The organism is Demequina zhanjiangensis (genome assembly GCF_030418315.1).
In the GTDB taxonomy this organism is placed as follows: Bacteria; Actinomycetota; Actinomycetes; order Actinomycetales; family Demequinaceae; genus Demequina; species Demequina zhanjiangensis.
The window spans coordinates 1-113,005 of the sequence record NZ_JAUHPV010000001.1; the positions used below are offsets into that span (position 1 = coordinate 1).

The 113,005-nt window shown below is 70.1% G+C and carries 102 protein-coding genes and 3 tRNA genes (1 of these 105 cut by a window edge); 68 read left to right on the plus strand and 37 right to left on the minus strand.

The window, feature by feature from the left end; all coding sequences use genetic code 11:
* Window positions 1-96: 96 nt before the first annotated feature.
* Genes QQX04_RS00005 through QQX04_RS00015 form a run of 3 tightly spaced genes read left to right on the plus strand, consistent with a single transcriptional unit; the run spans window position 97 to window position 2,136 of the window.
* On the plus strand, window positions 97-759 hold the full coding sequence (locus QQX04_RS00005; RefSeq protein ID WP_301124935.1) for a class F sortase: 663 nt from the start codon (window positions 97-99) through the stop codon (window positions 757-759).
* A complete protein-coding gene (locus QQX04_RS00010) occupies window positions 756-1,361 on the plus strand; it encodes an RNA polymerase sigma factor (RefSeq protein WP_301124937.1) in 606 nt (201 codons plus the stop codon). Before QQX04_RS00005 ends, QQX04_RS00010 begins: the two co-directional genes overlap by 4 nt.
* Complete coding sequence (locus QQX04_RS00015; protein WP_301124939.1) at window positions 1,345-2,136, plus strand: anti-sigma factor; 792 nt, start codon at window positions 1,345-1,347, stop codon at window positions 2,134-2,136. Before QQX04_RS00010 ends, QQX04_RS00015 begins: the two co-directional genes overlap by 17 nt.
* Window positions 2,137-2,180: 44 nt before the next feature.
* Here QQX04_RS00015 and QQX04_RS00020 read toward each other — a convergent pair whose 3' ends face one another.
* Complete coding sequence (locus tag QQX04_RS00020; protein ID WP_301124941.1) at window positions 2,181-2,804, minus strand: hypothetical protein; 624 nt, start codon at window positions 2,802-2,804, stop codon at window positions 2,181-2,183.
* A gap of 90 nt (window positions 2,805-2,894) precedes the next feature.
* Here QQX04_RS00020 and QQX04_RS00025 point away from each other — a divergent pair, with 90 nt between their 5' ends.
* Window positions 2,895-3,530, plus strand: coding sequence for a phosphoribosyltransferase (locus QQX04_RS00025; RefSeq protein WP_301124943.1), 636 nt, complete (start codon window positions 2,895-2,897; stop codon window positions 3,528-3,530).
* Window positions 3,531-3,543: 13 nt separating this feature from the next.
* Here the strand turns inward: QQX04_RS00025 and QQX04_RS00030 are convergent, their stop codons facing one another.
* The 4 genes from QQX04_RS00030 to QQX04_RS00045 form a co-directional block, all read right to left on the minus strand.
* Complete coding sequence (locus tag QQX04_RS00030) at window positions 3,544-4,557, minus strand: DUF4349 domain-containing protein (protein WP_301124945.1); 1,014 nt, start codon at window positions 4,555-4,557, stop codon at window positions 3,544-3,546.
* A 64-nt stretch (window positions 4,558-4,621) separates the two neighbouring features.
* Window positions 4,622-5,173, minus strand: coding sequence for a hypothetical protein (locus tag QQX04_RS00035; protein WP_301124947.1), 552 nt, complete (start codon window positions 5,171-5,173; stop codon window positions 4,622-4,624).
* A gap of 47 nt (window positions 5,174-5,220) precedes the next feature.
* Window positions 5,221-5,886: a potassium channel family protein gene (locus QQX04_RS00040; RefSeq protein WP_301124949.1), complete on the minus strand. Its 666-nt coding sequence runs from the start codon at window positions 5,884-5,886 to the stop codon at window positions 5,221-5,223.
* A complete protein-coding gene (locus QQX04_RS00045) occupies window positions 5,879-7,270 on the minus strand; it encodes a TrkH family potassium uptake protein (RefSeq protein ID WP_301124951.1) in 1,392 nt (463 codons plus the stop codon). The genes QQX04_RS00040 and QQX04_RS00045 overlap by 8 nt, the downstream gene beginning before the upstream one ends.
* A 201-nt stretch (window positions 7,271-7,471) precedes the next feature.
* Here QQX04_RS00045 and QQX04_RS00050 point away from each other — a divergent pair, with 201 nt between their 5' ends.
* Together QQX04_RS00050 and QQX04_RS00055 are read left to right on the plus strand one after the other, a co-directional pair.
* A complete protein-coding gene (locus QQX04_RS00050; RefSeq protein WP_301124954.1) occupies window positions 7,472-7,711 on the plus strand; it encodes a helix-turn-helix domain-containing protein in 240 nt (79 codons plus the stop codon).
* Window positions 7,712-7,776: 65 nt separating this feature from the next.
* Window positions 7,777-7,875 (plus strand): 30S ribosomal protein bS22, encoded by a 99-nt coding sequence (locus QQX04_RS00055; protein WP_005504750.1) that lies wholly within the window; start codon window positions 7,777-7,779, stop codon window positions 7,873-7,875.
* 174 nt (window positions 7,876-8,049) lie between these two features.
* On the opposite strand, the gene QQX04_RS00060 is transcribed toward QQX04_RS00055, so the two are convergent.
* Window positions 8,050-8,889 carry an HAD family hydrolase gene (locus QQX04_RS00060; protein WP_301124957.1) on the minus strand — a complete coding sequence of 280 codons (840 nt, stop codon included), beginning with the start codon at window positions 8,887-8,889 and terminating at the stop codon, window positions 8,050-8,052.
* Between the two features lie 121 nt (window positions 8,890-9,010).
* On the opposite strand from QQX04_RS00060, the gene QQX04_RS00065 reads away from it, so the two are divergent.
* The 7 genes from QQX04_RS00065 (at window position 9,011) to QQX04_RS00095 (ending at window position 15,232) form a co-directional block, all read left to right on the plus strand.
* Window positions 9,011-9,262, plus strand: coding sequence for a glutaredoxin family protein (locus QQX04_RS00065; RefSeq protein ID WP_301124959.1), 252 nt, complete (start codon window positions 9,011-9,013; stop codon window positions 9,260-9,262).
* Between the two features lie 69 nt (window positions 9,263-9,331).
* Window positions 9,332-9,952 carry a histidine phosphatase family protein gene (locus QQX04_RS00070; RefSeq protein ID WP_301124961.1) on the plus strand — a complete coding sequence of 207 codons (621 nt, stop codon included), beginning with the start codon at window positions 9,332-9,334 and terminating at the stop codon, window positions 9,950-9,952.
* Entirely contained in the window at window positions 9,949-10,572 is a 624-nt protein-coding gene (locus QQX04_RS00075) for a TlpA family protein disulfide reductase (RefSeq protein ID WP_301124963.1), read from the plus strand. The genes QQX04_RS00070 and QQX04_RS00075 overlap by 4 nt, the downstream gene beginning before the upstream one ends.
* On the plus strand, window positions 10,569-11,351 hold the full coding sequence (locus tag QQX04_RS00080) for a cytochrome c biogenesis CcdA family protein (protein ID WP_301124965.1): 783 nt from the start codon (window positions 10,569-10,571) through the stop codon (window positions 11,349-11,351). The genes QQX04_RS00075 and QQX04_RS00080 overlap by 4 nt, the downstream gene beginning before the upstream one ends.
* An 8-nt stretch (window positions 11,352-11,359) precedes the next feature.
* The gene (gene resB, locus QQX04_RS00085) at window positions 11,360-12,967 is read left to right on the plus strand and encodes a cytochrome c biogenesis protein ResB (RefSeq protein WP_301124967.1); all 1,608 of its coding nucleotides are present in this window, start codon (window positions 11,360-11,362) and stop codon (window positions 12,965-12,967) included.
* On the plus strand, window positions 12,967-14,061 hold the full coding sequence (ccsB, locus tag QQX04_RS00090; RefSeq protein ID WP_301124969.1) for a c-type cytochrome biogenesis protein CcsB: 1,095 nt from the start codon (window positions 12,967-12,969) through the stop codon (window positions 14,059-14,061). Before resB ends, ccsB begins: the two co-directional genes overlap by 1 nt.
* Window positions 14,062-14,110: 49 nt before the next feature.
* Window positions 14,111-15,232, plus strand: coding sequence for a glycosyltransferase family 4 protein (locus QQX04_RS00095; protein ID WP_301124971.1), 1,122 nt, complete (start codon window positions 14,111-14,113; stop codon window positions 15,230-15,232).
* A gap of 63 nt (window positions 15,233-15,295) precedes the next feature.
* Here QQX04_RS00095 and QQX04_RS00100 read toward each other — a convergent pair whose 3' ends face one another.
* Window positions 15,296-15,592, minus strand: coding sequence for a PLD nuclease N-terminal domain-containing protein (locus QQX04_RS00100; protein ID WP_301124973.1), 297 nt, complete (start codon window positions 15,590-15,592; stop codon window positions 15,296-15,298).
* 60 nt (window positions 15,593-15,652) lie between these two features.
* The gene (locus QQX04_RS00105; RefSeq protein WP_301124975.1) at window positions 15,653-15,958 is read right to left on the minus strand and encodes a PLD nuclease N-terminal domain-containing protein; all 306 of its coding nucleotides are present in this window, start codon (window positions 15,956-15,958) and stop codon (window positions 15,653-15,655) included.
* A gap of 38 nt (window positions 15,959-15,996) precedes the next feature.
* Here QQX04_RS00105 and QQX04_RS00110 point away from each other — a divergent pair, with 38 nt between their 5' ends.
* Complete coding sequence (locus QQX04_RS00110; protein ID WP_301124976.1) at window positions 15,997-16,248, plus strand: DUF4229 domain-containing protein; 252 nt, start codon at window positions 15,997-15,999, stop codon at window positions 16,246-16,248.
* A gap of 87 nt (window positions 16,249-16,335) precedes the next feature.
* Window positions 16,336-17,157, plus strand: a complete 822-nt coding sequence (locus QQX04_RS00115) for a DUF2202 domain-containing protein (RefSeq protein WP_301124978.1) — start codon at window positions 16,336-16,338, stop codon at window positions 17,155-17,157.
* Here the strand turns inward: QQX04_RS00115 and QQX04_RS00120 are convergent.
* Window positions 17,154-18,023: a 1,4-dihydroxy-2-naphthoate polyprenyltransferase gene (locus tag QQX04_RS00120; RefSeq protein WP_301124980.1), complete on the minus strand. Its 870-nt coding sequence runs from the start codon at window positions 18,021-18,023 to the stop codon at window positions 17,154-17,156. The two genes, QQX04_RS00115 and QQX04_RS00120, sit on opposite strands and share 4 nt — an antisense overlap.
* Window positions 18,020-19,111 (minus strand): AMP-binding enzyme, encoded by a 1,092-nt coding sequence (locus QQX04_RS00125; protein ID WP_301124982.1) that lies wholly within the window; start codon window positions 19,109-19,111, stop codon window positions 18,020-18,022. Before QQX04_RS00125 ends, QQX04_RS00120 begins: the two co-directional genes overlap by 4 nt.
* A gap of 43 nt (window positions 19,112-19,154) precedes the next feature.
* On the opposite strand from QQX04_RS00125, the gene QQX04_RS00130 reads away from it, so the two are divergent.
* Window positions 19,155-20,213 carry a DUF3048 domain-containing protein gene (locus tag QQX04_RS00130; protein WP_301125998.1) on the plus strand — a complete coding sequence of 353 codons (1,059 nt, stop codon included), beginning with the start codon at window positions 19,155-19,157 and terminating at the stop codon, window positions 20,211-20,213.
* Between the two features lie 141 nt (window positions 20,214-20,354).
* Here the strand turns inward: QQX04_RS00130 and QQX04_RS00135 are convergent, their stop codons facing one another.
* Window positions 20,355-21,284: a 1,4-dihydroxy-2-naphthoyl-CoA synthase gene (locus tag QQX04_RS00135; RefSeq protein ID WP_301124984.1), complete on the minus strand. Its 930-nt coding sequence runs from the start codon at window positions 21,282-21,284 to the stop codon at window positions 20,355-20,357.
* Window positions 21,285-21,400: 116 nt separating this feature from the next.
* Here QQX04_RS00135 and QQX04_RS00140 point away from each other — a divergent pair, with 116 nt between their 5' ends.
* The 4 genes from QQX04_RS00140 (at window position 21,401) to menD (ending at window position 26,024) form a co-directional block, all read left to right on the plus strand.
* Window positions 21,401-21,952 (plus strand): RNA polymerase sigma factor, encoded by a 552-nt coding sequence (locus tag QQX04_RS00140; protein ID WP_301124986.1) that lies wholly within the window; start codon window positions 21,401-21,403, stop codon window positions 21,950-21,952.
* The gene (locus QQX04_RS00145) at window positions 21,949-23,370 is read left to right on the plus strand and encodes a hypothetical protein (protein WP_301124988.1); all 1,422 of its coding nucleotides are present in this window, start codon (window positions 21,949-21,951) and stop codon (window positions 23,368-23,370) included. The genes QQX04_RS00140 and QQX04_RS00145 overlap by 4 nt, the downstream gene beginning before the upstream one ends.
* An 84-nt stretch (window positions 23,371-23,454) precedes the next feature.
* Window positions 23,455-24,342: an o-succinylbenzoate synthase gene (locus tag QQX04_RS00150; RefSeq protein ID WP_301124990.1), complete on the plus strand. Its 888-nt coding sequence runs from the start codon at window positions 23,455-23,457 to the stop codon at window positions 24,340-24,342.
* Complete coding sequence (menD, locus tag QQX04_RS00155) at window positions 24,339-26,024, plus strand: 2-succinyl-5-enolpyruvyl-6-hydroxy-3-cyclohexene-1-carboxylic-acid synthase (protein ID WP_301124991.1); 1,686 nt, start codon at window positions 24,339-24,341, stop codon at window positions 26,022-26,024. The genes QQX04_RS00150 and menD overlap by 4 nt, the downstream gene beginning before the upstream one ends.
* Before the next feature lie 1,123 nt (window positions 26,025-27,147).
* On the opposite strand, the gene QQX04_RS00160 is transcribed toward menD, so the two are convergent.
* A complete protein-coding gene (locus QQX04_RS00160) occupies window positions 27,148-28,413 on the minus strand; it encodes an isochorismate synthase (protein ID WP_301124993.1) in 1,266 nt (421 codons plus the stop codon).
* A 117-nt stretch (window positions 28,414-28,530) separates the two neighbouring features.
* Here QQX04_RS00160 and QQX04_RS00165 point away from each other — a divergent pair, with 117 nt between their 5' ends.
* The 18 genes from QQX04_RS00165 (at window position 28,531) to QQX04_RS00250 (ending at window position 48,850) form a co-directional block, all read left to right on the plus strand.
* A complete protein-coding gene (locus QQX04_RS00165; protein ID WP_301124995.1) occupies window positions 28,531-29,874 on the plus strand; it encodes a geranylgeranyl reductase family protein in 1,344 nt (447 codons plus the stop codon).
* 39 nt (window positions 29,875-29,913) lie between these two features.
* Window positions 29,914-30,273, plus strand: a complete 360-nt coding sequence (locus QQX04_RS00170; RefSeq protein ID WP_301125003.1) for an NADH-quinone oxidoreductase subunit A — start codon at window positions 29,914-29,916, stop codon at window positions 30,271-30,273.
* Between the two features lie 3 nt (window positions 30,274-30,276).
* On the plus strand, window positions 30,277-30,828 hold the full coding sequence (locus QQX04_RS00175) for an NADH-quinone oxidoreductase subunit B (protein WP_301125005.1): 552 nt from the start codon (window positions 30,277-30,279) through the stop codon (window positions 30,826-30,828).
* A complete protein-coding gene (locus tag QQX04_RS00180) occupies window positions 30,825-31,541 on the plus strand; it encodes an NADH-quinone oxidoreductase subunit C (RefSeq protein ID WP_436968444.1) in 717 nt (238 codons plus the stop codon). The genes QQX04_RS00175 and QQX04_RS00180 overlap by 4 nt, the downstream gene beginning before the upstream one ends.
* Window positions 31,538-32,887, plus strand: a complete 1,350-nt coding sequence (locus QQX04_RS00185) for an NADH-quinone oxidoreductase subunit D (RefSeq protein ID WP_301125007.1) — start codon at window positions 31,538-31,540, stop codon at window positions 32,885-32,887. The genes QQX04_RS00180 and QQX04_RS00185 overlap by 4 nt, the downstream gene beginning before the upstream one ends.
* Window positions 32,884-33,549 carry an NADH-quinone oxidoreductase subunit NuoE gene (gene nuoE / locus QQX04_RS00190; protein ID WP_367312886.1) on the plus strand — a complete coding sequence of 222 codons (666 nt, stop codon included), beginning with the start codon at window positions 32,884-32,886 and terminating at the stop codon, window positions 33,547-33,549. The genes QQX04_RS00185 and nuoE overlap by 4 nt, the downstream gene beginning before the upstream one ends.
* The gene (gene nuoF / locus QQX04_RS00195; protein ID WP_301125009.1) at window positions 33,546-34,871 is read left to right on the plus strand and encodes an NADH-quinone oxidoreductase subunit NuoF; all 1,326 of its coding nucleotides are present in this window, start codon (window positions 33,546-33,548) and stop codon (window positions 34,869-34,871) included. The genes nuoE and nuoF overlap by 4 nt, the downstream gene beginning before the upstream one ends.
* Complete coding sequence (locus tag QQX04_RS00200; RefSeq protein WP_301125011.1) at window positions 34,868-37,324, plus strand: NADH-quinone oxidoreductase subunit G; 2,457 nt, start codon at window positions 34,868-34,870, stop codon at window positions 37,322-37,324. Before nuoF ends, QQX04_RS00200 begins: the two co-directional genes overlap by 4 nt.
* The gene (nuoH, locus tag QQX04_RS00205) at window positions 37,324-38,751 is read left to right on the plus strand and encodes an NADH-quinone oxidoreductase subunit NuoH (RefSeq protein WP_301125013.1); all 1,428 of its coding nucleotides are present in this window, start codon (window positions 37,324-37,326) and stop codon (window positions 38,749-38,751) included. Before QQX04_RS00200 ends, nuoH begins: the two co-directional genes overlap by 1 nt.
* Window positions 38,744-39,433 (plus strand): NADH-quinone oxidoreductase subunit NuoI, encoded by a 690-nt coding sequence (gene nuoI, locus QQX04_RS00210; RefSeq protein ID WP_367312888.1) that lies wholly within the window; start codon window positions 38,744-38,746, stop codon window positions 39,431-39,433. The genes nuoH and nuoI overlap by 8 nt, the downstream gene beginning before the upstream one ends.
* The gene (locus QQX04_RS00215; protein ID WP_301125015.1) at window positions 39,430-40,242 is read left to right on the plus strand and encodes an NADH-quinone oxidoreductase subunit J; all 813 of its coding nucleotides are present in this window, start codon (window positions 39,430-39,432) and stop codon (window positions 40,240-40,242) included. The genes nuoI and QQX04_RS00215 overlap by 4 nt, the downstream gene beginning before the upstream one ends.
* Window positions 40,239-40,538 (plus strand): NADH-quinone oxidoreductase subunit NuoK, encoded by a 300-nt coding sequence (gene nuoK, locus QQX04_RS00220; protein WP_301125017.1) that lies wholly within the window; start codon window positions 40,239-40,241, stop codon window positions 40,536-40,538. The genes QQX04_RS00215 and nuoK overlap by 4 nt, the downstream gene beginning before the upstream one ends.
* Before the next feature lie 3 nt (window positions 40,539-40,541).
* Complete coding sequence (gene nuoL, locus QQX04_RS00225) at window positions 40,542-42,422, plus strand: NADH-quinone oxidoreductase subunit L (RefSeq protein WP_301125019.1); 1,881 nt, start codon at window positions 40,542-40,544, stop codon at window positions 42,420-42,422.
* On the plus strand, window positions 42,423-43,916 hold the full coding sequence (locus QQX04_RS00230; RefSeq protein WP_301125021.1) for an NADH-quinone oxidoreductase subunit M: 1,494 nt from the start codon (window positions 42,423-42,425) through the stop codon (window positions 43,914-43,916).
* Window positions 43,916-45,487: an NADH-quinone oxidoreductase subunit NuoN gene (nuoN, locus tag QQX04_RS00235; RefSeq protein WP_301125023.1), complete on the plus strand. Its 1,572-nt coding sequence runs from the start codon at window positions 43,916-43,918 to the stop codon at window positions 45,485-45,487. The genes QQX04_RS00230 and nuoN overlap by 1 nt, the downstream gene beginning before the upstream one ends.
* A gap of 10 nt (window positions 45,488-45,497) precedes the next feature.
* A complete protein-coding gene (locus QQX04_RS00240) occupies window positions 45,498-46,514 on the plus strand; it encodes a polyprenyl synthetase family protein (protein WP_301125025.1) in 1,017 nt (338 codons plus the stop codon).
* A 297-nt stretch (window positions 46,515-46,811) separates the two neighbouring features.
* The gene (locus QQX04_RS00245; protein WP_301125027.1) at window positions 46,812-47,345 is read left to right on the plus strand and encodes a sigma-70 family RNA polymerase sigma factor; all 534 of its coding nucleotides are present in this window, start codon (window positions 46,812-46,814) and stop codon (window positions 47,343-47,345) included.
* Complete coding sequence (locus QQX04_RS00250) at window positions 47,342-48,850, plus strand: hypothetical protein (RefSeq protein ID WP_301125029.1); 1,509 nt, start codon at window positions 47,342-47,344, stop codon at window positions 48,848-48,850. Before QQX04_RS00245 ends, QQX04_RS00250 begins: the two co-directional genes overlap by 4 nt.
* A gap of 88 nt (window positions 48,851-48,938) precedes the next feature.
* On the opposite strand, the gene rarD is transcribed toward QQX04_RS00250, so the two are convergent.
* The 12 genes from rarD to QQX04_RS00310 all read right to left on the minus strand — a co-directional run bounded on the left by rarD (window position 48,939) and on the right by QQX04_RS00310 (window position 67,145).
* Complete coding sequence (gene rarD, locus QQX04_RS00255; RefSeq protein WP_301125031.1) at window positions 48,939-49,883, minus strand: EamA family transporter RarD; 945 nt, start codon at window positions 49,881-49,883, stop codon at window positions 48,939-48,941.
* 164 nt (window positions 49,884-50,047) lie between these two features.
* On the minus strand, window positions 50,048-50,533 hold the full coding sequence (locus QQX04_RS00260; RefSeq protein WP_301125033.1) for a tetratricopeptide repeat protein: 486 nt from the start codon (window positions 50,531-50,533) through the stop codon (window positions 50,048-50,050).
* Between the two features lie 110 nt (window positions 50,534-50,643).
* Entirely contained in the window at window positions 50,644-51,369 is a 726-nt protein-coding gene (locus QQX04_RS00265) for a biotin/lipoyl-binding protein (protein WP_301125035.1), read from the minus strand.
* A 65-nt stretch (window positions 51,370-51,434) separates the two neighbouring features.
* Window positions 51,435-54,599: a glycosyltransferase family 2 protein gene (locus QQX04_RS00270; RefSeq protein ID WP_301125037.1), complete on the minus strand. Its 3,165-nt coding sequence runs from the start codon at window positions 54,597-54,599 to the stop codon at window positions 51,435-51,437.
* A 321-nt stretch (window positions 54,600-54,920) separates the two neighbouring features.
* Window positions 54,921-56,990 carry a glycosyl hydrolase gene (locus tag QQX04_RS00275; protein ID WP_301125039.1) on the minus strand — a complete coding sequence of 690 codons (2,070 nt, stop codon included), beginning with the start codon at window positions 56,988-56,990 and terminating at the stop codon, window positions 54,921-54,923.
* Window positions 56,987-57,712 (minus strand): HlyD family secretion protein, encoded by a 726-nt coding sequence (locus tag QQX04_RS00280; protein WP_301125041.1) that lies wholly within the window; start codon window positions 57,710-57,712, stop codon window positions 56,987-56,989. Before QQX04_RS00280 ends, QQX04_RS00275 begins: the two co-directional genes overlap by 4 nt.
* Entirely contained in the window at window positions 57,709-59,730 is a 2,022-nt protein-coding gene (locus QQX04_RS00285; protein ID WP_301125043.1) for a glycosyltransferase family 2 protein, read from the minus strand. The genes QQX04_RS00280 and QQX04_RS00285 overlap by 4 nt, the downstream gene beginning before the upstream one ends.
* Before the next feature lie 312 nt (window positions 59,731-60,042).
* Window positions 60,043-60,876 carry a phosphoadenylyl-sulfate reductase gene (locus tag QQX04_RS00290; RefSeq protein WP_301125045.1) on the minus strand — a complete coding sequence of 278 codons (834 nt, stop codon included), beginning with the start codon at window positions 60,874-60,876 and terminating at the stop codon, window positions 60,043-60,045.
* A complete protein-coding gene (locus tag QQX04_RS00295) occupies window positions 60,873-62,561 on the minus strand; it encodes a nitrite/sulfite reductase (RefSeq protein WP_436968451.1) in 1,689 nt (562 codons plus the stop codon). Before QQX04_RS00295 ends, QQX04_RS00290 begins: the two co-directional genes overlap by 4 nt.
* Before the next feature lie 560 nt (window positions 62,562-63,121).
* Window positions 63,122-64,621: a DUF222 domain-containing protein gene (locus QQX04_RS00300; protein WP_301125049.1), complete on the minus strand. Its 1,500-nt coding sequence runs from the start codon at window positions 64,619-64,621 to the stop codon at window positions 63,122-63,124.
* A gap of 231 nt (window positions 64,622-64,852) precedes the next feature.
* Window positions 64,853-65,908 carry a phospholipase D-like domain-containing protein gene (locus QQX04_RS00305; RefSeq protein ID WP_301125051.1) on the minus strand — a complete coding sequence of 352 codons (1,056 nt, stop codon included), beginning with the start codon at window positions 65,906-65,908 and terminating at the stop codon, window positions 64,853-64,855.
* Between the two features lie 172 nt (window positions 65,909-66,080).
* The gene (locus tag QQX04_RS00310; RefSeq protein WP_301125053.1) at window positions 66,081-67,145 is read right to left on the minus strand and encodes a phospholipase D-like domain-containing protein; all 1,065 of its coding nucleotides are present in this window, start codon (window positions 67,143-67,145) and stop codon (window positions 66,081-66,083) included.
* Window positions 67,146-67,281: 136 nt separating this feature from the next.
* On the opposite strand from QQX04_RS00310, the gene QQX04_RS00315 reads away from it, so the two are divergent.
* From QQX04_RS00315 to htpX, 4 genes are all read left to right on the plus strand, one after another.
* A complete protein-coding gene (locus QQX04_RS00315; protein WP_301125055.1) occupies window positions 67,282-69,198 on the plus strand; it encodes a tetratricopeptide repeat protein in 1,917 nt (638 codons plus the stop codon).
* 10 nt (window positions 69,199-69,208) lie between these two features.
* Window positions 69,209-69,850, plus strand: a complete 642-nt coding sequence (locus QQX04_RS00320) for a DUF4125 family protein (RefSeq protein WP_301125057.1) — start codon at window positions 69,209-69,211, stop codon at window positions 69,848-69,850.
* A 212-nt stretch (window positions 69,851-70,062) separates the two neighbouring features.
* Window positions 70,063-71,436, plus strand: a complete 1,374-nt coding sequence (locus QQX04_RS00325) for an FAD-dependent oxidoreductase (RefSeq protein ID WP_301125058.1) — start codon at window positions 70,063-70,065, stop codon at window positions 71,434-71,436.
* A 123-nt stretch (window positions 71,437-71,559) separates the two neighbouring features.
* Window positions 71,560-72,474: a zinc metalloprotease HtpX gene (gene htpX / locus QQX04_RS00330; RefSeq protein WP_301125059.1), complete on the plus strand. Its 915-nt coding sequence runs from the start codon at window positions 71,560-71,562 to the stop codon at window positions 72,472-72,474.
* Between the two features lie 9 nt (window positions 72,475-72,483).
* Here htpX and QQX04_RS00335 read toward each other — a convergent pair whose 3' ends face one another.
* Entirely contained in the window at window positions 72,484-72,873 is a 390-nt protein-coding gene (locus QQX04_RS00335) for a hypothetical protein (RefSeq protein WP_301125060.1), read from the minus strand.
* 136 nt (window positions 72,874-73,009) lie between these two features.
* On the opposite strand from QQX04_RS00335, the gene QQX04_RS00340 reads away from it, so the two are divergent.
* The 5 genes from QQX04_RS00340 (at window position 73,010) to QQX04_RS00360 (ending at window position 78,434) form a co-directional block, all read left to right on the plus strand.
* Window positions 73,010-73,762 (plus strand): SDR family NAD(P)-dependent oxidoreductase, encoded by a 753-nt coding sequence (locus QQX04_RS00340; protein WP_301125062.1) that lies wholly within the window; start codon window positions 73,010-73,012, stop codon window positions 73,760-73,762.
* Between the two features lie 163 nt (window positions 73,763-73,925).
* Window positions 73,926-74,900: a hypothetical protein gene (locus QQX04_RS00345; RefSeq protein ID WP_301125064.1), complete on the plus strand. Its 975-nt coding sequence runs from the start codon at window positions 73,926-73,928 to the stop codon at window positions 74,898-74,900.
* Window positions 74,901-74,992: 92 nt separating this feature from the next.
* Window positions 74,993-75,865 carry an oxygenase MpaB family protein gene (locus tag QQX04_RS00350; protein WP_301125069.1) on the plus strand — a complete coding sequence of 291 codons (873 nt, stop codon included), beginning with the start codon at window positions 74,993-74,995 and terminating at the stop codon, window positions 75,863-75,865.
* A gap of 116 nt (window positions 75,866-75,981) precedes the next feature.
* A complete protein-coding gene (locus tag QQX04_RS00355) occupies window positions 75,982-76,314 on the plus strand; it encodes a hypothetical protein (RefSeq protein ID WP_301125072.1) in 333 nt (110 codons plus the stop codon).
* Window positions 76,315-76,442: 128 nt separating this feature from the next.
* Window positions 76,443-78,434, plus strand: coding sequence for a fibronectin type III domain-containing protein (locus QQX04_RS00360; RefSeq protein WP_301125074.1), 1,992 nt, complete (start codon window positions 76,443-76,445; stop codon window positions 78,432-78,434).
* A 76-nt stretch (window positions 78,435-78,510) separates the two neighbouring features.
* On the opposite strand, the gene QQX04_RS00365 is transcribed toward QQX04_RS00360, so the two are convergent.
* Window positions 78,511-78,999: a YajQ family cyclic di-GMP-binding protein gene (locus QQX04_RS00365; protein WP_301125079.1), complete on the minus strand. Its 489-nt coding sequence runs from the start codon at window positions 78,997-78,999 to the stop codon at window positions 78,511-78,513.
* A gap of 103 nt (window positions 79,000-79,102) precedes the next feature.
* Between QQX04_RS00365 and QQX04_RS00370 the strand changes: the two genes are divergently transcribed.
* Window positions 79,103-79,184 (plus strand) — tRNA-Tyr (locus QQX04_RS00370).
* Window positions 79,185-79,597: 413 nt separating this feature from the next.
* On the opposite strand, the gene QQX04_RS00375 is transcribed toward QQX04_RS00370, so the two are convergent.
* The 3 genes from QQX04_RS00375 to QQX04_RS00385 form a co-directional block, all read right to left on the minus strand.
* Complete coding sequence (locus QQX04_RS00375; RefSeq protein WP_301125082.1) at window positions 79,598-81,040, minus strand: sugar porter family MFS transporter; 1,443 nt, start codon at window positions 81,038-81,040, stop codon at window positions 79,598-79,600.
* Window positions 81,041-81,164: 124 nt separating this feature from the next.
* The gene (locus tag QQX04_RS00380) at window positions 81,165-82,541 is read right to left on the minus strand and encodes an NAD(P)/FAD-dependent oxidoreductase (RefSeq protein ID WP_301125084.1); all 1,377 of its coding nucleotides are present in this window, start codon (window positions 82,539-82,541) and stop codon (window positions 81,165-81,167) included.
* The gene (locus tag QQX04_RS00385; RefSeq protein ID WP_301125085.1) at window positions 82,538-83,014 is read right to left on the minus strand and encodes an Lrp/AsnC family transcriptional regulator; all 477 of its coding nucleotides are present in this window, start codon (window positions 83,012-83,014) and stop codon (window positions 82,538-82,540) included. The genes QQX04_RS00380 and QQX04_RS00385 overlap by 4 nt, the downstream gene beginning before the upstream one ends.
* Window positions 83,015-83,269: 255 nt before the next feature.
* Between QQX04_RS00385 and QQX04_RS00390 the strand changes: the two genes are divergently transcribed.
* The 4 genes from QQX04_RS00390 to QQX04_RS00405 are packed head-to-tail and all read left to right on the plus strand — an operon-like array spanning window position 83,270 to window position 87,272.
* On the plus strand, window positions 83,270-84,448 hold the full coding sequence (locus QQX04_RS00390) for a polyamine ABC transporter substrate-binding protein (RefSeq protein WP_301125087.1): 1,179 nt from the start codon (window positions 83,270-83,272) through the stop codon (window positions 84,446-84,448).
* The gene (locus QQX04_RS00395; RefSeq protein WP_301125089.1) at window positions 84,435-85,586 is read left to right on the plus strand and encodes an ABC transporter ATP-binding protein; all 1,152 of its coding nucleotides are present in this window, start codon (window positions 84,435-84,437) and stop codon (window positions 85,584-85,586) included. The genes QQX04_RS00390 and QQX04_RS00395 overlap by 14 nt, the downstream gene beginning before the upstream one ends.
* Window position 85,587: 1 nt before the next feature.
* Window positions 85,588-86,451 carry an ABC transporter permease gene (locus tag QQX04_RS00400; RefSeq protein WP_301125091.1) on the plus strand — a complete coding sequence of 288 codons (864 nt, stop codon included), beginning with the start codon at window positions 85,588-85,590 and terminating at the stop codon, window positions 86,449-86,451.
* Entirely contained in the window at window positions 86,448-87,272 is an 825-nt protein-coding gene (locus tag QQX04_RS00405; protein ID WP_367312889.1) for an ABC transporter permease, read from the plus strand. The genes QQX04_RS00400 and QQX04_RS00405 overlap by 4 nt, the downstream gene beginning before the upstream one ends.
* Before the next feature lie 425 nt (window positions 87,273-87,697).
* Here the strand turns inward: QQX04_RS00405 and QQX04_RS00410 are convergent, their stop codons facing one another.
* Complete coding sequence (locus QQX04_RS00410; RefSeq protein WP_301125093.1) at window positions 87,698-89,080, minus strand: aspartate aminotransferase family protein; 1,383 nt, start codon at window positions 89,078-89,080, stop codon at window positions 87,698-87,700.
* Between the two features lie 234 nt (window positions 89,081-89,314).
* On the opposite strand from QQX04_RS00410, the gene QQX04_RS00415 reads away from it, so the two are divergent.
* Window positions 89,315-90,526, plus strand: a complete 1,212-nt coding sequence (locus tag QQX04_RS00415) for an MFS transporter (RefSeq protein WP_301125095.1) — start codon at window positions 89,315-89,317, stop codon at window positions 90,524-90,526.
* 60 nt (window positions 90,527-90,586) lie between these two features.
* Here the strand turns inward: QQX04_RS00415 and QQX04_RS00420 are convergent, their stop codons facing one another.
* Entirely contained in the window at window positions 90,587-91,921 is a 1,335-nt protein-coding gene (locus tag QQX04_RS00420) for a winged helix-turn-helix domain-containing protein (RefSeq protein ID WP_301125097.1), read from the minus strand.
* A 143-nt stretch (window positions 91,922-92,064) separates the two neighbouring features.
* Between QQX04_RS00420 and QQX04_RS00425 the strand changes: the two genes are divergently transcribed.
* From QQX04_RS00425 to QQX04_RS00460, 8 genes are all read left to right on the plus strand, one after another.
* A tRNA-Thr gene (locus QQX04_RS00425) sits at window positions 92,065-92,137 on the plus strand.
* 34 nt (window positions 92,138-92,171) lie between these two features.
* A tRNA-Met gene (locus tag QQX04_RS00430) sits at window positions 92,172-92,245 on the plus strand.
* Window positions 92,246-92,312: 67 nt separating this feature from the next.
* Window positions 92,313-92,477, plus strand: a complete 165-nt coding sequence (gene rpmG / locus QQX04_RS00435; protein ID WP_084074195.1) for a 50S ribosomal protein L33 — start codon at window positions 92,313-92,315, stop codon at window positions 92,475-92,477.
* Between the two features lie 101 nt (window positions 92,478-92,578).
* Window positions 92,579-93,574 (plus strand): endonuclease/exonuclease/phosphatase family protein, encoded by a 996-nt coding sequence (locus QQX04_RS00440; RefSeq protein WP_301125101.1) that lies wholly within the window; start codon window positions 92,579-92,581, stop codon window positions 93,572-93,574.
* A 34-nt stretch (window positions 93,575-93,608) separates the two neighbouring features.
* Window positions 93,609-94,055 (plus strand): FAS1-like dehydratase domain-containing protein, encoded by a 447-nt coding sequence (locus QQX04_RS00445; RefSeq protein WP_301125103.1) that lies wholly within the window; start codon window positions 93,609-93,611, stop codon window positions 94,053-94,055.
* Complete coding sequence (locus QQX04_RS00450; RefSeq protein WP_301125105.1) at window positions 94,052-94,483, plus strand: MaoC/PaaZ C-terminal domain-containing protein; 432 nt, start codon at window positions 94,052-94,054, stop codon at window positions 94,481-94,483. The genes QQX04_RS00445 and QQX04_RS00450 overlap by 4 nt, the downstream gene beginning before the upstream one ends.
* Window positions 94,480-94,923, plus strand: coding sequence for a VOC family protein (locus QQX04_RS00455; RefSeq protein WP_301125107.1), 444 nt, complete (start codon window positions 94,480-94,482; stop codon window positions 94,921-94,923). Before QQX04_RS00450 ends, QQX04_RS00455 begins: the two co-directional genes overlap by 4 nt.
* A gap of 66 nt (window positions 94,924-94,989) precedes the next feature.
* Window positions 94,990-96,465 carry an NCS2 family permease gene (locus QQX04_RS00460; protein ID WP_301125109.1) on the plus strand — a complete coding sequence of 492 codons (1,476 nt, stop codon included), beginning with the start codon at window positions 94,990-94,992 and terminating at the stop codon, window positions 96,463-96,465.
* A gap of 89 nt (window positions 96,466-96,554) precedes the next feature.
* Here QQX04_RS00460 and QQX04_RS00465 read toward each other — a convergent pair whose 3' ends face one another.
* Complete coding sequence (locus tag QQX04_RS00465; RefSeq protein ID WP_301125111.1) at window positions 96,555-97,616, minus strand: LacI family DNA-binding transcriptional regulator; 1,062 nt, start codon at window positions 97,614-97,616, stop codon at window positions 96,555-96,557.
* 172 nt (window positions 97,617-97,788) lie between these two features.
* Here QQX04_RS00465 and QQX04_RS00470 point away from each other — a divergent pair, with 172 nt between their 5' ends.
* Both QQX04_RS00470 and QQX04_RS00475 read left to right on the plus strand, forming a co-directional pair.
* On the plus strand, window positions 97,789-99,045 hold the full coding sequence (locus tag QQX04_RS00470; protein WP_301125113.1) for an MFS transporter: 1,257 nt from the start codon (window positions 97,789-97,791) through the stop codon (window positions 99,043-99,045).
* A 14-nt stretch (window positions 99,046-99,059) separates the two neighbouring features.
* Window positions 99,060-100,118 carry a UDP-N-acetylmuramate dehydrogenase gene (locus QQX04_RS00475; RefSeq protein ID WP_301125115.1) on the plus strand — a complete coding sequence of 353 codons (1,059 nt, stop codon included), beginning with the start codon at window positions 99,060-99,062 and terminating at the stop codon, window positions 100,116-100,118.
* Between the two features lie 277 nt (window positions 100,119-100,395).
* On the opposite strand, the gene QQX04_RS00480 is transcribed toward QQX04_RS00475, so the two are convergent.
* The 4 genes from QQX04_RS00480 to QQX04_RS00495 all read right to left on the minus strand — a co-directional run bounded on the left by QQX04_RS00480 (window position 100,396) and on the right by QQX04_RS00495 (window position 105,840).
* The gene (locus QQX04_RS00480) at window positions 100,396-102,945 is read right to left on the minus strand and encodes an ABC transporter permease (RefSeq protein WP_301125117.1); all 2,550 of its coding nucleotides are present in this window, start codon (window positions 102,943-102,945) and stop codon (window positions 100,396-100,398) included.
* Window positions 102,945-103,679 carry an ABC transporter ATP-binding protein gene (locus QQX04_RS00485; protein WP_301125119.1) on the minus strand — a complete coding sequence of 245 codons (735 nt, stop codon included), beginning with the start codon at window positions 103,677-103,679 and terminating at the stop codon, window positions 102,945-102,947. The genes QQX04_RS00480 and QQX04_RS00485 overlap by 1 nt, the downstream gene beginning before the upstream one ends.
* 158 nt (window positions 103,680-103,837) lie before the next feature.
* Entirely contained in the window at window positions 103,838-104,566 is a 729-nt protein-coding gene (locus tag QQX04_RS00490) for a response regulator (protein ID WP_301125121.1), read from the minus strand.
* Complete coding sequence (locus QQX04_RS00495; protein WP_301125122.1) at window positions 104,563-105,840, minus strand: sensor histidine kinase; 1,278 nt, start codon at window positions 105,838-105,840, stop codon at window positions 104,563-104,565. The genes QQX04_RS00490 and QQX04_RS00495 overlap by 4 nt, the downstream gene beginning before the upstream one ends.
* A 136-nt stretch (window positions 105,841-105,976) precedes the next feature.
* Between QQX04_RS00495 and QQX04_RS00500 the strand changes: the two genes are divergently transcribed.
* From QQX04_RS00500 to QQX04_RS00520, 5 genes are read left to right on the plus strand one after another with little or no spacing between them, the layout of a single operon-like run.
* Window positions 105,977-110,350 carry a type VII secretion EssC family protein gene (locus tag QQX04_RS00500; RefSeq protein WP_301125123.1) on the plus strand — a complete coding sequence of 1,458 codons (4,374 nt, stop codon included), beginning with the start codon at window positions 105,977-105,979 and terminating at the stop codon, window positions 110,348-110,350.
* A gap of 47 nt (window positions 110,351-110,397) precedes the next feature.
* Window positions 110,398-110,697, plus strand: coding sequence for a WXG100 family type VII secretion target (locus QQX04_RS00505; RefSeq protein ID WP_301125124.1), 300 nt, complete (start codon window positions 110,398-110,400; stop codon window positions 110,695-110,697).
* A gap of 22 nt (window positions 110,698-110,719) precedes the next feature.
* On the plus strand, window positions 110,720-111,052 hold the full coding sequence (locus QQX04_RS00510; RefSeq protein WP_301125126.1) for a hypothetical protein: 333 nt from the start codon (window positions 110,720-110,722) through the stop codon (window positions 111,050-111,052).
* Entirely contained in the window at window positions 111,052-112,335 is a 1,284-nt protein-coding gene (locus tag QQX04_RS00515) for a hypothetical protein (protein ID WP_301125128.1), read from the plus strand. Before QQX04_RS00510 ends, QQX04_RS00515 begins: the two co-directional genes overlap by 1 nt.
* A complete protein-coding gene (locus QQX04_RS00520) occupies window positions 112,332-112,940 on the plus strand; it encodes a hypothetical protein (RefSeq protein ID WP_301125130.1) in 609 nt (202 codons plus the stop codon). Before QQX04_RS00515 ends, QQX04_RS00520 begins: the two co-directional genes overlap by 4 nt.
* 53 nt (window positions 112,941-112,993) lie before the next feature.
* Here the strand turns inward: QQX04_RS00520 and QQX04_RS00525 are convergent, their stop codons facing one another.
* On the minus strand, window positions 112,994-113,005 hold the 3' end of the coding sequence (locus QQX04_RS00525) for a response regulator transcription factor (RefSeq protein ID WP_301125132.1). Its footprint extends 645 nt past the window's final position; 12 of the gene's 657 nt are visible here — the last part of the coding sequence; its start codon lies beyond the right edge, outside the window; it ends in the stop codon at window positions 112,994-112,996.

Consider the following 113,005-nt stretch of genomic DNA (forward strand, 5'->3'; position numbering starts at 1 on the left):
CCCACCCCGACCCGGCGGCTGTCGCGGCCACTACCCCCGTTGACCGCGGCAGCCGCCACCTCGTTCTCCCCAGCCCCCCGACATCTCTGGAGCATCATGCGCACGTCACTTGTCGCCACAGCTCTCGCGACGATCGTCGTGCTCGCTGGCTGTTCGGCGGGCGATGCCTCCGAACCGGAGCTGGACGTCTCGACTCTCCCGGTCGCAGCTGCGGAGGAGCCGACCGTTCCCGAGATCACCGCCCCCGTGATCACGGGCCCGATCGCCGTCTCCGGCTCCTCGCCCGAGGAGGCGATGCCCGAGCCCGAGGTCGCCCCGACAGGCCTCAGCGTCCCTGGACTCGGCCTTGGCATGCGCATCGTGCCCGTGGGGGTCGATTCGGACGGCGAGATGGAGGTGCCCGAGTCAGCCGACATCGCGGGCTGGTACAGGTTCGGGCCCGGCGCGACCGCTGGGGAGGGTCACGTGGTGCTCGCCGCCCACGTGGACGACCCCTCCGGGCTGGGCCCCTTCGCGAGGCTTCGAGACATCGACGAGGGCGAGCGGATCGTCATCGCGGCCGACGGGGTCCGACGCGAGTATCGAGTGTCCCGCATCGAGCAGACTGACAAGCAGGACGTGGACCTCGACGCCGTGTTCTCCCGTGCCGGCGAGGAGCGGCTGGTGCTCGTCACCTGCGGAGGCTCGTTCGACTGGGATGCTCGCAGCTACTCGGACAATGTCATAGTGTGGGCAGAGCCGATGGAGGACGCCTCATGAGCCTCGCGGTCCGACTCGACACCGACGGGGGTGAGCCGATGGTCGCCGACCTTGCCGTCGACCCTGCTCCCGATCCCCGCGAACTCGCGCGCCGCTTCTCTGCCGGAGACGACACTGCGCTCGAGGAGCTCTACCGCGACGTGTCGGCCCTGATCCATACCCTTGCACTCCGGGCGCTGCGGAACGCCGCGGACGCGGAGGACGTGACGCAGGCGACGTTCGTCTCGGCCTGGAGAGGCCGAGACGGCTTCGACCCTGATCGCGGGGACCTCCGAGGCTGGATCGTCGGGATCGCGAAGCGGCGCATCGCCGACGCGCTCGATGCGCGGAGTCGCGAGTCGCGTCGCCTCGCGGCGGTGAAGGACGTCGCGGAGCCGGCGGTGTCCGACAGGGAGGCCGACGCCGTCGAGATCGCCTACGACATCGAGGCGCTTGGCGATCCACGACGCACCATCGTGTCGCTCGCGTTCTACGAAGGCGCCACGCATCAGCAGATCTCCGAACGGCTCGACATGCCGCTCGGAACCGTGAAGAGTCATCTGCGCAGGAGTCTCATGACCCTGCGGGAACGATGGGAGGTGAACGATGCCCAGGCATCCTGAGGAGGAGGCGCTCGCCGCGCTCGCGCTGGGCGACGGCACCCCCGACGACGCCGTCCACGTCGACGGCTGCTCGACCTGCCGAGCCGAGGTCGACGCCTACGTGGACGCGATGGCCCGCGCCGTGGGCGCAGGTCCCGTGACCCTCGTCGCGCCGCCCGCGCGCGTGTGGGAGGCGATCCAGGACGAGCTCTCGGAGGATCAGGGGTCGCCCGGCGCATCGCCGCAGACCGTCTCTGCGACCGTCGGCGCTGCGCCGACCCTTGAAGGCTCGGGCTCGGGCTCGGGCTCGGGTGCAGGAGCGGCAGACGAGCTCGCCGCCCGCCGCGCGCGCCGTATGCCCCGCTGGGCCTTCGCAGCGACCGCGGCTGCGGCCGGCGTCGTGGTCGGCGCATTCGGCGTCTCGCTGCTCGGCGGCGCGGAGCCCGGCCTGCAGGGCACCGTGGTGGCCACGGCTCCGCTCGCGGCGCTCGCGGACGACGCGCCCGCCGGGACAGCGGAGGTCGTGCAGCGCGAGGACGGTACCGAGGTGCTCGTGATCGACACCGACACGGCGTCCGTCACCGACGCCTATCTCGAGGTGTGGCTGATCGACACGTCTGTCGAGGGGATGATCAGCCTGGGCCCGCTCACGGGCGGCCACGCGGAGCTGGAGATCCCCGCAGGCTTCGACGTCGCATCGTTCCCGATCGTGGACATCTCCGTGGAGCCGCTCGACGGCGTGCCGACCCATTCGGGCGACTCTGTCACGAGGGGGGTGCTCGGCGCGCAGGCCTGAGCCGAGCGGCCCGTGTGCCGAGCGCTGAACCTTTCGCCGAGCGGTCAGCCTGCGCTGAGCGGGCCGGTCGAGAGCGAGTCCGTGGTGCGGTCGATCAGTGTCCGCAGCGCCAGGTAGGAGGTCACGATGGCGACCGCCGAGAACGTGAGCCCCATCGTCGCGAGAGCCGTGCTCGCGAAGAGCGACGCCTGGAACCACATGACGTTGGAGAGCACGAAGCCCGCCCACCAGCGCGCGCGCACCTGACGGAGCTCTTCCACGTGCGACGTGAGAGCGCGCATCGCGAGGAAGGGCCCGAACCATGCGTAGATCGGGATCAGCCACGGCACCCAGATCTTCCACGTCTCAGGCACCGCCGCACCCCGCGCCGCGAGGACGTCGCGCACCGCGATCATCCACGCGCACAAGAGGATCCACCCGCCGACCGCGGTCACGAGCGTCAGCGCGTCCAGCACGATCGCCTCCGCGCCGAGCGACACCAGGCCTGACGTCGACGCGATCAGCGCGAGCGCACTCAGCACGATCGCGCCGGTGTGCGCGCCCGTCCAGGCCTTCGCGAGACCTGCGGCGCGGAGCACCGTGGCGGCGAGTTCGGGGTGAGGCTGCGCGGGGACGGCGCCGTCGTGGCCCTGAGCGGGGTCGGAGGAGGTGTTCTCTGAAGAGTTCATGTGCGTCCCTGGTGCGGCGCGACGTCGTTGCCACGCGGTGTCAACCGACAGTAGCGCACGATTTCGGGGAGGCCTGCCTACCCTGGGGATATGGAGATCCTGCGAGATCGAGCCGACGCGGGACGGGCGGTCGCGCGGCTCCTGGAGCCGCTGCTCGCGGGCGACGACGCGCTCGTGCTCGGCATCCCGCGCGGCGGAGCGGTGGTGGCCCGGTCGGTGGCCGATGCGCTCGATCTCGAGCTCGACGTGCTGGTGGTGCGCAAGCTCGGCGTCCCGGGTCATGAGGAGTTCGGCTTCGGTGCGATCGGAGAGGACGACGCGCAGGTGCTCGATCAGGCGACGCTTGCGATGCTCGGCATGGGTGAGACCGTGATCGAGACGGTGATCGCGCGCGAACGTGCCGAGCTGGAGCGCCGCGTCGCGACCTACCGCGGGGGCCGTCCCGCGCCGCGGGTGCGCGGTCGCACGGTCGTCCTCGTCGACGACGGGATCGCGACCGGCGGCACCGTGCGCGCCGCGATCGCCGTCTGCCGCGAGAGGGGCGCCGCCCGGGTGATCGTCGCGGCAGGGGTCGCACCGCCTGAGGTCATCGAGTCGCTCTCGCATGAGGCCGACGCGGCGATCGCCGTGCTCGTGCCGCGCAGGTTCGAGGCCGTGGGGCAGTGGTTCGAGGACTTCAGGCAGACCACCGACGACGAGGTGGTCGAGGCGCTCCTGCGCGTGTGACGGCTGAACCAGCTCAGGACGACGGCGGGGTGGGGGCGCTCGGGGCGTCGGCCTGTGAAGGCGCTGTGGCCTCTGAGTCGGGTGCACTCGCCGTCGCGGGAACCGGGGCCGGCTGTGCAGGCGCGGGAGGCGCCGAGGGGCGGCGCGACCTGCGCGAGCGGACGATGCCGACGACGATCAGCACGATGATGGTGCCGACCGCGACCCAGGGGAGCAGGACGCCGACGACCACCAGCCCGACCGAGACGGCACCGACCAGTGCCTCCCAGCCGTCGACCAGGCCCTCCCAGAAGTTCGACGGGGTGTCGTCGTCCACGACGACGACCACGGGCTCGGTGGTGAGCGAGAGGTAGATCGTGGACAGCGACACCTGGTCGTTCAGGCCGCGCTGCTGCGCCTCGAGGCTCTGGAGCTGCGCCTGACGGCTCGACAGCTCGTCCTCGAGGTCGATGATGTCGCTGATGTCCTCCGCCTCGGCAAGGAGGCCCTCGATGCGCTCGGTCGACGCGCGCAGCGTGGAGATCCTCGCGTCGAGGTCGGTCACCTCGGTGCTCACGTCCACGCTGTCGGTGCTGAGCTCGTCGATGGTGCCGAGCGTGCGGAACCTCTCGATGATCGCGTCCAGCTGGTCGGCAGGGATCCGGAGCGTGAGGGTGGCCTGGCCGCCGAAGTCCTCGTCCGGGGCCACCTCGCTGCGTCCGTCGACGCGTCCGCCGGAGGACTCGACGATCATCACGACCTGGTCGGCCGCGGCGACCGGCTCGTCGACCGTCATGTAGATCGAGCCCGTGACGATGACGGACCTGTCGGCGCTCGGCGCCTCGGCCGCGTCGTCGGCCATCGCCTCCTCGCCGGCGTAGTCCTCGGCCACGGCCGCGGCGTCCACAGAGTCGGCACCGCCGTCGTACCCCATCGACTCATCCGCGGAGGACGAGCAGCCGGCCAACACCGTCGCGGCCGCGATCAGCACTGCGATGACGCCGGCGCCACGCGCCCTGCGTCGCATTCCCCCCGGAAGTGCGCTCATAGTCCTCATGCTAGGGAGACGCTCAGCCCGGCAGAAGCGTTGGGCGGTCACGATACGGGCGCGTTTAGATCACGGAATCATCGCTGATACGGCGGATGATCGCCTGCAGCGCGAGCCACGAGACGACGATCGCGATGGTCTCGACGACGAGGGTGGAGGCGTCGTGCTCCGCATGGCCGCGAAACGAGAGCTGATTCGCCACCAGCCAGGGAAGCCACCACGCGAGCAGCAGCCCGATACGCACCGGGCGCAGGAGCTCCAGCTTCGAGATCGTCTTCGCGGGGGAGAAGAGGGAGACGACAGGGATGAGCCAGGCGAACCAGATCCACGCGTTGCTCGGCAGCCTGGTGCCTCTCTCGCGCCGTGCCTCAGCGACCCTGCATGTCCACTCCGACAGGGCGATCCATGAGACGACGCCGGCGACCATCGAGAGGAGGTACGGGTTGTCCGAAGGCCTCTGTCCGGCGATCAGGTAGTAGCCGTTCGTGCCGGCCCAGAGGAACGCGTAGGCGGCCGTGGCCCAGATCGCGAGGGTGCCCTTCTCCGCCCTCTGCCGCACAGGTGCGGCGACAGGCGTACCGGGCTGCTTTCGCGCAGCGTCGTCCCCCATGGTCATGCGTTCCCCCTGGTGATGCCGTCCCCAGGGCCACTCTACGCGTGCCGCTAGGGCCGCTGCGAGAACCTCTCGAGCACGTCCGAGTCGCCACCGACCACCAGGATGCAGTCGGGCGTGATGAGGGTGTCGCGGCCGCCGTACTCGAAGTCCTCGCCGGGCACCTTCACGCCGATGACCTGCAGGTCCCACTTGCTGCGAAGGTCCAGCTCCTCGAGCCGGAAGTTGTGGGTCTCTCGCGGGGGTCTCATCTTCACGATCGCGAAGCCGTCCTCGACCTCGATGTAATCGAGCATCTTGCCGCCCACGGAGTGCGCGACGCGGGTGCCCGACTCGGATTCGGGGAGGACGACGCGGTGGGCGCCGATGCGCAGGAGGATGCGCTTGTGCTCGTTCGAGATGGCCTTGGCCCAGATCTCGGGGATGCCGACGTCGACGAGGTTTCCGGTGATGAGCACGGAGGCCTCGAGCGACGTGCCGACGCCCACGACGGCGGCCCCGAAGTCCGAGGCGCCGATCTGCTCCATCGTGCGCGGATCCGTCGCGTCGGCCTCCACCACGGGGAGGCGCTTGGACCAGCGTTCGACGAGGTCGGCGTCGCGCTCGACCGCGAGGACCTCGACGTCCATGTTGTCCAGCTCGTCGGCGAGCGCGGATCCGAAACGTCCCAGGCCGAAGACGAGGACGCCCGACGAGGTGGTGTCGTTGCTAGCCAATGAGGGGCCTTTCTGACGGGTAGCGGATCACTCTGCGCTGCTTGTTCAGCGCGAGCGCCGCCGCGATCGTGACGGAGCCGAGACGCCCCGCGAACATGAGCACGGATGTGAGGTGCTTGACCGCGTCGGGCATCTCGGCGATCTCGTCGCCCGAGAGCACGGAGAGTCCGCACGTCGCATATGCCGAGACTACTTGGAACAGGACCTTGTCGAGCGTCCAGCCCAGGTGAGCGGTCCATGCGAGCATCAGGCCGGCGCCGATCAGCACGAACGTGAGGCCCACGAGCGTGACCGCGACGGCGAGGCGCAGGGTCTCGGTACCGATGCGCTTGCCGAAGGCCTCGATGTCGCGGCGTCCGCGCGCCTCCGCGGCGACCGCCAGCACGAGCACGGCGAGCGTGGTGACGCGGATGCCTCCTGCGGTGCCGCCGGAGCCGCCGCCGATGAACATCAGCACCTCCTCCAGCAGCCACGTGTGCTCATACATGCCTTCATGGCTGATGGCCGCGAACCCGCCGGAGCGCTGGTTGATGCTGCCGAAGAAGACGGTGATGAGCTTGGTGCCGAGGTTCTCCGGGCCGAGCGAGTTCGGGTTGTTCCACTCGAACAACGCCAGCAGGCCCGCGGACACGAAGCTGAGGATGACCACCATGACGAGCGTCAGCTTGGTGTGGAGGCTCCACATGCGCGGCGTCTTCCACGCCCTGATCAGGTTCAGGTAGACGGGGAAGCCGAGCGCGCCGATGAAGACGCCGATCGCGATCGGCCCGCTCACCCACGGGTCGCCCGCGTACTCGACGATCCCCGTGGGGTTGGGCACGAAGCCCGCGTTGTTGAACGCGGACACCGCGTAGAAGACCGCGTGCCACGCAGACGTGAGGATCGGCAGCCCGTCGATCACGAAGCGCGGGAAGAGGATCAGCGCGATGATCACCTCGACTCCCGTCGAGACGATGATGATCGTGCGCAGCAGCTGCTTCACGTCGCCCAGACCGCCCGCGCGTGCCTCGTCGGCGGCGAGCATGCGCTGCGTGAGGCCCAGGCGACGCGACACCGCGAGGCCGAGGATCGACGCGAGCGTCATGATGCCGAGGCCACCCACCTTGATGCCCAGCAGGATGACGACCCTGCCGAAGTCCGACCAGTAGACGCCCGTGTCCACCGTGGTGAGTCCCGTCACGCAGACGGCGGACGTCGCCGTGAAGAGCGCGTCGGCGAAGTCCGCCCGTTCTCCCGAGGCGGTGGCCCAGGGCAGGGACAGCAGACCGGTGAAGATCAGGATGACGGTGGCGAACACGCTCATCGCGAGCCGGGCAGGCGACCGCAGGGCGACATCGTCGATCCAGTCGCCGAGGGCCTCGCGAAAATCGCCCAGCCTGCTCATCCACGTCCCCTCGCGCGCTCGCGGGCGCGCATGCTCTGCGGTGCGGGCCCCGCAGACGCAGAGCCGTGGGCCATCGTAGCGACGGTCCTCACCCCACTATCGGCACTTTCGTTCGCCTTCACAACTGTCACATCAGCCCCTACAGTGGAGGGAGCATTCAGCCGATATCTGCGCTGGATGAGCTGAAGGAGACACCTGGACATGGCCGACGAGAACGCGCCGCGCACCACCTTCCTGACCGTCGCCGAGGTTGCGGACATGCTTCGCGTCTCGCGGATGACGGTCTACCGGTGGGTCCACGCGGGAGACATGCCCGCAGTGCGCTTCGGCCGATCCTTCCGAGTGCCCCAGGCGGCGGTCGACGAGTTCATGCAGCAGGCCCAGCTCACGGGCGGCATCCAGACCGAAGATGACGACAGGTCCGCAGGCGCGGTAGGCTAGTCCACTGTCTGTCGCGTCCTGCGCGCAGGACGCCCGTCAGTTAGCCGATCTCGAGGGAGGGACCCATGGGTTCCGTCATCAAGAAGCGCCGCAAGCGCATGTCGAAGAAGAAGCACCGCAAGCTCCTTCGCAAGACGCGCCACCAGCGCCGCAACAAGAAGTAGTCGCAGCAGAGCGTCGCGCCCACGCGCGTCGCGCCTGACGACCGGAAGCCCGCATCGCCTCACGGCGGTGCGGGCTTCGTGCTTCTCGCCGCGTGGAGCTTCTCGGGGCTGCGCGCAGGGCAGGGTGGCCGTGGCGCGGCGCGACGAGCGCCGCCGGGAGCTGGCGCGAGGAGGCTACGACTCGTCGGCCTGCTGGCCGCGCCCACGCGTGAACGGCGCGCATGCGGCGCGCTTGATCCCGCGCAGCACCGCCATGAGCGCCCATACGGATCCGGTGAGCGAGGCGCGCACGATGCCGCGTCGGCCCTCCTTGTTGCGTCCGCGGAAGTCCTTGACGGGCCACTTGCTGCGCTTGGCGTGGACACGCAGCCGCCGGTCGGGGTTGATGGCGCACGGGTGGCCGACGACCTCGAGCATGTGGGAGTCGTTCATGGAGTCGCCGTACGCGAAGCAGCGGTCGAGCGCGAGCCCGCGCTCGTCGGCGAGGCCCTTGACCGCGTCGGCCTTGTGGTTGCCGTGCAGCATCGACCCGACGAGCACTCCCGTGTAGTAGCCGCCCTTGTGCTCCGCGATGGTGCCGAGCGCGCCCGTCGCGCCGAGTCGTCGTGCGATCAGGCGGCCGATCTCGACGGGGGAGGCCGTGACGAGCCACACCTCGTGCCCTTGGGCACGGTGCTCGTCGATGATCGCCTTGGTACCGGGGAAGATCCGCAGGGCGAGGACCTCGTCGTAGACCTCCTCGCCGATCGCGTTCATCTCCGCGACCGACCATCCCTTGACGATCGACAGCGCCTCCTGGCGGACGGACGCCATCTGCTCCTTGGACTCGCCGAAGATGTTGTACTTGAACTGCTCCCAGGCGAAATGGATCAGATCCCGGTTGCCGAAGTAGCCGCGCTGCTTCAGCCCCCGCGCGATGTGGAAGGCACTGGCACCGCGGATGATCGTGTTGTCGACGTCGAAGAACGCCGCGATCCGCGTGCCAGGCTCGGGGGCGGGCTGACGGGCAGTCACCCGACCCACTCTAGCGAGACGCGGGCACCCCTCAAGGACCCGTGTGCGAAGCAGCACTCCCTCTTGCGCACGAGGACCTCGGGGCCAGGACATCCTCGCGAGGGGAACCTATCCTGGGCGCATGAGCGAGCGAGTCGTCCTCTACAGCCGTCAGGGCTGCCACCTCTGCGATGAGGGCAGGGGGGTGGTGCAGGCCGTCTGCGCCGAGCTCGACGTGCTCTGGACGGAGGTCGACATCGACGCCGATCCGGAGCTCAAGGAGCGCTACGGAGACGAGGTTCCCGTGGTCGCGGTCGACGGCGAGACGGTGGCCTTCTGGCGCATCGAGCCGACGCTGCTCGCCTCCGCGCTGGCCAAGCACGACGCCGACTGACCCTCGCTCGGCGGCCCGCACACCCCGGCGGGTACCGAAGAGCCTCGCGCGCGGGTGACAATGGGCACCATGCCCGTCGTCCATCTGCTGCGCCACGGCCACGTCCACAACCCCGAGAAGGTGCTCTACGGGCGCCTGCCCGGATTCAGGCTCTCGGACACGGGCCAGGCGATGGCCCGTGCCGTCGCCGACGATCTGAGGGCTCGCGGCGTCGACATCCGGCGTGTGGTCGCCTCCCCGCTGCAGCGCGCGCAGGAGACGGCGCGTCCGATCGCCGAGGCGTATGGCCTCGAGATCGACACTGAGCCGCGGATCATCGAGGCGGGCAACATCTGGGAGGGCTCGCCCCTGCCGTCGGGCCCCAAGGACCTCCTCAGCCTCAAGTCCCTGTGGCGCCTGCGCAACCCGTTCCGGCCGTCGTGGGGCGAGCCGTACAAGGAGCAGACGGCACGCATGTGGGCCGCGCTGCGCGACGCGGCCGCCACGACCCCGGACGGCGAGACGATCATGGTGAGCCACCAGCTGCCGATCTGGGTGGCGCGCTCCACGTTCGAGCACCGCTCGCTGGTGCACGACCCGCGCTCGCGTGAGTGCGGGCTGGCGTCACTCACCTCGTTCACCTTCGCCGACGGCGAGGCGGTCTCCATGGAGTACCGCGAGCCTGCCGCCCACATCGAGGTGCCTCGATGAAGCGAGGGTCCCGCCTGATCATCCTCGCCGCGATCGTCCTCGCGATCGTGCTCGCGCTCACCGCCTGCGCGCCCGAGGATGCGCCGCAGTCGCCCGGCTACGTGAGCGGCGACGGCACCGTCACGATCTTCTCGGACGACGACCGCGCCGACCTGCCGTTGACGGGCACCGCCTTCGATGGCACGGAGATCGACGTCGCCGACTGGCGTGGCGAGGTGGTGGTCATCAACACCTGGTACGCGGCCTGCCCGCCGTGCCGTGCCGAGGCGCCCGATCTCGCCGCTCTGGATGCCGAGGACGGCGTGCAGCTCGTCGGGGTGAACTCGCGTGACGGCGCCGAGACGGCCGACGCCTTCGACCGCACCTTCGGGATCGAGTACCCGAGCATCGACGACAACGATGGCGGCGCGACCGCGCAGCTCCAGGGCGTCATCGCGATCAACGCCGTGCCGACCACGCTCGTCCTCGACCCTGAGGGCCGCCTCTACGCCCGCGCCGTCGGACGCATCGAGCCCTCGACGCTGCGCTCGCTCGTCGAGGAGGCCGCGGCGGCCACCGGGCTCGAGCTGTCGCTGACCGACGTCCCGAGCGCCTCGCCCGCGGCCCAGGAGACCGCGTGAGCGTCGCCGCCTCGCTCGGCGGGGACCTCGCGCAGCAGATCCTCACCGGATCGCTGCTCGTCGGCATCCCCATCGCGATGCTCGCCGGCCTGGTCAGCTTCGCCTCGCCCTGCGTCGTCCCGCTCGTGCCCGGGTACCTGGGCTACGTGTCCGGCATGGCCGGCGCCGGCGTCGGCGCGAACGGCGGCCGGACCGCGGCCTCGCGCCCGCGACTGATCCTGGGCGCCCTGCTCTTCGTGCTCGGCTTCTCCGTCGTCTTCGTCGGCCTCGGCTTCCTCGCCTCGTCGGCGGGCGCGCAGCTTCAAGCCCAGATGGACGTGCTCACCAGGGTGCTGGGCGTGGTGATCATCGTCATGGGCTTCGCCTTCATGGGCGCCATGCCGTTCCTCCAGGCGGAGCGGCGCATCCATGTGAGCCCGCGCGCGGGACTCGCCGGCGCCCCGCTGCTCGGTGCCGCGTTCGGGCTCGGCTGGACCCCGTGCATCGGTCCGACGCTGTCCGCGGTGCTCACGCTCGGCCTCAACGAGGCGTCGCAGACGCAAGGCGCGATCCTCGCGTTCGCCTACTGCCTGGGACTGGGCCTGCCCTTCGTGATCCTCGCCGTCTGGTTCGAGCGCTCGGGCAAGGTGCTGGGCTGGCTGCGGCGCCACAGGCTCGCCCTGATGCGCGTGGGCGGCGCCCTGCTGATCGTGCTCGGCGTCGCGCTCGTCACCGGGCTGTGGGATCGCTTCACCGGGCTCCTGCAGGGCTGGATCGACGGCTTCTGGGTGGCGATCTGATGGCCCGGATGAAGATCGACAACTATGCGATCGCCGACGCGCCCCGGCTGGGAGTCAAGGGCTGGGGGCGGTGGATGTGGCGGCAGGTCACGTCCATGCGTGTCGCACTGATCCTCCTGCTGCTGCTCGCGCTCGCGTCGATCCCCGGGTCGGTGCTGCCGCAGTGGCCGCAGAACGCCGCGAACACGCGTGCCTTCATCGAGCAGAACGGGTGGTGGGGGCGCTTCCTCGACGCCACCGGCTTCCTGGACGTCTTCGGCTCGGCCTGGTTCACGGCGATCTACGTGCTGCTGTTCGCGTCGCTGATCGGCTGCATCCTGCCGCGCGTGCGCGTCTACTGGCGCAACCTGCGCTCGCCGGTGCCGCCCGTGCCCGCGCGGCTCGACCGCTACGAGAACCGCGACGAGGCCGAGACCGCGGACGTCGCCGCCGCCTTCGAGTCCGCCAGGTCCCACCTCATCCGTCGGCCTGCGAGCTCGCTGCTCGGCTGGCGGGTGCGCGTGGACGAGCGGCCATCGCGGCAGGAGGGTGTCGAGACGGAGCTCGCCCTGTCGGCCAACGGCGAGGGCCTGCGCGAGCTCGGCAACCTGATCTTCCACCTGTCGCTCGTGGGCATCCTCGCGGCCGTCGCCGTCGGATCGCTCCTCACCTACCGTGGCCAGGCGATCATCGTCGAAGGCGACTCGTTCACGAACTCCGTGGTCGACTACGACTCGTTCAGCTCCGGCAACCTCTTCCGCGAGTCCAGCCTCGAGCCGTTCCGCCTGACGCTCGACGAGCTGGACGCCGCCTTCAACGTCCAAGGCCTCGCCGAGGACTTCACCGCGCACGTCACCCTGCAGGAGCCCGAGACGGATCCGGTCTCCACGCAGATCCAGGTCAACCGGCCGCTGCAGGTCGACGGCGGGAAGATCTACCTCCAGGGCAACGGCTACGCCCCTGAGATCACCGTGGTGGACTCCGACGGCAACGTCGCCTTCTCCGACGCCGTGCCCTACCTGCCTCAGGACGGGGTCTACACGTCGACCGGCGTCGTCAAGGTGCCCGACGTCACCTCCGGAGAGCAGCTCGGCTTCCTCGCCACGCTGCTGCCGACCGCCGCGGACAACGGCGAGACGCTCGTGTCCGCCCACCCCGACCTCGCGAACCCGATGATGCTGCTGCGCGGCTACTCCGGCGACCTGGGCCTCGACACAGGCATCCCGCAGAACGTGTACGTCCTCGACGAGTCGCAGCTCAGCCCGATGCGTGACGAGGCGGGGAACGTGTGGTCCGTCGCGCTCGTCCCCGGGCAGACGGTCGAGCTGCCCGACGGCCTCGGAACGTTCACCTGGAACGACACCCCCCGCTATGGCGCCTTCGACCTTCGCGCCGACCCGTCCCTGCCGTGGCTCCTCGCCGCGTCCATCGGGGCGCTCGTGGGGCTCGCCCTCAGCCTGTTCGCTCCCCGGCGCAGGCTGTGGCTGGTCGCCCCTCTCACGCCCGCTGCGGGCGGGGAGACTACAGTGGTGCGCGCGGCCATCATGGCGCCCGCCCACGACGCCGGGGCCGTAGACGAGATGCGTCGGGTCCTCGACGCGGCCACCGGCCGCGTCCGGCGCGTCGAGGAGGAATGATGTCCCCCCAGCTCCTGTCCCTCGTGACGCTCTGGGCCGCGGCGGCGCTCTACGCCATCGCGATGGTCGCCTGGTCGATCCGCCTGTCCCGCGTCGCCGACGAGCGCATCCAGGCGCGTCAGGGCGCCGGCGCCGCGTCGTCGACCACCGCTGAGGCCGCCGCTCCCGCGAAGGAGCGTGTCGCCGTCGGTGGAGGAGACGACGCCGCAGTGGCCGCCATGGCCTCCGGCGCCACCTCATTCGTCGTGGACGACGGCGACGAGACGGATCTTCCGCGTCGCTCGGGGGCCGACCGCGCCCTCGGTGCCGCACGCGCCGCCATGTACTCCGGCCTCCTCCTGCACCTCGTCGGGCTGATCGCGCGGGGTCTCGACTCCGGGCACGTGCCGTGGTCGAACATGTACGAGTACACGATCACGGGCTCGTTCGTCGCCGTCGCCGTGTTCGGCATCGTGCAGGCGCGCCGCGACTGGACGTTCCTGGGCGCCGGCGTGACGGGCTTCGCCACGATCGCGCTCGGCATCGGCCTCACGGTCCTGTACGCCGAGTCGACAGGTCTGAGGCCTGCGCTGCAGAGCTTCTGGCTCGTCATCCACGTCGCGATCGCGATCATCTCCACCGGAGTGTTCATCGTCGCTGCCGTCGCGACCACGCTGCAGCTCCTGCAGTACGAGCGCACCGACGGCGAGCGCGAGCTGACCGGGGGAGCGATCCGCCGGCTCGGGATCCGCGTCCGCAACGGCCTCGCCCGCTGGACCCAGCGCGCCACCTGGTTCGAGGCGATCCCCTCCGCGCAGAAGCTCGAGGCGGTCGCGTTCCGCCTCAACGCGGTCGGCTTCGTGCTGTGGACCTTCACCGTCATGGCAGGTGCCGTGTGGGCCGAGCACGCGTGGGGCCGCTACTGGGGCTGGGACCCCAAGGAGGTCTGGTCGTTCGTGATCTGGGTGCTGTACGCGGCCTACCTGCACGCGCGCACCACCCAGGGCTGGCTGGGCCGACGCTCGGCCTGGCTGTCGATCGCCGCGTTCGTCGCGCTCATCATGAACTTCACGGTGGTCAACCTGTTCTTCCAGGGCCTGCACACCTACGCGTGACCGCGGCGGGCCTGAGACCGGGCCCCGACGCTCCCGTTAGGCTCGACGCGTGAAGATCGCGTTCGTGCTCGACGACAGCATCGCCAGGCCCGACGGGGTTCAGCAGTACGTCACCGCCCTCGGCGCAGCCCTGCAGGGAGCCGGCCATGACGTCGTGTACGCGTGCTCGGGCGACGTGCGCGACGACCTTCCCGCCGTCTCCCTCACCGCCAACATCGGTGTCACGTTCAACGGCAACGGCCTGCGCACTCCGAGGCCCGCGTCACGTCGCCTGCTGCGCGAGTGGCTCGAGCAGGAGCGGCCCGACGTGATCCACGTCCAGATGCCGCACTCACCCGTCTTCGCAGGACGGGTCGTGCAGGAGGCTCGACGCGTGCTCGGCGACAACGTCCGGATCGTCGGCACGTTCCACATCCTCCCCGACGGCAAGGTGAGCGAGCTCGGCACGGCCCTCCTGGGCAGGATCCTCCGGCGCAACCTCCAGCTGTTCGACGCCTTCTCCGCCGTCTCCGAGCCCGCGGTCGGGTTCGCCAAGCAGGCGTTCGGCATCGACTGCACGCTCGTGAGCTGCCTGGTGGACGTGGACGCGTTCCGTGCCGAGGCAGCCCGCCCGCGGCCCGTCGACGATGGCTCGCGGCCTCTCACGGTGTCGTTCCTGGGCCGCTTCGTGGAGCGCAAGGGGGTCCGGGAGCTGATCGAGGCGGTGTCCGCGCTTCCGCCCGAGTCCCGTGATCGGATCCACGTGCGCATGGGCGGACGCGGGCCGCTGCTCGGCTCCGTCGAGGCGCTCGTCGCGGAGGAGGGCCTCGAGAGGGAGATCTCTCTCGAGGGCTTCGTCGCGGAGGAGGACAAGGCACAGTTCTACGCCGACGCGGACATCGCCGTCTTCCCGGCGACAGGCGGCGAGAGCTTCGGGATCGTCCTCATCGAGGCGATGGCAGCGGGCGCGGGGGTCGTCGTCGGCGGCGACAATCCGGGCTACAGGTTCGTGCTTCAGGACGACGGGGTGCTCGTCGACGCGCGCGACACCCGCGCGTTCTCGCTCCTCCTGGAGCTGCTGATCTCCGATCCCGAGCGCCGCGCGGCGATCCACGCGTCGCAGCAGCGCCGTGTCCGCGACTTCGACGTGCCTGTCACCCTCGCCGCAGCGCTCGAGCTGTACGGCGCCTGAGAGGCCGTACGCCGCCCCTCACCTGAGGCGTTCGGCGACGGCGCGCGACGTCCACGCGCGGCCTCAGCCCTTGTCGCCCTCCTCGAGGCGGCGACGGCGCTCCTGCTCGCGCAGCCAGATCAGGTACTCGGGATCGTCGTCGGGCGCGACCGCCCTCGGCGCGGGCCTGCGTGCCGAGGAGCCGCCGTTCACGAACTTGAGGAACAGCCACGTGCCCGCACCGATGTACGGGAACAGCAGGATGATCACGATCCAGGCCCATCGCGGAAGGCGGTACGGCTCAGAGTCGGGGTGCTGGATGGCGTCGGCAAGGCAGTACACGACCAGCGCGATGTACGCCAGGAACAGGATGACCCGCATGGAGCGTCACTCTAGACCCCGGCAGCCACCCGCGCGCGGGAACGAAGGGCCTGGTGTGGACTACTTCGGCGCGCCGCCCTTGCCGTCGCCCTTGCGACGCTTGGTGCGCTCCTCGAGCCACTTGAGGTAGGCGGTGTCGTCGTCGGGAGCGCGAGGGCCAGGCTCCGGCTCCACGGGGTCCTCGCCGAACGGGTCCACGAACCTCATGAACAGCCAGGCGGCAGGACCAAGGAAGGGCAGGAGCACCACGATGAGGATCCACGCCCACTTGGGGAGCCGGTGAGGGCGCGAGTCGGAATGCTGGACGATCTCGACGATGCAGTAGACCGCCAGAGCCACCGCTGCGAGGTAGGGGAGCGCACGCATGATCTGGACACTCTAACCCGCGGGTATCGTGTGGCCGCATGAGAGTCCTCGCCTACTGGGCTGCACGGACCGGCATCTTCCTCGCGGTCGCCGGCGTCCTGTGGCTTCTGAACGTCCTCGACGTGGTCACGCTCCTCATGGCGATGCTCATCGCCTGGGCGATCGGCTACGTCGCGCTGCCCGGCATGCGCGTGCGCGCGCAGGCGCAGATGGAGGGCTGGGTCAACCGTTCCGAGAGGGGCCTGCGCGAGCTCGACGCGGAGGAGGACGACGAGGCCGAGGGGCGGTAGCCGCCGGCTTCATCGAATCTTCACAGGAACCCTCTGAAGGCTCCACCTGCGCCTGATGTCCTGAGGATGTCAGGAAAGGAGCTCATCATGAGGAACAGGACGATCGGGGCGGTGCTTGGAGGCATCGGCCTGGTGCTGGTCCCTGCCGCGGCCTTCGGGATCGACGCGATGTCCGCGTCGGAGGCCGGCCAGGGTGACACGGATCGGTTGACCCTCGCAGACCAGACACGGGACCGAGACCAGGACTGCGACGGCACATGCGACGGCGATGGCGACGGCGACGGCTACCGCGGTCGGGGCGGGATGATGTCCCGACCCGGCGACGGCACGGCGGCGCTCGACCTGGTCGACGGGGACCTGAGCGACGAGGATGCCGAGGCGCTCGCGTTCATGGTCGAGGAGGAGAAGCTCGCGCACGACCTGTATGTCGCGTTCGGCGACGAGTGGGATCTGCGGGTGTTCGACATGATCGCCTCCGCGGAGGCCCATCACCAGGAGGCGGTCGCGTCGCTGCTCGACGCCTACGGGCTCGACGACCCGACCGAGGGCAACGACGTCGGTGAGTTCGACGACGACGGACTGCAGGACCTGTACGACACGCTGCTCGCCCAGGGCCTCGGCTCGGAGGTGGAGGCGCTCACCGTGGGCGCGCTTGTCGAGGAGACCGACATCGCGGATCTGCGGGAGAGGGCGACCGACGAGGAGTCGATCGATCTGCTGTTCTCCCGGCTGGAGACGGCGAGCGCGAACCACCTCGACGCCTTCGTGGTGAACCTGGATCGCCTGGACGTCGCCTACGAGCCGGAGGTGCTGACCGACGACGACCTCGCCGATCTGGCCGACGGGACGCGTGGCGGCGGCCGTATGGGCGGACACCACCGCGCGGGCGACTGCCTGCAGGACTCCTAGATCGCGAGTCCGATCGCGAGCAGGACGCCGTAGCCCATGCCGACGGCGCTGGTCGCGGCGAAGATCGGTGCGAGGGCTCTTCCTTCGAAGGGTCCTCGCACCGCGAGTCCCACCAGGAGTGAGGGCAGGGCGGTGATGGTCGCGAGCAGCGCCCACGGGTGCGCGAACGAGACGATCACGGCGCACAGCACCGGCGCCATCATCACGCCCAGGAACGCATGACGTGCCCGCTGGGGTCCGAGCCTCACGGCGAGCGTCCGCTTGCCGGTGAGCGAGTCCGTCTCGATGTCCCTGATGTTGTTCACCATGAGCATCGCGACGGAGGTGAAGCCCACTCCTGCAGCCGCGACGACGGCCCACCACGTGATCTGCCCGGCCTGCGCGACCATCGTTCCGAGCACGGCCACGAGCCCGAAGAACACGAACACGGAGACCTCGCCCCAGCCGTCGTACCCGTAGGGGCGTGACGAGCCTGTGTAGGTCCATGCGGCGATGATCGCGAGCGCGCCGACGATCAGCCACCACCACTGCCCGGCGACGGCCACGAGCCAGAGGCCGAGCAGGGCGCCGACGGCGAACATCAGGAAGGCCGCGCGCTTGACCGCAGACGGGGTGGCGCGGCCGGTCGCGACGAGCCGGTCGGGTCCCACGCGGTCCATGTCGGTGCCGCGCACTCCGTCGGAGTAGTCGTTGGCGTAGTTGGACGCGATCTGCAGTGACAGCGCGACGCCGAGCGCGAGCAGCGCGATGAGCAGACGGAAACCGTCCACGGCGATCGCGGCGGCGCTGCCGACCGCCACGGGTGTCACGGCGGTCCACAGGGTGCGCGGTCGCGCACCGGCGACCCAGTCGGACATGGTGGTCATGCGTCTCCGTTCGGGGCTTGGAGCAGTCGTCGTGCCTGCTGCCTGTCGATCTTCCCACTGTCCAGGCGTGGCAGGTGAGCGACGGTGAGGATTCGCCGAGGCAGCTCGGCCCTGCTGAGGCCTCCGGAACCCTGGGCGGCGCTGTGGGCGAGTGCCTCCTGCAGCTCGGCGAGCGCGGGTGCGCTCGCGCCGTCGGCGAGCGTCACGAGCGCGGCGATCCTCTCGCCCCACTCGACGTCCGGAAGGCCGACCACGACGGCGTCGTCGATCTGGGGGAGGGCCACGAGCGCACGCTCGACCCGCAGCGGGTGCACGTTGACGCCTCCGCTGATCAGCACGTCGTCCGCGCGCCCGAGCACGCGGAGCCGGCCGTCGGTGAGCTCGCCCAGATCCCGGGTGCGCAGCCAGGTCTCGCCGTCCCGCGTCGGCCACTCCTCGGGGTTCCGCGCCGGTCGCCCCTCGCCGTCGGCATAGCCGTCCGCGAGCATCGGTCCGGTGAGCAGCACCCGGCCTTCCTCGTCGAGCGCCACTCGTGCGATGTCCAGCGGCACCCCGTCGTAGACGCACCCGCCGGCCGTCTCCGTCATCCCGTAGGTCGTGACCACGGAGGGCGGCACGTCGTCCCGCTGGAGCGCGGCGCCGCCGACCAGGACGGCGTCGAACGCCGCGAGCGCGTCGCGTCCGACAGGGGAGTCGAGCAGCCTTCCCACCTGGGTCGGGACCAGCGAGACGTAGCGACGCGGCGCTCCACCGTCGGAGGCGACGAGGTCATCGACCCCGCGGGCGAAGAGCTCGGGTGTGAAGGAGCCCGGGGCCAACGGCTGCACGTGCCCACCCGCGAGCGTGGCCCGTGCGAGCACCATCGCTCCTGCGATCCGATCGGTCGGCATCGCGAGCAGCCACGAGCCGGGCCCTCCGAGGCGACGATCCGTGGCCTCCGCGCCCGCGCGCATCGCGTCGCCGGAGACGAGGACCTGTCGCGGTGCCCCCGTCGATCCCGACGTGGGTGCGCTGATCCCCGCGGCGGAGCCGTCGAGGGCTGCCGCGACGGCCCGGGCCGGACCTGCGGCGAGCGGCGCGTAGTTCATCGGCTCAAGCCTAGGGCGCGCCTATGCTGGCGGCGTGACAAGCATGCGCGTGCGAGGAGGAGCCGCCGTCGCGGCGGCGATGGCGATCCTGCTGGCGGCCTGCGCGCCGGCGGTCGAGACCTCGCCTGCGGTCGACCTGACGTATGGGGCGCAGGAGGTGAGGGGCGTCGCGCCTTCGCCTCCCGAGGACCCGCGGCCGGCCGTCGCCTGGCCGCTCACCGGTACCGACGCCGCAGGCGTCTCCGAGGCCGACCTGAACAACCCCGCGATCTCCGTGAAGATCGAGAACTCGGCTGAGGCACGGCCTCAGGAGAACCTCCAGTTCGCCGACGTCGTCTACGAGGAGTACGTCGAGGCGGGCATCTCCCGCCTCGTGGCCGTGTACCACTCGCAGATGCCCGACACCGTGGGGCCGATCCGCTCGATGCGGCCGATGGACAAGAACATCATGGGCTCCTATCAGGGCCCGCTCGTGTTCTCCGGCGCGCAGGGCGGCTTCATCCAGCAGAACGCGAACGCGGGGCTGGTGCAGATCACCCAGGACCGTGGCGACTACGGCTTCTACCGCACCTCGGACAAGCGCGCCCCGCACAACCTGCATGGGCGTATGGCCGACTTCCTCGAGCAGGCGGGCGACTCCCCGGCGCCTCCCGCGCAGTGGGACTTCGCCTATCCGGACGAGTACGCGACCGCTCAGGTGGGCGGCGAGACGGTCAGCAGCATCAGGATCATCATGTCCGGCTGGGCGCACCCGAGCTGGGACTGGGATGCCGAGTCGGGTACGTGGCTGCGCTCCGAGTGGGACAGCCCGCACGTCACGACGGACGGCACCAGGCTCTCGGCGACGAACGTCGTGATCCTGCGCGTGAGGATCGTGACGAACGGCACCGGCGGCGGGTCGGGCGTCCCTGAGACCCTCCTCGCGGGCGAGTCCGGTGAGGGGCAGCTCATCTCAGGGGACAAGGCGATCGACATCACCTGGGCCAAGGGCGGCATGCGCGACCCGATCGTCATGAAGGCCGACGGCCAGGAGGTCTCCCTCATGCCGGGTCAGACGTGGGTCGAGCTGATCCCGATCGCGAGCTCGGTCACCGTCTCCTGACACACCCTCGAGCGGGTCACTCACCGCCGCTTTCAGCGCCGTTTCGTGACGACCGGGTCATCCACCGTCGCCGGCAACGCCGGGACGTGGCCACCGGGTCACTCGCCGTCGGCCCGCCGGCGCGCACCCCTGCTCGGAGCGTCAGTAGGCGTACGGGAACCTCGTCCAGTCGGGTGCTCGATGCTCGAGGAACGCGTCGCGTCCCTCCTGGGCCTCGTCCGTCATGTACGCCATGCGGGTCGCCTCGCCCGCGAAGACCTGCTGTCCCGCGAGGCCGTCGTCCGCGAGGTTGAACGCGAACTTCAGCATGCGGATCGCCTGGGGTGACTTGGTGGCGATCAGCTTCGCGTACTCGAGCGCCGTCGCCTCGAGCTGCTCGTGCGGCACCGCCTCGTTGACGGCGCCCCAGCGCTCGGCGTCCTCAGCCGAGTACTCGCGTGCCAGGAAGAAGATCTCCCGCGCGCGCTTGTCGCCCACCTGCCGTGCCAGCAGCGCGGAGCCGTAGCCCGCGTCGAACGAGCCGACGTTCGCGTCCGTCTGCTTGAAGCGTGCGTGCTCGCGGCTCGCGATGGACAGGTCCGAGACGACGTGCAGCGAATGCCCGCCGCCCGCGGCCCAGCCGTTGACCGCCGCGATCGTCACCTTGGGCGAGGTGCGCATGAGGCGCTGCACCTCGAGGATGTGGAGCCGCCCGCCGTACGCGGGGGCGTCGGCCGCTGAGCCCTCGTACAGGTAGCCGTCGCGACCGCGGATCCGCTGGTCGCCGCCCGAGCAGAACGCGTGCACGCCGTCGGCGGCAGGGCCGTTGCCAGTGAGGATGATCGCGGCCACGTCGATGGTCTGACGGGCGTGGTCGACGGCCCGGTACAGCTCGTCCACCGTCTGCGGGCGGAATGCGTTGCGCACCTCGGGGCGGTTGAAGCCGATGCGCACCGCCGGCAGATCCTTCTCGCCGTCGGGCCCGCGCGACACCCACCGGTGATAGGTGATGTCCGAGTCGGGGAAGCCGTCGATCGCGCGCCACTGCGCGGGGTCCATCAGGTCCGACACCTGGCTGGGGATCTCGCTCATGCCGCCAGGGTAGCCGGGGCCGCGATCGGGGGAGGTGCGGCGGCGAGAGGCGCCGCCCCAACCGTTCCCGTGCGTCGTGACGTGGATGGGGTAGACATGGCATCCGAGGGGGACCGATGAAGGACGACCCAGTGCTCGAGGACCTGCTCGAGCATCGTTACGCGTCGCTGGTGGGGTACGCGACGCTCGTGTCCGGCGCGCGCCAGGACGCGGAGGACCTGGTGCACGACGCGATCGTCACCGTGTTCTCCAAGCGTCGTCGGTTCACGTCGCTCGAGCATGCGCACGCCTACGTGCTGCGCGCCATCGCCTCCCGCCACGTCGATGCGCGTCGCAGCTGGGCGCGGCGGGCGAGCCGTGAGGAGCGGGCGACGTCGCTCGCCCCGCGGTTCACTCCTGGACCTGAGGACTCCGTCGGCATGGACGACGCTGTGGTCACGGCGCTCGCGGCCCTCAGCCCGCGCGAGAGGGCGTGCGTCGTGATGCGCCACCTGGCCGATCAGTCCGTGGCGGACACCGCGCACGCGCTCGGCATCAGCGAGGGCGCGGTCAAGAGGTACACGTCCGACGGGCTGGCCGCCCTGGTCGCGTCGGGCCTCCTCACGGAGGCGGCGGCGCAGGAGGCGGGAACCGAGCAGGTGGACGTCAGGATCGGGGGAGCACGATGAGCGAGCTGAACGACATGCTCCACGCGGCGCGCGACGCCGCTGGACGAGGGGTGTCGGTGGACACAGGCGACCGCGCCGACCTCATGCGCCGCGTGGGCAAGGGTCGGCGTCGCCGCACGATGGGCTCCGTGGCGGCCGGCCTGGCGGGTCTCCTCGTGGTCGGGGCGGCGACTGTCGGCCTCGCCTACAGCTCCCCGGACGGATCGGAGTCGGGTCCGGCCGCACCGTCGACCGACGTGTCGCCCTCGTCCCCTGCGCCTTCGGGGCCGGTGAGCGTCGCTGCCTCGGCTCCTGAGGGTCCGGCGTACGAGATGGACGTGGCCGGTGGCGGCACGGTGCAGTTCGCCACGTGGAGCGACGACCAGCTCGCGCCCTACCTCGGTGAGGGCCCGCGTCTCGGGCCGTTGATCGAGCCGGTTCCTGCACGCGAGCTCGAAGGCTACGGGGCAGGCTGGGCCTTCCTCACCGATGCGGACGTCGGTTACTCGGGCGTGCCGCAGGAGTCCCTGCTGCTGCTCGCACGCCCGGACGGCACCGCTGTCGAGGTCGCCGACCTCACTGCACTCGCCGAGCCGCTGTCCCTCGGGCGCAGCGTCGCGGTGGCGGACGTGAGGGGCTCGGTCGATGCGCCTCGCGTGATGGTCGCCTTGGCGGGAAGCAACGGCGCCGCGGTGGTCTGGCTCGATCTCGAGTCCGGCGTGACGTGGGTGATGCTGGAGGCCGGAGGCCTGGGCCACATGTCGTTGTCGTGGCGCGGTGGTGACACGTGGCTGGCTTGGAGCATGGTGGACGCGGTTCCGCTTGGCGTGTCCATGACGGCCGACGAGGGTGGAGCGTCGGCTGGCGGCGGCGCCTGGGTGCCGTGGTCGTCCGATCCGTCGAGCATCGCCGGTGTCTACGCCGCTGGGGGCGTGGCAGTCGCCTTCGGAGAGCACCCGGGAGGTGTGCTCCTGGTCGACCGCGCGGACGTGGTCGTCCCGCTCGAGCGGGAAGGGGACGCGATCCTTGGTCGGAGAGGCGACTGCTACCTGCTTGACGACGGGGAAGGTGGGATCCGTTGCCTGTCGGCGACGACCGGCGAGGCCTCCCGAGTGGAGGGTCTGTCGGAACCGCAACGGTCGGCCGCCTCGCGCGCGGTGCTCGGCGACGGCTACCTCGAAGGGCCCTCGTACGAGACCGAGCAGAGTACAGCGATCTGGCATCGTCCCGGCGGTGACCTTGAGATCGAGGTTCCGGTCGGCAGCGAACTCGGCGCCTTGGGCGACGGCGATGGCGTGTGGCTCATCACTGCGGCCGGAGCGATCGCCACGGAGGCGCACGCAGGCGTCATCGGGACGGACGGCGCCTTCCACGAGGTCGATCTGCCCCTCAGCGAGGCGGGCGCCGCGGAGCAGGTGTACGTCTTCCCGGTCGGCTGAACGGTCGGCAGCGGACCGTCGCCCGCGGGTGGAGCGGTGAATGCGCCGTCCGCAAGCGGCGTGGCTCCCGCCTAGGCTGGGGCCATGGAGTTCCGCGCGTTCCGTGTGCCGCTCGCGACGCGTTTTCGTGGGGTGACGGAGCGTTCCGGCGTCCTGATCCGGGGCACCGCGCCCGACGGGTCGGACGCGTGGGGCGAGTACTCGCCGTTCCCCGACTACACGCCTGAGCGTGCGTCCCGGTGGTGGGAGGCGGCGATGGAGGCGGCCCACGGCCTGTGGCCGGAACCGGTGAGGGACGTCGTGCCGGTCAACAGCATCGTCCCGGAGCTGCCGTCCGGCCGCGCCGCGCAACTGGCCGTGGAGAACGGCTGCACCACCGCGAAGGTGAAGGTCGCAGGCACTGTCTCGCTCAAGGACGACGTGCGCCGCGTGGAGGCCGTCGCCCGGGCGCTGGGGCCGACGGGCAAGGTGCGCGTGGACGCGAACGGCGCGTGGGACGTCGAGACGGCGGTGCGATCCCTCAGAGAGCTCGACGCGGCCGCGAAGGCGGGCGGAGCGGAGGGCCTCGAGTACGTCGAGCAGCCGTGCCGCACGGCCGGCGAGCTCGCCGAGGTGAGGCGCCAGACGTCCGTGCTCGTCGCCGCCGACGAGTCGGTCCGCATCCCCGGCGACGCCGACGAGGTGATGCGCCTCGGCGCCGCCGACATCCTGGTCCTCAAGGCGGCCCCCATGGGCGGCGTGCGGAACTGCCTCGACGTCGTGGACCGCTGGGACGTGCCGATCGTCGTCTCGAGCGCGATGGAGTCCTCGGTGGGGCTCGCAGCGGGCCTCGCCCTCGCGCTCGCGGTCCCCGAGCTGCCGTACGCCTGCGGGCTCGGCACGAGCGCCCTGCTCGCAGCAGACACCGTCGCCGCACCGTTGATCCCTGTGGAGGGGACGATGCGGCTGACGCCGATGGAGGTGATCGTGTGACCGGCACCCATCCGTCGGCCGCATTCTCGCGGGAGCTCATCGCGGGGCTCGCGCTGTACGGCGTGAAGGACTTCGTGCTGTGCCCTGGCTCCCGTTCGGGTCCGCTCGCGCACGCGCTCGCGGCCGCCGCGAGCCCTGGCCGTCCCGCGAATGCGCCTGAGATCGAGCTGCACGTCCGGATCGACGAGCGGTCTGCCGCTTTCCTCGCGCTCGGCATCGCTCGCGCGCGTGCGGCGGCGGGGGAGCCCGCGCCCGTGGCCATCGTCACGACCTCAGGCACCGCGGTCGGCAACCTGCTCCCCGCAGTGATGGAGGCCCACCACGAGGGTGTGCCGCTGCTGCTCCTCACTGCTGACCGCCCCGGAGAGCTCAAGGGCGTCGGCGCGAACCAGACCACCGATCAGGTGGGCATCTTCGACGAGTTCGTGCGCTGGTCGACGGAGTCGGCCGCGCCGACCGAGCGTGAGGGCAACGGTCGGGCCGCCCGCCTCGCCGCCCGGGCCGTCGACGCGGCGCTGGGCCGGTGCGACGAGCACGACAGCCTTCCCTGCGTGGGCCCGGTGCACCTGAACCTCGACTTCCGGGCGCCGCTCCAGGACGACGGCGGGGAGTGGCCGATCGTCACCAAGGAGCCGCCTGCACGCGCCAAGCGCCGCTCGGGCGGGCTGATGGAGGCCATCAAGGGCGGCCCCGCCACCCTGCCGGACCGCAAGCGCGGGATCGTGATCGCGGGCGACGGTGCGGGGGACGACGCGCGTCGCCTCGCCGAGGTGCACCGCTGGCCGCTGCTCGCGGAGCCGACGTCGGGAGCCCGCACGGGCGACTGCTGCATCCCCGGGTACGTGGACTTCCTGCGCACCGAGCGGGGCAGGACCGTCGCAGGCGAGACATCGATCGTCGTCGTCGTCGGCCGCCCGACCCTGACCCGTGAGGTGCAGGAGCTCATCGGCAAGGCGAAGGACCTTCGGGTCGCGGGCCACGGCGCGCGCTGGAAGGAGGCGCCGCGTCACGCGCAGAAGGTGATGGCGCGGGTTCCCGAGGAGTGGTTCTCGCGTGAGCCCGGCACCGCGCAGCACGACGACGAATGGCTCGGCTACTGGCGTGAGGCGTCGGCCCCGCAGGTGGAGCAGTGGGGTGCCGATGCCGTGGCCGCCGAGGTGGCCGCCTCCCTGGGCGAGGGCGACGTCTGCGTCGTCGGCTCGTCGGGGCCCATCCGCGCGCTCGACCGCGTCGCTCCCGCATGGGAGCCCGGCAAGGCCCCCACCGTGATCGCGAACCGTGGTCTCGCGGGCATCGACGGCACGATCTCCACCGCCATGGGCGCCGCGCTCGCCTCGGACCGCCCGGCGACCGCCTTCATGGGCGACGTGACCTTCCTCCACGACGTCGGCGGGCTGCTCGTCGGCCCGCGCGAGAGGCGTCCCGACCTGCGCATCGTCGTCGTCAACGACGGGGGCGGCACGATCTTCGGCAGGCTCGAGCACGCGGGTGCCGACCCGTCGGTCGTGGAGCGCGTCTTCACGACCCCGCATGGCGTCCAGCTCGGCCCGATCGCCGCGGCCTATGGCGCCGCGCACACCGTCGTGACCGACGCTGCGGCCCTGCGGCAGGCGCTGGTGTCGCCGCCGTCGGGCGTCGAGATCGTCGAGGTCCCGCTCGGGGCGACCGCGGAAGGCGCGTAGTGCGGCCGATCCGCGGGCCGCGGTTCTGGATCGGCCTCACCGTCGTCCTGTCCGTCGGCGTGATTGCGGGCCTGTGGGCGCTCACGGTGCCCTTCGCCGGGTCCGGCGGCGGGTCCACGACGGCGACGGACAGCGCGGAGCCGACGAGCTCCGAGAGCCCGAGCGGATCCTCCACTCCCACCGGGCCGACAGCGCCTGTGCTCGATTCCGGTGTGCTCGGTGCCATAGGCGAGGGATGGACGCTGACCTCAGCCGTCGACTCCTCGGGCGCCGTCACCGTGATCGCGATCGACCCGAGCGGCGGCGTCTACCCGGGAGCCTCGCTGTCTGCCGGCGCCGAGCTTCTCGCGTGGCTCGCGGACGGCCGTGCGATCGTGCACGACCCGGTGAGCGGCGAGCTGCGCGCGGAGGTCGTCTCCGTCGACGGCGGCGCGCCCCTCTCGCTCGGCTCCGGGTGGGTCGACCCCGAGGTCGCGATTCCGGCCGACGGTGCCGTCGAGTCGATCATGGTCGCCTCCGGTCCCGTCACAGCCCGGACGATCGACGCCGTGAGCACCGCGACCGGTGCCGCCACACGGCTCGCGGACACGGAGGCCCGCACCGGCCTCGTGGCGAGCGCGGACGGCTCCCAGGCGCTGACCGCCGTCGGGGGCACGCCTACGGACATCGTGCTGTCGACCTCCTCCGGCGACTCGTCCGCGGGAACGCCATTCGGCGCCTCGGCGTGCGAGCCCGCGGCGTGGGATGCCGGGCGGCAGGCGATCATCGTGTGCGCCGACGACCAGACGACGGTGTGGGCGCTCGAGCCGAGCACCGCGACGTACGCGTCGGCCGCGACACTCCCGGCAGCGGGGGAGCGGGCGTTCGCCGCGTCAGGCTCCCGGCTCCTGGTCGAGGGAGGCGTCTACGGGGTGGACGGCACGCTTCGCTGGGAGCTCCCGGAGGAGACTGCCGACGCGACGCAGGCCGCATTCTCCGGTGCCTCGCTGGCGCTGTGGTCTCCGAGCAGCGACGGCCTTGCGAGCCAGGTCGCGCTCGTGCGAGCCGACGGGCGCCTGGCCGCTCTCGTCGACGCGCCTGACGGCTACGACGGCTTCGCGCAGGTGGTGGGCTTCGGCCCCGTTCAGCTGAGGCCGAGCGCGTGGCGCATCGGCTCGAGCTTCGCCTCCGACTCGGCCCACTCGGAATCGGGCTCGGAGGCGGCGACGATCCCGCAGCCCGCGAAGACCCTGACCTTGCGCGGGTCGTCCGCGTCGATCTCTGCTGAGCGCAGACCGATGCACCACTCGCCGTCGCCCGCCGAGTCGATCCAGCCGACGGGTCCCGCATAGCGGGCGCGGTCCATTCCCTCGAGCGCGTCGATCATCCGCGCGGCGGCGAGCGTGGGGGTGCCGCACACCGCGGCGCTCGGGTGCAGCTCGCGCACCAGCTCGAGCACGGATGCGGCGTGGTCCAGCGAGCCGGTGATGTCGGTCGCGAGGTGCATGACGTTCGGAAGGTGCAGCACGAAGGGCTCGTCGGGCACGTTCACCGAGGCGCAGTGCGAGGCGAGCACCTGCGTCACCGAGCGGACAGCGAAGCCGTGCTCCTCCCTGTCCTTCGACGAGTGGGCGAGCGAGGCCGCATGCGCGAGGTCGGCCGTCTCGTCGCCCGTGCGGCGGATCGTTCCGGCCAGCACGCGTGAGGTGACGAGACCGTGATCGACGCGGGCGAGCAGCTCGGGCGTCGCGCCCACCAGGCCGTCCACGTGGAACGTCCAGCAGCCGTCGTACTCCTGCGCGAGGCCCGGCATCAGCGAGCGAGGGTCGACGGGGGACTCGGCCAGGGCGCGCACCGCGCGGGCGAGCACCACCTTGTCCACCTCGCCTGCCTTGATGCGCGCGACCGCCGACTCGACGGCCGCGTTCCAGGCCAGGCGGTCGCCCTCCTCCTGGGTGAGGGCAGGCAGGGGAGCAGCCGGCGCCACGGGCCCCAGCGCCGACGCGAGGTCGGGGGCGTGCCCATGCGTGCCGTCGGTCGTGATCTCCGTGAGGAAGCCGCGCCCCTCCCGTACCCCGAGCACGTAGCGAGGCACGATCAGGGTGCCGCCGCTCGCCGACGCGTCCGCGAAGGAGAATGATCCGAAGGCGACGAGGCCCGAGCCGCGCACCTGCACGTCGTCCCGCACCACCGCATGGCGGGTGACCCGACGCCACCATGTCGCTGCATCGTCGATCCGCGACGAACCGCGCGAGTCGAAGCGGGCCACCTCGCCCCAGCCGATCATCCCGTCGCCTCGACGCACCCATGCCATCCCGCCCGGCGGGGCCAGGGCGAGCAGATCGTCAGGGGCGTCGACCGCGACGGTGCGGGCGGCGAGCGTCGGCATCGAAGGAAGCTGCAGGGTCACGCCCTCAGCCTAGGACCGGCGACAGAAGCCCCGCGCGCGCCGGACCCGCACCCCTCACGTGCCCCTGCGCAGGCTTCGTGTGCCTGAGCACCCTTCCGGGACGTTTAACCTAGGACGGTGAAGACTGAGGCGGAGGTCATCGTCGTCGGCGCCGGACCGGGAGGCGCGGCGGCTGCCCGCTACCTGGCGGTCGAAGGCTTCGACGTGATCGCGCTCGAGAAGTCGCACTACCCGCGCGAGAAGGTCTGCGGAGACGGCCTCACGCCCCGCGCCGTCAAGGAGCTCCAGCTGATCGGGCTCGAGACGCCTCGCGACGAGGGCTGGATCCCCAACCACGGACTGCGCATGGTCGGCGGAGGACACCGTCTCGAGTTCCCGTGGCACGACCTTGAGTCCTTCCCGAACTTCGGGCTGAGCCTCCCGCGCGCCCAGTTCGACCACCGCCTCGCCCAGCACGCTCGCGCCGCCGGCGCCGACGTCCGCGAGGGCTGGCACGTCGACGCCCTGATCATCCGTGACGCCGACGGCGAGTTCGTCGTCGACAAGGACAAGGCCGAGCGCGCCGCTGCCGTCCGTCCCGGGGGAGAGGCCCGCGTCGTCGGCGTCGTCGCCCGTGAGACCGACGAGAAGGGCCGCAAGGTCGGCGACCCCGTCGAGTATCGCGCGCCCCTCATCATCTCCGCCGACGGTGTGAGCGGACGGCTCGCGCTCGGGCTCGGCATCGAGCGCAAGGTCAACCGCCCCATGGGCGTCGCGGTCCGCACCTACATCGAGACCCCCCGCCACGCGGAGGAGTGGATGGAGGGCCACCTCGAGATCTGGGACGGCGAGCGCGGCAACTCGAAGCTGCTGCCCGGCTACGGCTGGATCTTCCCGCTCGGCGACGGCACCGCCAACGTCGGCCTCGGCACCCTGTCCGCCAAGGGCACCCCCTCCGGGCTCGACCACCGTGGCCTCATGCGCGACTGGCTGGACCACTCCGCGCAGGACTGGGAGTTCGGCGAGCAGGTCGGGCCCATCAAGGGCGCCGCGATCCCCATGGCGTTCAACCGTCAGCCGCACTACGTGCCCGGCATGATGCTCGTCGGCGACTCCGGCGGCATGGTCAACCCCTTCAACGGCGAGGGCATCGCCTACGCGATGCAGGCCGCACGCCGCGCCACCGAGGCCGCCGTGGGCGCCCGTGAGGCCGGGGACGACGCCGTCGCAGCTGAGAAGGCGCTCGCGGCATATGCCCGAATGATGAAGGACGACCTCGGCGGGTACTACTCGCTCGGACGGGTCTTCGCGACCCTGATCGAGCATCCGACGGTCATGAGCATCTGTACAAAGTATGGGTTGCCGCGTCCACTAGTGATGGATTTTGTCTCTAGACTGCTGGCAGACGTCTACGAGCCCCGGGGCGGAGCATGGTCCGACAAGCTTCTGTCGGCCCTGATCCGAGTCTCACCGGCGGCCTGACTCGACAATGACAGTCGCAACCAGGGAGGGAGAGCGCGCGTGAACCCCTACGTGCCGATCCTGGTGATGGTCGCGATCGCCGCATTGATGGCGATCGGTGGCCTCGCCGCCAGCCGTGTCCTCGGACCCCACCGCGACAACGCGGCGAAGCTCGACAGATACGAGTCGGGCCTCGAGCCCACCCCGCTCGCCAAGGGCGGCGGACGCATCCCGGTGAAGTACTACCTCACCGCCATGACGTTCATCATCTTCGACATCGAGGTCGTGTTCCTCTACCCGTGGGCCGTGGCGCACGACGCGCTCGGCTGGTTCGGGCTCATCGCGATCATGACCTTCCTCGCCCTCATCACGATCCCCTTCGTGTACGAGTGGCGCCGCGGCGGATTCGACTGGGAGTGACCTATGGGTATTGAAGAGAGCGCACCTCCGTTCATGCTCGGCACGGTCGAGTCCTTCGTGGGCTGGGCGCGTGCCGGCTCCATGTGGCCCGCGACGTTCGGCCTCGCGTGCTGCGCGATCGAGATGATGGGCACCGGCACCTCGCGGTTCGACATCTCCCGCATCGGTTCCGAGGTCTTCCGTGGATCCCCGCGCCAGGCCGACGTGATGATCGTCGCCGGCCGCGTCTCCAACAAGATGGCCCCGATCGTCCGCCAGGTCTACGACCAGATGGCCGACCCCAAGTGGGTGCTGTCCATGGGCGTCTGCGCCTCCTCGGGCGGCATGTTCAACAACTACGCGATCGTCCAGGGCGTGGACCACATCGTCCCCGTGGACATCTACCTCCCGGGCTGCCCGCCCCGCCCCGAGATGCTCATCAACGCGCTGCTCGAGCTGCAGGAGCAGGTCAAGAGCACCCCGATGGGTCGCAACCGCCGCGAGATCGCCGCCGCCGCCGAGGCCGCCGCGCTCGAGGCCACGCCCACCTCCGACATGAAGGGACTGCTCCGTTGAGCGAGACCCAGGACCTGTCCGGCGCCGGCGACGCCCAGGGCGGCGCGCACGTGCGCCCCGAGGGCCGCACCCTCATCAACGTCCGCCAGGGACAGTTCGGCGGACCCGGAGGCGACACCTCGGGCTACGGCGGCCTGCGCCGGGTCGTCGAGATGCCCGGCGCGACCGAGCGCCCCTTCGGCGAGTGGTTCGACGGCGTCGTCGACGTCCTCGAGGAGCTGCTCGGAGACAAGGCCGACGAGGCCATCCAGTACGTGGTCGTCGACCGCGGCGAGCTCACGCTCCACATCGCGCGCGAGCACCTGCTCGAGGTCGCCCAGCACCTGCGCGACGACCAGGACCTCCGCTTCGAGATGTGCCTGGGCGTCAACGGTGTGCACTACCCGGCCGACGAGGGGCGCGAGCTCCACGCCTGCTACCCGATGCAGTCGATCACCCACAGCCGCCGCCTGCGCGTCGAGGTGTCGGTGTCCGAGGACGACCCGCACATTCCGTCGATCACCGGGATCTACCCGATGAACAACTGGCACGAGCGCGAGACGTACGACTTCTTCGGCATCATCTTCGACGGCCACCCCTCGCTCGCGCGCATCGAGATGCCCGACGACTGGGTAGGCCACCCGCAGCTCAAGGACTACCCGCTCGGCGGCATCCCCGTCGAGTACAAGGGCGCCGAGGTCCCGTCCCCCGACCAGCGGAGGCAGTACCGATGACCACGGACCAGACCACCCCGCAGGCCACCGGCCCCATCTTCGAGGACCCGGACGCCCCCGAGTTCACCGCCTACGGCGGCGACTGGAGCGAGATCGCCGACGAGGCCACGCGCCTCGGCCAGCAGCGCGTCGTCATCAACATGGGCCCCCAGCACCCGTCCACCCACGGCGTGCTGCGCGTCATGCTCGAGATCGAGGGCGAGACCGTCACCGAGTCCCGTGCCGGCATCGGCTACCTCCACACGGGCATCGAGAAGAACATGGAGTTCCGGACGTGGACGCAGGGCGTCACGTTCGCGACCCGCATGGACTACGTCGCCTCCATGTTCAACGAGGCCGTCTACTGCCTCGGCGTGGAGAAGCTGCTCGGCATCACTGACGACATCCCCGAGCGCGCGAACGTGCTCCGCGTGCTCATGATGGAGCTCACCCGCATCGGCTCCCACCTGGTCGCGATCGGCACCGGTGGAAACGAGATGGGCGCCACCACGGTCATGACGACCGCGTTCGTCGGCCGTGAGGACACGTTCCGCGTCATCGAGATGCTCTCCGGACTGCGCACCAACAACGCGTACATCCGTCCCGGCGGCGTCGCACAGGACACCCCCGAGGGCTTCGTCGACTACGTGCGCGAGATGATCCCCAAGGTGAAGCAGCGCCTCGACGAGCTCGCCGACATCCAGCTGAAGAACCCCATCTTCATCGGCCGCCTCAAGGACGTCGCCGTGCTGGACCTCGCGCCCGCGATGTCGCTCGGCATCACCGGCCCCATGCTCCGCTCCGCAGGCATCCCCTACGACGTGCGCAAGGCCGACCCGTACTGCGGGTACGATACCTACGACTTCCAGGTGCCCACCTCGAACGACCGCGACGCCTACTCGCGCGTGATCCTGCGCCTTGAGGAGTGCTACGAGTCGCTCAAGATCATCGCGCAGTGCGCCGACCGCCTCGAGGCGACCGAGGGCCAGCCCGTCATGGTCGCCGACAAGAAGATCGCGTGGCCCGCCCAGCTCTCGCTCGGCACCGACGGCCAGGGCAACTCGCCCGAGCACATCAAGCACATCATGGGCGAGTCCATGGAGGCGCTGATCCACCACTTCAAGCTGGTGACCGAGGGCTTCAAGGTGCCGGCCGGCCAGGCCTACGCGCTCGTGGAGAACCCCAAGGGTGCGCTCGGCTGCCACGTCGTCTCCGACGGCGGCACCAAGCCGTGGCGCGCGCACTTCCGCGACCCCGGCTTCAACAACCTGCAGGCGCTGTCGATCCTCACCGAAGGCGGCCAGGTCGCCGACGTGGTGGTCGCCATCGCGACGATCGACATGGTCCTGGGAGGCGTCGACCGATGACCTACGACGAGTCCACCCTGAAGCAGCTGCTCGCCGACGCGGAGGAGATCCGCGGCCGGTACCCGGTGGAGCGTTCCGCGCTGCTGCCGATGCTGCACCTGGTCCAGTCGGTCGACGGCTACGTGTCCCCGGACGGCATCCAGTTCTGCGCCGAGCAGCTGGGCCTCACCGCGGCCGAGGTCAGCGCCGTCGCGACGTTCTACACGCAGTACAAGCGCCGTCCCAACGGTGAGTTCCAGGTGGGCGTCTGCACCAACACGCTCTGCGCGGTCATGGGCGGCGACGAGATCTGGAAGCGCGTCTCCGAGCGCTGCGGCGTCGGTCACGACGAGACCACCGCCGACGGCAAGATCTCGCTCGAGCGCCTCGAGTGCAACGCGGCCTGCGACTTCGCGCCCGTGATGATGGTCAACTGGGAGTTCTTCGACAACATGACGCCTGAGACGGCGCTCCAGCTTGTCGACGACATCCTCGACGGCAAGCCCGTCAAGCCCAGCCGCGGCCCCGACGCGGTGCCCACGTTCAAGGAGGTGTCGCGCGTGCTCGCGGGCTTCGAGGACGGGCGCGCCGACCAGGGCCCCGCTGCGGGAGAGCCGACGCTCGCCGGCCTCCAGTCCGCCAAGGATCAGGGCTGGAAGCCCGCCAAGGGAGGCGCGAAGTGACCGAGCTCGCACCAGTCCTCAGCGCGATCTGGGACCAGGACAAGTCCTGGAAGCGCGACACGTACGTCAAGAGCGGCGGCTACTCGGCGCTCAAGAAGGCGCTCGGCATGGAGCCGAACGACCTGGTCCAGATGGTCAAGGACTCCGGGCTCCGCGGCCGCGGAGGCGCAGGCTTCCCCACGGGCATGAAGTGGGGCTTCCTGCCCCCGGACGACGGCGGACCCCGCTACCTGGTGGTCAACGCCGACGAGTCCGAGCCGGGCACCTGCAAGGACATCCCGCTCATGATGGCCAACCCCAACGTCCTCATCGAGGGCGTCGCCATCACGTCCTACGCGATCGGCTGCAACCACGCCTTCATCTACCTGCGCGGCGAGGTGGTCCACGTGTACCGCCGCCTGCTGCAGGCCGTGCGCGAGGCCTACGAGGCCGGAGACCTGGGCAAGAACATCCACGGCTCCGGCTTCGACCTCGACGTGACCGTCCACGCCGGCGCGGGCGCCTACATCTGCGGTGAGGAGACCGCGCTCCTCGACTCGCTCGAGGGCCGCCGCGGCCAGCCGCGCCTCAAGCCTCCGTTCCCCGCCGTGGCCGGTCTCTACGCCCGACCCACTGTGGTGAACAACGTCGAATCCGTGGCCTCCGTTCCCGCGATCGTGAACAACGGCGTCGACTGGTTCACCGACATGGGCACCGAGCGCTCGAAGGGACACGGACTGTTCTCGCTGTCCGGCCACGTGGAGCGCCCCGGCCAGTACGAGGCGCCGCTCGGCATCACGCTGCGCGAGCTCCTGGAGATGGCCGGCGGCATGCGCGGAGGCAAGAAGCTGAAGTTCTGGACGCCCGGCGGGTCGTCCACCCCGATCTTCACCGACGAGCACCTCGACACCCCGCTCGACTACGAGTCCGTGGGCGCCGCAGGCTCCATGCTCGGCACCCGTGCCCTGCAGATCTTCGACGAGACCACGTGCGTGGTCCGCGCCGTCACCCGCTGGACCGAGTTCTACAAGCACGAGTCCTGCGGCAAGTGCACCCCCTGCCGCGAGGGCACCTTCTGGCTCACCCAGATCCTCAAGCGCCTCGAGGCGGGCAAGGGCACCGACGCCGACATCCAGCAGCTGCTCGACACCTGCGACTCCATCGCCGGCCGCTCCTTCTGCGCGCTCGGCGATGGCGCCACGTCGTCGATCGTCAGCTCCGTCAAGCTGTTCCGCGAGGAGTACGAGCGCCACGTGACAGAAGGGGCCTGTCCCTTCGACCACGCCGCCTCGGCGCTGTTCGACTACTCCTCCGAGCCGACCACCGAGGAGGCGCACGCATGACCGCGACCGCGGACAAGGCCGCCGTCGAGACCGTCACGCTCACCATCGACGGCCAGGAGGTGACGGTCCCCAAGGGCACCCTCATCATCCGCGCCGCGGAGCAGATCGGTGTCGAGATCCCCCGCTTCTGCGACCACCCCGCGCTCAAGCCTGCCGGCGCCTGCCGTCAGTGCCTGGTCGATGTGGCGAGCCCCGGCCCCGACGGGAACCTGCGTGCGTTCCCCAAGCCGCAGGCGTCGTGCACCATGGCCGTCACCGAGGGCATGGTCGTGAACACGCAGCACACCTCCGAGGAGGCCGACCGCGCTCAGAAGGGCGTGATGGAGCTGCTGCTCATCAACCACCCGCTCGACTGCCCGGTGTGCGACAAGGGCGGCGAGTGCCCCCTGCAGAACCAGGCGATGAGCCACGGCCACTCCGAGACCCGCTTCGTCGACGTGAAGCGCATCTTCGAGAAGCCGCTGCCGCTCAGCTCCGAGATCCTGCTGGACCGTGAGCGCTGCGTCCTCTGCCAGCGCTGCACCCGCTTCTCCAAGGAGATCGCGGGCGATGCGTTCATCGACCTGCAGAACCGCGGGGCGATGCAGCAGATCGGCACGTTCAACGAGAACGTCCTGGACTTCGACGGCTACACTCCGGCAGCCCCCGCGGCTGAGGACGAGTCCGGCCGCGCGTTCAGCTCGTACTACTCGGGCAACACCGTCCAGATCTGCCCCGTCGGCGCCCTGACCTCAGCCGCGTACCGCTTCCGGTCGCGCCCCTTCGACCTGGTCAGCTCGCCCGGCATCTCGGAGCACGACAGCTCGGGCTCCGCGATCCGCACCGACCACCGCCGCGGCAAGATCCTCCGCCGCCTGGCCGACAACGACCCGGTCGTCAACGAGGACTGGATCACCGACAAGGACCGCTTCGCGTTCTCGTGGCAGAACCTGTCCGACCGCCTCGAGCGCCCGCTCGTGCGCAAGGACGGCGAGCTGGTCGAGGCCTCGTGGCCCGAGGCGATCGCCGCAGCCGCCGCAGGCCTCAAGGCCGCGCGCGATGGCAAGGGCGTCGGCGTGCTCCCCGGCGGTCGGGTGACTCTCGAGGACGCCTACGCGTACGGCAAGTTCGCCCGCGTCGCGCTCGGCACGAACGACATCGACCACCGCACGCGCCTCGCCTCCGCCGAGGAGCAGGCGTTCCTCGGCTCGACCGTCGCCGCGTCGGGCCTCGGCGTCACCTTCGCCGACCTGGAGAAGGCCCCGTCGGTCCTCATGGTCGGCTTCGAGCCCGAGGACGAGGGCGGCGTCGTGTTCCTGCGCCTGCGCAAGTCGCTCGGCAAGCAGAAGGTGTTCACCGCCGCGCCGTTCCTCTCGCGCGGTGCCGAGAAGCTCGCCGCGAGCCTGCTGCCCGTCGCCCCCGGCGGCGAGGCGGCGCTGCTCGACGGCCTCGACGGAGACGCCGTCGAGGCGCTGTCCGCTGAGGGCGCAGTCATCATCGTCGGAGAGCGCCTGGCCGCCACGCCCGGCGCGCTCACCGCCGCCGCGTCGCTCGCGACCCGGACCGGCGCACGCCTCGCCTGGATCCCGCGCCGCGCGGGTGAGCGCGGCGCCGTCGAGGCAGGCACGCTCCCCGGCCTCCTGCCGGGCGGACGCGCCGCCACCGACGCCACCGCCCGCGCCGGCGTCGCCGAGGCCTGGGGCGTCGACTCGCTGCCCTCGACCGAGGGACGCGACGCCGCCGCGATCATCGCCGCAGCCTCCGCAGGCGACCTCGACGCGCTCGTCGTCGGCGGAGTCACCGCCTCCGACGTGACCGGCCTGGCCGACGCTGTCGCCAACGCGGGCTTCGTCGTCAGCCTCGAGGTGCGTCGCTCCGACGTCGCCGAGCAGGCCGACGTGGTCCTGCCCGTCGCCCCGCCGTCGGAGAAGGCCGGCACGTTCGTGAACTGGGAGGGGCGCCTGCGCTCCTTCGCGACCGCGATCGCGACCGACGCCCTGTCCGACTACCGCGTGCTCGACATCCTGGCCCGCGAGCTCGGCGCCGACCTCCACGCAGGGACCATCGCCGAGATCAACGGCGAGCTCGCCGCTCTCGGCGCAGCCCCCGCACCGCAGCGTCCCGCCGTCCCCGCCGCCAAGGCGCCCAAGGCACCCAAGAAGGGCGACGTCGTCCTCGCCAGCTGGCACCAGCTGATCGACGAAGGCGCGCTCCAGGACGGCGAGCCGTACCTCGCGGGCACCGGCCGCGCCACCGTCGCGCGCGTCTCCAAGGCCACCGCGAAGGCGGCAGGCTTCTCCGAGGGCGCGATCACCGTCACCGGCGCCACGGGCGAGAGCATCAGCGTGCCCGCCGTCATCACCGACATGGTCGACGGCGTCGTATGGCTCCCCACCAAGTCTCCCGGCAGCTGGGTGGCGCAGGAGCTCGGCGTCGCGCCGGGCACCGTCGTGACCGTGAAGGGCGGTGCGTGATGTCCCTCCTGACCGGCCTGGTGCCGTTCGCGACCGACGACATGGCGAACTCCCACTGCGGGGTCACCGATGCGTCGGCCCTCACCGAGGCGCAGCAGACATGCCTCCAGGACTGGGGCACGCTCGCAGGCGACCCCGTGTGGCTCGTCATCGTCAAGGCCGTGCTGATCGTGGTCTTCCTGCTGCTGTCCGTGCTGTTCGCCGTCTGGTTCGAGCGCCGCGTCATCGGCCGCCTCCAGTCGCGCCCCGGACCGAACATGCACGGCCCGTTCGGACTGCTTCAGTCCGTGATGGACGCGATGAAGCTCCTGTTCAAGGAGGACATCACCGTCCGCGCGTCGGAGAAGATCCTCTACATCCTCGCGCCGATGATCTCCGTGTTCTCGGCGCTGCTGATCTTCGCGGTCATCCCGTTCGGTCCCGCCACGCACATCCCCGGCACCGACATCGTGACGCCCCTGCAGCTGACCGACTTCCCGGTCGCCGTGCTCTACATCCTCGCCTGCGCGGCGCTCGGCGTGTACGGCATCGTGCTCGGTGGTTGGGCCTCCGGCTCGATCTACCCGCTGATGGGCGCCGTGCGCTCCACGGCGCAGATCATCTCGTACGAGCTCGCGATGGGCCTGTCGCTCGTGACGGTATTCATGCTGTCGGGCTCCATGAGCACCTCGCAGATCGTCGAGGCGCAGGCAGACCGCTGGTGGGTCTGGCCGCTGCTGCCCGCCTTCGTGCTCTACGTGATCTCCATGGTCGGCGAGACCAACCGCCTGCCCTTCGACCTCCCCGAGGCAGAGGGCGAGCTGGTCGCGGGCTTCATGACCGAGTACTCGTCCATGAAGTTCGCCTGGTACTTCCTCGCCGAGTACATGAACATGATCAACGTCTCGGCCGTCGCCGCGACGCTGTTCCTCGGCGGATGGCACGCCCCATGGCCCGCCTCGTGGCCCGGCGCCGACTTCCTGAACTCCGGTGTCTTCCCGCCGATCTGGCTCATCATCAAGATCTGGCTCCTCATGTTCGTGTTCGTGTGGATCCGCGGCACGCTGCTGCGCTTCCGCTACGACCAGTTCATGAAGCTCGGCTGGAAGGTCCTGATCCCCGTCGGCCTCGGCTGGCTCGTGTTCTTCGCCGTCGGCCGCCAGTTCATGGACTTCTACGAGCGCGACCTTAACCTGTACGACGCGGTCGCCTGGCTCGTCGCCATCCTGCTGGTCTACGCGGTGTGGGGCTTCGTCAAGGACTCCCGCAACGAGAAGAAGGCCAAGGACCTCGAGTCCGAGAAGACCGATGAGGACGAGGAGTTCGACGCCTTCGCCGGCGGCTACCCCGTCCCGCCCATGCCCCACCAGACCCTGCCCCCGTCGCCCCGCTCGGGACGCACGGTCGAGGCCACGCTGAAGACCGAGGAGGGAGGCGCCGATGAGTGACGCCGACGAGACCTGGGAGGTCAACCGCGCCCGCGACGGCAAGGACGAGACCTTCGAGTCCAACCTGCCGAAGAAGGGCCCGCTGGGCCAGGCGTTCGCACCCGTCGCCGGATTCGGCATCACGCTGCGCAACTTCTTCAAGCCCACCGTGACCGAGCAGTACCCGCGGGTCAAGACCCCGCCGATGCCGCGCTACCACGGTCGCCACCAGCTCAACCGCTACGCGGACGGGCTCGAGAAGTGCATCGGCTGCGAGCTGTGCGCCTGGGCCTGCCCCGCCGACGCGATCTACGTCGAGGCCGACTCGAACACCCCTGACAACCAGGTCAGCCCCGGTGAGCGCTACGGCCGCGTCTACCAGATCAACTATCTGCGCTGCATCTTCTGCGGGCTGTGCATCGAGGCGTGCCCCACCCGCGCGCTCACGATGACGAACGAGTACGAGCTCGCCGGACCCACCCGCGAGGGCCTCATCTACGAGAAGCAGGACCTGCTCGCCCCCCTCGAGGAGGGCATGCTCCAGGCCCCGCACCCCATGGTTCCCGGGACCACCGACGGCGACTACTACCGCGGCGACGTCACCGAGGTCGTCAAGGAGCAGCTCGAGTGGGTTCGCACGAACCGTCCCGACGAGCCGACGCTCCCTGAGAACGCGGCCCTCGCAGCCGAGGAGGCACGATGATCAGCCCCGTGCTGTTCTGGTCGGTCGCGATCCTCACCGTGATCCCGGCGCTGTCGCTGCTGTTCGCCAAGAAGGCCGTCCACGTCGCGATGAGCATCGTCGCAGTCATGGTCGGACTCGCGGTCGCCTACGTCGGGCTCGGAGCGCCGTTCCTCGGCGCCGTGCAGATCGTCGTCTACACCGGCGCTGTCATGATGCTGTTCCTCTTCGTGCTCATGCTCGTCGGAGTCGACCAGCGCGAGTCGATGAAGGAGACCCTCGTCGGTCAGCGCTGGATCGCGCTGTTCGGCGCCGGCGGCGTCGCCGTCCTCCTGATCTCCGCCGTCGGCCAGCTCGCCTACGAGCCCGCGGAGGAGATGACCGAGGGCGACCCAGAGGCCATCGCCCAGCTCCTCTTCACCGACTACGTGGTCGTCATGGAGATCCTCGGAGCGCTGCTGATCACCGCCGCCGTCGGAGCGCTCGTCCTCACGCACACGCCGCGCCTCACGCCGCGCCGCGGCCAGGCCGAGCGCCAGCGCGCACGCGTCCTCGCCGGAGCCAACCCGGTCAACAGGCCCATGCCCGGCGTCTACGCGCGCCACAACGCGCTCGACGTGCCCGCGCTCGACCCCGAGGGCAAGCCGATCGAGGAGTCCGTGTCCCGCGTGCTCGAGATCCGCCACCAGATGGACACGTCCACGCAGTACGAGGCGCACCTCAGCGATCCCTCCAAGCGCGGCACCGACAAGCCCGACCACGAGTCGCTCGCGAAGTCGGACGACGCCGAGACCGGCGAGGCCGAGAACGGCAAGGAGGACGAGAAGTGAACCCGATCGCCTTCGTCTACCTCGCGACGGTGCTGTTCGGCATCGGCGCCGCGGCGGTGCTGCTGCGACGCAACGCGATCATCGCCTTCATGGGCGTCGAGCTCATGCTCAACGCCGCGAACCTCGCCCTCGTCGCCTTCTCCCGCATCCACGGTGAGATCGACGGACAGGTGATGGCCTTCTTCGTGATGGTCGTCGCCGCTGCCGAGGTCGTGGTCGGACTCGCGATCATCATCGCGCTGTTCCGCGCCCGCCAGACCATCTCGCTCGACGAGCCTGCAGAACTGAAGGGTTGATCGATGCTTGACCTGACCTGGCTCCTCATCGCCGTGCCCCTGGCGAGCAGCCTCGTGCTGATCCTCCTGGGCAAGCGCGCGGACGCATGGGGACACTGGATGGGGCTCGCCGCCTCCACGGCGGCCTTCGTCGTCGGCGCCGGCGCCTTCCTCCAGATGCTCGGCCTCGACGCCGAGTCCCGCGAGCACGCGGTGCACCTGTTCACGTGGATCTCCGGCGGCGAGCTGACCGTCGACGCGGGGCTGCTCGTCGACCCGCTGTCGATCACGTTCGTCCTGCTGGTCACGTTCGTGGGCACGCTCATCCACCTGTACTCGGTGGGCTACATGGAGCACGACCCGCGCCGCCGCATCTTCTTCGCGTACCTCAACCTGTTCGTCGCCGCGATGCTCCTGCTGGTGCTCGCCGACTCGTACCTCCTGCTGTTCGTCGGCTGGGAGGGCGTGGGTCTCGCGTCGTACCTGCTGATCGGCTTCTGGAACCACAAGCCCGAGTACGCCACCGCCGCGAACAAGGCGTTCGTCGTCAACCGCGTCGGCGACGTCGGCCTCATCGTCGCGATGGGCCTCATGTTCGCCGCCTTCGGCTCGCTCAGCTTCGAGACCGTGTTCGCGCACGTCGGCGACGTCTCCACGGGCCAGCTCACCGCGATCGGGCTCGCGCTGCTCGTGGCCGCCACCGGAAAGTCCGCACAGTTCCCGCTGCAGTCCTGGCTCGGCGACGCGATGGCCGGCCCCACGCCGGTGTCGGCCCTCATCCACGCCGCGACGATGGTGACCGCGGGCGTCTACCTCATCGTCCGTTCCGCCGCGATCTTCGACCTGACCGAGACCGCACGCCTCGTCGTCGCAGCCGTCGGTGCGATCACACTCCTCATGGGAGCGATCATCGGTATGGCGAAGGACGACATCAAGAAGGCGCTCGCCGCGTCGACCATGTCGCAGATCGGCTACATGATGCTCGCCGCGGGGCTCGGCCCCATCGGCTATGCGTTCGCGATCTTCCACCTGCTCACGCACGGCTTCTTCAAGGCGGGTATGTTCCTGGGCGCCGGCTCGGTCATGCACGGCATGAACGACCAGGTGGACATGCGACGCTTCGGTGCGCTGCGCACCGCGATGGTCGTCACCTGGGTCACGTTCGGACTCGGCTGGCTCGCGATCCTCGGCGTCCCGCCGTTCTCCGGCTTCTGGTCGAAGGACAAGATCATCGAGTCCGCGTTCGTCGGCGAAGGCTGGCAGCCGTGGGTCTTCGGACTCGCCGCCCTCATCGGTGCAGGCCTCACCGCGTACTACATGTCGCGACTGTTCTTCATGACGTTCCACGGCAAGGCCCGCTGGACCGACGACGCGCACCCGCACGAGTCGCCCTGGACGATGACCGTCCCGATGATCGTCCTGTCCGTCGGCTCCGGCCTGCTCGGCTGGTTCCTCGCGACCGGAGACAGGTTCACCACCTGGCTCGAGCCCGTCACCGGCCACGCGGAGCACCACGAGCCGGTGCTCGCCGTGCCCGTCATCATGGCGCTCACCCTCGTGCTCGTCGCCATCGGCGCTGGCCTCGCCTGGTTCCAGTACGGACGCGCCGAGGTTCCGACCACGGCCCCCGCGCCGTCGCTCGGCACCATGGTCGCGCGCAACGACTTCTACCAGGACTCGGTCAACCGGGCGGTCTTCCAGCGCCCCGGCACCCACGCCACGCGCACCCTGGTCTACGCCGACGCCGCGCTCGTCGACGGCGCAGTGAACGGCACCGGGTCCGGCCTGCTGAAGCTCGGTGAGTTCCTACGTCGATTCCAGTCCGGACAGGTGCGCAGCTACGCCGCACTGATCCTGATCGCTGTCGCCGGCCTCATCGCCGCCGTCGTCCTGGGGGTGCTGTAGATGTTCCCGTTCCTGACCATCCTCGTGCTGCTGCCGCTGGCAGGAGCCGCACTCGTGCGCGCCCTGCCCGACGGGGCACGCGGCCGGGTTCGAGAGGTCGCCCTCGGCGTCACCCTGCTCGAGGCCCTGATCGGACTGGTGATGCTCACCCAGTTCGACCTCGGCGACGCAGGCACCCAGCAGTTCACCGAGACCTACGAGTGGATCCCGCAGATCGGCACCAGCTGGGCGCTCGGCGTCAACGGCTTCGGGCTGTCGATGATCGTGCTCGCGCTGATCCTCACCCCGCTCGTGATCCTCGCCGAATGGCGCAAGGACAAGAAGGACCCGGCTCGCACCGCCCGCTACCTCGCGCTGATCCTCGTGCTGCAGGCGTTCATGGTCGCGATCTTCGCGGCCCGCGACGTCTTCCTGTTCTACGTGATCTTCGAGGCGATGCTCATCCCGCTGTACTTCCTCATCGGAGGCTTCGGGGGAGAGCAGCGCCGCTACGCCGCCGTGAAGTTCCTGCTGTACTCGCTCGCAGGTGGACTGATCATGCTGGTCGCCGTCGTCGCGCTCTACTTCGTGGGACCCGGCGGTGAGCAGGCCTACCTGATCGACAACCTCGCGGGCTACGACTTCGGCACCACGCCCGAGCGCCTCATGTTCCTCGCGTTCTTCCTCGCCTTCGCGATCAAGGCGCCCATGGTGCCCGTGCACACGTGGCTGCCGACCGTCGCCGAGACCGCGCGACCCGGCACCACCGCGCTGCTCGTCGCCGTGCTCGACAAGATCGGCACGTTCGGCATGATCACGCTCGGCCTGGTGATCTTCCCCGAGGCCTCGCAGTGGGCGGCCCCCGTCATCATCGTCTTCGCAGTGATCTCCGTGATCTACGGCGCCATCGCCGCGATCGGGCAGACCGACATGCTGCGCCTGGTGTCGTTCACCTCGGTGAGCCACTTCGGAATCATGGTGCTCGGCATCTACGCCTTCCAGCAGACCTCCGTCGAGGGCGCCGCGCTGTACATGTTCAACCACGGACTCTCCACCGGTGCGCTGTTCCTAGTGGTCGCCTTCCTCATCGACCGCAAGGGCTCGCCCTACGTCGGCGACTACGGAGGCCTCCAGAAGGTCGTGCCGGTCTTCGCCGGCACCTTCCTCATCGTGGGCCTCAGCGCGCTGGCGCTGCCCGGACTGTCGCCCTTCGTCTCCGAGATCATGGTGCTCGTCGGTGCGTTCGAGGTCGCGAAGATCGCCGTCATCGTGTCCGCGACCGGCGTCATCCTCGCCGCGCTCTACGTGCTCCTGACCTACCAGAAGGTCTTCACCGGACCCACGAAGAAGGGGCTGGAGAAGACGCGCGAGCTCACGCTCCGCGAGCGGCTCGTCCTGTGGCCGCTGATCGGGCTGATGCTGGTGCTCGGGTTCTTCCCGAGCCTCGCGATCGACTACCTGCGTGAGCCCGCCGCCGCGGTCCTCACGACCATCAACGCGGAGGTTTCCGAGTGATGTTCACCGCGCCCGACCTCTCGTACATGGCGTTCGCGCCGATCATCATCGTCCTCCTGGCCGGTGCGATCGGTGTGCTCGTCGAGGCGATCGTCCGCGATGCCGCCACCCGGCGTGCCGCCCAGCTCACCCTCACGCTCGTCGCCACCCTCGGCGCGCTGATCGTCGCCGCAGTGCAGTGGGCGACCACCACTGAGGCAGGCGTCGTCGCTCAGGCCGGCTTCTTCGTGATGGACAAGCAGGCGCTCGCCTGGCAGTGCATGCTGCTCGTCTTCGCCGCGCTCGGCGCGCTTCTGTTCGCCGCCCGCACCCGTGCCGGCGAGGAGGCTTTCACGCCGCTCGGCTCGGCCGCTCCCGGCTCCCCCGAGGAGGCTGAGGCGCTGCGCCGCAAGCTCGAGGTGACCGAGGTCTTCCCGCTGCTGCTCTTCGCGGTCGGCGGCATGATGACCTTCGCGTCCACCACTGACTACCTGGCGCTCTTCGTCGCGCTCGAGGTCTTCTCGCTGCCGCTGTACATCATGGTGGCGTTGGCCCGCCGCAAGCGCCTGCTCTCCGAGGAGGGCGCGCTGAAGTACTTCCTGCTCGGCGCCTTCTCCTCCGCCATCTACCTGTTCGGTGTCGCGCTGCTGTACGGCGCTGCGGCCACCACCTCCTACGCGGGCGTGCTCGGCGCGATCCTCGCCTCTCCTGGCGATCTCGCGCTGTTCGTGCCCGGCGCGATCCTCGTGCTCGTGGGCATCCTGTTCAAGCTGGGCGCCGTCCCGTTCCACACGTGGTCGCCCGACGCCTACCAGGCCGCCCCCACGCCGGTCACCGCGTTCATGGCTGCAGCCACCAAGGCCGCGGCGGCCGCGGCGCTCGTCCGCATCGTGTTCAGCTCGCTCTACCCGCTCGAGTGGGAGCTCAGCTGGATGATCTGGACCGTCGCGATCGTCACGATGGTCGTCGGTACCGTGGTCGCACTCGTGCAGACCGACATCAAGCGCATGCTCGCCTACTCGTCGGTCGCGCACGCGGGCTTCATCCTCGTCGCCTTCGCGGGCTTCTCGCCTGAGGCGCTCTCGGCGGTGCCCTTCTACCTGCTCACGTACGGTCTCGCGACGATCGGCGCCTTCGCCGTCATCACGCAGGTGCGCGAGAAGGCGGACGACGGCACGGTCGGGGGAGAGGCCACCCGCCTCGGTCAGTGGGCAGGGCTCGGACGACGCGACCCGCTGCTCGCCGGCGCGATGGCACTCTTCCTCCTGTCCTTCGCAGGCATCCCGCTCACCGCGGGCTTCATCGGCAAGTTCCAGGTGTTCGCCGCCGCGATCGACGGTGGCGGCTGGCCGCTCGTGCTCGTTGCAGTCCTCGCGTCTGCCGCGGCCGCGTTCTTCTACGTGCGCCTGATCGTGCTGATGTTCCTCACGGATGTGCCGGAGGACCAGCAGGAGGCTGTCGAGGTCGACTACCACCCGTACACCCGCGTGGTGGTGTGGATCACGGTGATCGCCACGGTGTTCCTGGGCGTCATGCCCGTGTGGGCGCTCCAGGCGGCCTCCGACGCAGGCGTGCTGCTCACCGGACTGTAGGCTCGACGGCATGTCAGTCCCCGTCGGCAACGACCGGCTTCAGGAGTCTCTGGCCCCACGCATGGAGCTGGTCGAGGAGCGGCTTCGCGACGCCGTCGCGCAGTCGGACCGCCTCGCGCACACGACCTCGAGGCACCTTGTCGATGCGGGAGGCAAGCGCCTCCGGCCCTTGCTGACACTGCTCACCGCGCAGCTCGGCGACGGCACGCGCCCCGAGGTGATCGACGCGGGCGTCGTGGTCGAGCTCACGCACCTCGCGACGCTGTACCACGACGACGTCATGGACTCGGCGCCCACGCGTCGCGGCGCCCCGTCGGCGCACGAGGTGTGGGGCAACTCGGTCGCCATCCTCACGGGTGACCTGCTGTTCGCGCGCGCGTCCGTCGTCGTCGCAGGGCTCGGTCCTGAGGCGGTGCGTCTCCAGGCGACCACCTTCGAGCGGCTGTGCCTCGGCCAGCTGCACGAGACCGTCGGCCCCGCGGAGGACGACGACCCGATCGACCACTACATCCAGGTGCTCGCGGACAAGACCGGCTCGCTCGTCGCGATGTCGGCACGCTTCGGCGCGATGCTCGCGGGCTGCAAGCCGTCGGTCGTCAAGCAGGTCACCGAGTACGGAGAGCTCGCAGGCGTCGCCTTCCAACTGGCGGACGACGTGCTGGACATCCGCTCCGACACCGAGGTGTCAGGCAAGACCCCCGGCACGGACCTGCGCGAAGGTGTCGCCACGATGCCCGTGCTGCTCCTGCGCCGCCGCGTCGCCGCAGGCCCGGTGGACGGCGTCACTCCGGAGCAGCACGCCGAGGATCTGGCCCTGCTTGCCGACATCGACGGCGACCTTGCCTCCGATGAGGCTCTCGCGTCCGTCGTTGCTCGGCTTCGTATGCACCCCGTGGTCGACGAGACTGCGGCGCTTGCGCACGAGTGGGTCGCCCGCGCCCGCGACGCGATCTCCGCTCTCCCCGAGGGTGAGGTGAAGGAGGCGCTGCACTCCTTCGCGGACGCCCTGGTGGCGCGCGCGGCCTGAAGCGCCGCCTCGCGCAGACTCGTCACGCGCTCAGTTGTGCGTGCCCTCGGCGCAGCGCTCCGGATGACGGGCTCGCAGAGCCCGCCCGCCCGGACACTGCGAACCAATCCGACACGCGACGCCCCGCCGACACGCCGTCACGGCAACCGACTCGCCTGCGTGTCGGCGCCGACTCTGGTTCGTACTGTCTGGCGCACGGGTTCCAGAGCACCCGCGTGCCCAGGTCATCGGCACGCGGCCCCCAACGTTTCCGGACCCTGCTGCGTGTGACAGGGTGAGGACCGAGAAGGGGAGAGCATGGGGGACTGGCAGGCGCTCGTCGAGCGGCTGATGAGAGAGCGCGGCTCACGTTTGACGGCGTACGCCGCGATGCTCGTGGGCCGCGACGGCGACGCGGAGGATCTGCTTCACGACGCGATCGTCAAGGTGTTCTCGCGAGGCCGCACCCTCTCCGATCTGGATCACGCCGAGGCGTACGTCCGGCGCACGATGCCGACGCTCGCGATCGACCGGGCACGCCGTCGCGGCGCGAAGGACCGGGCGATCGTGCGCAGCTTCGAGCGCGACGCCGCCTCACCCGACCTTGAAGCCGGTCTGGACGTGCGTCGCGCACTCCGCACGCTCTCGCCCCGAGAGCAGGCGTGCCTCGTGATGCGCTACTACGACGATCTCACCGTCCCGCAGATCGCTGACGCCCTTCACCTGGCTCAGGGCTCCGTGAAGAGGTACCTGCATGACGGCACAGCACGTCTCGCCCCGCTGCTGGGAGTGGAGGATCCGGGCCCCGAGCCCGAGGTGGTGGAGCTGACGACCCCGAGGAGGCGGCGATGAGCGATCTCGGAGACCTGATCAAGGGCGCAGGCGACGCGCACGCGGCCGCGCTCGACGCACGGCGCGATGATCGCGGGAACCGTGACGACGTGGCCACCAGCGTGGTTGTCAGCATCCGGAGGAGGCGCGCGTTCCGCGCGGGTGCGACAGGCCTCGTCGCGGCGGTCGGCGTGGGAGCCCTGGCGGTGACTGCGGTGGCAGCGCTCGGCCCTGACGAGCAGATCCCCGCCGTCCCGGCGATCACTGGCGCGGGCGACCGCTGCGACCTGGACACCTACCCGATCCCCAACCTCGCCGCCATCCCCGAGTCGGGGTTCAAGGGGCGTCTCTACGCGGACTTCGACACCGATACCTACATGTACCGCACGGCCGAAGGCTCGTTGCGGCAGTTGGAGGAGGACGAGGACGGACGTTGGCGCGATCCCGAGACTGGCATCCCGTTCGACGATCTCGAGGAGTACGGCCCGGAGGGATTCTTCGAGATCGGCATCGACCGGCTGGTCTTCGACGTGCGCTCCGGGGGCATGAACCTTCAGGCCGACCCGACGGAACAGTACTTTGAATGGACCACGGTCGTGCCGCCAGAGGCGCCCGAGGGTGTCTCGATGTACCAGCTCGTTCAGGCTCACGAAGCTCCCCTCCTTCACGGAGGCATGGGCATCTCCCCGACTCTTGCGGGAGACGACGCCGTGGTCGAGCAGATCGTGACCAGAACAGATGGATCGCAGGAGACTGAGCGCGTGCTGTTCGGCCACGTTCCCCGGGGCTTCGCGGATCCGGAGTCGGTGGCGAGCTTCGCGACCCGGGTCACCCTCCCGTCGGGCGAGTCGGTGGCGGTGACCACGACGCGTGATCCAGCTCAGGTCTTCGACGCATTCTGCGGCGAGAACACCTCGCGGTGGCAGAACGAGCTCGAGGAGCAGCAGGCTGCGGCGCGGGCCTCGTTCGAGGCTCAGCCTGAGCGTGGGTTCCTCGACGGACTGGAGTCCGATGTCTTCGCGTGCGGAGCACCGCTCGACCCCGCTCTCGAGGGAGAGGTCGTCTCGCGCGAGCGTCGCGTGGGCATCGTGTGGAACGAGGAGGATCAGTACCAGACCGACTACGGCCAGGGCGCGACGGTGCTCGGCATCGCGGGACTCGCACAACGGTGGAACGAGTTCGAGGCCTATGACGGCTACCTCAGCGCGGGCTGGGGCGGGAGCTGGTCGGAGGACGACGACGGCACCGTCACGAACGGTTCGCACGACTTCCTGCTGCCGGCGTTCATCGATGACGACGGGGTGATCGTCGGCTATGCGGATCCGCGGTCGGAGCAGGGCACGTTCTACGTGCACGGCGCCTGGGGCAGCGTGCCGACCAGGGTGTTCGTGTACGACGAGGCGGAGCGGTTCGCGTGCGCGGACGTGCCGGTTCGCGATCTGGAGGAGGCGATGCCCGTGGTGCTCACGGGGATCGGTCCGACGGTCGACGACATGGACTGGGCGTGGTTCCGGGTCGAGGGCTAGCGAGGCTGGCTTCCGCGCGGAGAGCGGGCGTGGCGAGGCGCACGGATCGGCGAGTGATCGTGGCTCGCGTCCGTGGTGACGCCTCCGGTCAGACCGGCTCCGCCGGCTCCACCTCGGCCTCGCGGGGGTCGCGGCCGCGTTGCCGTGAGGCGCGGAAGCTGTCGACCGTGAGGACGATGAGCGCGACCCACACGAGCAGGAACCCGATCCAGCGGCCCGGCGACATGGGCTCGCCGAAGTGCCAGACGGCGAGCATGAACATGATCGTGGGGGCGAGGTACTGAAGCAGGCCGACGACGTTGAGCGGAAGACGCTGGGCGCCGGCGGTGAACAGCAGGAGCGCACCGACGGTGGCGACGCCGGTGGAGGCGAGCAGCAGGTCGTGGCTCAGCCCGAGCCCCTCGGCGCCCCGCGTACCGAACGTCGCCTCGCCGGTGCGCGAGAGCCACCAGACGCCGACGGCTGCGAACGGCGCGAGCACCAGCGTCTCGACCGTCAGGCTCGTCACCGGGTCCACGTTGACGCGCTTCTTGATGAGGCCGTAGAGCCCGAAGGAGAAGGCGAGCGCGAGCGAGATCCAGGGCAGCCCGCCCATCTCGACGCCGATGACGCCGACGGCGATCGCGGCGATCGCGACCGCGACGATCTGCATGCGACGCAGCCGCTCGCCGAGCACGAGCACGCCGAGCCCCACGAGCACGAGCGGATTGATGTAGTACCCGAGCGAGGCGTGGTTGACGCGGTCGGTGACCACAGAGAACACGTAGATCAGCCAGTTCGTCACGATCAGCGCGGCGGCGAGCGCGAGGATGCCGACGGTGCGCAGGTCGCTCAGCGCAGCCTTGAGCCGCGACCAGCCGCGCACGACCGCGACGATGATCGCGCAGACCAGCAGGGACCAGAGGGCGCGCTGAGCGGTGATCTCGAGGGCCGACGCCGGCTCGAGCGCGTGCATGAGCAGGGGGAACATGCCCCAGATCAGGTACGCGCCGATGCCGAGGCCGAGCCCCCTACGGTCGAGGGAGTCGGTCACCGGTCCAGTGTGTCGCCGTGCGGGGGTGCCACGCCAGCGCCGGGTGGCGTCAAGCGGTGACGAGCAAACGCGGCGTCACGCGTCCAGGGGCAGGCGGGCATCGCCCGAGACTGGCTGCGAGGGCTGCTCCCCGCGTCGCGCGATGCCCGGCGCCCAGGCCGTCGTCACCTCGGCGGCAGGAGCGCCCGGAAGTAGGCGGCCCTGTAGCGGTCCTCCTCGGAGACGCCGAAGGACTCGGTGACGATCTCCAGCAACGCGTCGAACGCCTCGTCGGTCCTGCCTTGCATGTGGAGCTCGACGGCATCGAAGACTGCGCGCGCGGGAGGCCCTGCGAAGCGGCTGCGGGCCTCCTCGAGCAGGCTCTGCGCGGCTTCCGACTCGCCTAGCTCGTGGAGCACGGCGCCGTAGCGGAGCAGGCAGCGGCGCAGCGCCTCGCCGTGGAGGCCTGCCGAGAGCGCCTCGTCGTAGAAGTGCCGGGCGCGTTCTCCGTCGCGGAGCATCCCGTGGGTGTTGCCGAGCTCGTACAGGCTGCGGGCGTGGCGGGGATGCTCCTCGAGGAGGGTCTCGAGCGCTGAGATCGTGGCCTGGACCGCGTAAGGGTCACGGGTGGCGACGATCGCGTCGAGCCTGTCGTCCACTGACTGATGCACAGGGGTGACAGTACCGAGCGTGGACGCGCCCGCGCGAACTCGCCCCTCGTCGTGCCGCCGTGGCTGACCAGGGAAGGCGTGGTGCCGTCCTGGGTCGACGGGGTCGGCGCTCACAGGCCGATCCGATGCACGAAGCTGCTCAGCATGTCACCGACGCCGGCCATGATCCCGGAGTCCGCCAGATTGAGCGTCGACAGGACGGGCGTGCCTGGGGCGACGAGTCCGTGGACCGTGCCCCAGTCGAGCTCGGTCGACGAGATGGTGGCGGTCACGAGCGAGTCGGGTCCGGCCTGCTCGACGTCGAACGTCTCGAGCATGCCGGTGACGACGGTCGCGTCAGGGAGGGTGATCTCGACGTACTCGACGTCGGGGATGCGACCGAAGTCGAGCCGGTTCACCAGGAAGTCGGAGGTGACGAAGAGGGTGTCGGTCTCGGAGATGGTCGCGACGGGCGCGCCCTGCCAGGCGTAGCTTCCGGATGCGACGCCCACCTCGGTGACGATGCCGTCGACGCTGGCGAGGACGGTGAGCGTTCCCTCCGGGGTGACGTCGCCGTCGGACGCGTCGATCAGCCCGTCGGCGATGTCGCGCTCGAGCGAGGTGGAGGAGATGGTCATGAGGGGATCGCCGACCTCGACCTCGTCTCCGAGCGACACGAACACTGCGGTGACGAGTCCGGCGTAGTCGGTGCCGATCGGGTGCTCGACGGCCTGGATCATGCCGGCGATGCTGTCGATCCTGTGCTCACGTTGGTTGAAGACCACGGTGGCGGCGGCGCCGATGAGAACCACGGCGAGCAGGCCGAGTCCGAAGCGGAGCTTGTTCATCCACGACATCTGGAGAGTTCCTTAGGGGAGGGGACGTGCAGAGGGCTGGTGGGGGCGGGGCGCCGACGGGAGGGTCATCCCTGGCCGGGTGCGGGGGCTGCGCCGCCGGGGTGGGGAGGGTAGCCGCCCGTGTGAGGCGCTCCGGGTGCCGACGGGTGGGGGACGGCAGGGTTCGGGCCGTAGCCGGGGTAGTTGTGGGTCTCGGGGTAGCCGCTGGGTGCCGGCGGGTAGCCCTGGTTCGACCCGGGGTAGGCGGGTCCGGCCGGATAGCCCGTGCCGACGGGGTAGCCCGGTCCGCCGGGATCGCCGACGCCTGCGGGGTAGCCAGCTCCCGGCGCGGAGGGCTGGGAAGGTGCGCCGGACCAGCCGCCGCCGAAGCCGACGGCCTCGGGGTAGGCGTATGCGTCCGTGCTCGGGTAGCCCTGCGACGCGGGGGTCTGCTGCGGGGGCAGAGGCTGGCCCGTGTACGGGTCGTATCCCTGCGGCATGGGGGGTGAGTAGGGCGCATACCGCGGGTCCTGCGGTGCTCCGTAGTGACCGGCCTGCGGGTAGGGGTAGGCGCCGGGCTGCGCCGGATAGCCGGGTGCGGGCGCCTGCCCGTACGGCGCGCCTCCGTAGGGCGAAGGCTGGTGGGGCGCCTGCCCGTACGCGTGCGCGGGTGACTGCTGGTGCGTCGCCTGCCCTTGCCCGGGGGTGCCTCCGGCGGGTTGACCGTAGGGGGTGGCCGCGTGCGGCGCCGAGCCGTAGTTGCCGCCAGGGCCGTAGTTGCCGGGGTTGCCGGCCATGTCGCCGGGAACGCTGCCGGGCCCGCCCGGGTACGACGCTGCGGGCTGGTACGGCTGCTGCGCGGGCGGTGTCTGTCCCGGCCACGCGGTGTACGGGGACGCCTGCGAGGGCGCCCCGGGATACGAGCCCACGATGGGCGTGTGGGGTGCAGGCGCGCGCGAGGGCGTCGCGGCGTGGGGTGCAGGCCCGGCCTCGGCCTGGTGCCACTGCCAGCCGGGGCGATCGGCATCAGTGTTTGTTGCGCCGCCGGTCGCTGTGTCGTCACCGGCTGTGTCGTCATCGGCCGCGCCATTCTCAGCGCCGGCGGCTTCGGTGGCGGTGGCGGTGGCGTCGCCTGCGTCCTCGCGGGAGGGCGTCTCGGGATCGACGGCGGTGTCACGCTCGCGCTCTGCCGAGTGGTCGCGCACGGTGCCGGCATCGATTTCGGACCCGGCTCCAACGTCGGACCCGACACCGGCGTCGGGCTCAGCACCAGCGTCGGACCCGACACCAGCGCCGGACCCGGCGCCAGTGTCAGGCGCGGGGACCGGCATGAGCGCGGGCCGCTGCCCGGCGACGACCGAGGCCTCACCCGCGAGCACCGACCGTGCCGTCATCGTCGCGGCGCGCACGGCGGCGGCGCTCGCGGCCTGGCTCGCGGTCACGGGGTCGAGGGCGGGCTGGACCGGGGGCTGGAAGTACTGGACCTGGCCTGACGCCAAGGCGGTCTCCGGCGCGGGCGTCCGCGCGGCGCGTGCCTTCGCCGCGATGCGCTCGCGGGCGCCCACGGGCATCGCGCTCGGCGCGATCTCGCCCTCGAGCTCGAGCAGCGCGGCGATCTCGTTGTCCAGGTCGTCGGCCTGCGGGGTGACGGGAAGCTCGGTGCTCTTGGCGGCCTTCTTGCTGGCGCGCGGCTTGAGGTTCATGCCGGCGGAGACGACGAAGACGCCCAGGATCGCGGTGTTGAGGATGTTCCACACGGTGGCGAGCGTGAGGAAGCCGTTGCCGAAGTCCCGCCACAGCGCGACGACGGACGCGATCAGCAGGAACGCGAAGAACAGCATCTGCGGGATCATGTAGTTGAACGCGGAGCTCTGCTTGAGGGTGCCGGTGGCCTGCCAGCCGACGTCCTTGCCGCGGAGCACGTTGAACAGCGCCTTCGTGTAGACGGGGAAGGACACCGTGGCGAGCGTCAGGGTCTGCCACTTGTAGGTGCCGAGCGCGAACCAGGCGAGCAGGATCTGCATCACATAGAAGCCGGCGTAGAACAGCGCCCATTCGCCGACCGTGATCGACAGGGAGACGGGTCGCAGGTCGAAGAAGATCTCGAGCGGCGGCACCAGCAGCAGGGGCAGAGGCGCGATGCCGGTGAGGTAGAACGACGCGGTCGTCAGGTACTGGATGCGCTGCTCGAGCGAGAGCTTGGAGCGGCGGCTGAACAGCGGGTGGGTGAAGAGGATCTCGAAGCCGCCCGTCGCCCAGCGGAGCTGCTGCTTGGAGAACGCCTCCACGTTGTCGGGGGCGTCGCCGACGGCGAGGACCTCGGGGATGAAGATCGACTTCCAGCCGCGCTCGTGCATCATGAGCGAGGTCCACACGTCCTCGGACTTGGAGTCGGTGTAGATCCCGCCCACGTCCAGCACCGCCTCACGGCGGAACATCACGTTGGTGCCCACGCAGAACGCGGCGTTGAAGCGGTTCTTGCCGGGCTGCACGAACCGGTAGAAGACGGTCTGCATGTAGGCGGCGCCCTTGGAGATGACGCTCTCGTTCTCGTTGCCGTAGCTCTGCGGCGTCTGCACGAACGCGACCTTGTGGTCGATGAAGAACGGCAGGGTCTGCTCGATGAACTCGGGCTTGGGCACGAAGTCGGCGTCGAAGATCGCGAACACCTCGCCCTTGGCGAGCGTGAGCGCGTGGTTCACGTTGCCGGCCTTGGCGCCGTGCGAGGTGAGGCGCCGCACGTATCGCACCCCGAGCTGGGCCGCGAGCTCCTTGACGTCGTCGGAGCGGCCGTCGTCCAGGATCCACGTGCGGTGCTGGCCCCGCATGTCGCGGGCGGCGACGGCGGTGCGCTCGATCACGTCGAGCGGCTCTCCGTAGACGGTGATGAGGATGTCTACGGTGATGGGCCGGCCGCCGAGCATGACGGGCCAGTTCCTGGGGTCTCCGTGGTGGTGGGCGTAGAGCACGCTGCGCGCGTGGTGCACGGCGTACGTGCGGGGGTTCTGGCCGCCCGCGAGGATCGTCCAGCTGGTCATGAGCGCATGCATGACGAGGACGAGCTCGGCGCCGAGCACCATGAGGTAGGGCACCAGGTCGCCGCGGTTCGCGGGGTTCAGCAGGAAGCCGGTGTACGCGAGCACTCCGATGGTCGCGATCAGCACGAGCGTGATCATCACGGGCGACTGCTCGGAGCCCATGAAGTGGTGCTGGTCGGGACGCGCGGGCGCGTCAGGGGTCGGTCGGCTCATGTCACACTCCGGGGGGTCGACAGCGTGGGGGACTCCGCTCCTTGGGGGAACGGTGGCGCCATTGCCTCGGTGCGAGCACCTCCGGGGCGGGCTGTTCATGGCCGGTTTGCCATCGCGACCGAGAACAGCCAGGTAGATCGCCGGGGGTGTGACCTGGGCCACACCCTTCCGAATAGGTGACGCAGTGTCACAAGTTTGTGACGAACCTCACATCGGCATTCGCCTTGAAAACCTGAACCCCCGACCGATAGGTCGTCTAGGAGGCTCCTGGCCTCGGCCGGGCATCGCCCGTGCTGCGCCGCAGCGTCTGCGTGTCCGCCGTCAGCCGGCGGCTGCGATGAACGCCAGCATGTAGGCGCGCGTCATCCCGTCGTCGATCGCCGAGTCGGGCAGCGCGAGCGCGATGGACCAGGCTGCCGACTGCTGCTTGGGGCCTGCGAGCGCGGAGTACATCGTGATCAGGTCGGTGAACTGGTCCGCCGTGCCGGTGGGCATGGCCTCGGTGATGGAGGAGAGCACGCGGCTCGTCTCGGTCTCATCGGTCGGCGCGAGGATCTCCGCCTGGGTGGGGGCGAGCGGGATCAGCTGGATGCCGAGCATCGCTGCGGGGTCGGGTGAGAACCAGGTGGCCCAGTCGCGCTTGCCGCCCCATTGGATGCCGACGACCTGGTGCAGGTACTCCGGGGCGAACGACGTGTCGGGCCGGACGTAGAGCGCGATCGCGGAGTGTGCCTCGGCGGACAGCATCCAGGTGGCGCGCTCGGCCGCTCCTGCGTCGCCGCGCAGCTCGGCCCATGCGGCGACGGCCGTCCATGCGAGCACCGCCTCGGAGCTCGACTCCTGGTTGTTGCCGTCGGCGAACGGGGAGATCCCGGAGGCCCACGAGTGTCCGGCCCACGGATCGAACGGCCGCAGGGCGGGCACCTGGTCGGTGCCGGTGGATGCGATGTCGGCGACGAGCGCGTCCACGACGGGTGCGACGTCGTCCTCCTCGAGCAGCCCCGTCTCCACGGCGATGGCCGCGGCGTAGATCAGGTAGCCGTAGTGGAAGTGGTGGTCGTTGAACTCCTGCGAGTCGAACGACGGTTCGAGGCCCACGACCCCGCCCCAGTTCTCGTCGTAGACGAAGCAACGGCTCGACCGCAGCTCGCAGCCGTCGGCCTGGGTCCATTGGGTGAGCGCGGCGGAGAGCCGCTGGCCGATGCGAGCGGCCGAGTCCTCGTCGCCGAGCGCATCGGCGATCGCGTACGCCTGTGCGTCGCGGTAGAGGGCCTTGGAGCCGAAGTAGGTGTCCGACGGGTAGTCGGCGACGTCGGCGTCGGCGAGCGCTGCGGTGACCGCCTCCTGCTCCTCGGCGGAGAGGTTCGAGACGTCGAGAGTGAGCTCTGGGCGGATGGTGTCCACGTGCCAGGTGAGGTCGTTGCCGACGCACGCGACGGTCGGGCCGTCGATCGTGGCGAAGGTGCCCGCGTCGCACGTGCCTTCGGTGACGGTCCCGTCGACTGCGGCGGAGGGGACGACGACGGTGGGGCCGCCGTCGAGCGTCTCGTATGTGAGCGTCGTGCTGGTGTTGTCCTCGCCGACCGCCCACTGCGGGGTCACCGCGACGACCGGGGAGGACATGAGTGCGGCGTACTCGCTCGGGTCGGCGCCGGCCGGCACGGGGAAGGCCTGCAACCAGCCGCCGTCGCGAAGCGTCACGTCGGCTCCGTCCACCTCGGCGTCGGCCGTGCTGACCGCGTAGGTGGTGCCGGCGAGGTCCACGATGCCGACGCCGTCCTCGCCCCACGTGGGCGCTGCCGAGAGCGACAGCGTCACGTCGGCAGTCGCGACGAAGCCGATCGCCGGCCAGCCCTGGGCGACGGTCGCGGTCGCGAGCCTCGCGTCGTCCTCTGCCCCCGGGTCGGAGAACGCGAGCGTGGTGTAGGCGGGCTCGTTGACGAGGGCCTTCGGGCGTGAGTCGGCGCCTTCCACCGTGACCGTGAGGAAGTCGGCGGTCTGCGCGGCGATCAGGGCATCCGACGCCGCGATGGTGGGCAGCGCGACCCCGAGCGAACCTGCGTCGACCTGCACGGCGACGGGCGTCGCGAAGGACTTGGCGGGAAGGTCGGCATAGACGAGGCCTGAGTACCACCGGTTGGTGGGAGCAAGCACGCCGTCGGCGACGCCCTCCATCGACGGGGGCTCAGCGATCGCCTCCACGGGCAGGGTCTGGGCCAGGGTCGACGCGGCGGCGTCCACGACGCCCACCTCCCCGTCGGCGGTGGGAGCCATCGTCTCGGCCATGGGGCTCCCGTCTGGCTCGGCGTCGCCGGTGCACCCGGCGAGCACCACGAGGGCCGAGGCGAGCCCGGCCGCGGTCAGGAGACGAAGGGGCTGCGCACGCGTCACAGACCGATCCTATGGGCGAACTCGGCGAGCATGTCGGACACCCCGGCGAGCGGCCCGTCGTCCCTCAGGTACAGGGTCGCCTCCACGGGTGTGCCAGGCTCGATGAGCCCGGAGCCGTCGCCCCAGACGAGGTCGTCGGACTCCACGCGGATCGTGACGAGCGCGTCGCCGTCGACCGTCTCCACATCCAGCCTGTCCACCACGCCGGTGAGCATGCTGCGGTCCGGCAGCACGAAGTCGACGGTCGCGCCGTCCTCGATGCGCCCGAAGTCGGCGGGGGAGAGTCGGAACTGGGCCTCGACGAACAAGGTGTCCCTCTCGTCGATCTCGGCGACCACGTCGCCCGCCTGCACGTACGACCCGACCTGCATGCCAAGGTCCGCCACGTTCCCGTCGACGGCGGCGTACATCGTGTACCGACCACCGGCACCGACGCCCTGCTCGCCCACGTCGACGAGGCCTTCAGCAACCATGAGCTGGAGCTGCTCGGACTCGAGGGTCGCGAGCGGATCGCCTGCGGACACCTCCTCGTCCTCCTCCACATACGAGGTGGTGACGAGGCCGCCGTGCTCGGCTCCGACGGCGATCGTCGCCGACTCGATCGCCGCGGACTCGGAGTCGACCCGCAGCTCTCTCTGGTTGAACACGAGCGTGCCGGCGGCCACGATCGCGAGCACGAGGATCAGTCCGAACAGGAACTTCATGCGGCTTGCCCAGGTCATCGCGCGACCCCCGTCCTGGTCTCGGTGCTGGTGTCAGTGCGGAACACGTCGGAGCCTCGTCTTCCCTCGCGGGCCGAGCGGGCGGCGACGAATGCCGCCGCCGTCGCGTTGGCCGAGGCGCGTGCGGCGAGCGAGGCGTGGTCGACGTCGTCGGCATCCTGGACACCCACTACCGGGTCCTCGTCGACGGCGGTGAGGGTCTCGGTCCGGTTCGCCGCCCTCGCCGCGCCCGGGCGGTCCGGCAGGGGGGCGCTCGACTCGCCACGGTCCAGCGCGGTCATCGAGGGCTCCCACGGGGTCGCGTCGGTCGCGGTGGCGGCGACCTGCACGAGCTCGGGCTCGGGCGAGAGGTCAGGAGCGGTGGCGCGCGCCCGTCGCGTCGGGGCTGCATGGGCGGGGCCCGTGCTCCTTGCGGCGCGCCGCTCAGCTCGCCGCACCGCACGCAGAGCCTTGTCCTCACGGGCGGCGGCGAGCATGAAGGCGCCGAGCACGACAGTGTTGATGAGGTTCCAGCCGGTGGCGAGCGAGGGGATGCCGTGGATCCAGTCGCGCCAGATCGCGAGCACCGAGGTGAGACCCAGGAACACGAAGAACAGCATCTGCGGCACCATGAAGTTGAACGGCGAACGGGTCTGCACCGCGCCGGTGGCGGACCAGCCGACGTCCTTGCCGCGCAGCACGTTGAACAGGGCTTTCGTGTAGATGGGGAACGACACCGTCGCGAGGGTCAGCGTCTCCCAGCGGAAGGTGCCGAGCGTGAACCACATCAGGATGATCTGCATCACGTAGAAGCCGCCGTAGAACAGCAGCCACTGGCCCGCGGAGATGTCGAGCGACATGGGTCGCAGATCCAGGTACACCTCGAGGGGCGGCACGAGCAGCAGCAGTAGCGGGGCGATGCCGGTGAGGTAGAAGGTCGCGGTCACGAAGTACTGGAGCCGCTGGTCGATCGTGAGGCGGCTGCGCCGCGACCACAGCGGATGGGTGAAGAGGATCTCGAAGCCGCCCGTCGCCCAACGCAGCTGCTGCTTCGAGTACGCCTCGACCGACTCGGGAGCGTCGCCGACGGCGAGCACCTCAGGCAGGAAGACCGAGCGCCAGCCGTTCTCGTGCATCATCAGCGAGGTCCACACGTCCTCAGACTTCGAGTCGGTGTAGATGCCTCCCACATCGATCACAGCGGCGCGGCGGAAGACGACGTTGGTGCCCACGCAGAACGCGGCGTTGAAGCGGTTCCTGCCCGGCTGCACGAAGCGGTAGAACATCGTCTGGAGGTAGGTGGCGCCCTTGGCGATGGTGCTGGTCGTCTCGTTGCCGTAGCTCTGCGGGGTCTGCACGAAGGCGAGCTTGTCGTCCACGAAGAAGGGCAGCGTGCGCTCGAGCATCTCCTCGTCCGGCGCGAAGTCCGCGTCGAGGACGAGGAAGTACTCGCCCTTGGCGATCGACAGCGCGTGGTTGATGTTGCCTGCTTTGGCGCCGCCCGAGCTGAGCCGCCTCACGTACCGTGCGCCTCGCGCGGCCACGGCGTCTCGAAGCTCGTCGCTGTCGCCGTCGTCCAGCACCCAGGTGCGATGGCGGCCGCGCATCCGCAGCGCCGCGTCGAGCGTGCGCGTGATGGTCTCGACGGGCTCGCCGTACGCCGTGATGAACACCTCGACCGTGACGGAGCGACCGTGGAGCATCAGGGGCCAGTCGGTCGGGTCGTCGCCGGTCGTGTGGGCGTACAGGCGCTCGCGGGCGTGATGGACCGCGAACGTGCGCGGATCCTCCTTGGCCGCGAGGATCGTCCACATCGACACGATCGCGTGGAAGGCGAGGATCGACTCGGCGGCGATCACGAGCGAGTACGGCAGCAGGTCGCCGCGGTTCGCGGGGTTCAGCAGGAAGATGCTGTACGCGAGGATTCCGAGGGTCGCGATCAGCACCAGCAGCGTCATCACGGGTGAGCGCTCGGCGGGCTCGGTGCGGCGAGTCGGGGTGTCCTTCGCGGTGGCGCTCGGAAGCTGGACGAGAGTCATGGCTGGGCTCCGGGTGCGTGGAGGCACGCGCACGCCTCCGGCGTGCACGCGTCGACGGGTGCGGTGGGTGCGGGGGACTGGTCGCGGATGCGACGGCGCCATTGCCTTGAGGGGAGCATGCGAGGGGGACTCGCTCTCCCGCGGGACTCGGGCCTGTGGGCCCTTCACTCCACTGTCTGCGGAACCATCCGGCGTGGCCGGGGAGGCCGCGTCGATGTGTCCCAGCATGGCGCGCACGCCGGCCTTTGTCTAGTTCGTCACACTTTGCGCACGGCCGCGGCGGCATCCGGTCCGCCGCGGCCTCGCCTGTTCTCAGATGTGGATGCCGCACTCCGTCTTGTCGGTCCCTGCCCAGCGCCCAGAACGAGGGTCCTCGCCCGGGGCGACCCGCTTGGTGCAGGGGCCGCAACCGATGCTCGGGTAGCCCTGGTCGAGCAGGGGGTTGCGGGGGAGGCGGTGGCCGATCTGATAGCCCTCGACGCGCGCGTCGTCCCACAGCGCGATGGGGTTGACCTTCACCAGCCCGTGCTTCTTGTCCCACGACACGACGGGCAGGTCCGCGCGTGCGGCGCTCTCGGAGCGGCGTGCACCGGTCGCCCAGGCGCGGTAGCCCTTGAGGGTGCGCGTGAGCGGCTCGACCTTGCGCAGTGCGCAGCACAGGTTCGGATCCCGGTCGTGAAGCTTCGGGCCGTGCTCGGCGTCCTGCTCCTCGACCGTCTGGCGCGGGGTCGCGTTGACAACCGTGATCGGCAGGCGTCGGGCCGCGTCGTCACGCGTGGCGAGCGTCTCGGGGAAGTGGTAGCCGGTGTCGAGGAACACGACGTCGATCCCTTCGAGCCGCGAGCCGAACAGGTGCGCCACGACGGTGTCCTGCATGGACGACGCGACGGCCAGGTCCTTGCCGAACGTCGCGACCGCCCAGTCCACGATGTGCTGCGCCGACGCGTGCTCGAGGCGGGCGTTCACCTCGGCGCACGTCTGCTCGTTCCACTCCGACGGGTTGAGCAGCGTCAGCGCCGTGACGTCGAACAGTCCTGGCACGACGGCCGACTGTGGCGCCTGCCCGGCCGGCTGAGGTGCCTGCGCGGCCGGCGCGGTGTCCGTGGCAGCGACGCTCGCTGGGCCGCTGTGCGTGCCGCCGCTCATCGGATCAGCTCCTCGTCGATCCTGAAGGCCCAGTCCGCGAAGGCTTCGCCCTGCTCGCGGGTCTCCAGGTAGTTGCGGGTGACGCGGTCCACGTAGGCGGGCATGCCGTCGGCCGTGACCTTGTGGCCGCGGATCTTGCGACCGAAGTCGTTGTCCTCGCCGCGGCCGAGCCTGCCGCCCAGGTGGACCTGGAAGCCGGGCACCTGGCCGCCGGACTCCTCGTCGTGGACCAGCTGGCCCTTGAAGCCGATGTCGGCGACCTGGATGCGGGCGCACGAGTTGGGGCAGCCGTTCACATGGACGGAGATGGGTGCGTCGAGGTCGGGGAACTTCTCGTCGAGGACCTTGACCACCTCGCGTGCGGTGGCCTTGGTCTCCACGATGGCGAGCTTGCAGTACTCGATGCCGGTGCAGGCCATGACGTTGCGGTGGAACTCGCCGGGCTGCGCCTCGAGCTCGAGGGCGCGCAGGCCGTTGACGACGTCGCTCACCTTCTCCTGGGGCACATCCAGGATGAGCAGCTTCTGGAGCGGGGTGAGGCGGATGCGGTCGGAGCCGGCGGCCTCGGCGATGTCCGCGATCGCCTCGAGCTTGGCGCCGGAGATGCGTCCGGCGACGGGGGCGGCGCCGATGTACCAGCGGCCGTCCTTCTGCTCGTGGATGCCGACGTGGTCGCCGCGGTCACCGGGGGACGCCTCGACGGGCGCGGGGCCGTCGGGAAGCTCCCAGCCCAGGTAGTCGTCCTGGAGGACCTGACGGAACTTCTCGGCACCCCAGGCCTTGACGAGGAACTTGAGGCGCGCGCGGGTGCGCAGGCGGCGGTAGCCGTGGTCGCGGAAGATGCCGATCACGCCGGCCCACACCTCGGCGACCTTGTCGGGCTCGACGAAGGCGCCCAGGCGCTGACCCAGGTGAGGGTTGATCGACAGGCCGCCGCCCACCCACAGGTCGTAGCCGAGCCCCAGCTCGGGGTGCTCGACTGCGACGAAGGCGATGTCCTGCACCTCGTGCACGATGTCGGGCACTCGGGTGCCGGAGATCGCGGACTTGAACTTGCGGGGCAGGTTGGAGAACTCGGGGCTGCCGATGCCGCGCTCGATGATCGCCTGGATCTGCGGCGTAGGGTCGAGCAGCTCGTCCTTGGCGACGCCCGCGACGGGGGAGCCGAGGATGACACGGGGGCTGTCGCCGCACGCCTCCGTGGTGAACAGGCCGACGGCCTCGATGCGGCGGAAGATCTCGGGGACGTCCTCGATGCGGATCCAGTGGAGCTGGATGTTCTGCCGGTCCGAGATGTCGGCGGTGTCGCGGCCGAACTCCTGGGAGATGCGGGCGATCTCGCGTGCCTGGGCGACCGAGAGCTGGCCGCCGTCGGAGCGGACGCGGAGCATGAAGTACTCGTCGTCGAGCTGATGCGGCTCGAGCAGGGCGGTGCGGCCGCCGTCGATCCCGGGCTTGCGCTGCGTGTAGAGGCCCCACCAGCGGAACCGGCCGCGCAGGTCGCTGGGCGGGATGGACCAGAAGCCCCAGCGGGCGTACATCGTCTCGATGCGGTGGCGCACCTCGAGCGGGTCGGAGGCGGCCTTGAACTCCTCGTTGGGATTCAGGGGGGTGCGGTCGCCGGAGGCCCACTGGCCGTCCTTCGCGGCGGTGCCCCTGCGGGCGGCGGCGTCGCGCGTGCGGATGAGGCGGGCCTCCTCACGCTGGCGCTGGCGCGCGTCGGCGTCGGTGGCCGAGGCGGCGGGCTTGCCGCTGGTTGACGTGGCGCTCGCGCCGGCGTCGCTCGGGGCGGTGCGCGCGGTGGCGTCAGCCGGGCTGGGCGCGCTGGCGTCACCCGCAGGGGAGGCGGGGGGAGGGGTGGTGGTGTCCGGGTTCACCGTGGCTCCTGGGTCTTGGCGGGAGCTCGGCTTTCGCGGGCGTACGGAGAGGTTGCGCCCGGTTCAGCCGAGCGCCCTGGGTACGGGTGGGGTGTATCCGAGGGCGACTCAGGCCGAGGGACACATGACGCAGCACATCATCGCGCGCATGGTGCGCAGCGAGGGGAGTGCCGAGTTCGTCATGCGGAGAGTGTGACACATCAACTAACGCCTGGCTACCCTCGTACCAGGGGTTATCCCTGTGGGGGTATCGGTACCAGGAGAGTTGCGGCGATGCCGTGAGGTATCCAACGTTCGTGGCACGCCTCTGCGGCTACTCGTGCGCCCTGGTGGCGTGAGCCGTCCTGATTGGTCGCGTGCCACTGCGCCTACGCGGCGACGTCGATGCGTGTGCGTCCTCCGAGGGTGGGTGTGTGGGTGGGGTCGACGTGTGGGGGTGGGGTGATCCAGATCTGTGCGTCTTGTGCGTGGATGTTCCAGCCGTGTTGGTGGATGTCGTGGTGGCATCTGACGCAGAGCATGACTCCGTTGGCGAGGTCGGTGCGGCCTGAGTCTCGTTGCCACCATTGGATGTGGTGGGCGTCGCACCAGTCCGGTGGGGCGTGGCATTTGGCGCAGCCGGCGTCTCTTTCGATGAGGGCGAGTCGTTGTGCCCGGGTGAAGAGTCTGCGGGTGCGTCCCCAGTCGAGGATCTCGCTGTCTCCTCCCAGGATGGCGGGGATGATCTCGGCGTCGGCGGCGAGCTGTCGGGCTGCCGAGATGGAGATGGGGGTGTGGGTGCCGTCGATCTCGGCGACGCCGTCGCCGGCTTGCAGGTCTTCGAGTGACAGTCGCACGACGACGGTGGTCTTGACTCCCGCATGCGAGTCTTCGCAGCCGGTGGCGTGGCGGGCGAGCCATGCCAGTGCGTCGGCGCGCAGCTGCGCGGCGGAAGGCGCGGTGTTCGCGGGCGTGGATGCGGTGGCTCCTGCGTGCACGGCTGCAGGGTTGGCTGCCTCGCCGGTGGTGCCATTCGTGCCGTCGCCGTCATTGCCGCGGTCGCGATCGTTGGCGGTCTCCTTGGCTGCGTCGCGGCGTGCTTGGAAGGCTTGGCGGACGTAGCCGTCGATCATGGCGCGCACGGGGGCGGCGGAGACCGGGTCGAGTCGTGCGGTCAGCAGCATCGATCCGTCGGGCTGGGGGCGCATGGTCGCGAAGCGTTCGTGGAAGGCCCGCTCTTCACGCTCCTTGAGCGCTTGGGGTGTGATGCGTGCCTCGGCGAAGGACACCATCCGTCGCACCTGGAGCAGCGGCAGGCCGATCGCCTTGGCCACGACGCGGCTTTCCCAGTCGGCCACAGCGGGAGCGTCGAGCACGTCGGCGACGCGTTCGAGCGCGCCTGCCAGGACTGCGCCTGCCTCGACCGACAGCCTCCCGCCCGACAGGGCTGCGGCAAGCACGGGGAAGACGGGTGCGGTAGCGCTGGTGGTGGTCTCGTGGGGCGAGTCAGCGTCGTCTCCGCCTGGGCTGTTCAGGCCGACACGATTCCCGCCGGCGTCGGCCAGCTGCGCGCGTGCCGCGTCGGCCATGACCTTGCCCACCCGTGCAAGCCGGCCCGCCTCACCCGTGGTCCCGCCAGACACGGACGCGACCAACGCCTGCGGCGACTGGAACCCCTCCCGCCGCGACAAGCCCACCGCACCCGGCGCCGGCTCCGAACGGCGCGTCACCTCCGCCGCGAGCCGAGCAGTCACGACGTCCCACTCACGCTTGACCTCGAACACCTCACGCTGCAGAGCCAACAGCTCGCCGCGCGGCATCGACTCCACCCCGGCGACGAGAGCACGCACCGCCGCCATCGCGGCCCGCACCTCACCCGTCGTCGTCATGACACCAGTCAACCAGCAGGGTCTGACAAATAGGGCAAAAGGGATGAGGCGGTGGAGGTGGCACGGGGCCGGGGTCGTGCGCGGCCGAGGGGCGGCGAGGGATGAGCATGGCAGGGGGCTGGGGTCACCCGAGGCCGAGACGCGGCGAGGCCGAAGCGGCCGGTGGGCGAAACGCCGCAAAGCTGAAACGCCCCAAGGCCGAAATGGCCCGCAGGCGACGCGCCAGCCCGACTACGCCGCAGTCGTGCAGGCCACCTCGCGGGCATGGAACTCGAGGATCTGGTCGACAGTCCCGGGGTTGCGCGTCTCGATCGCGATCTCGCGCGTGCCGAGCCGTACGCCGCCCTCCACGAAGTTGTGCGAGCCGGTGATGGCCACGCGCTCGCCGTTGTCCTTGAAGAACACCATCGCCTTCGCGTGCAGGTAGCGGTCCTGCGCGTAGAGCGAGCGGTTGCGCGTCCACAGCATCGAGGAGGCGATGAGCGCACGGTTGACGGGGCTCGCGTTGCGTGGCGGGTTGAACCACAGCTCGTGGGGGCGTTCCCCGATCAGACGGCCGAGCTCGCCCGTGGGGCAGTACTGCGACATCAGGAGGATGTGGTCCGCGCCCCGTGCGTGCTCCAACGCGCGTCGGTAGATTATCGAATCACCCGGGACACCGCCGTCGATGAGGACACGGTCGGGGCCGTACTGCAGCTCGACCGAGTCGTGGCCCCGCTCGTGCAGGTTCATGTGCTGAATCTGGTGGTACTCGGTCTCGAGGTCGTCGGCCAGCCGAGCGTCGTCGAAGCGCAGCATGAAGTCGGCGTTCTCCACGCCCTTGCGGTCGAGGTTGACGCCGCCGAAGGCGTACGCGGAGTCGTCGACCACGCAGAACTTGGTGTGCGTGCGGCCGCGCCACGGGAGGCCCTTCTCACGACCCAGCCAGGAGAAGTCCACTCCCTCCCGGATGAGCTTGGTGGCGAGCCGGTTCGAGGTGCGCCACGACGCGGTGCGGTAGCCGGTGGGGAGGAAGGTGCCTGCGGCGTCGGCGTAGGTGAAGACGTCGGCAGCCACGGAGACTCGCACGCCGCGTCGGGCGGCCCAGACGAGCGCATCCAGCAGGTCGTCGGTGCGGTGATCGTCAGCGATCGTGAGGGTGGTCAGCAGCACCCGGTGCTTCGCGTCGTGGACGCGGCGGGTGGCGTCGGCGACGTAGTCGACGCCGGGAAGGAGGTGTGCCGGCGCGAGAGGCCCGCGGCGATCGTGGGGGGACTCGTCGCGTGCGGGGGCAGCTGCACTGGACATGGTTCTACGCTTTCTCGACTGCCTCCCATTCTACGGAGGGGCGGCTCCGCTGGCCCGCTCGGGTGATGCGAATCACTCCTGGCGTGGGCCGACGTGGGGGGGTGGTCTAAGAACGGCCGACGGAGGCTTGCTGCTCCCGCATGGCGCTTGCCCGGCTCGGGCGTCGGCCTGGCTACTGCTCTCGAGGCAGCACATCCCCGCGCACGTGCCGCGCGTGGAAGTCGAGGATCTGGTCGATCGTCCCAGCGTCCCGCGTCTCGAGCGCGATCTCGCGCGTGCCCAGCTTCACCCCGCCTGCCACGAAGTTGTGGGAGCCGGTGATGGCGATGCGCGCACCGGACGCGCGGAAGAACACCATCGCCTTGGCGTGCAGGTAGCGCCTCTGCGTGTAGCGCGTGCGGTAGCCGGTCCACAGCATCGAGGAGGCGATGAGCATCCGGTTGGCGGCGCCGGCGTTGCGCGGTGGGTTGAACCACAGCTCGTGGCTGCGCTCCCGCACCGTCCGGCCCAGCTCGCCAGTGGGGCAGTACTGGGAGATCAGCAGGACCCTCTCCGCCCGCCGCGCATGCTCGAGGGCCCGCCGATAGATGATCGAGTCGCCGGGGATGCCGCCGTCGACCAGCACCCGGTCCGCCCCGTAACGGAACTCGAGAGACCTGTGCCCACGTTCCGAGAGGTTCATCCGCTGGATGCGTCCGTACACACCTTCGAGGTCGTCGGCCAGGCGTGGGTCGTCGATGCGCAGCATGAAGTCGGTGTTCTCCACGCCCTGCTGGTCCAGGTTCACGCCGCCGAACGCGTACGCCACGTCGTCGACCACGCAGAACTTCGTGTGCGTCCTGCCGCGCCAGATCAGCCCCTTCTCCCGTCCGAGCCATGAGAACGCGACGCCTTCACGGGCGAGCTTCGAGGCGAGCCGGCTCGATGCCCTCCATCGGGCGTTCCTGTATCCGGTGGGGAGGAAGGTGCCTGCGGCGTCGGCGTAGGTGAAGACGTCCGCGGCGACGGAGACTCGGACACCGCGGCGAGAGGCCCACACGAGCGCGTCGATCAGCTCGTCGGTGCGATGGTCGTCGGCGATCGTCAGCGTCGTCAGCAGCACCCGCGTCTTCGCCGCATGGATCTGGTGGGTCGCGTCGGCGATGTAGTCCTCGGAGGCGAGCAGCGTGGGGCGCGCTAGAGGCCCGCGTCGGCCGTCTGAGGAGGTGGCGCGGGGACGGGGCGGGGCGGTGGCCACAGGATGAGGCTCGCATGACGTCGGACCGGTTCACCCGGATGCGGCCTGACCTTCACCGAAGGTTCACCGGCATAGACTCGAAGGACGGCATAGCCCCCGCGAAGAGATGCCGTGCCAGCCATGAAGGGCTTCCGCGATGGATGGATCGCGCCCCGCGTCGGGCACCTATGACGTCCAGGCGATGCTGCACGGGTTGGACCGTGTGCTCGCGGAGAAGGACGGCCCCTCGGCGGTGCCCTACCTTGACGACGCGCTCGCCGAGGCACGCGCGCTCGGGGACGAGGGGGCGGCGCTCACGATCCTCAACGAGATCATGGGTCTGCACCGGTCTCTTGGCAGCCACGAGAGGTCGCTGCAGGCGGCCGACGACGCCCTCGCCCTGGTCTCCAGGCTCGGGGCCGACGGCACCGACGCCCACGCGACGACGCTGATCAACGCCGCTACCGCGCGCCGCGCCGCAGGTGATCTCGACGCCGCGCGTGACACCTACGCGAAGGCGCTCGCGATCTCCCACCGCACGATGCCGCCGGGCGACCGCCGCCTCGCCGCGCTGCACAACAACCTGTCCATGCTCCACAGCGAGGCCGGCGATCCGTCCGCCGCGCACGACGAGCTGGTGAAGGCGCTCGCGATCATCGAGCAGGCGTCGGTGGACCCCGGTCGGGACATCGACGTCGCGGGGACGCTGACCAACCTGTCGCTCGTCTGTCACGACCTGGGCCGCACCGACGAGGCGGAGGCGTACGCCCGCCGGTCGCTCGCGATCTTCAAGGCGGGCGGCCACGATGACGAGCCGCACCTGGCCGCCGCGCTCGCGGGCCTCGCCGAGGTGTGCTTCCGCACCGGTCGCCACGCCGACGCCGTCGACCTGTACCGGCGGGCGCTCGCGATCATCGACGTGCACTACGGCGCGCAGAGCGACCAGCACGCCGTCACGGCCGAGAACCTCGCGGAGGCGGAGAAGGCTGCGGCCGCCGAGCCTGGTCCGCGGCTCGAGCGTGACGACACCCCCACCGAGGCGCTGCCCGCCCCCGCGCGCACGGCTCCCGCCATGTCCGGTCTGGCCTTGGCTCGCGCGTACTGGGAGGAGCACGGCCGTCCGATGCTCGACCGCTACCCGGAGCATCGCGGCCGCATCGCCGCCGGACTCGTGGGCCACGGCTCGGAGTGCTACGGCTTCGACGACGAGCTCTCGCGCGACCACGACTTCGGCCCCGGCTTCTGCCTCTGGCTCAACGAGGCGGACCACGCGGCGATCGGCCGTCAGCTCCAGGCCGACTACGAAGCCCTGCCTGACACGTTCCTCGGTCACGGGCCCCGCGTCACGACGACGCGCGCCAGGGGAGAGGGCCGGCGGACCGGCGTCTTCGAGATCGCCGACTTCTTCCAGGGCCTGACCGGGCTTCCGTCCGCGCCTCCTGCCGATCAGCCGCACCTGTGGGTCACGTTGGACGAGGCGACGCTCGCCGCCGCCACCAACGGCGAGGTGTTCGCCGACCCCTACGGTGCGTTCAGCTCGGTCCGTGGGGGCTTCCTCCGCATGCCGGACGACGCACGGCTCGCCCGCATCGGCCAGCGGCTGGGGATGATCGCGCAGGCGGGGCAGTACAACGTGCCGCGGATGCTCGCGCGCGGAGACGGCGAGGCCGCCTGGCTGGCGGTGTCCGAGTTCGTGAAGGCCGCCGCGTCGCTCGTGTTCCTGCTCAACAGGCCCACCGCCGTCGGCTATCTGCCCTACTACAAGTGGCAGAGCGCCGCGCTGCGCGAGCTCGCGAAGCGTCCGGTCTCGCGTCTTCCCGGCGTCTACTCGCAGCTGGCCGACGCGCAACGCCTCGCCTCGGCCGCCTGCTTCGGCGGTGCCGGGTTCGGGGAGGGCGGCGCAGGCGCCGGTCCCGCGCAGCGGGGTCTTCAGGCCGCGATCGACGATGTCTGCACCCAGGTGGTGACCGAGCTGCGCCTCCAACGCCTCAGCACCTCCGAGTCCACGTTCCTCGAGGCGCACCGCGACGAGGTGCGGGCCCGTATCGGCGACCCGTGGCTGAGGGCGCTGTGAGGAGGGACGCATGACCGAGACGAGGGAGGAGCGCGCGGCGAGGCTCGAGCGCGCTCGCGAGGTGGTCGCCCACGAGTGGGAGCAGTTCCAGCTGGTGCGCGGGGACGACGGCCGTGCCGCCTGCCAGGACAACCCTGCCGAGTTCGAGGTGCAGAGGCTCGGCCAGTTCATGACCTGGCCCATGCCGCTGCTCGACTCTTACAAGGCGGACCTCGAGGCGGCCGACGCGGCGGGACGCAACCTCCTCACCGAGAAGTACGCCCGGATGATGGAGCCGACGGAGCCGGAGCGGTACGCCAGGGAGCTGTCCCCCCATCTGCCGCCGCTGACCGCGGAGCGGGTTGCCGCGCAGGAGGAGATCGTCGCGGTACAGGTGGCCTGGGCGCGCGACTTCCACCGCCAGTACCCCGGCCTTGGCGCGGCGATGCGCGTCCTCACCACAGCTGAGGACACTCTCCAGTCGACGTCCTTCGAGACCTACCTGCGCGGCGAGCTCGGCACCTACTCCGACGCGACCCTCGCGCTCTACCGTCGCCTGATCGACGACACCGTCGCCGCAGGTCAGAACCTCACCTGGCGCACCCTCGCGTATACGAGCATCTTCGCCGGCTACCCCGACATCGACGCCGCAGAGGCAGCCCAAGGCCCCTGACCGTCGGCCGTGACGCCTGGGAGGAACGGCGCCGACGTGCGTCGTCCCGTTGCCCCGGGCGTCCGTGACCCGAGTCCTCACGCACTATCCCCCCGGGGGGATTCAGTCGTCAGACGAGGCATTTTCGCTACGCCGACATGCCTATACTCTGGTGGCATTGCGCCGGTGAACCACCCCCGGCCGAAGCCCTCCCCGATCGAAACGAGCACATCGTGACCGCCAACCGCCCCCTGCGCGTGGCCATCATCGGCGCCGGCCCCGCCGGCACCTACGCCGCGGACATCCTGAGCAAGACCGACCTCAACGTGTCGATCGACATCATCGAGCGGCTTCCCGCACCCTTCGGCCTGGTCCGCTACGGCGTCGCTCCCGATCACCCGCGCATCAAGCAGATCATCGTGGCGCTCGCGAACGTGCTCGGCCGCGGCGACATCCGCCTGCTCGCCAACGTGAACGTCGGCACCGACCTCACGCTCGACGACCTTCGCGAGCACTACGACGCCGTCATCTTCGCCACCGGCTCCTTCGAGGACGCCGACCTCGACATCCCCGGCATCGACCTCGAGGGCTCCTTCGGCGCTGCCGACTTCGTGTCCTGGTACGACGGCCACCCCGACGTGCCCCGCACGTGGCCGCTCGAGGCCAAGGAGGTCGCCGTGCTCGGAGTGGGCAACGTCGCGCTCGACGTGGCACGCATCCTCGCGAAGCACGTGCCGGACCTCATGTCCACCGAGATCCCCAAGAACGTGCAGGAGGGCCTCGAGGCCTCGCCGTGCACCGACGTGCACGTCTTCGGACGTCGCGGCCCCGCGCAGGTGAAGTTCAGCCCGCTCGAGCTGCGCGAGCTCGGTCAGGTCCCGAACGTCGATGTCATCGTCTACCCGGAGGACTACGACTTCGACGAGGCGTCCATGGAGGCCGCAGAGAACAACAAGCAGACCAAGCAGGTCGTCAAGACCCTCACGGACTGGACGCTGAAGGAGCCGAAGGGCTACGACCACCGCATCCACCTCCACCTGCTCCAGTCGCCGCACGAGATCCTGGGCGAGGACGGCAAGGTCGTGGGCATCCGCATGGAGCGCACCGAGCTCCAGGGCGATGGCAACGTCAAGGGCACCGGCGAGTTCATCGACTACCCCGTGCAGGCCGTCTACCGCGCCGTCGGCTACTGGGGCACCGAGATCGAGGGCGTGCCCTTCGACTCCGCCAAGGGCGTCATCCGCAACGAGGCCGGCCGCGTCATGGACGAGGCCGGCGCCCAGGTGCCCGGCTTCTACACGACCGGCTGGATCAAGCGCGGCCCCGTGGGTCTCATCGGCCACACCAAGTCCGACGCGCAGGAGACGATCGCGAACATCGTCGCCGACGCCGACGCGCTGTACGAGCAGTCGCAGGCGGGCGCCGAGCAGCTGAGCCCCGACAACGTCCTCACGCTCCTCAAGAACCGTGACGTGCCCGTGGTCCAGTGGCACGACTGGGAGCTTCTCGACGCGCACGAGCGTGAGCTCGGCGAGGCCGAGGGTCGCGAGCGCGTCAAGGTCGTCCCGCGCGACGAGATGACCGACATCGCGCTCGGCCGCGGCTGACACGACTCGCATCTGACCGGGGATCGGCCCGGGCGGGTGAGAGAATCTGCGCGTCAAGGGGAACCGTCGCGCAGCCATGCCCGTTCTCCTGAATGACAGATCGACATCGGGAGCAGAGGAACTGTGAGCACAGGTAAGCACTTCAACGGACTGAAGACCTTCGGGCTGTTCGTCGTGATGTGGGTGCTGCTGCTCCTCCTCGGCACCTTCATCGCGAACGGCGCCTATCTCTGGCTGTTCGCGGGGCTCGGCCTGTTCGGCACGTTCTACGGCTACTGGAACTCGGACAAGCTCGCGATCCGTGCGATGCATGCGCGCCCCGTCACCGAGGTGGAGCAGCCCGCGATGTACCGGATCGTGCGGGAGCTGAGCCGTGAGGCCAACCAGCCGATGCCGCGTCTCTACATCTCACCCACCGATGCGCCGAATGCCTTCGCGACCGGCCGCAACCCCCAGAACTCAGCGGTGTGCTGCACCACGGGCATCCTCCAGCTGCTCGACGAGCGCGAGCTGCGCGGCGTGCTGGGACATGAGCTCATGCACGTCTACAACAGGGACGTGCTGATCGGGTCGGTCGCCGCCGCCTTCGCCGGCATGATCACGGCGATCGCGCAGTGGATGTTCTTCCTCGGCGGTGGCTCGAACTCGCGCGACAACCCGCTTGGCATCGTCGGCATGCTCGCCATGATGTTCCTTGCTCCGATCGCCGCGACGCTGATCCGCATGGCGATCTCGCGCACGCGTGAGTACGACGCGGACCAGGATGGCGCGACCCTCACGGGTGACCCGCTGGCCCTCGCGTCGGCCCTGAAGAAGCTCGAGGGCGGGGTGCAGCGTCGGCCGCTGCCGCAGGACTCGAAGTTCGAGAACGTCAGCCACCTCTTCATCGCCAACCCCTTCTCGGGCGCGGGCATGGCGAAGCTCTTCTCGACCCACCCCCCGATGGATGAGCGGATCGCTCGTCTCGAGGACATGGCGCGCGACGGCGGCTACGGCATGCCCGGTGGGGACATGGGCGGCGGCTACCGCCTCAACTGACCCCGGCGCTCACGACGTCGCGACGGCTCGTCGGAGTCCGGCGCGGGCGAGTGTGAGGGCGATGATGAGCGCCGTCACCTGGAAGAAGCCTCCGAGGTGGACTGCGTCGCCGAACAGCAGGCCGATCGTCTCGATGACGACGAGCTTGCTTCCCGGCAGGACCAGCACGAGGGTGGTCGCGTTGAGAAGCTCCGCCCGCTTTGACCCTGCATTCCTCACGCGCCCGAGCGCGACCTTCTTCGCCCACAGCACCGCCTCCAGCATGATCTTGAGGACGGCAGCGGTGAGCACGGCCATGAGGAACGACTCGCTGATGACCTGGGGGAAGAGCTGGATGAACGCGCCGAGCACGATCAGGTAGGCGAGCACGTCGACGAGGTCGATCGGTCGGATCCGCACTCTCGGAATCTAGCGTCCTCGCCGTTGGGCCGCGCGGCGGGGATGAGGGAATACCTTCTACTCGACACCTGTTTAAGTATGCGTACGCATACAAATAGGCCGCATCGATGCGGCGAGGAAGAAGGAAGTGGTCACTATGGCCAGGTTCGAAGGCAAGGTCGCGATCGTCACCGGCGGCGGAAGCGGAATCGGAGCCGAGATCTCACGCGAGCTCGCCGCCGAGGGTGCGAGCGTCGTCGTCACCGACATCAAGCAGGAGGCGGCTCAGGCGGTCGTGGACCAGATCGAGGCCGCGGGCGGCAAGGCTGCCGCGTTCGCCCAGAACACCGCCAAGTGGGCGGACTCGCAGGCCGCAGTCGAGTTCGCCAAGACGACCTTCGGCGGGCTGCACCTCGCCGTCAACAACGCCGGCATCGGCGCCGCGCCCATGAACATCGGCGACTACGACATCGAGGCCTGGGACCGTGTCCGCGCGGTCGACCTTGACGGCGTGTTCTACGGGCTCCGCTTCCAGCTCCCCGCGATGGTCGAGTCCGGCGGCGGCGCGATCGTGAACATGGCCTCCGTCCTCGGGTCGGTCGGCATCGCGCAGAACGCTGCCTACGTGACGAGCAAGCACGCCCTCACCGGCCTCACCAAGGTCGCCGCGCTCGAGTACACCTCGCAAGGCGTCCGCACCAACGCCGTCGGCCCCGGCTTCATCGACACCCCGCTCGTGCGCGCGAGCCTCTCATCAGAGGCGCTCGACGCCCTCGAGCAGCAGCACGCCTCGCGCCGCCTCGGCACAGACAAGGAGGTCGCCGCGCTCACGCTGTTCCTGCTCAGCGACGAGGCCTCGTTCATCTCCGGCAGCTACCACCTCGTGGACGGCGGCTACTCCGCGCAGTGACCCGCGCTCTCGGAGCGATACCGATGGCCCCTGGGGGATCTCCCCTGGGGGCCATCGGCCTTCCTCGGCCTCGTGAGTTGCTGGGCGAGTCGAGAAGTTTCTCGCCGCCAACGCTGTCAGGATGCTTCTCCTGGCCGATGAGGGTCGAGAAGCGAGGGGAACGATGGATACCGAGGAACTGGCGCTGGACGCCAAGCCGCAGGATGACGCACGCGAGCCTGGACGGCTGATGACCTGGGCGCAGAACGCTCACCTGCGGGCCAGTGGGCTCGCAGTGCTGGGACTGCTCTCGTTCTTCGTCGGTGCCAGGCTCGCCGCCGCCCCGACATTCGTCAACGGTGTGCGGGAGTCGCTCGACTCTCAGGAGGCCACGGTGGCGACCATGGCCGCGTCGTCCACGGCGCTCTCAGCGGCGCTCAGTGCGATCCCCACGGACGCGTTGATGCCGCTCGCTCAGCGGCTCGCGGACCTCTCCGGGTGGTTCATGGTGATCCTCGCCTCGATCATCCTGCAGAAGATCCTCTTCACGGCGGCTGGCTTCCTCTCGTTCAAGATCGTGTTCCCGATCGCGTGCGCGCTCGGGATCGCATCGGTCTACGGCAGGAGCGTCGCGGCGCGTGCGATCGCGCAGCGGCTTGCGGTGCTGGGAGTGGTGCTGTTCGCGGCCGTGCCGGGCGCGATCTGGTTCAGTGGGCAGCTCACCGCCAACTACACGGAGACGGTGGAGGCGGCGGCCGTGGCTCAAGCGCAGGCCGAAGCGCTCGCAGAAGCGGAGGCCGAGGCAGCGGCCGCCGCGGAGGAGGCTGCTGCCAGCGGGTCCGAGGACGATGCGGGCTTCCTCGATCGCGTGCAGGACTGGGCTTCAGGTGCTGCAGACACCGTCGGCGGCTGGGTCGAGAGTGCAACCGGTCAGATCGCCGAGCTCCGCGACGAGGCCGTCGACGCACTCAACGGGTATATCGAGCAGATCGCGCTGCTTCTCATCACCACCTGCGTGATGCCGCTCCTGGTCTTCCTGCTGTTCAGCTGGGTCATCAGGCTCCTGTTCAACGTCGACCTCGGCGGGTGGGGCACCATTCGGCGCGCGCAGTCGCAGACGTCGCGCGGTGTGCAGAGTCTCGGGCGGCGACGCGAGTAGTCAGGCAGGTCGCGGCCCGTCACAGTCGTCGGGTGCGGCTTCCGCGTGACCGGCCATTCACATCTGACCGAGCCTGACGTACCTTGGCTCGGGTGAGGCGCGACCACTGGCGCAGGGCGAACGAGCGGCTCGATCCCGGCGAGGACTTCGTCGAGATCTACCGCAACCTGGTCATGCACGAGTTCCCGTGGGACATGAACCAGGCGCTGAGCTTCGCGCTCTTCCGCACCTACGCGGTGCCGGGCATCGGTTCGCTGCTCGACCGGACAGGCGAGTTCACGCAGCGCACCCAGAAGCGTTACGACGACACGGCGCTGCTGCTCGAGGTGCCGACGCGGACGGGCTTCTCGGATCCTGAGGCGCGGTCGGCGATCCGGCGCATCAACCAGATGCACCGCGCCTACGACATCCCCGACCACGAGTTCCGCTACGTGCTGTCGACCTTCGTCGTCGTGCCGAAGCGCTGGATCGACGCGTACGGCAAGCGACCTCTCTCGGATGGCGAGGTGCTCGCGTCGGTCCATTACTACCGAGAGCTCGGCAGGCACATGGGCATCCCCGACGTGCCGGAGACGTATGACGGCTTCGCGCGGCTCATGGACTCGTACGAGGCAGAGCACTTCGCGTTCGACGAAGGCGGCCGACGGGTGGCGGACGCGACGATGGCCCTGCTCCTCACCTTCAGGCCCGCAGTACCCAAGCCGCTCATGGAGATCCTCAGCCGTGCGCTCATGGATGAGGCGCTTCTCGACGCCTTCCGCTACGACAGACCAGCTCGACCCGTCGCGGCCGCACTTCGCGCGAGCGTCCGGCTTCGCGGAAGGATTGCAGGGCTGCTCCCGGCACGCGCGAAGGCGACCCGGATCGAGGACCTGCCGTGGATCCGCAGCTACCCCGAGGGCTACCGCATCGACGACCTGGGCACGTTCCCGCCGGGCTGTCCGGTCCCCCACGATCGGGACTGACGGCCGACAGTTCAGCCGAGGTCCGATGACCGATTTGTCACAATTCGTCCACAGGGTGCGCGTGCCTGCCGCGTGTGCCGCGGGTGCGGTGACATGCTTCCTCCCGGGGAGGTTGCATGTCGACGTTGCTGTTCTGGCTCATGCTCGTGAGCCTGGTCTCGGTGGGGATCGTCTCGCCGCGGTGGCGTGAGTTCCCGCTCGCGGCAGTCGCCCTCACCTCCGGGCTGCTGATGTATGTCGACGAGAGCACGGACATGCCGCTGTGGGTGCGTACGGTGCTTTGGCTGGTGGTGTCGCTGGCCTACACGGCCGCGCAGTGGCAGCTGAGAGTGGGCGAGGAAGGGTCAGGCCTCGCGGAGCCGAGCGAGCTCTTTGGGCCGGTCGGCCACACCGCTGCGGACGAAGCAGAGCCCTTGGAGGCCTCGCTGCCGACGGTCGGCGCGGCCTGACCCGTACGCGTCGTGGCGGAGGCCGCTCCGCGCGTGACAGAGCGGACCGGGGAACCGCTCACCCTCAAGCGCGGGCGGCCGATGGATGAGCGGGCACGGCTGGCGTGCCGCGAACCCCGGAGGTCTTCATGCGTGCGTCGTCCCTGCGAGCGGTGTGGGCGGTACTCACCGCCACCCTGGCTGTCCTGCTCACGCCCGTCGCGGCGTCGGCCGAGACTGTCGGCGGATCGACGCCCGGATCCGCGACGCCGCTCCCGATCGGTGACTTCGACTCGTCGTTCGTCGCGTCGAACGTGGGAATCACCAGCGCCGGCTCGCGGAACGAGTCCGTGCAGCCCTACTGGAACAACGTCGCCTGGTACTCCGTCACCCCTGCAGAGACCACGACCGTCTACATCCGCGCGACCTCCAACTCCCCGACCGGGTGGGACAACGCGCTCGAGGTGTGGACTGCCGGAGGGGCCTTCGTTGCGCAGAACGACGACTCGTATGTCCGTGACGCGGCACTCACCGTGACCTTGGTCGCCGGCACGGAGTACGTGATCGGTCTCGGCGCGTATCGCACCACTGACAGCGGGCAGGTGGCCAACGGCACCGCGACGCTCACGTTCGCCAGTCGTCCGCCGAGCGCCCCAGGGACGCCCATCGCCACGGCTGGCAACGGTGCGGCCTCGGTGACATGGTCGGCTCCGACCGACGAGGCAGGCGGCGTGACCGGCTACCGGGTGCTGTGCACTCCAGCGGGCGGGCCGGAGATCGAGTGCGCCACCCTCACAGGTACGCCTCCGGCCGTATCGACGACGGTGTCTGGGCTTGTCAACGGCACCGCCTACACGTTCCGCGTCGAGGCGAGGAACATGATCGGCTACGGCAGTCCGTCGGCTGCGTCAGCGGCTGTGACGCCTCGCGCCGCGTCCACCGTGTCCTTGAGCACGCAGCCGACGAGCCCCGTGAGCGGTCAGGAGCTCTCCGTCGTGGCGACCGTCACCTCGGGCGGAGCAGCCGCCAGCGGCACCGTGGACTTCACCGTCAACGGGGTCTCGACGACTGGCGTCGTGCTCGTCGATGGGCAGGCGATCCTCTCTGGTGTCACTCTCGCGGCGGGCACCTACTCGGTCGAAGCGGCCTACTCAGGATCGACCGCCGTCGCGACGTCGTCCGCGACGACCTCCGTCACGGTGGCCAAGCGCTCCCAGTCCGTGACAATCGACGCGCTCCCTGACTCGCTCGTGTTCGGCGGCGCCGCGGTGCCGGTCTCGGGAGCCTCCTCGGAGGACCTCCCGGTGTCCTTCGCGGCCAGCGGCGCGTGCGGGCTCGCGGATGGCGCGCTCCAGTTGACGGGCGTAGGCGCATGCACGATCACCGCGACCCAGGAAGGTACCTCGGAGGTGTCAAGCGCTGTCGCCACACTGGAGACGACCATCGGAAAGCGGCCACAGAGCGTGACGTTCGAGGGCGTCCCGACTCTCACGTGGGGCATGGAGCCCTTCACGCCCACGGCGAGCTCGGAGTTCGGGCTGCCCGTCACCCTGACCGCCGCGGGCGCATGCACGATCGCCGACGGCGAGCTCACCGTGGTCAGCATCGGCACCTGCACTGTGAGTGCGCATTCCGAGGGCGACGGGGTGACCCTCCCGGCCAGCGCGACGCTGACCCGTCTGATCGCGGCCCCTGAGTCCGACGTGGACGTGACCCTCGACGCCGCGCTCGGCGATGCTGCCACAGCGGCGCGCGTGAGCGCGACGGGAGCGGGGCTGCTGCCAGGCTCTGAGCTCGTGCTCGAGGTGCACTCGACTCCTCAGCGGATCGGCGTCGCGACGGTCGGCGCGGACGGGACCGCGACGGTGTTCGGGGTGCTGCCCGCACTCGAGGCCGGCGACCACGAGCTCGTGGCGATCGGCACGGCCATCGACGGCTCCGAGAAGCAGTTCGTCTCGACCTTCACCGTGTCACCGAACGGTGTGCTGGTGACCATCGAGGACCGGAATCTGGCGGCGACCACCGGTCTTGCGGCCACCGGCGCTGAGGCCGGCGATTCTGCGGCGTTGGCGGGGCTCGCCCTTGCGTGCGGCGTGGTCCTGCTGGTTGTCAGGCGGAGGATCTCAGCAACGCGACCCTGATGTCATCGCCCGCGTGCCGCGTGCATGACAGAGGGGGCGGGCCCGCACGGGCCCGCCCCCTCTGCTGCAGGACCTGTCAGCGGTAGTTGACGAACTGCAGCGCCGTGTCGACGTCGGCGCCCTTGAGCAGAGCGATGGCCGCCTGAAGGTCGTCGCGAGACTTGGAGCTCACGCGCAGCTCGTCGCCCTGGATCTGCGCCTTCACGGACTTGGGGCCCTCGTCGCGGATCAGCTTGGTGAGCTTCTTCGCGACGTCCTGAGCGATGCCCTCCTTGAGGGAGGCTCCGATGCGGAACTCCTTGCCGGAGGCCTGCGGCTCGCCGGCATCGATCGCCTTCAGCGAGATGCCGCGCTTGACGAGCTTGGACTGGAAGACGTCGAGCACCGCCTTGACGCGCTCGTCGCTGTTCGCCTTCATCAGGATCGCCTCGCCTGACCACTCGATCGATGCGTCGACGCCCTTGAAGTCGTAGCGCTGCGAGATCTCCTTGGCGGCCTGGTTGAGGGCGTTGTCGACCTCCTGGTGGTCGACCTTGCTGACGACGTCGAAGCTGCTGTCTGCCATGGGTGCTCCTCACTGTGCGTGGTGGGGGTGCGGGCCGCGTCCGCGGGTTCGCGTCGGGTCCCGATTCCCTGCTATCCTTCCATGCGCGCCGCTTGCGGCGCACGGCAGGTTGCCCGAGCGGCCAAAGGGAGCTGACTGTAAATCAGCCGTCATCGACTTCGGGGGTTCGAATCCCTCACCTGCCACTCTCACAGAGGCCCCTCCGGTTCGCCGGAGGGGCCTCTGTTCTTTTGCTCATCTCGAAGCATCAGGGGCGGTGTGGTGCCCGAGCACGGCGGGCATGCGACGCGCATCTTGGACACCTTCGTTCGTTCTTCCAACAAAGCCCGTTCCCTGCGTGAAACGTGCCTGATCCCGGTGGTTTCTTGCAAGATTGTGACCTTCGTCATCCCGGCGTGTCTCGCGCATGACACGACACCCCCGAGGGTGTACGGTCTGAATCAGCGCGCAACCCCCCCCTCGCGCGCGAGATGGCTCCCGCACGACCCCCCCTTTTTGTTGCGGGAACCACGACAGGGTGCGTCGACCCCCTCGATGCACCGCACGGCCCCAGGCGCCGGCTATGCCGCGCCGGGGCCGTGGTTCGTTCTCGGGGTGCTCAGCGTGAGGCGCCCGGGGCGGAGACCTTGCCCATGTCCTCGAGCTCGATGCCCTTGGTCTCCGGGACCTTCGTGAGCACGAACCAGAACGAAAGCGCCGCCATGAGCGTGTAGAAGCCGTAGGCGATCTGAAGGCCCCATCCAGCCATCACAGGGAACGTGAGCGTGATCGCGAAGTTCGCGGTCCACTGGGCGGCGGCGGCGACGGCGAGGGCGGCGGCGCGCAGTCGGTTGGGGAACATCTCGCCCAGGAGCACCCAGACGACGGGTCCCCAGCTGACCGCGAAGAAGACGACGAAGAGGTTGGCTGCGACGAGCGCGATGCCGGCCCATGGTGCATCCAGTTGGGCGTCGCCCGCGGAGTCCAGCGTGGACTGACTGAAGGCGATCGCCATCGCGAGGAGCGACACGGTCATGCCGATCGAGCCTGTCAGCAGCAGGCTGCGGCGCCCCACCTTGTCGACCAGCGCAATTGCGACGAGCGTCATCACGATGTTCGTCACGGAGGTGATGGTCGACGTGGTGAAGGCGTCTGACTCGTCGAACCCCACCGACTGCCACAGCGCTGTCGAGTAGTAGAAGATCACGTTGATGCCGACCGCCTGCTGGAGCACCGACAGGAGGATGCCGACCCAGACGATCGGTTGCAGCCCGAACCGCGGGCCGCGCAGGTCGCTGAGCGTCAGCTCCTCGTCCCCACCGAGAGACTCCTTGATGAGGCCGATGCGGTGCTCGGGATCTGGCTCGCCTGTGTAGTCGGCGAGCACCGCGGCCGCCTCCTTCTCGCGGCGACGCTCGACGAGATAGCGAGGGGACTCGGGGAGGGTCAGCGCGACGCCTCCGTAGATCAGCGCGGGGATCACTGCTGTCAGGAACATCCATCGCCACGCCTCGAGCCCGAGCCACAGCTCGTTCGAGGCGCCACCGGCGGCCCCGGCGAGCACCTCGTCGGACAGCAGGGAGGCGAAGATGCCGAGCACGATCGCCATCTGCTGCAGCGACCCGAGTCGACCGCGGAACGCGGCGGGTGCGACCTCGGCGATATAGGCGGGCGCGATCACCGACGCCGCGCCGATCGCAAGCCCTCCCACCACGCGCCAGCCGATCAGGTCCCACACGCCGAACGCGAAGCCCGAGCCGACCGCGGACAGCAGGAACACCACCGCGGAAGCGACCATGACTCGGATGCGTCCGAGCTTGTCCGCGAGTCCTCCGGCGAACCAGGCGCCCACCGCACAGCCGAGCAGCGCCGAGGCGACGGCGAAGCCCGTGGCGGTGTCGGACAGCGCGAACTCGCCGGCGATCGAGTCCACAGCGCCGTTGATGACGGACGAGTCGAATCCGAACAGGAACCCGCCGAGCGCGGCCCCGATGCTGATCGCGATGACCTTGCCGTGGATGCCTCGTGGCGTCGACGCCGGCGCGGGATCAGTGGACGACATCGCCCCCTCCTTCATGCGTCGCGCCCCCTCGCCGAGGCGGTTCCCCGTGGTTGCGACCGCTACTCCCGACAGTAGCGGGGAGAGTGTGGTTTCGCCCGAGGTGCGAGGTATGACCGCAACGCGGTCAATGTCCTCCGAGCAGGGGTGACATCGCCTTCGCGACGACGCTGGGCCGGCCCGTGATCCGCTCCTCCGCATCGGCGGCGGACATCGCCCGCAGGCCCGCGTTGACGCCGAGCCAGCGCAACGGTTCCACCTCCCAGCGTCGCGACCTGTGGCCCACCCACGGCAGTGCCGTGAGGTCGGTGTCGTGGCCCAGCAGGAGGTCCCTCAGCGTCCGGCCCGCGAGGTTCGTGGTGGTGACCCCGTCGCCCACGTAGCCGCCCGCCCATGCGATCCCGGTCTCCTTGTCCAGTCCGACGGAGGCGTGCCAGTCGCGAGCCACCCCCAGGGCGCCTCCCCACGCGTGGGTGAACCGGACGTCGGCGACCTGCGGCAGCATGCTGACGAGCTCGGCACGCAGGCTCGCGTGCACCTTCGCGTGGCTCCGGTGCTCGGGCGCCACCTGGGATCCCAGATGGTAGGGCGCCCCGCGCCCGCCGAAGACGAGGCGGCCGTCGGCCGTGCGCTGGCCGTAGATCAGCAGGTGACGGTGGTCGGAGAAGGTCTCGCGTGAGGCCAGCCCGATCTCGTCCCACAGAGACGGGGGCAACGGCTCCGTGGCGACGACGAGCGAGTGGACCGGGACGATGTCGCGCCGCATGCCCGCGAGGCTCGGGGTGTAGCCCTCGGTCGCGCGCACCACCAGGTCGGCGGTCACAGTGCCCCGTTCCGTGACGACGCGATGGGGCGCGATCTCCGTGACCCGGGTGTCCTCGTGGAGAGCCACGCCCTGCTGGCGGGCCACGTCTGCCAGGCCCCGCACGAGTCGTCCCGGGTGGATCGCTGCGCAGTCCGGTGTGTAGGTCGCGCCCCGCACGTCCGTCGCAGCGAGACGGGCGCGTGCGTCGTCAGCGTCGAGCCAGACGAGCTCGTCCGGGCCTCGGCCCCAGCGTCGTGCCTCCTCCACCTCGGCGCGAGCAGACGCCTCCTGCGCCTCGCTGCGCGCGAGCACGACCGTGCCGCCCTTGGCCAGGCCGGCGTCGATGCCTGCCGCAATGGACGCCCTGATCACCTCGTCGACCGACGCCCGCATCGCCGCGTGCTGCGCGAGCGCAGCGTCCCGGCCCGCGTCTTTCGCGAGCGTTGACAGCGAGGAGGGGAGCAGGGCCGACGCCCACCCGCCGTTGCGGCCCGAGGCGCCGAAGCCCGCGAGGTCCTTCTCGAGCACGACGATGCGCAGGTCGGGTCGTGCCTGCGCCAGGTAGTGCGCGGTCCACAGGCCGGTGAAGCCTGCGCCGACGATGGCGACGTCAGCCTCCGTGTCGCCCTTCAGGGGCTCGGGAGACGTCGGCTCCGATGCGAGGGTGTCCCACCACAGCGACTGCGGCAGGGGCCTCACCGCACCCCCCACGAGTACGTCTGCTTGCGCAGCGACAGGTACATGAAGATCTCGGTGGACAGCACGCCGGGGATCGTGCGGATCGTGGAGCTGACGAGCTCCATCAGGTGGTGATCGGACTCACTCACGACCTCGACCAGGATGTCGAAGCTGCCAGCAGTGACGACCAGGTAGTCGACCTCGTCGAGCTGCTCCAGCGCTGCCGCGACAGGTTCGAGCGGGCCCGACACCTTGACGCCGACCATCGCCTGCCGCGCGAAGCCCAGCTCCATCGGGTTGGTGACGCCGATGATCTGCAGCACACCCGCGTCGAGCAGGCGCTGCACGCGTGCGCGCACCGCCGCCTCGGACAGGTTCACCACCTTGCCGATGGCGGCGTACGAGGTACGTCCGTCCTGCTGGAGCTCGGAGATGATGACCTTGTTGATCGGATCGAGCGAGACGGGGGCTTTGGGATTCTCGGCTGCGGTCATGTCACGCAGTGTGGTGGCCCGCGACACTCAAGGTCAACCCCAAAACGCGGCTCAGGCTACGGTTTCGTTACGCAGATGTTAATTCTTCCGCTGGAACCGTTGCGAAATGGTCTCTAGACCACGTAAACAGTCGCCGCGGCGACGAATCCGTGCCAGTATCGCCTGCAACGTCCTGCCGCAGCAGGATTCCCCACGCGGAGGTGGCGCCGGAACCGAGGCCCGGTGTCATCACCCCCGAGCACAGAGGATGGCGACATGTCTGAGGTCCCGCAGGAGGAAGAGCAGAAGAAGGGCGTCTCGCGACGCGGACTCATCATCGGAGGTGGAGTCGCAGCGGCAGGCGTCGCAGGCTTCGCGCTCCTGAACCGCGGCGGCGGGGGCAACGCCGCCGGTGACTGCGTCACCACCGACCTGTCCGACACCGAGGCGACCCTCAACATGTCGAACTGGCCCGAGTACGTCGACGAGGACGACGGCGACTACGTCTCCACGCTCACGACGTTCGAGCAGGAGACCGGCATCGACGTCACCTACACGCCCGACGTCAACGACAACGTCGAGTTCTTCGCCAAGGTGCGCAACCAGCTCGGCGCCTGCCAGCCCACCGGACGCGACATGTTCGTGCTCACCGACTGGATGGCCGCCCGCATGATCGACGCAGGCTGGATCCAGAAGCTCGACAAGGCGAACATCCCCAACGTCGACAAGAACCTCATCTCCTCGCTCCAGGGCGTCGGCTGGGACCCCAACCGCGAGTACTCCGCGCCGTGGCAGTCCGGCTTCACCGGCATCGCGTACAACAAGTCGCTCGTCGGCGAGGTCGCCACGATGGACGAGCTGCTCACCCGCTCGGACCTCAAGGGCAAGATCACGCTGCTCACCGAGATGCGCGACACGATGGGCCTCATGCTGCTCGCCGAGGGCGCAGACCCCGCGAACTTCACCTCAGACCAGTGGGGCAACGCGCTCGAGAAGCTCTCCAAGGCCCGCACCGACGGTCAGGTCCGCGCGTTCACCGGCAACGAGTACGTCAACGACCTCGCCGCCGGCAACATCGCCGCCTGCGTCGCATGGTCCGGTGACGTCGCCGCGGCGGAGGACGAGAACCTCGTCTTCCTCCCGCCGGAGGAGGGCATGATGATCTGGTCCGACAACATGATCGTTCCGGTCCAGGGCATGCACAAGACCAACGCCGAGAAGCTCATCGACTTCTACTACGACCCGGTCCAGGCCGCGAAGCTCGCCGCCTACGTCTGGTACGTCTGCCCGGTCGAGGGTGCGCAGGCCGAGATGGAGAAGATCGACCCGTCGCTCGTCGACAACCCGCTGATCTTCCCGACCGCGGACTTCCTCGCCTCCACGCACAACTTCATGGCACTGTCCGAGGCTGACGCCGCAAAGTACGAGCAGGAGTTCGCGGATGTCATTGGCTGACGGTGTGCGCGGAGACCTCAAGCTCACCGGTCTCCACAAGCGCTACCCCAACGGCTTCGTCGCAGTACAGTCGCTCGACCTGGTGATCCCCCAGGGGTCGTTCTTCGCGCTGCTCGGCCCGTCCGGGTGCGGCAAGACGACCACGCTGCGCATGGTCGCTGGCCTCGAGGACGTCACCAAGGGCAGCATCCATATCGGCGAGCAGGACATCACCACCGCGAAGCCGTACAAGCGGCCCGTGAACACCGTGTTCCAGAACTATGCGCTGTTCCCGCACCTCACGATCGCGGAGAACGTCGCGTTCGGTCCCAAGCGTCGCGGCGTGAAGGACCCGAAGGGCTCGGTCAAGGAGATCCTCGCGCTCACCGAGCTGACCGAGCAGGCGAACAAGAAGCCTGCGCAGCTCTCCGGCGGTCAGCAGCAGCGCGTCGCCCTTGCACGCGCGCTGATCAACCGTCCCGACGTGCTGCTTCTCGATGAGCCGCTCGGCGCGCTCGACCTCAAGCTGCGTCGCGCGATGCAGATCGAGCTCAAGCGCATCCAGGAGGAGGTGGGCCTCACCTTCGTGCACGTCACGCACGACCAGGAGGAGGCCATGACGATGGCCGACACGGTCGCCGTCATGAACGAGGGGCGCATCGAGCAGCTCGGTGCCCCCTACGAGCTCTACACGAACCCGCACACCACGTTCGTGGCGAACTTCCTGGGCCGCACCAACCTCATCAAGGGCACCGTCCTCGGCCGCGAGGGCTCCGGCGCCGACGAGGTCGTCAAGGTCGACATGCACGGCACCGTCGCCTCGATCAAGGCCAGTCGCGTCCACACCGACGCGAAGGAGGGCTGGGTCGGCATCCGTCCCGAGAAGGTGCTCATCCAGCCCGAGGGCCAGGCGATCGACGCCCCTGGCGCTGCACTGTCCGGCGCTGTGGTCGTGGACGTCAGCTACATCGGCGTCTCCACCGACTACGTGCTGCGCATGCCGTGGGGTCAGGAGATCACCTGCTTCGAGCAGAACACCGGCCGTCGCGGCGGGCTCATCCCCGTCGGCACGAAGGTCGACGTCTCCTGGCGCCCCGAGTTCGCGTTCCTCCTCGACTCCGCCCAGGACGCCGAGGCGGGAATCGTCGAGGAGGACTGACGTGGCGAGCCTCCAGAGGGTGTTCGGCAAGAACTCCGCCTACTGGCTGATCGGGCCCGCCGCGGTATGGCTGGCCATCTTCTTCCTCTTCCCGATGCTGTCGCTGCTGACGACGTCGCTGTCCGACCCGGCGGGATCGCCGATCTACGGCTACGACCTCACATGGCGGCTGCAGAACTACTTCGAGGCGATCAGCGACTACTGGCCGTACATGGTGCGTTCGCTCATCTACGCGGGCATCGCCACGCTGCTGTGCCTCGTGCTGGGCTACGTGCTCGCTTACGCGATCGCCTTCAAGGCGGGCCGTTGGAAGAACGTCATGCTCGTGCTCGTCATCGCGCCGTTCTTCACGTCGTTCCTGGTGCGCACGCTGTCATGGAAGCTGATCCTGGCGGACAACGGGTGGCTCGTGGAGTCCCTGCAGTGGCTGCACATCCTTGGCGAGGACGGACGCCTGCTCGCCACGCCGTTCGCGGTCGTCATGGGTCTGACCTACAACTTCCTGCCCTTCATGATCCTTCCGCTGTACACGAGCCTCGAGAAGATCGACCCGCGCCTCAACGAGGCCGCAGCCGACCTCTACTCGAGCCCGTGGCAGCGCTTCACGAAGGTGATCTGGCCGCTGTCCATCCCGGGCGTCGTCGGCGGAACCCTGCTCACGTTCATCCCCGCCTCTGGTGACTACATCAACTCCGATCTGCTCGGTAATCCGAACACGCAGATGGTCGGAAACAAGATCCAGACGCTCTTCACGGACGCGAGCGACTATCCGCACGCGGCAGCCCTGTCGGTGATCCTGATGGTGCTGATCGTCGGCATGGTCCTGTTCTACGTCCGCCGCGCAGGAACGGAGGACCTGCTGTGATCACCCGACTCGGAAGCTGGATCGGCAAGCACCTGATGCTGACGCTGGGCATCCTGGTGCTGATCTACATGTACGTCCCGAACATGATCGTGGCGCTCATGTCGTTCAACGACTCCTCGCAGTCGCGCAACCTGTACACGTTCCAGGCGTTCACGTGGGACAACTGGCTGAACCCGTGCGAGCCGCAGGGCATGTGCGAGGCGCTCCAGGTGAGCATCAGCATCGGACTGCTGTCCACGATCGTGGCGACCACGATCGGCACGCTCGCCGCATTCGCGCTGGTGCGTCACCGCTTCGAGGGCCGCTCCACGATGAACCTCATGCTGTTCCTGCCGATGGCGACGCCTGAGATCGTCATGGGCTCCTCGCTGCTCGCGCTGTTCGTCGCCGCGGGCTTCGGCGGCCAGCTCGGCTTCTGGACCATCCTCATCGCCCACATCATGTTCAACATCTCGTTCGTGGTGGTGACGGTGCGGTCGCGTCTCGCGGGCCTCGACTCCAACCTGGAGAAGGCGGCATCGGACCTCTACGCCAACGAGTGGCAGACGTTCTGGCGGGTCACGTTCCCGCTGGTGTTCCCCGGCATCCTGGCCGCGGCGCTGCTCGCCTTCTCCCTGTCGTTCGACGACTTCATCATCACGAACCTCAACTCGGGCACCACGGTGACCTTCCCGATGTTCGTGTGGGGTGCCGCCCAGCGGGCCATCCCGATGCAGGTCAACGTGATCGGCACGCTCATGTTCATCATCGCGCTCGCGATCGTCATCGCCGGAGAGGTGATGTCGCGCCGCCGCGCGAAGGGCAAGGCCGCGGCCTTCTAGTCCGCTTGCGCGGGCCGGACGGTCCGGCTCGACACGCTCCACGAGGGGGACGGTGCTTCGGCATCGTCCCCCTCGTCGCGTCTGTGCGGGAGCGCGCGGCCGTCGTGCTGCCGCCCCGTCCGGCTCCCGCCCCCGCGCGGCGTCCACCCCGCTGGGCGCCCGCGCGGCGTCCACCCCGCGCTCGCCTCGCCCGGCCCGCTCGCCCCCGCGCGGCGCCCGCCCCGCCGGGCCGGACACTCTGAACCAATCTCAGGCGCGACACCCCGGCGGGTCGGGGCTCGGCGCGGCGTGTCGCCAGGGTGTCGCCACTCGGAGTGGTTCGCACTGTCGGGCTGGGGCGACGTGTGCGCTGGACACCCGGGGCCAAGGCGCGCGAAAGGGGGCGGCGCCTTCCGGCACCGCCCCCTCCGTTCAGCCGCGTGCTGCTACAGGAGCGCCTGCGCGCGCGTGATGACGTCGCGCAGGATCGACTCCATCTCGTCGAACTCCTTCTGGCCGATGATGAGCGGCGGCGACAGCTGGATGACAGGGTCGCCACGGTCGTCGGCCCGGCAGTAGAGGCCGGCCTCGTACAGGGCGGGGGAGAGGAAGCCGTAGAGGATCCGCTCGCACTCCTCGTCGGACAGCGACGTGCGGGACTCCCGATCCTTCACCAGCTCGATGCCGTAGAAGTAGCCTGCGCCGCGGACGTCGCCCACCATCGGCAGATCCAGGAGCTTCTCGAGCGTCGCGCGGAACGCGGCCTCGTTGCGCTGCACGTTCCCGAGCAGGTCCTCGCGCTCGAACAGGTCCAGGTTGGCGAGCGCGACGGCGGAGCCGACAGGGTGCCCGCCCCAGGTGTAGCCGTGCGCGAACATCTCGCCCTTGTCGAGGAACGGCTGCATGAGGCGGTCGGAGGCGATCATCGCGCCCATCGGCGCGTAGCCCGAGGTGAGGCCCTTCGCGGACGTGATGATGTCCGGCACGTAGTCGTAGCGGGTGGCGCCGTACATCTCGCCCAGGCGGCCGTACGCGCAGATCACCTCGTCCGAGACGAGCAGGACGTCGTAGCGATCGCAGATCTCCCGCACGCGCTGCCAGTAGCCGGGGGGCGGCGGGAAGCATCCGCCCGCGTTCTGCACGGGCTCGAGGAACACGGCGGCCACCGTGTCGGCGCCCTCGTTGAGGATCGCGACCTCGATCTGGTCCGCAGCCCAGCGGCCGAAGGCCTCCGGGTCGGAGCCATCGAGCAGTCCGCCGGTGATCTCGGGCGCGCGGTAGATGTTCGTGTTCGGCACGCGGAACGTGGACGGCACGAGCGGCTCGAACTGCGCCTTCAGGCCCGGCAGGCCGGTGATCGACAGCGCGCCCTGCGTCGTGCCGTGGTAGGCCACGGCGCGGCTGATGACCTTGTGCTTCATCGGCTTGCCGACGAGCTTGAAGTAGTTCTTCGCGAGCTTCCACGCCGACTCGACAGCCTCGCCGCCGCCTGAGGTGAAGAAGACGCGGTTGAGATCCCCGGGAGCGTGACCGGCGAGGCGCTCGGCGAGCTCGATCGCGCGGGGATGTGCGTAGGACCAGAGCGGGTGGAAGGCGAGCTCCTTCGCCTGCGCGGCGGCGGCCTCGGCCAGCTCGGTGCGACCGTGGCCCGCCTGGCTCACGAACAGGCCGGCGAGACCATCGAGGTACCGCTTGCCCTTGTCGTCGTAGATGTAGGCGCCCTCGCCGCGCACGATGATCGGGATGTCAGCGTCGGCGTAGCGCGTGTGGTCCGTGAAGTGCATCCAGAGATGCCGCTTCGCGGACGTCTGCATTGCGGTGTGATCCATGGGTCAATGGTCCGGGATTCCGCCACTGATCGCAACTGTCGAAACGGCGATTTAACATCGAAATCGCAATTGAGAAGGTGTCTGAGCCGCGATAAGCGCGGTCGAGGGGCCTTCTGGCAATGCAATTCGTATCCCCGGCTGGAGGGCGGGCTCCTCACCGGCGGTGGTCCAGGGAATACTGCACAGCCATGCGCCCTTGCATCGACGGCGCCAGGAGGCAAGGAGCTCGCACGCATGGTCACCACTTCACGAACCGTCGACGCGCGCACGTCGCGCGGCACCGCCCTGGGGCTTGCCGCGGCGTCGTACGTCCTGGCGGTGGTGATGATGGGCACGACGATGCCGACGCCGCTGTACCCGCTCTACGAGGACAGGTTCGGCTTCGGGAGCGCGACGACCACCGTCCTCTACGCGATCTATGCGGCAGGGGTCATCGCGTCGCTCGTCCTGTTCGGCACCCTGTCGGAGGCGCTGGGGAGGCGTCCGCTGCTCCTTGCGGGACTGGTCCTCTCGCTCGCGTCCGCGGCGGTGTTCTTCGCTGCGGGTTCGCTCTGGCTTCTCTTCCTGGGCCGGGTGCTCTCCGGCCTCGCCGCAGGCATCCTCACGGCGACCGGCACGGTGGTCGTCCTCGAGAATGCGCCAGCGGGCAAGGAACGGCTCGCGGCGTCGCTCGCGACCGCCTCCAACGTCGGTGGCCTGGGGCTGGGCATGCTCATGGCGGGCGTCGTCGCCCAGCTGGCCGCGGCCCCGCTGCGCGCGCCGTTCGAGGTCCACGCCGGCCTGCTCGCGCTCGGCGTCGTCGCCCTGTGGCGGATCAGCGATCGGGGCGGCCGAGACGATGCGCCGCGGGGTCTGGCACGACCACGCCTGCATCCTGATGCGCGACGCGTGTTCGTCGCCGCAGCGATCGGGTCGGTCGCCGGCTTCGCGATCTCGGGACTCTTCGCCGCGCTCGCGCCCAACTTCATGAGTGCCGCGCTCGGTGAGACGTCGCCCGCGGTGATGGGTCTCGGCACCTTCCTGTTCTTCGGTGCGTCGGCGACGGCCCAGCTGTCCCTGAAGCGACTGCCCGACCTCACCCTTGCGCGCGCGGGCGCCGCCAGCCTGATCGCGAGCATGGGACTCCTCGCGGGCGCCCTGTCCGCAGCGCTGCTGCCTCTGATGCTCGTCTCGTCGATCCTGGGCGGCGTCGGTATGGGGCTTCTCTTCATGGCCGGGATGCGCGCGCTGACGGCCGTGACCCCACCGCCGATGCGCACGCAGGCCACGACGGCCTACTTCCTTGTCGCCTACCTCTCCATCTCAGTGCCGGTCATGTCGGCCGGTGCGCTGACGCTCGCAGTCGGACTCACCGCCACGGGGATCGTCTTCTCCGGCCTCCTCGCCGCGGTCGCTATCGCCGCGTTCGCCGTGGCAGGGCGGCTTCGTCGCGCGGAACCGTCCTGAGGGGACGACGCTCGCGAAGGGCGGCGCCCCTCACGTCAGGCTTGGGTTCGCTGCACTGTCTCAGCGGGTGGCGGCTGTCGACGCGAGAGCGGGCGCAAGGTTCCCCCGCGGCGCGATCCGCACCTCGTCGAGCCCGAGCCAGCCCGCCATCACGGCAAGCTCCTGATCGAGCGCGACGGCGATCTCCTCGTCGCTCCGACGCCGTGCGCCGCGCACCGTCTGCTCCTCGCGCCAGGCCGCCTGCACGAGCAGCGCTCCCGCCTTGCGGTCGGCCTTGAGGTCCACGCGGCCCACCATCTGATCGCCGAGCAGGAAGGGGAGGCAGTAGTAGCCGTACACGCGCTTGTGCTCGGGCGTGTAGATCTCGATCCGGTAGTCCATCCCGAACATCCGAAGCAGACGGGGCCGGAACCAGGCGACAGGGTCGAACGGGCTGAGCAGCGCGGCGCCTGTCGCCCGCCCCGGATCTGAGGCGGCGCGATGCCAGGCGGGGGCGTCAGCACCATCGACGGCGAGCAGTGCGGGCTCCTGCCAGCCGTCCACATGGACCCAGCGCGCGAGGCCTCGCTCGACCGCCGATGCGGCCCAGGCCTGGCCGCCCGCCACGTCGGGCTCGCGCGAGCCGGCCTGATAGGGCAGGCGGAAGTGGTCGCACAGATCCTTGACCGTGCCGATGCCGGTCGCGGCGAGCGCCCTGTCGAAGAGAAGTTGACGTGCCTCCGCCTGGCCCAGCCCCCACGCGGCGTCGTCCTCGCGGTGCTCCCGGTCGATCCCGCCGGCGGGGGGCAGGTCCCACGCGCGCAAGGGGGAGTCGTAGGTGCGGGTGAAGTGGCGGCCACGCGACGCGGCGACGGTGCCCGTGATGAACAGGTACTCGAGCGCGACCTTCACATGGGTCGCATCCCACCATGCGCCGCGTGGTCCCTCCTTCGGCGCGAGGTGCTCGAGGTCTCCTGCGGTGACGGGGCCTGACTCCTCGACGGCGTCCCGTACCTGCGCGAGGAGGCCTGGACGCTCATGCTCGAGCCGCTGGAACGTGCTGGCCTTCCACGACGAGCCGCCACGCATGCGGTGGTGCATGGCGGGCAGCAGGTCCCGCGGCATGACGGACGCCTCGTGTCCCCAGTGCTCGAACGTGTGGGCGCCGTGGCCGTCGGGGACCCCCCAGAGGTAGGCGTCGAGCGCGTCCTGCGTGTACGGGCCTAGCCGCGAGAACAGCGGCATGTAGTGCGCCCGTGCGAGCACGTTCACGGTGTCGAGCTGGAGCACCCCCTGCGTGTCGAGGTAGGCCTTGAAGTCGGCGTCGCGGGGCCTGCGGGAAGGGCGGCGGCGAGCCAGCCCCTGAGCGTGGAGGAAGGTCCTGCGTGCCTCCGCGGCGGTCATCGACTCGGTCACGTCTGACACTCTAGAGAAGGGGTGCGACACGTGCCCGGAGCCGCTCGTGCCGTGCGGTCCCACCGGGCGTGAGAGGGCTCCTTCCGGGGCCTTCAGGCACGATTTCGCATTCTGGCCCCGTGGCGTGTAACCTATTCCGGCTGGCCCCGATAGCTCAGTCGGCAGAGCGTTTCCATGGTAAGGAAAAGGTCCAGGGTTCGATTCCCTGTCGGGGCTCTCAGTTCGACGTCTCTCGCGAGCGTCGGACCGTGGCGGGGTAGCTCAGCTGGTTAGAGCGCACGACTCATAATCGTGAGGTCGCGGGTTCGAGCCCCGCCCTCGCTACTGAGGCCCGGAATTCTTCCGGGCCTTCGCGCTGTAGAGCGCGTCCTCAAAGGCTGGGAGAGACAGCATGGCTAAGAACGACGTTCGTCCGAAGATCACGCTCGCGTGCACGGAGTGCAAGAACCGTAACTACATCACGCGCAAGAACCGTCGCAACAACCCCGACCGTGTGGAGCTCTCCAAGTTCTGCCCGAAGTGCGGCAAGCACACGGCGCACCGCGAGACGCGCTAACTGCTTCGCAGCCGTCAGGCTGCTGAACCGACGCCCCCGACCTGTCCACAGGCCGGGGGCGTCGTCGTTCCCGGGCATGCCGCGCGTGTCACAATCGCGACATGGACCAGGGGGAACAGCCATCCGAGCGCGCCGATGCGAAGACTGAACGGCCGCGCACCGAGCGGGCCCCGGACCTCGTCCTCGCGGTCGCCGCGCTCGCGCTGATGGTGCCGTGGCTCGCTCGGCTCACGGGCTACGAGCCCGGACCACTCACCTACCTCGTGGCTCTCACACCCTGGTTCACGCTCGCATGGCTGGTGCTCGCCCTGGTCGCGGGCCTGACCCGGCGCTGGACGATGCTGGGGACCGTCGCCTTGCCCACCGTCGTCTCCATCGGATGGGCTTCCACGATGTTCATCGGGGCCTCGGTCGATCCGGCCGAGCATGAGACCGTCACCGTCGCGACCGTCAATGCGACGTTCGGGCGGGTCGATGCCGACGCCGTGGTCGCACTCGTCGAGGAGTACGACGTGGACGTGCTCGCCGTCCAGGAGCTCACGCCGGACGTCTTCGAGGCGCTCGAGGCCGCGGGCCTGAGCGCTCGCCTGCCGGAGGTGAACGCATGGCCTGCCGACGGCTTCGACGGCACCGGTCTCTGGACGAGGCTTCCCGTCGCCGAACCCATGCGTGTCGACGGGTTCGTGTCCAAGGCGGTTCACAGCACCGTCACGATAGGCGGGGACGACATCACGATCCTCGCCGCGCACCCGGCGGCGCCCGGCGTGCAGACCCACCGGGATTGGGACGCGGATCTCGCGCTCCTCGAGACCGTGGCGAGCTCGATCGAGGGGCCCGCCATGATCGTCGGCGACCTCAACGCGACCCGCGACCACCCGGGCTTCCGTCGGCTCGAGGACGCAGGCTTCCGCGACGCCGCCGACGATGCGGGTGCCGGCTTCGTCCCCACGTTCCCAGAAGGGCGGCTTCCGTTCCCCGTCGTCGCGATCGATCACGTGATGGCGAGGGACGTCGACTGGGCCGCGGCCTCCGTCGAGACCGTCTCGCTCTCGGGCGCCGACCACCGCGCGCTCGTGGTGACCTACGCGATCGACTGAGCCCCACGTCGGCCCGTTTCGCTAGGCTGAAGGCGTGCCAGTGAACCCCGATGCCCAGGGCCGCAGCTACGGCCCGCACGAGCCCTATGAGGTCTCGCGCGCCAAGATCCGCGAGTTCGCCGATGCCGTGGACGCCCGCTCGTTCGCGCACCGCGACGTCGATGCCGCGAACGCCGAGGGCTATGCCGACCTCGTCGCGCCCACCACGTTCGCCGTGACCATCGCGCAGCGCGCCGAGTTCCACGTGGTGCAGGACCCGGAGGTCGGAGTCGACTTCTCCAAGGTCGTGCACGCCGACGAGCGCTTCACGCACCACAGGCCGATCGTGGCAGGTGACGAGATCTCCACGACCATCCACATCGACAGGATCGTGAGCCGCGGGGGAGTGTCCACCGTGACCACCCGCGCCGAGCTCGCGGACCTCGACGGTGCGCCCGTCGCGACCGTGATCTCCACGCTCGCCGTGAGGGAGGACGCATGAGCGACCAGGACGCGCCCTCCTACGAGGGCCTCGAGAAGGGGCAGATCGTCGCCACGCGGGAGGTCGCCTTCACCCGCGACACCCTCGTCCGCTACGCGGGCGCCTCGGGCGACTTCAACCCGATCCACTACAACGACGTGTTCGCGGAGTCCGTCGGCCTTCCCGGCGTGATCGCGCACGGCATGCTCACCATGGGCACCGCCGCATCGGTCGTCGAGGAATGGGCCGGTCCAGGCAACGTCGTCGATCTCCAATGCCGCTTCGCGCGCCCCATCCCGGTGCCGAACCCGGGCGAGGCCGTCGTGTCCTTCTCGGCCGCCGTCGGCAACCTGGACGACGAGACCCGCACCGCCCGCATCGACGTCACCGTGGAGTTCGAGGGCCAGAAGGTGCTGATGAAGGCGCAGGCGCTCGTCAACTGCGTATGACCTTCCGCGACGCACCTCCGCTCGTTCCCGAGCTTGCCGTCACCGACCTGACCGCGAGCCTCGGCTTCTGGTGCGGACCATGCGGGTTCGCGCCCGACCCGCGCCGAGCGGCGCCAGGCTTCGCCTACCTGACCCGTGGCGAGGCGCACGTGATGCTCGAGCAGGGGGAGCCCGAGCGCGACTGGTTCGGGAGCGAGCTTGCGCGCCCGTTCGGCCGGGGCTCGCATCTGCGGGTGCTCGTCGACGACCTCGAGCCCGTGCTGGCGGGCATGCGCTCACACGGCATCGCGCTCCTGCATGGCCCCGCGGAGGCGCACTACGGCGTCCCGGGGCACGAGGTGCACGTCCGGCAGATCGTCGTCGCGGACCCTGACGGCTACGTGGTCAGGTTCCAGGAGATGCTCGACGACGCGTCCGAGGCGGGCACCACCGGCGCCTAGGCGCCTGCAGGATCCTGGGACTCCGTCAGCGCGCGTCTAGGACCTCGCGCTGGCACCATGTCTGCCATGACCTCCACCACCCAGGACACCGGCGTCCTCGCGCGCCTCGACGCCTACTTCGGCATCACCGCCCGCGGCTCCTCCTTCAGTCAGGAGATCCGAGGCGGTTTCACCACCTTCTTCACGATGGCGTACATCGTGGTGCTCAACCCCCTGATCCTCGGCTTCGTCCAGGACAAGGAAGGCAACTTCCTCGGGGGCGGCGCTGAGCCGAACCTCGGCATGATCGCCGCCGCGACGGCGCTCGTCGCGGGCGTGCTCACGATCCTGATGGGCGCATATGCGCGCTTCCCGATCGCGATCGCTGCGGGCCTGGGCATCAACGCCTTCGTCGCGTACGGCCTCGTCGGCTCCGGGATGTTCACGTGGCCCGAGGCGATGGGCCTCATCGTGCTCGAGGGCGCGCTGGTGCTGGTGCTCGTGCTCACGAAGCTCCGCATCAAGTTCCTCCACGCGGTCCCCATGCCGCTGAAGAAGGCGATCGCCGCAGGCATCGGCCTGTTCCTCGCCTACATCGCGTTCTGGGACTCGCGGATGGTCACCGATGACCTCTCGTCGGCCACTCCCGGCGCGTTCGGCGACGGCGGCTCGATCTCGACCGTGCCGACCCTGCTGTTCCTCGTGGGCATCATGCTGGGCGGCATCCTGCTGGTGCGCAAGGTCAAGGGCGCGCTGCTGCTCTCGATCGTCAGCGTCACGGTCCTCGCCTTCATCGTCGAGGCGATCTGGAGCTTCGGGCCGGTCGCCGAGGACAACCCGGGCGGCTGGGCCCTGGTGGTGCCGACGTTCGCCGGTCAGGACTGGTCGTTCCTCCCTGACCTGGGGCTCATCGGGCAGGTGAGCCTCTTCGGTGGCTTCTCCTCGGGCGTCGCCATCGTCACGGTGCTGATGACGATCTTCTCGCTGCTCGTCGTCGACTTCTTCGACACCCTCGGCACCATGACCGCGGTGGGTGAGGAGGCGCACCTCAACGACGAGGACGGCATCCCCGAGAACTCGCAGAAGATCCTCATCGTCGACTCGGTCTCGGCGATGGCCGGTGGTGCCGCGTCGGTGTCGTCCAACACCGCGTACATCGAGTCGGCCTCCGGGGTGGGCGACGGTGCCCGCACAGGCCTCGCGTCGGTCGTGACGGGCCTCGCGTTCGTCGTAGCGACGTTCCTGTCGCCGCTTGCGAACATCGTGCCGTTCGAGGCCGCGACGCCCGTGCTCGTTCTCGTCGGTCTCATGATGCTCGCCTCCGCGACGGACATCGACTGGCGCGACTTCAGGATCGCCGTGCCCGCGTTCCTCACCATCATCGTGATGCCGTTCGGCTACTCGATCGCGGCGGGCATCGGCGTCGGCTTCATCGCCTACGTCGTGATCTCGGCGGGGACCGGCCGTGCGAAGGACATCAAGCCGCTCATGTGGGTCGGCGCGGCCGCCTTCGCCGTCTACTTCGCGCTTCCCGCGATCCGGAGCCTGCTCGGCATCGCCTGAGTCTTCCCGTGCCCGACGGGGCGTCGTCCGGACAGTCCGGGTGGCGCCCCGTCGGCGTCTTCACGCGGGCACGAGGGCCGGGAGTCGCGTCAGGGCGCGGGAGCGACGGTGGTGCCTTCGCGCAGCTCGAGCGCGATCGGGATCTCGCCTGGCTCGTCGCCATCGAGCAGGGCCCGCACGGCGCTCGCGATGGCGTGCCCCTTCGCGGTGCCGTCCTGCGCCTGCGTGGTGAGGGTGAGCGGCGCGAGCCACGGGAGGTCCAGCCCGTCGAACCCTGTGACCGAGAGGTCGCGCGGCACCTCGAGCCCGGCCTCGCGCGCGGCGACGATGACGCCGCCGGCGAGAAGGTCGGAGTGGCAGACGACCGCCGTCGGCTTCGACGGGTGCTCGAGCAGGAGGCGCCCTGCGGTCATCCCCTCCTCGACCATCGACGCCTCGGCCTCCACGATCGCGCACGGCTCGATCCCGACTCGTGCGAAGGCGTCGAGGCGGTGGCGCGGGGCGGTCCACATCGGGTCCGGTAGATCTGCAGGCTCGAGGAGGCGCGTGCGCGCGTGGTCGGTCATCGGGACGGTGACGGTGGCGATCCGGGTGTGGCCGGCGTCGACCAGGCGGCGCACGAGCTCCTCGGTGGCCGCGGTGTCGTCGATGGTGATGTGCGCACCGCTGAGCGCGCCGTCGGGCGCCTCCATGACGACCGCAGGGATGCCGCGTCGCCGCAGGACCTCGAGCGCGGGCTCGTCGTGGTCGCGGACCCGGAGGACGACGGCGGCGTCCATCGCTGCTGTCGCGAGCAGCGCGCTGTCAGAGTCCCCGGAGTCGGGCGACGGCAGGAGCAGCACGCCGACGCCCATCGCGCCCAGGTCCTCGACGATCGCGTCGAGGATGCGCAGCTGGAGCGGGTCGCGCAGCGTGCGCACGAGCCGTTCGTGCACGACCACAGCGACGATCCCGGTCCGTCCCGACCGGAGAGCGCGCGCCTGCGCGGAGGGGCCCGCATAGTCGAGCGCGGCTGCGGCGGCCTTGACCTTGGCGAGGGTCTCCTCGGTGACCGGGGCCGCGCCCGAGTAGGCGAGCGACACTGTCGAGACCGAGACGCCTGCCTTGGCGGCGACGTCGGCCATCGTGGGGCGTCGGCCGGTGCGGGCCATGGTCCTCCTTGGCGGTGACGCGGGGCGGGCGCCCGCGTACGACATGTGTCCAGGCTAGTCGTATCATCGAAGGTGCCGAAACGTTTCGATACCGAAGGGCACCACCCTGCGCGCCAGCCTCGCACCCACCACCTCGCCCGACGCGGCACGCATCCGCTCGGCGCGCATCGGCGTGCTCTCGCTCTTCGCCTTCCTCGGGCTGCTGACGGCGACCTTCCTGTCGCGCGTGCCGTCCATGCGCGACCTGCTCGACGTGAGCCCGTCCGGCCTCGCGATGCTGCTCATCTCGGGTGCCGTGGGCGCCCTGGTCGCGCTGCTCCTCACCGGCTGGGCAGCCGCCAGGTTCGGCACCCGCGCCCTGCTGTGGTGGTCCAACCTCTCGTACCTCGTGGCGATCTCCGTGGTCGGGCTCGCGACCGAGCTGGGCGCGCGACCCCTGTTCGCGCTCGGGTACTTCCTGGTGAGCTTCTCCTTCGCGTTCACGAACGTGGCGATGAACACGGAGGCCGCGACGGTCGAACGTCTCGTGGGCCGCGCGATCATGCCCCAGTTCCACGCGGGCTTCTCCGTCGGCATGGCCGTCGGGCTCGGCATCGGCGTTCTCTTCTCGCATGCGGGGGTCGCCCCGCTGTGGCACTTCGTGGCCGTCGGCAGCCTCATCACGGTCGTCAAGATGTGGGCCATCCCCCGGTCCACGGTCGACGGCAGGCCGGACCCTCGCGCCGCCGGGGCGAGCCTCGGCGGGCCCTTCGCCACGGCGAAGGCCGAGTACCGCGACCCGCACGTGGTCCTCATCGGCCTGATCGTCTTCGCGGGGTCCATGACGGAGATGATCGCCGCGCAATGGCTCCCCCTGTCCGTGGTGGACGACTTCGGCCAGACGGAGGCCATCGCCGACCTCATGTACTGGGTGTTCGTGATCTCGATGGTGACGGTGCGCTGGTTCGGATCTCACGTCATCGACCGCCTGGGTCGCGTGGTCTCGCTGCGCGTCTCCGCGAGCCTCGTGGCCTCGGGCGTCGTGCTCTATGCGCTCGCGCCGAGCATCTACGTGGTGCCCATCGCGGCGGTCCTGTGGGGCATGGGTGCGGCGCTCGGGGCCCCGATCGGATTCTCCGCGGCCGCTGACGACCCGAAGCGCGCCGCCGCTCGGATGGCGGCCGTCGCCTCGTTCTCCACCGTCGCAGGGCTGCTCGTGCCGCAGCTCGTCGGACACGTCGCCGAGCTCGTCGACCTGCGCTACGCGCTCCTGCTCGTGCTAGTCGCCGCGACGATCAACTTCACCTTGGCCAGGGCGGTCCGCGCACCTCGTGGCCTGTTCCGGTCGCGTCGCGCGGAGGAGCGGATGGTCGGCTCCGCCGTCCTCGCCGCCGACGAGCTGTCGTCCTCCAGTGGGGCGGGCGCGGCGCCGGCCCAGCGTCGGCGCTGACTACGCTGGAGCCCATGACAGCACCTCGCCTGGCCGACCTCACCACGTTCCGCGTCGGCGGTCCCGCCCGCGCGCTGGTCGAGGCCCAGAGCGAGGCCGAGCTGATCGACGCGGTGCGGACGGCCGACGACTCAGGCCAGCCGCTCCTCGTGGTCGGCGGCGGCTCCAACCTCCTGGTGGCGGACTCCGGGTTCGACGGCGTCGTCGTGCGAGATGCCCGCGCCGACGTGTCGCTCGCCAACCATGGCTCGTGCGGCGGCGTGGAGATCACTGCGACGGCAGGCACGCCCTGGGACGACCTCGTGGCGCAGGCCGTCGACTCCCAGTGGAGCGGCTTCGAGGCGCTCTCGGGGATCCCTGGTTCGACGGGGGCCACGCCTGTGCAGAACGTGGGCGCCTACGGTGCTGAGGTGTCGGAGATCGTCGCTCTCATCCGCACCTGGGACAGGGAGACGCAGGCGGTCACCTCGCTGCCGCTCATCAAGGCGCAGTTCGGCTACCGCGATTCCATGCTCAAGCGCACCATGACCGACGGTCCCTGGGGGCCGACGCCGCGGTACGTGGTGCTCGACGTCACCTTCCACACCCGCATGGCCTCCCTCTCGGCGCCCGTGCGCTACCAGCAGCTCGCGACGGCGCTCGACGTGGAGATCGGCACGCGCGTGCCGATCACCGAGGTGCGAGAGGCGGTGCTGGCGCTGCGGGGCTCGAAGGGCATGGTCCTCGATGCCGCGGACCATGACACGTGGTCGGCCGGCTCGTTCTTCACCAATCCGATCGTCGACGCCGACGCTGTGCCCGAGGGCGCTCCCGCCTACCCCGCGGCAGGGGAGGGGAAGGCGAAGACGTCGGCCGCGTGGCTGATCGAGCACGCGGGCTTCCCCAAGGGGTTCGCGGTGCGCGAGGGCGCTCGCGCGTCTCTCAGCACCAAGCACACGCTCGCGCTGACGAATCGGGGCGGCGCGTCCGCGCAGGACCTGCTGGAGCTCGCGCGCGCGATCCGTGCGGGAGTCCACGAGCGCTTCGGCATCACCCTTGTCCCGGAGCCGATGCTGGTGGGCGCGGAGCTGTAGCACTTCACGGAGTGAGGGTGTCCGCTCGCCCCGGACACTGCGAACCAATCTGATCGGCGACACCCCGACGGCGCCGCCGATCAGTGGTTGTACGGCGGCGTGTCGGGATGAGAGTGGTTCGGACTGTCTGCGACGGCGCCACTGCGGCGCGCGTCACAGGTGCGCACGGCCGCCACTGCGCCGCGCACGCGAAGGGCCCCCGGAGCGTGCGCTCCGAGGGCCCTGTGGCAACCGGGCACCCGGTGGTTGACCACCAGGTACCCGGTCTAGAACGGGGTCAACCGTCCGTGGCGATGGCCTTGAGGATGTCCATGCGGGACGCCCTCCATGCGGGCCAGATCGCCGCGACGACACCGGCGATGGCAGCGCCGACCGTGTAGATGATCAGCCAGATCCACGGGATCGCGATCGTCGTGAAGCCGAACTCCTCGAGCGCCCTCACGAGCGCTGCGCCGAGCCCGACACCGAGGATCATGCCCAGGACCGTGCCGAACACGGCCATGACCATCGACTCGATCGTGATCATGCGCCAGATCGACGACTTCCTCACGCCGACGGCACGCAGCAGGCCGATCTCGCGGGTCCGCTCCGTCACCGACAGCAGCAGCGTGTTCGCCACGCCGAGGATCGCGATGATCAGGGCCGCACCCAGCAGCGCGGAGATGACGCCCAGGATCAGGTCGATGAACGTGTTCGCGAGCGCCGCGAGCTGGTCGGGCTGCTGCAGCGCGACGAGCGGGTACTCGGCGCTCAGCTGCTCGAGGATGTCGGCCTGGACCTCGTCCACGTCGGCGTCCTCGTCCAGCACCACCAGGCCCTGCACGACGCCGACCTCCTCGTACATCTGCTCGGCGGTCGACCACTCCACCCAGAACGAGCCGTCCTCAGCGGTGTTGTACAGGCCGGTGACCTCGAGGGTGAGGGTGTCGGCGTCGCCCGTGAGGGTGACCTGGTCGCCCACCTCGACTCCGCGATCCTGGATGTCGGGGCCGATGAACACTCCGCCGTCGAGCTCGGTGAAGTCGGGCTCGTTGTCGTAGTCGTAGGCGGCGTCCGCGGTCTCGGCCTCGACGGCCACGAGCGACTCGGGCATGCCCTCGAACTCGACGGAGTTGATCGACAGCGATGACACGTAGTCGACGCCGTCGGCGGACGTGATGATGTCCATCGCGCCCTGGGGAACGACGCCAGTCTGTGTGTCGAGCACGAAGAGTTCCGCGTTGATCTGCGTGAACTGGCTCGTCACGACCGTCTTGAGCGACTCGGTGAACGTGGCGACCAGCGCGAGTAGCATGACGCCGATCATGAGCGCGGCCGCCGTGTTGGCGCTGCGCCGGGGCTCGCGGCGGATGTTGTTGGCGGCGAGCTTGCCGTCGATCTTGAACATCCGCGTGAGCACGTCGCGCAGCCCGAAGGCGAGCGGCACGAGCACCTGCGCGGCGAGCAGGGTCACGCCGATGATGAGCGCCATGGCACCTGCTCCCACGTACCAGTACGGGTCGGCGACGCCGGTGTAGAGCCCGACGAAGATGCCGACGAGGCCCAGCAGGGTGATCGCCCCGCCGACGACGTTGCGCATCTTGAGCGGCTTCTTCGACTCGGTGGCGGACTCGCGCAGCGCCTCCATCGGGGAGATGGACGACGCATGGATCGCCGGCAGGAGCGCCGAGACGAGCGTCACGAGGGAACCGAGCGCGTAGCTCCACAGGAGAGCGTCGGGCGGAAGCGTCACGGTGCCGAACAGGTCGCCCGAGAAGGCTTCGACGAGAGCCGACATCCCGAGCGCGCCGAGGTATCCGACGATGATGCCGATCGTCGAGGCGACGATGGCGATCACGACCGCCTCGAGAAGGATCATGGAGCGCAGCTGGCGTCCGGTGACGCCGATGGCTCGCATGAGGCCGAACTCGCGGGTGCGCTGGGTGACGATGATCCTGAACGTGTTGACGATGATGTACGAGCCGACGAACAGCGCGATGAGCGCGAAGGCGATCGCGAAGATGTCGATGTACTGCAGGATGTCGTCGAGCTCGGCGGCCTGCTCAGCGGCCTTTGCCTCGCCGGTGATGGCGCGCGTGCCGTCGGGCAGCACCTCGTTGATCGCCGTGGCCACGGCCTCGTTGTCGGCGCCATCCTCGGTGAGCACGGAGATCTGCTGGTAGCCGTCCTCACCGGTGAGCGCGTGCGCCTCGGACTCGGTGACGTAGGCGAGCACCGCTCCCTGGAGCGAGTTCGACTCGCCGAAGCGGACGGTGCCGACGAGGGTGAGCTCGGTGACGCCGTCGACGGTGGCGACGGTGACGGAGTCGCCGATCTCGTAGCCGAGCGACGGGGCGGAGTCGACGTCGAGCACGATCTCACCGTCGGCGGCCGGTCCTGCACCGTCGATCAGGGTGGCGCGGTCCACGTCGGGTTCGCCGGTCCAGTTGAACATCTGAGTGGGCGGTCCCCCGGACGACATGAGGTCGCCGGTCGGCTCGAAGCCTGCGGCGAGCACGGTGGCGGTCACCTGCAGGCCGCCGTAGGCGCCTGAGACGCCGTCCACAGCCTGGATGGCGGCGAGGTCCTGAGCGTCGAAGGTGGACTCTCCTGCGGCGAACATCTCGTTGCCGCTTCCGGTGCCGTCGGCCTGCTCCTCGGCGACCTGCTCGACGATCACGTCGGTGCCGCCGTAGATCTCGCTGAAGAGGCTGTTAAAGCCGCTGGAGAGGGCGTTGGTGAGGGTGAGGGTCGCGGAGACGAGCGCGACTCCCAGTGCGACCGCGACCGCGGTCAGCAGCAACCTCTTGGGGTTGTGCTTGACGGATTTGTAGGCGAGGCGGAACATCAGTGCCCCATCTGCTTCATGCGGTCCAGGACCTTGTCGGCGTTGGGCTCGCGCATCTCGTCGACGATCTGGCCGTCCTCAAGGAAGAGGATGCGGTCGGCGTAGGCGGCGGCCGACGGGTCGTGCGTGACCATGACGATGGTCTGGCCGAACTCCTTGACGGCGCGGCGCATGAAGCCGAGCAGCTCGGCGCCGGAGCGCGAGTCGAGGTTGCCGGAGGGCTCGTCGGCGAAGATGATCTCGGGGCGTGCGACGAGGGCGCGGGCGACGGCGACGCGCTGCTGCTGGCCGCCGGAAAGCTCGGCGGGCAGGTGGGTGAGGCGGTCTCCGAGTCCGAGGATGCCGATGATCTCGTCGAACCACGCCTTGTCGACGGGCTTGCCGGAGATGTCGAGCGGCAGGGTGATGTTCTCCTTCGCGGTGAGCGAGGGGATCAGGTTGAACGACTGGAACACGAAGCCGATGTGGTCACGGCGGACCTCGGTGACCTTCGCCTCGGGAAGCGAGGTGATCGTGATGTCTGCGATCGAGGACTCGCCGGCGGTGAGCCGGTCCAGGCCCGCGAGGGTGTGCAGGAGCGTCGACTTGCCTGAGCCCGAGGGGCCCATGATGGCGGTGAACTCGTGACGGGCGATGTCGACGTTGATGCCGTCGAGCGCGCGGACGGCGGTGTCGCCGAATCCGTAGTCCTTGTATCCGCCGCGCATGGTGGCGGCGAGGGCGGTGGTGGTCATGCTTTCCCCTTCGTGAGATCCGCGCGTCCTGCGCGGCACGTCTGACGGGTCTAGTGTGGCCACGGTCGCGCCTGGCGGTCATCGTCCGAAAGGACGGTTCTGCTCGCTCGTCCGATCGGACGATGCGGGGGTTGTCCCCCAGGGGGCCGCGGCGGCGGTCAGCCCCGGGGGAGGACGATCCCGGAGTCGTATGCCTCGACGACGGCCTGGACCCTGTCTCGCACTCCGAGCTTGGTGAGTATGTGGCTGACGTGCGTCTTGACCGTGGTGTTGGAGACGAACAGCTCGGTCGCGATCTCCTGGTTCGACAGTCCGCGGGCCATGAGCTGGAGGACCTCGACCTCGCGCTCGGAGAGGTCGCCGATCGCCTCCGCGGAGGGCTGGTGGGGTGCGTCGTCGGCCGGGCCGGGCGTCGGCACGGGAACCTGCTCCACCGCAGGAGTAGCAGGGACGACGCCGGCGCTCGGGGTGGTGGCGAAGCGTTCGATCACGCGTCGGGTCACCTCGGGGGCGAGAAGCGCCTCGCCTCCCGCCACGACGCGCACGGCGTCGACGAGAGCGTCGCCTTCGGCGCTCTTGAGGAGGAAGCCCGAGGCTCCTGCGCGGAGGGCCTCGTAGACGTACTCGTCGTCGTCGAACGTGGTGAGGATCACGATCCGCGCGGCGGGCCGGCGGGCGATGAGCTCGCGGGTGGCGGCGATGCCGTCCATGCCCGGCATGCGGATGTCCATGAGGATGACGTCGGCCTCGTGCTCGTCGGCGAGGCTGAGCGCCTGCTCGCCGTCCGCGGCCTCGCAGCACACCTGGATGTCGTCCTCCGACTCAAGGATCATCCTGAGTCCGACGCGGACCATCTGCTGGTCGTCGACGAGCGCGACCTTGATCATGAGTCTCCCTTGCTGGTGGTGCGGGCCACGCCGGCGCGCACCTGATCGTCTGTCACGGGCAGCACCGCGTGGACGCGGAAGCCGCCTCCCTTGCGGGGCCCGAGCTCGAGCTCCCCGCCGAGCTGCACCACCCGCTCGCGCATGCCTGCGAGCCCGTGGCCGCCGCTCGTGCCCGCGACCTCGCTGATGGTGCCCCGTCCGTCGTCCTGGACCTCGATGGTGACCGCCTCCGGTCGGCGGGTGAGCGTGACGATCGCGTGGGCGCCGGGGCCTGCGTACTTGAGGGCGTTCGTGAGCGACTCCTGCACGATCCGGTAGGCGCTGAGCTCCACGCCCGCAGGCACGTGCGAGGTGCCGCTGATGGTGAGCGTCACGGGCATGCCGGCGTCCTCCACCTGCTGGACCAGCTCGGGGATGGCGGCGAGCGACGGCATGGGGCCGAGGTCGTCCCCGAGCACTGCGCCGATGGTGCCGCTGCGTCGCACCCTGCCGGTGAGCTCGGCCGCCTCGTCCTCGGCCTCGCGCTCCGAGGTGCGCAGGACGCCGATCATGCGCTGCATCTCCGCGAGGCCCTTGCGGCCCGAGTCGGAGATCGTGGCGAGCGCCTCGGCGAGCACAGGGTCATCCTTCGCGGCCCGGCGTCGGGCACCCTCCGCCTGAAGGGTCATGACGGTCATCTCGTGCGCGACGACGTCGTGGAGCTCGCGCGCGATGCGTGCCCGCTCGGCCCGCACCGCGTCGGCCGCGGCGATCCGCTCGGCCTGCTCGCGGCGCTGCGCGTCGAGCTCGAGCTCGGTCATGCGCTCGCGGCGCCTGTAGTCGGTGAAGCCGAGCCCCACAGGGACGAGCACGGCGAGCACTCCCGCGACATACGACCAGGCGGACACGTAGTCCGTGGCGAGCAGGCCGACGGTGATCCAGCCGAACAGCACACCCGTCGCGGCCCCGATGTGGACCAGTGCCTGACGCGGCGGCATGTAGGACGCGACGCCGTACAGGGCGATGTAGATCGCGAGCATCGCGGGGGTGTCCACGTATCCGAGGCCTGCCGCGACCACCCAGAACAGCATGCTGACCCACAGGACCGCCCGCGGGTAGCGCTGGCGGAATGCGAGCGGCAGCACCTGCAGCGTGATGAGCAGGTATCCCAGCGCGTCGTACTCGTGCACGGCGTTCGGGGAAGGGTCCCCCAGGCTGACCGCCGTGACCACGGCGAGCACCAGCATCGCGGCGGCGACGAGCACGTCGGGCAGGCGGGGCAGCTTGAGGTCCACGCAGACAGGCTAGCCGTGCCGAGCCGTCGCTCACATGGGCATCCGGCCCGCGCGTCATCCACAGGCGTGCTCTCGGAGATGCTTCGTGCTCGCGTGCCGGGGCTAGCGTCGGGCCACCGGGCGGGACGGGAGGGCCATGGAGCTGCGGGTGACGCTGCGGGGCGGTGCGCACGACGGGCCCATCGAGGTGACGGTCCCCGAGGGCGCCACGGTCGCTGATCTCGCACGCCGGCTCGCAGCGCCCGCGCAGGTGCGCGGCTGCACCGACGCTCGGCTCACCCTGCGGGTCCTGGGCCGCTCGCGCGGGCGTGAGGACGGCTGGTCCATGCTCGCGCCCGACGCCGACGTGAGGGAGTCCGGCCTCCGCAGCGGCGACGAGGTCGAGCCCGTCGTCGCGTCGGACGCGCGTGACGAGACTGTGGCCGCGGTGGAGGTGGTCAGGGGGCCCGATCGCGGATCCGTGTTCGCGCTGCGTCCCGGCGTCAACGTCGTCGGCCGCGATCCTTCGGCGTCGGTCACGCTCACCGATCCGCTGGTCGCGGGACGTCACCTGGCGGTGCGCGTGAGCGCCTCCGTGGAGGTCCAGGACCTCGGCTCGACCGGCGGCGTCGCGATCTCCGGAACACCCGCGACGCGAGCGCCATGGCGCCCCGGCGAGGCGCTCGCGCTCGGCTCCTCGGTGCTCAGGCTGGTCAGGGTCGTCCCGTCGGACGCCGCCGCGGCATCGCGCGTCGGCGACGTCGTGACCTCCGCACCGAAGGTTCTGCCACGGCTTCCGGAGGAGGCGGTCGACCTTCCCGAGCCACCCACGATGCCCGAGGTGCGGAGCATGCCGCGGGCGGCGCTGCTCGCCCCCGCGTTCATGGGGCTCGCCATGTTCGCCGCGACCGGTCGTGCGCTCTCGCTCGTGTTCGTGTTCATGTCTCCGCTCGTGATGCTCGCGGGAGTGCTCGACTCGCGGTGGGAGCGGCGCCGCAGGCGTGCGGAGCTCTCAGCCGAGTTCGACGCCGCACTGGAGGACGCGACCGCACGGTTGGCCGCACGGGAGCCGCACGAGCGGTCCGCTCTGGGCGCGCGGTTCCCTGCGGTCCACGAGTGCGAGGAGATCGTGGTCGCCCGAGGATCAGCCCTGTGGGCCCGGAGGCCCGAGCACGCCGAGTTCCTGGCCGTACGGCTCGGCACGGGAGCCGTGCCCGCCTCCGCGCCGCCGACCGCGGCCCAGGGCGGTATGGCGCTGCCCGATGCGCGCCCTCGGGTCGAGCAGGTGGCTTCCCGATACGCCACGGTGCCGAAGGCGCCCGTCACCGCGCACCTCACGGTGTGCGGCTCGCTCGGCTTCGCGGGGGAGGGAGGCTCCGCGGCGGCACGTGCGGCGATCCTCCAGCTCGCCGTCCTGCACCCGCCCTCCGAGCTGGCGCTCGCGGTGCTCGCATCCGATGGACCTGGGGACGAGTCATGGGACTGGATGGGGTGGCTCCCGCATGTGCGCGCCGCGCGGGCCCTGCTCGGAGGCGACGCGGCAGTCTCAGGGCAGCGCCGCGGCGCGTTGATGGACTCCCTCGAGGACCTGGTGGCGCGCCGCGCGGGGGTCGGCATCGCTGCTGCGCTTCCGGCGCCTCGTGCGGACGAGGCGGACGGGATCCGCGCGGTGCCCGGACGGCCGTCGCTCGTCGTCCTCGTCCACGATGCCGAGCCCGTGGAGCGCGAGCGGTTGCTGAGGCTTGCCGAAAGGGGGCCCGACCATGGCGTGCACGTGATCTGGGTGGCGGAGGACCCCTCTCGCATCCCGGGCGCGTGCCGCACCGTCCTCCACACCGCCGCGGGGCAGGACGCGCGCGTCGGACAGGTGCTGAGAGGGGCACCTGCGGATCCCGTGGAGGCCGAGCGCGCCTCGCTCGACGGCACCCGTCGCGTCGCGCGCATGCTGGCGCCGCTGAGCGACGCCGCTGCTGTCGCCTCCAAAGGAGCTGCGCTTCCCCGCGCAGTGCCGCTCGTCGAGCTGCACGGTGCCGAGGTGCTCGACCCCGAGGTGCATGCGAGCCGCTGGAGAGAGGCGACGCGCGGCGGGGCGCGTGGGTCGCTCCGTGCGCTCGTCGGCCACTCGGCGGAGGGGCCCGAGTATCTGGACCTCGCGAGCCAAGGGCCGCACGCGCTCGTCGGCGGCACCACCGGATCCGGGAAGTCGGAGCTGCTTCAAGCCTGGATCCTCGGGATGGCATGCGCGCACGGCCCCGACGTCGTGAACTTCCTGCTCGTGGACTACAAGGGTGGCGCGGCATTCTCCGAGTGCGTGCGCCTCCCTCACGCGGTCGGCCTCGTCACCGACCTGGACGCGCGGCTTGCCGAGAGGGTGCTCGTGTCGCTGCGCGCCGAGCTGACGCATCGAGAGAGGCTGCTGGCCGACGCGGCGGCGAAGGACCTCGACGCGTTGCTCGCCGCAGGCAGGTCCACGCTTCCTCGACTCGTCGTCGTCATCGACGAGTTCGCGACCCTGGTCTCAGAGGTCCCTGCGTTCATCGACGGTGTCCTCGACATCGCGCAACGCGGCCGCTCGCTCGGGCTCCACCTCATCATGGCCACGCAGCGGCCAGCGGGAGTGATCCGGGACAGCCTCCGCGCGAACACGAACCTTCGGCTTGCGCTTCGGATGGCCGACGACGCCGACTCCCGGGACGTGCTCGGCGAGGCGTCGGCCGCCGGGCTCGATCCCGGGACCCCCGGCAGGGTGCTCGTCCGCCACGGCCCAGGGCGGGTCCGCCAGCTGCAGTCGGCCTACGGGGGAGCGAGCACGGCGGCGCTCGGGCCACGCACGGTCCGCCTTCCCGTCCGTGACGCGAGCCTCGCCGGGGGCGGGCCATGGCCGGAGCCTGCCGCTCCCGCACCGGCACCATCGTTCGGCACCGACGCCGAGCGCGTGGTCGATGCGCTGCGCGAGGCGCACCGGCTCTCGGGACAGGGCCCTGCACGGCGTCCGTGGCTCGACGAGCTGCCCGACTGCCTCGCGCTCGAAGCCCTGTCTGCCGCGCCCGGCGGTCTCACCATGGGCCTGCTCGACGATCCGGGCCGCCAGCGGCAGGTCCCGCTCTCGCACCGCCTCGACGACGGACCGCTCCTCGTCATCGGGGGGCCCGCGTCAGGAGCATCCGCCGCGCTCAGGACGCTCGCTGCGGCTGCCGCAGCGGCACCGGACCGAGCCGCGCTCCATGTCTACTGCATCGATGGAGGCGGAGGAGGGCTGGCCCCGTTGCGGCACCTGCCTCACGTGGGAGACGTGCTGGAGCACACCGATGCCGAGCGCATCGCGCGTCTCCTCGCTCGCCTGGCCGCGGCCGTGCGAGAGCGCAAGGCGGTGGCGTCGGAGGGGGACGCGCCACAGGCCGACGAGGTCGCGGTGCTGCTGCTGATCGACGACGCCGTGCGGCTCCAGGAGGAGCTCCTGCACGTGCCCGGGCGCGAGGTGACCTGGGAGGATCTTCGCGCCGTCCTATCGGACGGCAGGACTGCCGGCGTGCATGTCGCTGCCACGGCGGCACGGACGGGAGCGCTGCACGCCTCGTTGCGCGCGGTGATGACCCGTCTGCTCACACTCCGCACGACGGACGAGGCGGAGTATGCGCTCGCGGGCCTGCGCTCGAAGCGTGTGCCCAGCGACGCTCCACCCGGGCGGGGGCTCGATGCGGCCTCGGGCCTCGAGTTCCAGATCGCGGTGCCGGGTGGGTCGCCACGGCTCGACCGTCAGGTCGCGGCACTGAGGTCGAGCCTGCCGGCTCCGTCCGTGCTCCCGCCGCCCGTCCCTCGGATGCCGACGCGGGTCGAGGCTGCGGAGATGCCGCCTGAGGTGCAGGGGATGCCGGTGCTCGGCATCGAGGAGCAGACGCTGCGACCCATGGGGGTGGAGATCGATCGGGCGTTCCTCATCGCAGGGCCGGCGGGATCGGGCCGCACCGCGGCGGCCGCGTGGCTCGCGACGGCGATGCGTGCGGCGCGCCCCTCCAGAAGGCTTCTGCACCTGTCCCTTCGACGAAGCCGTCTCGGGGAGCTGAGCGCATGGGACGACTCCTGCGCGGGCGTCGATGCCGCCGGGATCTTCCTCACGCGGTGGGCGGCCAGGCTCGAGGCGCCGGCGGAGCCCGAGGACGCGATCGTCGTCGTCGTGGAGCACCTGGAGGACCTCGGACCGGGAACTCCGGACCCGAGGGTGGTCCAGACGCTGCGTCACGCGATGAAGGCGGGGCACGCGGTGGTCGGTGAGGCCGACACGCAGTCGTGGCTCGGGCCTCTCGCCGCGGATATCCGGTCGGCGAGACGCGGTCTGGTCCTCGGAGCCGAGCCCGCGGATGTGCAGTTCCTGCTCGGGGTCCGCGGCACGCGGCTGCCGGACGGTCCTCCGCCTGGCCGAGGTGTCGTCATCGCGCCAGGAAGCATGCGCGTCGTCCAGGTGCCCTGGTTGCCGGAGGCGTTCTCCACAGAACCCCCAGGCCCTCGACGACCCGTCGACGAGCGCGGATAGTTTCACAGTCGTCCGCCCGACCGGGCGGAGGAGAGGAAGCAGAGTCCATGGCCAACATCACCGTCACCTACGAGGACCTTCGCGTCGCGGCCGACCAGCTCGTGTCGGGGCAGGGCGACATCGACGCACGGCTCGCCGAGCTGAAGTCCTACATCGACTCGCTCGTCTCAGGCGGCTACGTCACGAGCGCCTCGTCCGGCGCGTTCCACGAGCAGTACACGACCTTCACCGCCTCGTCCCGACAGGCGATCTCCGCGCTCGAGGGGCTGAGCCAGTTCCTGCGCAGCGCCTCGGAGACCCTCCAGCAGACCGACGAGGCGCTCGCGAGCGCGATCCGCGGCCGGTAGCGGCGGAGGCGGGAGGCGGCCCATGGGTCGAGACCTGGTGCTCAGCGACGCGGCGCTCGAAGGTGCCGCGGCGCGGATCGACGCCGTCGTCGCTGATCTCGCGTCGGCATCGGAGAGCCGTGAGGCTCTCATGAGCGGTCTCGGTGAGTCGTGGCGCGTGCAGGAGTTGCGCGATGCGCTCGCGTCTTTCGACTCCGCCTGGAGGGTCCGGCGCGAGGGTCTCCAGGATTCGCTGGCCGGCCTCGCGGGCGTGCTGCGGCAGATCGACCAGGGCTTCGACGAGGCGGACCGCTCCCTGGCGCAGGTCCTTTCGCCGCCGCGCGCGCCTGCCGCGCAGGCCAGGGAGGTGAGGTGATGGAGAGCGTCCTCGATCAGACCTCGCCGCTCTCAGGCGACCCGGTGCTCCTGCGTCATGGCGCTGCCGCGCTCGGAGCCGTCGGCGACGCCCTCGCGCTGACGGTAGCCGAGCTCGCCGCCGCCCGTGAGGGCCAGGGCATGTGCGGCACCGCGGTGCTGGCCTACCTGGATGCCGCACAGGTCATCGCCTCCGAGCTCGCCGCGGTGCAGGAGCGGTACGTGCGCACCGCGACCGCGGTGCAACGGTATGCGGCGGATCTCGAGGAGTTCCAGGCGGAGGCGAGAGCGCTGCATGCGCGCGCGGTGGATGCGCAGCGTGACGTGGACGCCGCACGCGCGCTCAGCGACGCGGAGGCGATCGCCGCGGAGCGCAGGGCGGCCGAGGATCCCGCCGGGCTCGAGGCGCTTCTTGTGGTCCCCACCGCTCCCGAGAGCCTCGCGCAGGACCGTCTCGACAGCGCGCTCGCGGAGGCGGCGAGGTGCGAGCGGGAGTTCGCGATCCTGCTCGGGCTCTGGCACGACGCTTCCCGGCGTTGCGCGGCGGACATCGACATCGCCGTGGAGCGTTCGGGCCTCGACGACAGCGGCTGGGACGTCATCTGCGCGGGGCTCGAGGTGCTCCTGGACGACGTGCTGCCTGACCTCGAGCTCCTGCTCGACATCGCTGCCGTCCTCTGCACCGTGGTCGCGGTGGCGCTGGTCCTCACCGGCGTCGGTGCAGGATTCGCCCCCGCGCTTCTCGCCCTCTCGCGAGTGGCCCAAGCGGGCGCTCGCGTGGTCGCCGTCGTGAGGGCGGTGTCGACGACGCTGCTCGTCGCCTCGGGGCGACGCCCCGCCTCCGCGCTGGTCGACCTGGGAGTGCAGGCGGCGGTCAACCGCGTGGGTGGACGGGTCACCGACGGCATCGCACACCGAGCGGGGTCGTCCCTCAGCGGGGTCATCGCCTCGGGGCTCGATCGCTCGGGCGCCGGACTGGTGAGCGTCGGCGTCCCAGGCGTGGAACGCGTCGGAGGGGCGCTCGGCGCTCACGCCATCGACCTCAGGGCGCATGGCTTCGACGAGTGGGTGAGGCGCTCGCTCGACCCCGGCCTCACGGGGGTGGCCCACGCCAGCGCCGAGGGCGCGGCGCGTGGCACGAACGCGACCGGGCTCACCGAGCTCGCGACACGGTCGCGCTATGCGCTCGACGGGCTGACGTGGCAGATGCAGGACGTGGTCGTGGAGATGCACGACGAAGCGAGCGAGCGGGCGGGCGGAGACTCCCAGGAGGATGGCGCATGACGAGAACCCTTCAGATGACGGTGCCTGACGGATGGCGGCTCGTCGAGCCCGGCGACGGGATCCGCTCGGTCGACGCCGCTGCGGCAGATCTCACCGAGTCGATGGCTACGGGCGACCGAGCGCTGTGGCGCTCCACCGTCGCCGAGGCGTGGGAGGGCGCCCTCTCCTCAGTGCAGCAAGAGCACGGCGAGGTCGTGTCGCTCCTTGTGCCGGTGGGCGGGCTGGCCGCAGAGCTGCCCGTGACCGTCGCGGTGCTGCGGCTCGCGCTCGCCACCTCCTCGCCGCACGAGGCGAACAGCATGCTCGCGTCCGTCGCCGCACAGGACGCGACCGCGCGGCTGCTCGCCACCGACGCAGGACCCGCGATGCGCACGCACAGCAGATCCGCTCTCGACTCCTCCCATGCTGACCGGCTTGCAGTGCAGGTCGAGGACCTTCCTGGGATCGAGGTGCTCCGGGCCAGGTACCTGCTCCCGCCACTCGGTCATGGGAGGTGGCTCGCCCTGCTTCACACCGTGGTGGGTGTGAACGATGAGACCACGTCCGCGTGGCTTGAGCTCTGCGACGCGCTCGTCATCGGAGCGCGCTGGAGCCGCGAGGAGTGATCGGCCAGGGCCGCCGACCTCGGCGGGCATGCCGCGACGGCGCCCGCCCCTGCTCAGCCCACGAA

What these genes read in the sequence shown, in the direction of transcription:
- QQX04_RS00005 (WP_301124935.1), top strand. Translation starts at nt 97, where the DNA reads ATGCGCACGTCACTTGTCGCCACAGCTCTCGCGACGATCGTCGTGCTC.
- QQX04_RS00010 (WP_301124937.1), top strand. Translation starts at nt 756, where the DNA reads ATGAGCCTCGCGGTCCGACTCGACACCGACGGGGGTGAGCCGATGGTC.
- QQX04_RS00015 (WP_301124939.1), top strand. Translation starts at nt 1,345, where the DNA reads ATGCCCAGGCATCCTGAGGAGGAGGCGCTCGCCGCGCTCGCGCTGGGC.
- QQX04_RS00020 (WP_301124941.1), bottom strand. Translation starts at nt 2,804, where the DNA reads ATGAACTCTTCAGAGAACACCTCCTCCGACCCCGCTCAGGGCCACGAC.
- QQX04_RS00025 (WP_301124943.1), top strand. Translation starts at nt 2,895, where the DNA reads ATGGAGATCCTGCGAGATCGAGCCGACGCGGGACGGGCGGTCGCGCGG.
- QQX04_RS00030 (WP_301124945.1), bottom strand. Translation starts at nt 4,557, where the DNA reads ATGAGCGCACTTCCGGGGGGAATGCGACGCAGGGCGCGTGGCGCCGGC.
- QQX04_RS00035 (WP_301124947.1), bottom strand. Translation starts at nt 5,173, where the DNA reads ATGACCATGGGGGACGACGCTGCGCGAAAGCAGCCCGGTACGCCTGTC.
- QQX04_RS00045 (WP_301124951.1), bottom strand. Translation starts at nt 7,270, where the DNA reads ATGAGCAGGCTGGGCGATTTTCGCGAGGCCCTCGGCGACTGGATCGAC.
- QQX04_RS00050 (WP_301124954.1), top strand. Translation starts at nt 7,472, where the DNA reads ATGGCCGACGAGAACGCGCCGCGCACCACCTTCCTGACCGTCGCCGAG.
- QQX04_RS00055 (WP_005504750.1), top strand. Translation starts at nt 7,777, where the DNA reads ATGGGTTCCGTCATCAAGAAGCGCCGCAAGCGCATGTCGAAGAAGAAG.
- QQX04_RS00065 (WP_301124959.1), top strand. Translation starts at nt 9,011, where the DNA reads ATGAGCGAGCGAGTCGTCCTCTACAGCCGTCAGGGCTGCCACCTCTGC.
- QQX04_RS00070 (WP_301124961.1), top strand. Translation starts at nt 9,332, where the DNA reads ATGCCCGTCGTCCATCTGCTGCGCCACGGCCACGTCCACAACCCCGAG.
- QQX04_RS00075 (WP_301124963.1), top strand. Translation starts at nt 9,949, where the DNA reads ATGAAGCGAGGGTCCCGCCTGATCATCCTCGCCGCGATCGTCCTCGCG.
- resB (WP_301124967.1), top strand. Translation starts at nt 11,360, where the DNA reads ATGAAGATCGACAACTATGCGATCGCCGACGCGCCCCGGCTGGGAGTC.
- ccsB (WP_301124969.1), top strand. Translation starts at nt 12,967, where the DNA reads ATGTCCCCCCAGCTCCTGTCCCTCGTGACGCTCTGGGCCGCGGCGGCG.
- QQX04_RS00100 (WP_301124973.1), bottom strand. Translation starts at nt 15,592, where the DNA reads ATGCGGGTCATCCTGTTCCTGGCGTACATCGCGCTGGTCGTGTACTGC.
- QQX04_RS00105 (WP_301124975.1), bottom strand. Translation starts at nt 15,958, where the DNA reads ATGCGTGCGCTCCCCTACCTCGCAGCGGTGGCTCTGGCGGTCTACTGC.
- QQX04_RS00110 (WP_301124976.1), top strand. Translation starts at nt 15,997, where the DNA reads ATGAGAGTCCTCGCCTACTGGGCTGCACGGACCGGCATCTTCCTCGCG.
- QQX04_RS00115 (WP_301124978.1), top strand. Translation starts at nt 16,336, where the DNA reads ATGAGGAACAGGACGATCGGGGCGGTGCTTGGAGGCATCGGCCTGGTG.
- QQX04_RS00120 (WP_301124980.1), bottom strand. Translation starts at nt 18,023, where the DNA reads ATGACCACCATGTCCGACTGGGTCGCCGGTGCGCGACCGCGCACCCTG.
- QQX04_RS00125 (WP_301124982.1), bottom strand. Translation starts at nt 19,111, where the DNA reads ATGAACTACGCGCCGCTCGCCGCAGGTCCGGCCCGGGCCGTCGCGGCA.
- QQX04_RS00130 (WP_301125998.1), top strand. Translation starts at nt 19,155, where the DNA reads ATGCGCGTGCGAGGAGGAGCCGCCGTCGCGGCGGCGATGGCGATCCTG.
- QQX04_RS00135 (WP_301124984.1), bottom strand. Translation starts at nt 21,284, where the DNA reads ATGAGCGAGATCCCCAGCCAGGTGTCGGACCTGATGGACCCCGCGCAG.
- QQX04_RS00140 (WP_301124986.1), top strand. Translation starts at nt 21,401, where the DNA reads ATGAAGGACGACCCAGTGCTCGAGGACCTGCTCGAGCATCGTTACGCG.
- QQX04_RS00145 (WP_301124988.1), top strand. Translation starts at nt 21,949, where the DNA reads ATGAGCGAGCTGAACGACATGCTCCACGCGGCGCGCGACGCCGCTGGA.
- QQX04_RS00150 (WP_301124990.1), top strand. Translation starts at nt 23,455, where the DNA reads ATGGAGTTCCGCGCGTTCCGTGTGCCGCTCGCGACGCGTTTTCGTGGG.
- QQX04_RS00175 (WP_301125005.1), top strand. Translation starts at nt 30,277, where the DNA reads ATGGGTATTGAAGAGAGCGCACCTCCGTTCATGCTCGGCACGGTCGAG.
- QQX04_RS00185 (WP_301125007.1), top strand. Translation starts at nt 31,538, where the DNA reads ATGACCACGGACCAGACCACCCCGCAGGCCACCGGCCCCATCTTCGAG.
- nuoE (WP_367312886.1), top strand. Translation starts at nt 32,884, where the DNA reads ATGACCTACGACGAGTCCACCCTGAAGCAGCTGCTCGCCGACGCGGAG.
- QQX04_RS00200 (WP_301125011.1), top strand. Translation starts at nt 34,868, where the DNA reads ATGACCGCGACCGCGGACAAGGCCGCCGTCGAGACCGTCACGCTCACC.
- nuoH (WP_301125013.1), top strand. Translation starts at nt 37,324, where the DNA reads ATGTCCCTCCTGACCGGCCTGGTGCCGTTCGCGACCGACGACATGGCG.
- nuoI (WP_367312888.1), top strand. Translation starts at nt 38,744, where the DNA reads ATGAGTGACGCCGACGAGACCTGGGAGGTCAACCGCGCCCGCGACGGC.
- QQX04_RS00215 (WP_301125015.1), top strand. Translation starts at nt 39,430, where the DNA reads ATGATCAGCCCCGTGCTGTTCTGGTCGGTCGCGATCCTCACCGTGATC.
- nuoL (WP_301125019.1), top strand. Translation starts at nt 40,542, where the DNA reads ATGCTTGACCTGACCTGGCTCCTCATCGCCGTGCCCCTGGCGAGCAGC.
- QQX04_RS00230 (WP_301125021.1), top strand. Translation starts at nt 42,423, where the DNA reads ATGTTCCCGTTCCTGACCATCCTCGTGCTGCTGCCGCTGGCAGGAGCC.
- nuoN (WP_301125023.1), top strand. Translation starts at nt 43,916, where the DNA reads ATGTTCACCGCGCCCGACCTCTCGTACATGGCGTTCGCGCCGATCATC.
- QQX04_RS00240 (WP_301125025.1), top strand. Translation starts at nt 45,498, where the DNA reads ATGTCAGTCCCCGTCGGCAACGACCGGCTTCAGGAGTCTCTGGCCCCA.
- QQX04_RS00245 (WP_301125027.1), top strand. Translation starts at nt 46,812, where the DNA reads ATGGGGGACTGGCAGGCGCTCGTCGAGCGGCTGATGAGAGAGCGCGGC.
- QQX04_RS00250 (WP_301125029.1), top strand. Translation starts at nt 47,342, where the DNA reads ATGAGCGATCTCGGAGACCTGATCAAGGGCGCAGGCGACGCGCACGCG.
- QQX04_RS00265 (WP_301125035.1), bottom strand. Translation starts at nt 51,369, where the DNA reads ATGTCGTGGATGAACAAGCTCCGCTTCGGACTCGGCCTGCTCGCCGTG.
- QQX04_RS00270 (WP_301125037.1), bottom strand. Translation starts at nt 54,599, where the DNA reads ATGAGCCGACCGACCCCTGACGCGCCCGCGCGTCCCGACCAGCACCAC.
- QQX04_RS00280 (WP_301125041.1), bottom strand. Translation starts at nt 57,712, where the DNA reads ATGACCTGGGCAAGCCGCATGAAGTTCCTGTTCGGACTGATCCTCGTG.
- QQX04_RS00285 (WP_301125043.1), bottom strand. Translation starts at nt 59,730, where the DNA reads ATGACTCTCGTCCAGCTTCCGAGCGCCACCGCGAAGGACACCCCGACT.
- QQX04_RS00290 (WP_301125045.1), bottom strand. Translation starts at nt 60,876, where the DNA reads ATGAGCGGCGGCACGCACAGCGGCCCAGCGAGCGTCGCTGCCACGGAC.
- QQX04_RS00300 (WP_301125049.1), bottom strand. Translation starts at nt 64,621, where the DNA reads ATGACGACGACGGGTGAGGTGCGGGCCGCGATGGCGGCGGTGCGTGCT.
- QQX04_RS00305 (WP_301125051.1), bottom strand. Translation starts at nt 65,908, where the DNA reads ATGTCCAGTGCAGCTGCCCCCGCACGCGACGAGTCCCCCCACGATCGC.
- QQX04_RS00315 (WP_301125055.1), top strand. Translation starts at nt 67,282, where the DNA reads ATGGATGGATCGCGCCCCGCGTCGGGCACCTATGACGTCCAGGCGATG.
- QQX04_RS00320 (WP_301125057.1), top strand. Translation starts at nt 69,209, where the DNA reads ATGACCGAGACGAGGGAGGAGCGCGCGGCGAGGCTCGAGCGCGCTCGC.
- QQX04_RS00340 (WP_301125062.1), top strand. Translation starts at nt 73,010, where the DNA reads ATGGCCAGGTTCGAAGGCAAGGTCGCGATCGTCACCGGCGGCGGAAGC.
- QQX04_RS00345 (WP_301125064.1), top strand. Translation starts at nt 73,926, where the DNA reads ATGGATACCGAGGAACTGGCGCTGGACGCCAAGCCGCAGGATGACGCA.
- QQX04_RS00355 (WP_301125072.1), top strand. Translation starts at nt 75,982, where the DNA reads ATGTCGACGTTGCTGTTCTGGCTCATGCTCGTGAGCCTGGTCTCGGTG.
- QQX04_RS00360 (WP_301125074.1), top strand. Translation starts at nt 76,443, where the DNA reads ATGCGTGCGTCGTCCCTGCGAGCGGTGTGGGCGGTACTCACCGCCACC.
- QQX04_RS00365 (WP_301125079.1), bottom strand. Translation starts at nt 78,999, where the DNA reads ATGGCAGACAGCAGCTTCGACGTCGTCAGCAAGGTCGACCACCAGGAG.
- QQX04_RS00375 (WP_301125082.1), bottom strand. Translation starts at nt 81,040, where the DNA reads ATGTCGTCCACTGATCCCGCGCCGGCGTCGACGCCACGAGGCATCCAC.
- QQX04_RS00385 (WP_301125085.1), bottom strand. Translation starts at nt 83,014, where the DNA reads ATGACCGCAGCCGAGAATCCCAAAGCCCCCGTCTCGCTCGATCCGATC.
- QQX04_RS00390 (WP_301125087.1), top strand. Translation starts at nt 83,270, where the DNA reads ATGTCTGAGGTCCCGCAGGAGGAAGAGCAGAAGAAGGGCGTCTCGCGA.
- QQX04_RS00395 (WP_301125089.1), top strand. Translation starts at nt 84,435, where the DNA reads ATGTCATTGGCTGACGGTGTGCGCGGAGACCTCAAGCTCACCGGTCTC.
- QQX04_RS00410 (WP_301125093.1), bottom strand. Translation starts at nt 89,080, where the DNA reads ATGGATCACACCGCAATGCAGACGTCCGCGAAGCGGCATCTCTGGATG.
- QQX04_RS00415 (WP_301125095.1), top strand. Translation starts at nt 89,315, where the DNA reads ATGGTCACCACTTCACGAACCGTCGACGCGCGCACGTCGCGCGGCACC.
- rpmG (WP_084074195.1), top strand. Translation starts at nt 92,313, where the DNA reads ATGGCTAAGAACGACGTTCGTCCGAAGATCACGCTCGCGTGCACGGAG.
- QQX04_RS00440 (WP_301125101.1), top strand. Translation starts at nt 92,579, where the DNA reads ATGGACCAGGGGGAACAGCCATCCGAGCGCGCCGATGCGAAGACTGAA.
- QQX04_RS00450 (WP_301125105.1), top strand. Translation starts at nt 94,052, where the DNA reads ATGAGCGACCAGGACGCGCCCTCCTACGAGGGCCTCGAGAAGGGGCAG.
- QQX04_RS00455 (WP_301125107.1), top strand. Translation starts at nt 94,480, where the DNA reads ATGACCTTCCGCGACGCACCTCCGCTCGTTCCCGAGCTTGCCGTCACC.
- QQX04_RS00460 (WP_301125109.1), top strand. Translation starts at nt 94,990, where the DNA reads ATGACCTCCACCACCCAGGACACCGGCGTCCTCGCGCGCCTCGACGCC.
- QQX04_RS00465 (WP_301125111.1), bottom strand. Translation starts at nt 97,616, where the DNA reads ATGGCCCGCACCGGCCGACGCCCCACGATGGCCGACGTCGCCGCCAAG.
- QQX04_RS00475 (WP_301125115.1), top strand. Translation starts at nt 99,060, where the DNA reads ATGACAGCACCTCGCCTGGCCGACCTCACCACGTTCCGCGTCGGCGGT.
- QQX04_RS00480 (WP_301125117.1), bottom strand. Translation starts at nt 102,945, where the DNA reads ATGTTCCGCCTCGCCTACAAATCCGTCAAGCACAACCCCAAGAGGTTG.
- QQX04_RS00485 (WP_301125119.1), bottom strand. Translation starts at nt 103,679, where the DNA reads ATGACCACCACCGCCCTCGCCGCCACCATGCGCGGCGGATACAAGGAC.
- QQX04_RS00490 (WP_301125121.1), bottom strand. Translation starts at nt 104,566, where the DNA reads ATGATCAAGGTCGCGCTCGTCGACGACCAGCAGATGGTCCGCGTCGGA.
- QQX04_RS00500 (WP_301125123.1), top strand. Translation starts at nt 105,977, where the DNA reads ATGGAGCTGCGGGTGACGCTGCGGGGCGGTGCGCACGACGGGCCCATC.
- QQX04_RS00505 (WP_301125124.1), top strand. Translation starts at nt 110,398, where the DNA reads ATGGCCAACATCACCGTCACCTACGAGGACCTTCGCGTCGCGGCCGAC.
- QQX04_RS00510 (WP_301125126.1), top strand. Translation starts at nt 110,720, where the DNA reads ATGGGTCGAGACCTGGTGCTCAGCGACGCGGCGCTCGAAGGTGCCGCG.
- QQX04_RS00515 (WP_301125128.1), top strand. Translation starts at nt 111,052, where the DNA reads ATGGAGAGCGTCCTCGATCAGACCTCGCCGCTCTCAGGCGACCCGGTG.
- QQX04_RS00520 (WP_301125130.1), top strand. Translation starts at nt 112,332, where the DNA reads ATGACGAGAACCCTTCAGATGACGGTGCCTGACGGATGGCGGCTCGTC.